Below are 115,343 nucleotides of genomic sequence, written 5' to 3'. Positions count from 1 at the left end.
ACATGCAGGAGGCAGGTTATCGGCCAATTCGGTGTCTATTTGTGTACCATCGGGAAAACGAACTACAAGTTGCAGCGCATTTAGGCGCTCCAGCGCCAGTGATCCACTGTCAAACGTTGCTTTGATCACTCCCCAGGGATTAGCGAGTGCCATATGTGCAATGCCGTCTGCGACATAGGCATCCCAACGAGCCTGTTGCTGGAATTGCTGTGGAGTCAAAAAAGCCCCGTCGTTCCATAACGGACGAAAAATTTTCATTGTATTCCCGCTATGCCTTTGCCTTTGGCATTTGAGAAACCAGCGACAGGTTCACGTCCATGCCTTCAACCTGAAAGTGCGGGACGGCATAGAGTTTTACTCGGAAGAAACCAGGATTGTCCTCGATATCTTCGACCGTAACTTTTGCATCACGCAGAGGATGCGAAGCCTGTAAGTCGTCGCCGGGATCAGTCATTTCAGTGACCAAGGTTCGCACCCAAGTATTAAGTTCAAGTTCGAGCAGGCGGCGATCTTTTGTCGTACCAATGTTTTCGCGCTGGATAAGCTTGAGATAATGCGCGATGCGCGATAGTAGGAAGACATAGGGTAGCCGCGAATTTATCCGGCTATTGGCGGTTGCATCGGCAGTGTCATAAATTGCCGGTATCTGTGCCGAATTTGCAGAAAAGAAGCACGAGTAATCGCGATTTTTATAGTATGAAAGAGGGATGAAACCCAGATTGGAAAACTCGAATTCACGAGTCTCTGAAATCATGACCTCAGAAGGAATTTTTACCTGATTACCCGTTCCTAAATCGTAAAGATGAATCGGGAGATCGGTGACTGCGCCACCCGCCTGTGGACCCCGAATTTGTACGCACCAACCATTTTTGATGAAGCTTTTCATCATGTTGGCCGCAAAGGCAAAAGAGGCGTTAGTCCAAAGATATTTCTGATGATCCGGGCCTTTGACTTCTTCGACGTAATTGAAACTACGCACTGGCAAAGTATCGGGTCCGTAAGGCAAACGGCCCAACACCCTGGGCATAGTCAGGCCGATATAACGAGAGTCATCTGTATCTCGAAACGCTTTCCACTTAATGTATTCCGCGCGTTCAAAGTAATTGCCAATGTCTTTTATTGCCGCAACTTCTTCCATTGATGTTTTTAGAAAGAATTCAGGGCCTACTGATCCAATGAAAGGCATATGTGCAGCGGCAGAAACTTTTGAAATATTTTTAAGTAATGCAATATCTTGTGGACTGGCGTCAAACTCGTAGTTTGAAATAACAGAAGCAATGGGCTCTCCGCCTGGCGTATCGTATTCCTGGATGTAAGTATGGCGATACATCCCGCTCTGAATTATTTCAGGGCAGTCCTCGAAGTCTTGGCGCAGGTCATTTTTCGATACGTCGAGTAGCTCAATTTTGACGTTCTGACGAAAATCAGTACGATCAACCAGAAATTTTAGACCTCGCCACCCTGACTCAACTCTCTGAAAATCAGGATGATGCATAACCACATCCAATTGAAGGCTGATTTGCTCGTCGAGCATGGCTATGTGGCCATCCAATAGTGTTTTATCCAGACGATCGACTTTTTGGCCAGACTGTTTGAGGCGTTCCAGAAATACCTGAACTGCAGCAGTAACGCGTTCATCGGTAGTGACATCAGACAAAGCCTGACTGTCCTGAAAAAGGTTAACGTCACCCAAACACGACACGGGAGTAAGATTTATTTTTTTAAACAGAGACGCATAAACACTTTCGGTGTCTCCAATTTCCAGAAGGCTGGTTTTATTTTGTGGTGTATTTTTTGCATTAACAGACATGAGCATCCTCCGGTGTAATCCGGTTCAGTCAGAGTTAGGCGTTATCAGGGGCGAGGGCCGCCAGTTCATTACGTAAGTTTTCGCTCAGTGCATCGTCTTTGAGGATTGCCTCAAGTTCTTTTCGAAAGGTGGCGTTATCTAAAAGATTAGATTTGAGGTCACGTAAAAGATTGCGCATTGCTAGCATCACACGCAGATGCGGAATTTGGCGGGCAACTTGTTCGGGTTCGAAATCTTTCATGTCATTGAATATAAGAGAAATATTTTCTTCACTATGGTTGCCGGCCTGAGTGTTTTCGACAGTTAGATTCAACGATGGACGATATTCGGCGAGTACGCTGTTAAAGTTGTTTTTATTAATATTTACCTTATCGCGATCTGATAACAAACGTTTCTCTTTGCCATTACTGTAATCACCCATAATCATTAATTTTAAAGGTAGCTCTGTTTTTTTATTTTTTCCGCCGGTGTGTAGGTCAAGTTTAATATTAACGCGTGCTTTAGGGATCTCATTCTGGAAGCTGTTAGTCATAGTTAGTCTCATTTCCTGTAATTAAAATAGTGTTTTCTCGACGTACTGGTAATTGGTATTTTTGCTTCATGTCTGGCCATGGCAGAAAATTAATTAAATACGTTCACTACAATAATGCGAGATGGCTGACTTGTGGTCTTATAATATCCCTCGATTGCAATTAATCAATATCGGCAAGTTTAATGTAATAAAAAAGTTAGATTACTGTTATGAAATAAAAGGGTTTTATTTTTAAAAGTTTTTTTCAAAAGGATTTTTTTATTTTTTTAAACATTGGTTTTTTAGAAATGGTTTTAGTTAATGTTTTTTTGAGTATTTAGAATTATATTTATTACTTTTCTATTGGTGGTTTATTTCCAATAAATTTCTTATTTTGCGGTTTTATTTATTTTTTCAAAAGGAGCGCTATTGTTTTTTTCTCATTGTTATGAGATATAGGGTCTGATTGATTGGATGACTGTTGTGTAAGGGGGGAATACCACCTTTGAGCAAGGATTTATTATTAATTAAGCTACGTTTCCAATTTAAAGAAATTATTTACTGTTATGTAGCCGTCTGAGGGTGCCATTAATATTAAATTGTTTTACCGAATAAAAATATATCTTAAGTCATTCACAAACAATGCGAACGAAAATACGACTCAAGTCTACCCATGCTATAGCATGCTGATCAAAGTTCGCGTAACTCCATCGTATCGCAGTTTACGAAACAGGTTTTCATTGTAGAATGTGGAAGCGATCAACTATTGATCTCGTATCCAAACATTTCTGTTTACAAAACTTATCAAGACCCAGCTTGTTGATTCCACTCAATATGTCAAAAAAAGACTTTCCATGACTACAGCTCTCAGGCACATAACGTTAGAAGGTTTAGGCATAACTGATTTTTCAGCCTGCTACACTTATTCCCATTCGAGTAAAAAACCAGAGGCAAAGAATAAAGATGGCGAGCAATAAAGCGGTCAACGCAGGATTACCAGAGCCAACACGAACTTTACTGTTGAGCGGTGATAACGTTGAGAAAAAACGCGAAGAAATTTTGACCTATTTTAACCAGACCTGGGAATTATACGAGAGCCTGTTCGAATGCCTGGCAGACGAGCGTGCCTACTTCACGAAGGCGATTCCCCTGCGTCATCCACTGATCTTTTATTTTGGTCATACCGCTACCTTTTATATCAATAAATTGATGGCTGCGGGTCTGATCGATGAGCGAGTCGATTCGCACATCGAAGCGATGCTGGCCATTGGCGTTGATGAGATGAGCTGGGACGATCTGGACAACAGTCATTATGACTGGCCATCGGTTTCCGAATTGCGCGACTACCGCGGTAAAGTCAATCGCCGTGTGGTTGAACTGATTGAAACCATGCCGATAACACTGCCGCTGGATTGGGAAAGTCCGGCGTGGATTATCATGATGGGCATTGAGCACGAGCGAATTCATCTTGAGACCTCAAGCGTGCTGATGCGTCAGTTGCCGATCGAGTGGTTGCAGCCACAGTCTCATTGGCCAGCCTGCCAAAAAGCTCGTACCGATCGCACGGCAGTGCCTGAAAATTCATTAGTATCATTGCCGGAAACTGCGATCACGCTGGGTAAAACCGATGATACCTACGGCTGGGACAACGAATACGGTAGCTATGAGAGCAAAGTTAGCGCGTTTAAAGCCAGTAAAATGCTGGTTAGCAATGCTGAGTTCTTCGAATTTGTGCAGGCCGGTGGCTATCAGGACTCGCAATGGTGGGATGAAGAGGGGCAAGGTTGGCTGTCATTCTCTAAAGCAGAAATGCCAACATTTTGGGTAGGTTCGATAACTGACCCTGCTAATCTAAAATTGCGTCTGCTAACGGAAGAAGTGACGATGCCATGGGATTGGCCGGCCGAGGTTAATCAGCTCGAGGCCGCGGCTTTCTGTCGCTGGAAAGCGGATGAGACTGGCAAGTCAATTCAGTTGCCAACGGAATCTGAATGGTACGTGCTACGTCAGCAGGTTGAAGGCGATCAGACCGACTGGCAGAAAGCACCAGGTAATATCAATCTGGCCTGGTGGGCGTCGAGTTGCCCGGTAGACAGTTTCGCGCAAGGCGATTTTTTTGATATCGTGGGCAACGTCTGGCAATGGACTACGACGCCAATCAGCGGTTTTGACGGTTTCAAAATTCACCCTCTTTACGATGATTTCTCAACTCCGACCTTTGACGGCAAGCACGCTATCATCAAAGGCGGCAGTTGGATTTCAACCGGTAACGAGGCGCTAAAGTCTGCACGTTATGCATTCCGCCGCCATTTCTTCCAGCATGCCGGTTTCCGTTATGTGGTTTCCACGCATCAGGAGAAAGTTACCATTAATCCTTATGAAACCGATACGCTGGTTTCCCAATATCTTGATTTCCAATATGGTCCAAGCTATTTCAACGTGGCGAATTATGCACGGGCGCTGGTTGATATCGCCGAGCAAATTGTTGAGAAACGCGGTTCGGCGCTGGATATTGGTTGTGCGACCGGACGTGCCAGCTTCGAGCTGGCCCGCACTTTCGATAAAGTCACTGGAATGGATTACTCTGCACGATTTATTGACGTAGCTCTTTCCTTGGTTCGTGGTGAAGAACGCCGCTATCTCATGCCGGAAGAGGGCGATCTGATGCAATATTGTCAGGCAAGCCTGTCTGATATTGGTATTTCGGCAGATCAGGCGGAGCGCGTGAATTTTGTGCAGGGCGATGCCTGTAATCTAAAACCTCAGTATCAGGCGTACGATCTTGTGTTGGCATCCAATCTTGTGGACCGCCTGCGCGAACCTAAACGCTTCCTGCGCGACATTACTACTCGTATTGTCAGCGGCGGTATTCTGATGCTGTCTTCTCCTTATACCTGGCTTGAAGAGTTTACGCCTAAGGAGAATTGGATCGGTGGTGTGCGTGAAAATGGAGAGGCGTTAACCACCTATCAGGCATTACAGCGATTGCTGGCGGCTGATTTTGTTGAAGTTCAGGCTCCGGTTGATGTTCCATTTGTTATTCGTGAAACGGCTAGAAAGCACCAGCACACGGTGGCACAACTGACCGTTTGGCGTAAGCGTTAAAATTAGCCGGCTCAATACTGTTGAGCCGGCACTTAATTATCAGGTTTTTCTCAGAGTTTCCTCAGGCTTTTCAAGTTTCATTTCTGCTTAAACTAAGAGGCTTCTTCAAGCGCCGTTAAAATCGACACTCGTTTCTTTATTCTAATCATCAGGTAGTAGAATCTAACAGTTTCAATGACAAATGAAAGGTAATCAGAATTCACTCCTATAAGAGATAATGAATTATCTTCCCATCATATTTTGCTAATTATAATTTGAATATAATGTGATTTTTTCATGAGTAATTGAGATGTGAAGTAAAAGTAAATTACATGTTTTCATTATCTGATAAAACCCTGAGAATGTGACCTGTGTCCATGGCCCAGGTGGAGCGGATATGATATGTTCCAAATCAACTTATTGGCTCTAGTGATAAATTAACTAAATTTCGATAATTAAAAATTTTTTGATTATCAGATTTAAATTAAGAAAAAACTCTCCTGTACGCAGACTGAATTAAGGATTTTTTATGGCAAGTAATAAAGTGCCCTTGCGAGAGGGGATTTATTATAATTCGACATTTTCGTGTCTGGAGAGCACCGCCGGTGATATTCACCTAACACCCAATGAAAAAAAGATACTTGAAATAATATTGGATAAGCGCGGGCGAAAAGACACCATCATTGACGAAATATGGCATCAAAAAGGCATAGTAGTTAGCGAGTCTAGTTACCATCAGTTAGTGAAAATGTTGCGCAGGAAATTTACAGCCGCGGGTTTACCCTCTTCTTGTCTTAAAACCATACCTCGTTATGGCATTGTGTATGTCAACGAGGCGGTGATAAAACCTGAGTGTTTGCCTGACACCTACCGCTGTCTCCCGACTGCTATCAAGGAGCTGCTTCCTTACGGAGCAGGGGGGATGTCATCACGCAGGCAAATTTTTTTGCCCCGCAATATCTGGGGCACAACAAGTTATCGTCCAGGTATTTTACTGTTTTCATTATATTTACTGCATCTTTATTCATGTTTGCCTTGCTCTCAAACACTTTCTCGTCGAATTACTTCAAGCAAATAAAATATCTCAATCAGGTGAATTATTACATGGCACCTTCGGCGCAGGTATCTGAGGCAATATGGCAGCGAATTGAACAACATATTTTACCAATGACGCGTGAGGTTTATGTTGCATCCAACGGTCCAAAAATGTGGGTAGCCTACTGTGAAAAGAGTATCTATAAGGATGATGTGCCTTGCGCTTACAAACATTTTTCAGTGTACTAATTGCCATAATGGCTTTGGCCTTTGCTGGATACTTTATCAGCGTCAAACTGTTCTTTAATAACCCTTTACCGGATGCGCCTTGCAGTATGGAAATCACTAACGGTGAGTTTATTAACGATCAGTTTAAAAACTACCGATTCAATGGCAGCATCACACTATGGTTAAATTCAAATATGATCACTATTTTTGGCATATATGATACTAGTGAGGGGAAGAAACAGTTGAATCGTAGTCTGCTGCTTGAAAATGTTAAAAGGCAGTCGAATGTAATCACGGCATATGTTAAAACGACTAATATTGCTCCAGGCGACGAGCTACATGGCGTTGGGAGCTTTTTTGCCGCAAAAGATCAGTCTTTAACCTTTCATTTTGAAAAAATTAAACGGGGAGAATATTTAGTCATGATAAATAATAATTGGGTATCTCTCTGCAAAGAGCATTGAACTAAAATTGCAATATTGGTCTTCGTTAAGTATTGGTTATTTAAAATAATTTAAAGTTTTCACTTAATACGAAAATTGCAGGGTGATTCTCCGTAAAATTTTAAAAAGGCGCGGCGCATTCCTTTAACTCCGGAAAATCCACACAGGCTAGCGATTTTGTCCAGCGAGAGTCTCCCTTGAATCACGTGATTTCGAGCGACCTCGGCACGAATCTGCGCGATGGCTTTAGCCGGAGATGTGCTGGTTTCTTCTTTAAAAAGTCGACTAAATTGTCTGGCACTTAAATTAGCAAGCTCTGCTAATTGTGTAATGGTGACTGTATTACAAAGATTTTGCCTGATATAACGTAGCGACAAGTTTATTCTTTCACTATTACCGTGGCAGGAAAAATTCTCCAGCACCGCAAGTTGACTGTTATTTTCATATTTATTAAACAATCGTTCAACGATATTCATCAATTGCATTGCCTCGGCCGCCCCTGACTCTTCCTCGATAAACGTTAATATAAGATCAATTCCAGCCCAGTGCCCGCTAGCGGCCCAAACATGGTTGTTAAATATCAGCACAGATTCCTTTTTGAAATTTACATTTGGCATTGCGCTATCAAAAGTCGAAAGATGATAAAGTTTTGCTTCCTCTTCCAGAGAGGCCAGAAAAAAAAGTGGAGATGTCAGGCCCTTGATTGTCACAGGTTCTATACCGAGATATTTTACTTTATGATTACTGTCATTTTGCAGATCAGCGGATGCAGCGTTATTCCATGCAGGATGAAAATTTTCTAAATTCTCCATGATAAACAAACTATTAAGCATTATAAGGCTTTTGCTGGTCGTTATGCTAGATTCAACAGGAAGCTGGCAGGCGCTATAAACAGTACCGCCCTTTGATGATAATAGAATAAGCTGATAGCGTTTCTTCTTCATCCTTATTGAGTTTGCTAAATCGAGTACGGCAGATAACCGCGAAAGAGTTAACATATTAAATCCATTAGAAATAAAACAGCCTATTTTTTTCATTGTGGGCGCTCTGATAAGCTCAAATCATCCAGTATGAGTGACTTGTTTATTTACGTTTGAAGTTAAATTAAATAATAAACAGTTATTCCAATAAGCTGTTATTTTTATTTGGCTGATCATAATGTGGAATGACTCATCCCGTCAATATTGAAGGCGCTACCTGTTTGCTATATTTATTTATCCTGTTGTGGTTTGGTTTATCAATGTGCGCATCATCACGCAATAATATATAAATCTCGGCAATAATAACTTTGCAATGATAACGCAAACATATCGTTAAAATTTTCACTATGCTTGGAGAGATTCTTGGCTTTGGTTAGTTTGAACGAATTAATAAAAAACTCACCATGACTATTTGACAGTATTTTTATCACCACAAAAGGAGTTCATCCGGTATGTCTAATTTCTTCATGAACGACCGCAAGACGCTGATTAATGACGTAATTGAAGGGGTGATCTTAACCTCACCTTTCAAGAATCTAGCCAAATTGGATGTAGACTCAGCGATTCGTGTCGTGGTCAGAAGCGACTGGGATAAAAAGAAAGTAGCGCTAATCTCTGGTGGTGGTTCTGGGCATGAACCTGCTCACGTTGGTTTTGTTGGTAAAGGCATGCTAACTGCTGCGGTATGCGGTGACGTATTCGCTTCACCGAGTGTTGATGCTGTGTTGAATGCGATTGTTGCAGTCTCTGGCGACGCCGGATGTTTACTGATTGTGAAAAACTACACCGGTGATCGTCTCAACTTTGGTCTGGCGGCTGAAAAAGCTAAACACCTCGGCTATAAAGTCGATTTAGTGATGGTGTCTGATGACATTGCTTTGCCAGATAATAAGCAGCCGCGCGGTATTGCCGGCACAGCTCTAGTGCATAAAGTCGCGGGTTATGCGGCCGAGCAGGGCAAGTCGTTGGAAGAGGTGACTAAAATCGCTCAGCAAGCCATTGATGCCACCTCGAGCATCGGCGTTGCCATGCACGGTTGTAATTTGCCGGGTGGAGATGACGAAGAAGATGAGAGCGATCGTATCGCTGCCGGTCACGTTGAGTTAGGTCTTGGAATTCATGGTGAACCGGGTGTGTCAGTTTTGAAAACACACAATAGCCAAAAAATAGTTAAAACACTGGTCGAATTGCTGCAAAAAGAGCTGAAGAAAAGCCACAAAGTTGCGGTGCTGATTAACAATCTTGGCGGCGTTTCACCGCTGGAGATGAATCAGATCACCAAAGAGCTAGTACATTCTGACCTCGCGAGCGCCATCAAGTATCTCATAGGCCCTGCTGCTCTGGTGAGCGCGTTGGATATGAAAGGTTTCTCACTCTCAACCATCGTGCTGAACAAGGACATTGAAGAAGCTTTATTGGCAGAGGTTGAAGCCTCGGGCTGGCATCCGCTGGTCAAACTCGAGAAATTGCCACTACAGAAGGTTAAATTAATCAGCCAGAAAGTGAAGATCAAAGCTTCGAGCAATGCAACGGTTGGCAACATTGTGAAAGTGATTACAGAAACACTGATTTCGCTGGAAGGTGAATTGAACAAGCTCGATGCCAAGGTGGGAGATGGCGATACCGGCTCGACTTTTGCGTCGGGCGCCAAAGATATTCTCGAACTCAACGAAGGCAACAAACTGCCACAGGACGATTTCGCATCGTTGTTCGCGGTTGTCGGCGATCGTCTGGCGACAGTGATGGGCGGCTCGAGCGGCGTATTGATGTCGATATTCTTTACCGCTGCCGGGCAGAAAGTTGGCGAGCAAGAATCGCTTGCCCAGTCCCTGCTGTTTGGCCTGGAGCGCATGAAGCATTACGGTGGGGCTGATTTGGGCGATCGCACGCTAATCGATGCTTTACAGCCAGCTTTGGAAGCGTTGGATAAAAAAACAGGAGATTTAGCCGGTGCAGCCAATGCAGCGGCCAAAGGAGCCAAAGACACCGCGAGCATGAAAAAAGCCAACGCCGGTCGGTCCTCATATCTCAACAGTGACAGTCTGAAAGGGGTGAAAGATCCTGGCGCGGTAGCGGTTGAACACGTCTTTGCTGCGTTATTGGCACTGCATAAATAACTGGGACAGTTTAATGAGCCGAGACATGAGCAGTCCTGGCATAGATTGACATTTTTGTGCTCTCAAAACGCCTGATGCCCTTGCATCGGGCGTTTTGTTGTTTCGCCCTGCACTAGATAATAGCTAATATATTCAAATAATTGGCTATAAATTGTATCTGCGCCAATTTTGATGGCGTTCTAACGGGGTCTCAGGAATGTCACTTTTTGCTTCTCTCTCAGGGTGCCAATCACAGTTATTTATAAAACATAATGCTAATTGCACAAAAAGCATTCAACAAACGGATGCGCGATGAGAAAAGTTGCTATATGCTACTAGTTATCATTATCAGTTAGCGTGGGACAGCAGCATGATTGCAGCAATAGTTACGGCGTGTGGATTGTGGGGAGTGAGTTGGTCTTTTGGCAAGCGTTTGTCTAGCGGATGGGGCGTGTTATTACCTTGTGCACTGCTGCCCGTTTTAGCGCTGGCAAATCTGTCGTTGGATCATCTGAAGTATCTGGTGATTATCGCGATGCTGGCGACGCTTATCATGTTGTTCCACAGCAAACTGAGACATTACTTGTTGCTGCCGTCATTTATGGCATTGGCTGGCGGACTGGCTGCTGTGTCGGTAAACTTTAATTTGATGTGAAAAAGAGAGCTGAGCTTTAGTAAAATTTTTTTTCAGAAATAAAAAGATGATTTTTAACGTCTTGAGTTGAAGAGAGATTCTTGCGGAGAGTAAGGCGAGTGTTTTGAAGCTGTTGTATTTTAAAACAATAGTATTTAAAGCAATGGTATTTTGAAGCTATTGTAAGAGTCATCTGGTGCGAAGAGAGGGACTTGAACCCTCACGTCCGTAAGAACACTAACACCTGAAGCTAGCGCGTCTACCAATTCCGCCACCTTCGCACAAATGATTACTTACTTGCGATAATTCTGTTTCTTTTGGCATCTGCGATACAAACACATTGGTGCGAAGAGAGGGACTTGAACCCTCACGTCCGTAAGAACACTAACACCTGAAGCTAGCGCGTCTACCAATTCCGCCACCTTCGCAACGTTCTGCGTTGTACTGTTTACTGCCTATGGTTGTTTGGTGCGAAGAGAGGGACTTGAACCCTCACGTCCGTAAGAACACTAACACCTGAAGCTAGCGCGTCTACCAATTCCGCCACCTTCGCAAACCGTTTCTTAACGTATAAAACATCGTCTATACGAGTAAGCAACCACGGGGCCGAATTCTAGAGATTTTAGCGAGGGCGTCAATAGTTATTTCATTGAAAGGCGATGATTGCTGTAAAAAAGCGCAGTTTTCGCCCGAATAGCAGGATATTCAAGCGGATGATCTGCTTGTCGTTGGTTTTATAGGCGTTTTTTGATCGCCGACTTTACTTGTTTATAATCGTGAAAACAGTTCAATAAGCCAGTCGAGCAGCACTCGGACGCGCGGCGCCAGAAAACGCCCAGGTGGATACATAATGTACAGCGGCATGGGCGGCGGAGTGAAACCAGGAAGCACCTCAATCAATTCTCCACGCGAAATATCCCCCGCGACGACACGTCGTGAGGTCTGAATCAGCCCAAATCCAGATTTTGCGGCTGCAATGTAGGCGTCTGCGCCGCTCACGGTCAGCGTGTGATCCATCATTACCTGCTGGACTTTCTTGTTGATAACAAATTCAAGATGCGATTCGGGGCGTTGGTGGGCAAAAAAATAAGCTACGGCCCGATGCTGCTTAAGATCAGCAATGTTGACGGGCACGCCGTAGCGCTGCAAATAATCCCTCGAGGCACAGGTAATCTGCTCCAGCATGGCGATAGGTCGCGACTGAAGATTCTCGTTTTCCGCAGGCCATGCGCGGATCACGCAATCGACACCCTGATGCAGCAGATCAACCGCATTATCATTAGCGCTGACGGTAAGGCTTATCAGCGGATAGCGCGCGGAAAACTCTTGTAGCGCGGGCAGCACGATTTCACGCGCCGCAGAATGGGGCATATCAATGCGTACATGGCCTTCAGGCTGTGCCTGATGGTGCGCAAACAGATTATGCGCCTCGTCGAATGCCGCCAGCAGTTGCAGACAGCGCTGATAATATTGCTCGCCTTCCTCGGTAATTTTCACCTGTCGCGTGGTTCGCAGAAAAAGTCGCACCCCAAGACGCTGCTCGAGCATCTTTAAAGTGGTGCTTACCGTGGCGCGCGGTAAATCGAGATCTTCTGCCGCGCGTGTAAAGCTGCCCAACTCTGTTATGCGGGTAAAAATCCGCATCGCCTGAATCTGATCCACGCTGGTTTCTCATTGTTTGCGATTTCTGAACAGTGTTGCACAGATTAGCGGATTTATCTTTGAGCGGTAAACAACCAAACTGATTTTCATCGACGGAACAATCAGAGGGAATAAACATGCAACAACGTCAATTAGGCAAAAACGGTCCAATGGTCTCGGCGCTGGGTTTAGGCTGCATGGGGATGAGCGAATTTTACACCGGCAATATGGACGAGAAAGAGTCGCTGGCGACGCTGGACCGCGCGCTTGAGCTAGGGGTGACCATGCTTGATACCGCCGACATGTATGGCCCTTATACCAATGAGGAACTGCTGGGCAGAGCATTGCAGGGGCGTCGCAATCAGGTATTCCTGGCAACCAAGTTTGGCATCGTCCGTGACCCGACGAATCCTCATGCCAGAGGCACAAACGGACATCCGGACTACATTCGCAAGTCAGTGGAAGGTAGCCTAAAACGCCTGCAAACCGATGTCATTGACCTTTATTATCAGCATCGCGCCGATCCTGCTGTACCGATTGAAGATACCATTGGCGCGCTGGCGGATTTAGTGCGTGAAGGTAAAATCCGTTATATCGGCTTGAGTGAGGTGGGTACCGCCACGCTGGAGCGGGCGCACGAGGTGCATCCAATTAGCGCGCTGCAAACAGAATACTCGCTGTGGAGCCGCGACGTGGAAGAAAGCATCCTGCCAGCCTGTGAGCGTCTGGGGATTGCCTTTGTGCCTTACAGCCCGTTAGGCCGCGGTTTTTTGACTGGCACCATTCGTTCACCTGAAGATTTAGCCGACAATGATTTCCGCAAACATAATCCGCGTTTTCAGGGGGATAATTTCGAAAAAAATCTGCAGTTGGCGGATAAAGTGGCCGAACTCGCCAGCGAGAAAGGCGTGAAGCCTTCCCAGCTGGCGTTGGCGTGGGTATTGGCACAGGGGGAAAATATTGTGCCAATCCCGGGAACAAAGCGTCGTATTTATCTTGAAGAGAACATCGCCGCGCTTGATGTCATCCTGAATGAAGCCGAACTCGCGGCGATCGAAGCTGCTTTTCCTCTGCACTCTGCTTCTGGTCAGCGGTATGCGGCAGAGATGATGCGTATTCTTGGCAATTCCTAGCTATATCTTTCGAGCTACAGGCGCGTTCGCTGTCCTCAGTCGCCCCGGTCACTTACCGATGTAAGCTCCCGGGGACTTCTTCAGTTGCTGCCTTCCTGTCGCTCGAAATCTATAAGCTATTGTCGCTATATCTTCCAAACACAGGTGTGTTCGCTGTCTTCAGTCGCCCCGGTCACTTACTGATGTAAGCTCCCGGGGACTTCTTCAGTTAATGCCTTCCTGTCGCTCGAAATCTATAAGCTATTGTCGCTATATCTTTCAAACACAGGTGCGTTCGCTGTCCTCAGTCGCCCCGGTCACTTACCGATGTAAGCTCCCGGGGACTTCTTCAGTTGCTGCCTTCCTGTCGCTCGAAATCTATAAGCTATTAACTTTCAGATTATTAACGCTTTTTCTTTTTATCGTCGCGCGGCGGACGGCCACGGGTGGCTTCGTACACTTTGAAACGGCCGTTCTGCGCCAGTACTTCATGGTTACCGAAGGTAGCGTCTAAAAGCGCTGCATAAGGCAGGAAGGCGTTAGCCACGATACGCAGTTTACCGCCAATATTCAGGTGGTTAACTGCGCCGCGGATCAGCTGCTCGGAAGCGTGCAGGCTGGTTTGCAGGCCTTCGTGGAAAGGCGGGTTCGAAATGATCATGTCGAAACGGCCTTTGATGTCGGAATAGACATTACTGGCAATCACTTCGCCGGTTAGCCCGTTGGCTTCAAGCGTAGCGCGGCTTGCGGCCAGCGCGGCGGCACCGACATCACTGAGGGTGACTTTCATTTTTGGCGAATAAGTTGCCAGCACAGAAGCCAGCACGCCGGAACCGCTGGCGATATCCAACACTTTGCCTTTAATTGGCTCTTCAAAGCTGTTGAGCAGCAGCAGGCTGCCGCTGTCCAGACCTTCTCGGCTGAATACGCCTGGCAGGGTTTTGATGGTGACTTCTTCGACCATATAAGTCTGCCACCAGTCTTCGGCGTCGAACTCTGGCTGCTTTTCCAGACGGCCATGATAGAGGCCACAGCGGCGGGCGCTGTCAATTTTATCCAGCTGGCAGAACTCAGACAGGATTTCTTCCGCACTGCGCACGCCGCTGCGGTTTTCACCGACCACGAACACGTCAATGCCCAGTGGCAGGGTAGAAAGCAGGTTGAACAGCTGGAACTTGGCTTCCTGCTTGCTCTTCGGCCAGTAATAAATCAGCAAATCGCTGGCAGCGATAAACTCGGCATCCGCCACCAGACCAAACTGCACGTCATCTTTCAATGAAGCGCTGAGCATTTGCCAGTGGTGATATTGATTGGTATGGACTCGCACGTTTTCAGCATCGAAATCGGCTGGCAGGTCATCTTGTAAATCGCCGGCGAACAGTACGCGGCGGCCGGTAAAATCATCGCTGTGGCGCAGTATGACTTCACTGGCCGGGGTTAATGCTGACATCAGATAAGGCTCCTCAGGAATATGGGCGGCATTATAGAGGTTTATTGGCGCAGGTTCGATGTGTTTGCTAGCATAGCGCGCTATAAGAGTCGCCAACGGGCAGGAAAAAGCATGGCTTCAAGACGAGACTGGCTATTACAGCAGCTGGGAATAACCCAGTGGACGCTGCGTCGCCCCACGGTTTTACAAGGTGAAGTGGCCGTCAGTCTGCCGGACCAGACAAAGCTGCTAATTGTTGCCGACGTGCTGCCGCTGGAAGGCGATTTATTGGTAAAAGACGTGATCCGCAGCCTCAATCTGCACGATTCGCAGGTTTATTGCCTGCAAACGGAGCAGGTCGCGATGCTGCCGGAAGACACGCACTGCAATACCTGGCGACTGGGCATTAGCGAACCGTTAACGGTCGCGGGTGCGCAGTTATCTAGCCCGGCGCTGGCCGAGCTTTCTCAAGACGCTGGAGCCAAACGCGCGCTCTGGCAGCAGATTTGTGAAAATGAACAACATTTCTATCCTGACCCCCGCGGATCTGACGCGCGCCTTTGAGATTGAACAGGCCAGCCACGCCTTTCCCTGGAGTGAAAAAACGTTTGCGACTAATCAGGGCGAACGTTATATCAATCTCAAGTTAGAACAGCAGGGCAAAATGGTAGGTTTTGCGATTGTGCAGACCGTGCTGGACGAAGCCACGCTGTTTAATATTGCCATTGATCCCGCCTATCAACGGCAGGGATTGGGGCGTATTTTGCTCGAAGAAATTCTCGCTCAGCTTGAAACTCGCGACGTGTTTACGCTTTGGCTGGAGGTTCGCGCTTCCAATCGTGGGGCAATTTCGCTGTATGAGAGTATGGGATTCAACGAGGTTTCGATTCGCCGTAATTACTATCCAGCGGCCTCCGGGCGCGAAGATGCCATTATCATGGCATTGCCGATTGGCTGAAAAAGCGGGCATTGCGCCCGCTTGTTGCTTTCTTGAATTTGGAAAATTATTCGTGGCCGTGGCTTCTGTGTTTGGTTACCAAGCCTAGCATCAGACACATCACGAATACCACCAGATACAGGCCGTTGGCGGTTGCCAGTGCTGCGTGAGCACCGCTTTTTGCCACAATCGGGCCGGTAACCACAAAGGTTAACATGGTGCCAACGGTGCCGCAGGTCAGGATAAAGTTAACCAGTTTTGGCGAAGATACTTTGGTCTGCAAAGAGCCTAAAGTAATGATTGTGGTGTAAATCGCGCTTGAAACAAAGCCCAAAGCCAAAATCGCGTAGGTCAGATGATCGACGTTGGTAGTTGAGATAAACAGGTACATCGCCACGGTTGCCAGCAGAGTTAACAGGGTCACGATGCGCTGCAAGTCGAAGAAGCGCAGCACCACGCTAAACACCCACATACCAATCATATAAGACAGCCAGAAATCGCTGACCAGCTTGCCTGCCTGATTGATGTCGAGGTTAAAGGTTTTCGTAACGTATTCCGGTACCCACTGAATAAAGCCCAGCTGGCCAAGGATGTAACACAGCGCAGCAATCGACAGAAATAATACGCCAACACCCCATTTTTCTTTCTCGACCGGCTTGCTCAGCGTTTCAGCTTTCTTGCCCAGCACCGGGAAATCGGCTATCAGAGTCAGCACAAAAATTGCCAGATACAGCACGCCGATGCAGGCATAGACCCAGTACCAGCCGATGCTTCGCGCCAGCAACATGCCCGCCACTACCGGGAAAGTCATTCCCGCCATGCTAAAGAATGAGTCAGTAAACAGCAGACGCGACCCGCGCTGACGCCCTTCATAAATGCTGGTAATAAGGAAGGTGCCAATCGACATTGTAATGCCGCTCACCACTCCAAGCACAAACATGCACAGCGAAAATACGCTGATATTTTTGCTCAGCATGAGTCCAGCCACCGCCAGCACCATCAGCACGAAGCCAAAAATCAGCTGACGCTTCAATGGGATAACTTCCATCAGCCAGGCATTGAGGAAGATAGCAATTAAAATACCGGCATTGAGGAAGGTAAAGGTGTTACTCATGCTGGAAACAGGCAGGCCAAAATATTCAGCAATGTTGCCCATTACCATGCCGGTGACAATCACCAGCGCGCCAGTGAGTCCATAAGAGAAAAAGCTAATCCAGGTGAGAAGCAATCGATTACTTTTAGTCATTTAAGATACATCCTTGTGATGTATAAGAGGTTAAAACCCGCAAAAAGGTTAAATATCAGTGGTCAAGACCACTATTTTGTAGCGATACAACTTTTATTGGCCGATTATCCAGAAAGGCGTAGGCCAGTTTTGTGATGGGACAGGTATTTTTAATGCAAGGAAAAAACTTATGCAAAAAATATATGCGATGTTCATCACATTTTGATGCAAACAGGCTGAACAGGGCACGGATTTTGAGCACAGCCGATCGTGGCAATGACATTTCTGACCAAGATTTTACAGCTCGCGCGCAGTGAATATAAAAGCATTGATTGTCTATCCCTGCCAAATCATAGAAAATAGCCGGCTATAACTTTTATTACCGCTTTGCCTGATGCCGTTCTGGCTTAAAATCAATACCGATGCAGGGCGGACAACCGCAGAAACGTGGAAAAACATGTCTCCTAGTGAATACGCCCTCGAAGTCGCCAAACGTCGCACCTTCGCAATTATCTCGCACCCCGATGCGGGTAAAACCACTATTACTGAAAAAGTGTTGTTATTCGGAAACGCTATTCAGACCGCCGGTACGGTAAAAGGCCGTGGTTCCAATAACCACGCGAAATCCGACTGGATGGAAATGGAAAAGCAGCGTGGTATCTCCATCACCACCTCGGTGATGCAGTTTCCGTATCACAATGCGCTGGTTAACCTGCTCGATACCCCGGGACACGAAGACTTCTCCGAAGATACCTATCGTACTCTGACCGCCGTTGACTGCTGTCTGATGGTTATCGACGCCGCAAAAGGCGTTGAGGATCGAACCCGTAAGCTGATGGAAGTCACCCGTCTGCGCGATACCCCGATCCTGACCTTTATGAACAAGCTTGACCGCGACATTCGTGACCCTATGGAAGTGATGGACGAAGTTGAGCGCGAGCTGAAAATCGCCTGTTCACCGATTACTTGGCCTATCGGCTGCGGCAAACTGTTCAAGGGTGTTTATCACCTCTATAAAGATGAAACTTATCTTTATCAGACGGGTAAAGGTCACACGATTCAGGAAGTTCGCATTGTTAAAGGGTTAAGCAATCCTGATCTCGATGCTGCCATTGGTGAAGAGCTGGCGATTCAGCTGCGTAGCGAGCTTGAGCTGGTGCAGGGTGCATCGCACGAATTTGACCACGAAGCCTTCCTCAGCGGCGATTTGACCCCAGTTTTCTTCGGCACCGCGTTGGGTAACTTTGGCGTTGATCACATGCTCGACGGTCTGGTGGAGTGGGCGCCTGCGCCTCAGCCACGTAATACCGACGTGCGTGAAGTCGTGGCCGCCGATGAGAAATTCACCGGCTTCGTGTTTAAGATTCAGGCCAACATGGACCCGAAACACCGTGACCGCGTGGCGTTTATGCGCGTCGTTTCTGGTCGATACGAAAAAGGCATGAAACTGCGCCAGGTGCGTACCGGTAAAGACGTGGTAATTTCCGATGCGCTGACCTTCATGGCCGGTGACCGCTCGCACGTTGAAGAGGCCTTCCCCGGCGATATTATCGGCCTGCACAACCACGGTACCATTCAGATTGGCGACACCTTTACTCAGGGTGAAAATATGAAGTTCACTGGTATCCCGAACTTTGCTCCTGAATTGTTCCGCCGCATTCGTCTGCGTGACCCGTTGAAGCAGAAGCAGTTGCTTAAAGGTCTGGTTCAGCTGTCTGAAGAGGGCGCGGTGCAGGTGTTCCGTCCGCTGATTAACAACGACCTGATCGTTGGCGCGGTGGGTGTGCTGCAGTTTGAAGTCGTGGTTGCGCGACTGAAAAGTGAATACAACGTTGAAGCAATTTACGAATCAGTAAACGTTTCAACGGCGCGCTGGGTTGAATGCTCTGACGTGAAGAAATTTGAAGATTTCAAGCGCAAGTGTGAAGTGAATCTGGCGTTGGACGGGGGTGATAATCTCACTTACGTTGCTCCATCAATGGTTAACCTTAACCTGACAAAAGAGCGTTATCCTGAAGTCGATTTCCGTAAAACGCGTGAGCATTAATTTGCTTTACGATGCCCTTTAGCGGCAACTATCGACCAATCAAGACGGCCACTGTGCCGTCTTTTTTTTCGTCATTCGCATCGCAAATTAGTTTCATTTGGAAACTAGTTTGTGCGTTTTTAGCGCTTTTTAGCCTAAAAATAGCCCATAATGCTCAGACTTATCTGTATTACAGGTAAATAACCTATTCTTACTACAGTTTTGCTCATCGTCGGCTATATTTAATAAACGCACAACGAAGGGCAGTGGTAAACGCTGGTCTTTTGATACTAAGTAGAGACTTGTGCTGAGTTGTTAATTCATTACAGCTTAAATATCACAGTGATGTGGTCACAGTAAAAGCTTAAAGTCGTCACGACCATGTGACGGAAACAGCTCTCAGATTATGAGCTGCCAAACTGTTAAGGAAGAAATCGATGAAAAAGTCTAATTTTGCATACTCAATGATGGCTGTAGTTCTGGGTACCGCCCTGATGAGCGGTAGCGCGTTGGCTGCTTCGACAGATAGCACAACGGATTCTGCGGGTGCAAAAATCGATAGCTCCATGAGTAAAGTTGATAGCTACATGAGCGATAGTGCAACCACCGCTAAAGTAAAAAGCGCACTGGTAGATGATAAAGCGATCAAAAGTACTGATATTTCAGTCAAAACTAATAAAGGCGTCGTGACGTTGAGCGGTTTCGTCGGTTCTCAGGCCGAAGGTGAACAGGCCGTCGCGGTGGCAACCAAAGTTGAAGGTGTTAAATCCGTCAGCGACAAGCTTCACACCAAAGATAGCAAAACGCAGTCCGTAGGCGGTTATGCGGGTGATACTGCAACCACGACTTCAATCAAAGCTAAACTGCTGGCCGATGACCTTGTGCCTTCACGTATGGTGAAAGTTGAAACCACCGATGGCGTAGTTCAGCTGTCAGGTACGGTAAAAGATCAGGCTCAGTCCGATCGCGCCGAAAGCGTTGCCAAGACCGTGAGTGGCGTTAAGAGCGTCAAGAACGATCTGAAAGTTCAGCCTTAATATCGTTGATTGATAATGTTGCTCATCTCAGCGATGGGCAACATCTGATTACCGAAGTTAGCTGAAGAATGTCTTAAGCACCACGAGTCACAAAAAAAGAATACTGACGGATTATTTACGTGAAAAATCACTGGGTTTCCGTCCATTTTTGAAATTCCGAGCTATCTTTAATACTGTACTTCAAATAAATGTATCTACAGTTATCAACCGTTATTCAGGACGCATTACATCAGCGAATAACGGACGAAAATTTAATATAGGGTAAGGAGAAGCTTATGTTTCGTTGGGGTATTATATTTCTTGTCATCGCGTTAATCGCGGCAGCGTTGGGCTTCGGTGGACTGGCAGGTACAGCGGCCTGGGCTGCAAAAGTAGTCTTCGTAGTCGGTATCATTCTGTTCCTGGTCAGCCTGTTTACCGGCCGTAAGCGCTTATAGCCCTTATAGAGTTTCAGGCAGTGATACTGTTTAAAAGATAAATTATTTATCTGATATATCCCGGAGATTAATAAAGAGTAACGTTATTAAAGGCACAGGGAAGTACAAGGAAGAGCCTGACGTTATTTTTTAGCCCTGACAATGAATGGCGGGGCAAATGGTTAACAGGAAGTAACGATTTAATCTCCGGGATTTTGCAAGAACATTACCGATCGGGAAAAGACGGAGTATGCTCATCATAGAATCAATATTGTTGAGGAACCTCTGTTGGGATATAGAATTCCGGTCACGCTGGGAAATATCGAACCCCTGGCTTATAAACCCTATTTACCTGGTAAAATCGCACTGGTTTGTGAGGGCGGTGGCCAACGGGGTATTTTCACCGCAGGCGTGCTCGACGAATTTCAACGGGCGGGCTTCAATCCATTCGATCTTTTAATCGGCACTTCTGCCGGTGCTCAAAACCTTTCTGCTTATGTTTGTGGTCAAGCTGGCTATGCTCGGCGGGTAATCACACGTTATACCACCAGTCCGCAATTTTTTAATCCTCTACGTTTTGTACGTGGCGGACACCTCATTGATCTCGATTGGTACATCGACGCTATCTCCAAAAGTATGCCGCTGGCCATTGATTCGGCTGAGAAATTGCTGATCGACGGACGTGAATTTCTGATGTGTGCCTGCCGTAGCGACGATTACACCCCAAATTATTTTGCCCCAACGCGTGAAAGCTGGCTGCCAGTCATTAAAGCTTCGAGTGCGATCCCCGGTTTTTACCGCATGGGCGTTGATCTCGACGGAGTCAGCTATCAGGATGGCGGGATCAGTGATGCAATTCCGGTCGAAGAGGCCTATCGCCGCGGAGCCGACACAATTGTGGTGATCCGCACCGTACCTTCTGCAATGTTTTATACGCCGCAGTGGATGAAGCGTATGGAGCAGTGGCTGAGTGAAAGCAGCCTGCAACAGTTGGTGCATATGGTGCAGCATCACGAGCAAAGCTATTACCGTATTCAGCAGTTTATCGAGAATCCGCCGGGCGACCTGCGTATCTTCGAGATTTTCCCGCCGAAACCGTTGGCGAGTCATGCTCTAGGTAGCCGTTTACCGGCGCTGAATCAGGATTATCATTTGGGTCGCCGCTGTGCGCGCTATTTCCTGTCGATTGCTTCACACTGGTTGTTGCCGCGTGAAAAAGATCGGCCGATGCCAATCATGACGCCGCGTCCGATCAGAAGGCCGAGCATTATTGTGCCGCCAACTGTCTCGCCAGAAATCGAGCTGCCGGTCAGTGCTGCCGCGAATCAGTCTGATTTGAATCAGCGCGAGTCTATTGAGGTTGATCAGATTTTGCCTGACCAGATTGCGTTGGCCGATATCAATCTCGATAATACGGTTCGTCCCGCTCTTAGCGCCTTTAAGGATGAAGCTGCGCGGGTGGTTATCAGCCCGATAGCAGACAGCGTGGTTGCCGATCCGCCATTTAAGGTTGAGCCCACCGTGGCCGCCAAAGGAATAGAAGGAGAAGGGGACAAGTTGTGAAGCCGGATTTTATCGATACCCACTGCCATTTTGATTTCCCCCCGTTCACCGGTAATGAGACACACAGCCTGCAACTCGCCGGAGAAGCAGGAGTGAATCAATTGATTGTGCCTGCGGTAGAAGCCGATCGCTTTGAGCGAATATTGATGCTAGCCAAAGATCATCCCCAGGTCTTTGCCGCTCTGGGCCTGCATCCTATCTGTATTGAGCGTCACAACGAAGCCTCTCTGGCGAGCCTGACCGAACATCTTGCAACGCGAGACAATAAGCTGGTGGCGATTGGCGAAACCGGGCTGGATTTATATATGGAAAATCCCGATTTCGAGAAGCAGCAATGGCTGCTGAAAGAGCAATTCAAGCTGGCAAAACTGCATGACCTGCCGCTAATCCTGCATTCACGGCGTACCCACGACCCGCTTTCTGCCATGCTGCGTAAAGCCCACTTGCCCGCAACTGGAGTGGTGCACGGATTCGCGGGGAGTCTTTCTCAGGCTCAAGCCTTTGTGCGCCTTGGTTTTGCAATCGGCGTAGGTGGCACTATCACTTATGAAAGGGCGCACAAAACCCGGCAAGTCATGGCGCAACTGCCGCTGTCGTGTTTATTGCTGGAAACTGACGCCCCCGATATGCCATTGCAGGGTTTTCAAGGCCAGCCAAATCGCCCGGAGCGCGCGGCGCAAGTGTTTAAGACGCTGTGTGAGTTAAGGGCTGAATCTACAGAAGAAATTGCTGATGCGCTGATGAAAAACACACGGCGAGTGTTCAATCTTCTAACTTAAATGTTATTTAAATAACATTCTCCTCGAGATTTTTTTCCACGCCCAATACGGATTTTTATTATATTCCTGTGAGTGATATCTCGGCTATTGCCTTAAATGTTATTTAAATAACATCGCGCATTGAGTTACTATTCTCTCTATCAAGAGTTATCCCTCGATTTACAGTTGTCATGCCACAGTTGTCATGGTTGAGGTATACACTTTTATCACTGCCCAAGACTGGGCAAACGGCCTCTAAATGTGATTTAGATCTCATTTTTTTGAGTAACGTTGCAATCAATTTTCATTTTGTGTGAAATACTGCACACCATAAATGGCGCAAACCTGTTCAAATAGTCTCAACAGGTGGGTGATTGCCTCTGTCTGCTCGCCAAAATGAGGGAGTGTTTCTGGCGTATTCAGTCAAAACATTTGCGGCTGTATGCACAGCGCTGACGGCCTGTCAGAACTGAAATTTTGGAGAGTTATATGACTGATTTAACCGCAGCGGCGCAGCGTGCGCTGAGTCTGATGGATTTGACCACCCTGAACGATGACGATACCGATGCCAAAGTGATTGCCTTGTGCGAAATGGCGAAAAGCCCGGCTGGCAACACGGCCGCAATCTGTATTTATCCGCGTTTTATTCCGATTGCTCGCAAAACGCTGCGCGATCAGGGCACTCCAGAGATACGCATCGCCACGGTGACTAACTTCCCGCACGGCAACGATGATATCGAGATTGCCGTCACCGAGACCCGCGCGGCGATTGCCTATGGCGCTGATGAGGTTGACGTGGTGTTCCCTTACCGCGCGCTGATTGCCGGTAATGAAAAGGTCGGATTCGAATTAGTTAAACAGTGTGCCGAAGCCTGTCATGCCGCCAATATTTTGCTGAAAGTGATCATCGAAACCGGTGAGCTGAAGCAGGAATCGCTAATTCGCAAAGCTTCCGAGATTGCGATTGGCGCGGGTGCAGACTTTATCAAAACGTCGACCGGTAAAGTGCCGGAAAACGCCACGCTGCAAAGCGCCGAGCTGATGCTCCAGGTGATTAAAGACATGAACGTTGCTCAGTCGGTGGGTTTCAAACCGGCGGGTGGCGTGAAAACTGCTGAAGATGCCGCGCAATATCTGGCGCTGGCCGATAACATTCTTGGTCGCGAATGGGCCGATACCCGCCATTTCCGTTTTGGTGCCTCAAGCCTGTTGGCGAGTCTGCTGACCACGCTGGGACATCAGGGGCAGAAATCCGGCAGCGGTTACTGATTGCTATGGATCGGGGCGGCGATGCTGGCCCCGATTTGTCTTACGTTGATGATTTCCTTTTCGTATCCAAATTAGGGTGAGAACGTGGCATCTGTGCAAAAAACCTTTCTGGCTCAAGAAATAATTCGTAAAAAACGTGACGGGTTGCCGCTCAGTGAAGAAGAGATCCGCTTCTTCATTAATGGTGTTCGTGACAGCAAAGTCTCTGAAGGGCAAATTGCCGCGCTGGCAATGACCATTTATTTCAATGACATGAACATGGATGAACGCGTGGCGCTGACGATGGCAATGCGTGATTCCGGTACGGTACTGAGCTGGAAACATTTGTCGCTGAACGGACCGATTGTTGATAAGCATTCCACTGGCGGCGTGGGCGATGTTACTTCGCTGATGCTGGGACCGATGGTGGCGGCGTGCGGCGGCTATATCCCGATGATCTCCGGTCGCGGCCTGGGTCATACCGGCGGGACGCTCGATAAACTCGAGAGTATTCCGGGGTTTGATATTTTCCCCGATGACGATCGTTTTAGAAAAATTATTCAGGACGTCGGCGTGGCGATTATTGGCCAGACCAATTCGCTGGCACCGGCGGACAAGCGTTTTTACGCTACCCGCGATATTACCGCCACGGTCGATTCGATTCCGCTGATCACCGCCTCAATACTGGCGAAGAAATTAGCTGAAGGATTGGATGCTCTGGTGATGGATGTCAAAGTCGGCTCCGGGGCATTTATGCCAACCTATGAGCTGTCGCAGGATCTGGCACAGGCCATTGTAGACGTCGCCAACGGTGCAGGATGTAAAACCACTGCGTTGCTGACTGACATGAATCAGGTGCTGGCTTCCAGCGCGGGTAACGCGGTTGAAGTGCGTGAAGCCGTGCGCTTCCTCACCGGTGAGTATCGTAGCCCGCGTCTGCTTGAAGTGACGATGGCGCTGTGTGTCGAGATGCTGTTATCAGCCGGACTGGCGAAGGACGACGCCGAAGCTCGCGGTAAACTGCAAGCGGTGCTGGACAACGGTCGCGCGGCAGAAATCTTTGGCAGAATGATTGCGGCACAAAAAGGCCCAATCGACTTTATTGAAAATTACGATCGCTATTTGCCTCAGGCAACCTTGAGTAAAATGGTGTATTCGGAGCGGGCCGGGATTGTTGGCGCGATGGACACCCGAGCTCTTGGACTCAGCGTGGTGGCCTTGGGCGGCGGGCGTCGCCGTGCCACCGACGCAATTGATTATAGCGTTGGGTTAACGCAAATGGCGCGTATCGGCCAGCAGATCGATACTCAGCAGCCGCTGGCAATGATTCACGCCAACAGTGAAGAGGCGTGGCAACAGGCCGCGGAGGCAGTGCGTGCAGCGGTAGTACTCAGTGACGTGGCTCCGCAAGACCTGCCTGTAGTCTATCGCCGTATCAGCTAGCGCGATTGGCCTCGTTAACCCATTCATCAAAAGCGGTGCTTTAATGGCCGCTTGCAACGCGTAGTAATGCGCAGGAGAGCAAAATGAAACGTACATTTATCATGATGTTGGACTCATTTGGAATTGGCGCCAGTGAAGATGCCGAACGCTTTGGTGACGTGGGTTCCGACACGCTGGGCCATATTGCTGCGGCCTGTGCCCGTGGTGAAGCCGATGTTGGCCGCAAAGGGCCGTTGCACCTGCCGAACATGACGGCGCTGGGCCTGGCGAAAGCCGCCGAAGCTTCGACCGGTCATTTCCCGGAAGGCATGGATCCCGATGCTAAAATCATTGGCGCTTATGCTTATGCCAGCGAGCTATCATCCGGTAAAGATACGCCGTCAGGTCATTGGGAAATCGCCGGAGTGCCGGTATTGTTCGACTGGGGCTATTTCTCGGATGTGGAAAACAGTTTCCCGCAAGCGCTGCTCGACAAGCTGGTAGAGCGCGCCGATCTGCCGGGTTATCTCGGTAACTGCCACTCGTCAGGCACCGTAGTGCTTGATGCTTTAGGCGAAGAACATATGAAAACGGGCAAGCCGATTTTCTACACTTCTGCCGATTCGGTGTTCCAGATTGCCTGTCACGAAGAGACTTTTGGTCTCGAACGTCTTTATGAGCTGTGTGAAATCGCTCGCGAAGAACTGACCGAAGGCGGTTACAACATTGGCCGCGTGATTGCGCGTCCGTTTGTTGGCGACAAAAAAGGTAATTTCGAGCGTACTGGCAACCGTCACGATTTGGCGGTAGAGCCACCGGCGCCGACAATCCTTAAAAAGTTGGTCGACGAGAAACAAGGGGAAGTGGTATCGGTAGGCAAGATTGCCGATATTTATGCCCACGTCGGTATCACCAAAAAAATTAAAGCCACCGGTTTGGACGCTTTGTTTGATGCCACCGTTCAGGAGATGAAGCTGGCGGGCGACAAAACTATTGTTTTCACCAATTTCGTTGATTTCGATTCCTCTTACGGCCACCGTCGCGATGTCGCCGGCTATGCCGCTGCACTCGAATTATTTGACCGCCGTCTGCCAGAGTTATTAGAGCTGGTCAAAGACGAAGACATTATTATTCTGACTGCCGACCACGGCTGCGACCCAACCTGGCGCGGTACCGATCACACCCGTGAACACATTCCGGTGCTGATCTACGGACCAAAAGTGAAACCAGGATCCCTGGGTTATCGCGACACCTTTGCCGATATCGGCCAAACCGTTGCCAGTTATTTTGACCTGTCGCCAATGGAGTATGGAAAATCCATGCTTTAAGACGAATTTTTTGAGAAGATTCGATTCAATTACTCAGAGCAATACCCGTGATATTTTTGATTGCAGCAGGGCGGCAAGTTAGCGCATCTGCAGTTCAAAAGATGAAGGGTCAATAACAAAAGGAATGTTTACTATGGCAACGCCACACATTAACGCAGAAATGGGCGATTTCGCAGACGTAGTCCTGATGCCTGGCGATCCGTTACGCGCTAAACACATTGCAGAAACGTTCCTGGAAGATGTTAAACAGGTCAACGACGTACGCGGTATGCTCGGTTTTACCGGCACTTACAAAGGCCGCAAAATTTCCGTAATGGGTCACGGTATGGGCATTCCATCCTGCTCAATTTATGCGAAAGAGCTGATCACCGAGTTTGGCGTGAAAAAAATCATTCGCGTAGGTTCTTGTGGCGCGGTGCGTGCGGACGTCAAGCTGCGCGACGTGGTTATCGGCATGGGTGCCTGCACCGATTCCAAAGTTAACCGTATGCGTTTCAAAGACCATGATTATGCGGCCATTGCCGACTACGACATGGTGCGTCACGCGGCCGATGCTGCGGCGGCAAAAGGTATCAAAGCGCGTGTTGGCAATATTTTCTCCGCCGACCTGTTCTATTCACCAGACCCGCAAATGTTCGACGTGATGGAAAAGTACGGCATTTTGGGCGTGGAAATGGAAGCCGCGGGTATCTACGGCGTGGCTGCAGAATTCGGTGCTAAGGCGCTGGCTATTTGTACCGTGTCGGATCACATCCGCAGCGGCGAGCAGACTACTGCAGCCGAGCGCCAGACTACCTTCAACGACATGATTGAGATCGCGCTGGAATCCGTGCTGCTGGGCGACAAAGCCTAAGCCGGTTTTACCTCGTGAGTAGTAAAAAAACGGAGGCCAATGAGCCTCCGTTTTCATTGATAACAGCTTGTTTTTCTATTCATTGCTGCCGTTTTATCTATTCATCAATCGATGCCGTGATGATAAAACCTGAAGATATTCTACGATTGGGGCCCGCCAGTTCGTCAGAACTGATGGCTGCCTTGCAGGTTAGTCAGCCTACGCTTTCGCGAAAAATTAAACATGACGCAGCCATTTTAAAAATGGGTAAAGCGAAATCTACCCGTTATGCTCTGCGCAGAAATATCGCTGGCGTGGAAAGTTTTGCAGTCTATCTGGTGAGTGGCCTGACGGCTGAAATCAACCGCCTCGCCTGATTACTTATCTTTATTCTTTTCGTCTTCTTCTTCCGTCGGCTCAACGCTGCGTTGCAAATTGCGATGAGCGGCCTGTACGGCTTCCAGCTCGGCTTCTTCTTCCGGGGTAAGCACCACTTTTTCTTCGACCCTCTCTTCGGCGATAGCAATCACCAGCGGCTCGTTATTGTGCGCCGGCAAGTCGTCGTCTTCGTCTCGCTCTCTTAGGCGGGTACTGGCGGTCAGCAGGAACGGTGACTGTTCCCAACGGCTGCGGCGGCCCTGCAACAGACTGCGGGCGAGGATAATACCAATGGCCAGTGAAAGCAGCATCATCAGGCGCAAAAGGTTGGTCGTGTTATCGACCTGTTTGGCCTCGGTCGCCAGTACGTGGGTATCCAGCGTCATGCGCAGGAAGCCGCTAGGACCGTCTTTATCGCCGATGGGTTGCACTATCTGATGATTGAAATAACTGCCCGCGCGCTTGCCGTCGAGCGCCAAACGATCGCGAACCGGCACTGTCTCGCCTGAATGAGCAATCAACGATCCGTCCAGCTGGTAAACACTGGCATCCAGTATGCGACTCTGATCGGTAAGTTGATTTAAAATAGTAGTAATCTGGGCAATGTCCGCGCCATCATTTTGGCTGTCCATGAGCGGTGCCAACGAGAATGCCACCTGGCGAGCAAGTGTCTGGGTCAACTGTTCGACCTGTTGGGATCGCGCTAATTGGTGTCCTAGGCTAAAATAGGACGCGCCTTGCATTAATAAAACTAATAAAGCCAAGCAAATCAGCACGATAACCGTGCGGTGTCTGCGAAGTTTCAGTTTGGCCTCTGCCATTCTGTTTCCTTAAGGTATTCGACGACTTTAATGTTGCCAGAAGCGTTGGCGATAAGGTAGCTTGATGCGTCGTTTTATCGCGGCCCCTCTGCATTTCGGCAGAGTATTTGCTCTTACAGGAGAAATCATGCCAAACCGTCTGACCTATTGCGATCTTCCTTCCGAGATCCACCAATGGCCGGGACTTCCACTTTCACTCAGCGGTGACGAAGTGATGCCGCTCGATTACCGGGCCGGACACACTGGCTGGCTCCTGTACAGTAGAAAGCTCGACAAACTCAGTATCAGTCGCTTCCAGAGCCAGCTAGGCCGCGCTCTGGTGGTGGTCAGTGCCTGGATGGTCGAAGACTATCAGGTCGTGCGCCTTGCTGGTCCGTTGACGCCAGACGTTTTCGAGCTGGCCGAGCAGTTCGAGTTCGACATCACCCCGCTGCGAAAAGTGCCACACATGCGCACTCCGGGCCTGCTGGTGATGGACATGGATTCTACTGCAATCGAGATTGAATGCATCGATGAAATTGCCAAACTGGCCGGAGTTGGCGAGCAGGTGGCGGAAGTTACCGAACGTGCGATGCGCGGCGAGCTTGATTTTGCGGCCAGTTTACGTCAGCGCGTGGGCACGTTAAAAGATGCCGACGCCAATATTCTACTCAAGGTGCGCGAAACCCTGCCACTGATGCCGGGCCTGCGTAGTATGGTGGCTCGCCTGCAAGAGTTGGGCTGGCACGTGGCTATCGCTTCAGGTGGTTTCACCTACTACGCTGATTACCTGCGCGGCGAGCTGAATCTGGTTGCTGCAGTCGCCAACGAGTTGGAAATCTATGACGGCAAGCTGACAGGTCAGGTGCTTGGGCCTATCGTCGACGCGCAATACAAAGCCGATACCTTGCTGGCGCTGGCCGAAAAACTCGGTATTCCCGTTGAACAGACCGTGGCGATTGGCGACGGAGCAAATGATTTAAAAATGATGTCGGTCGCAGGACTGGGCGTCGCTTTCCACGCTAAGCCGAAGGTCTATGAGCAGGCCGAGGTCTGCATTCGTCATGCCGACCTGATAGGCCTGCTTTGCATTCTTAGCGGCAGCGTGGCGTAATTGATTTAACGGGGCGTTCGCGCTTCAAAACGAGGTAAATTGTGGCAAAAGCAGCAAAACGAGCGTTCGTATGTAATGAATGCGGCGCAGATTATCCGCGCTGGCAGGGGCAATGCAGTGCCTGTCAGGCCTGGAACTCCATTACTGAAATCCGCTTGGCTGCTTCCCCAACCGTGGCTCGTAACGAACGTCTCACCGGCTATGCGGGCGATGCGGGAGTGAGCCGCGTGCAGAAGCTGTCGGAGATCAGTCTCGACGAGACCCCGCGCTTTAGCACCGGTTTTAAAGAATTTGACCGCGTACTGGGCGGCGGCGTGGTGCCGGGCAGCGCGATCCTGATCGGTGGTAATCCCGGTGCGGGTAAAAGTACGCTGCTGTTGCAGATCCTCTGCAAACTCGGCGAAAACATGAAAACGCTGTACGTCACAGGTGAAGAGTCACTGCAACAAGTGGCGATGCGCGCCCACCGCCTCGGATTGCCGACGGCAAATATGAACATGTTGTCGGAAACCAGCATTGAGCAAATCTGCCAGATAGCCGATCAGGAGCAGCCAAAGCTGATGGTGATCGACTCCATTCAGGTGATGCACATGGCGGATATCCAGTCGTCACCGGGTACCGTGGCGCAGGTGCGTGAGAGCGCCGCCTATCTCACCCGCTATGCCAAAACGCGCGGTGTAGCGATCGTGATGGTGGGACACGTGACCAAAGACGGTTCCCTGGCCGGTCCGAAGGTGCTGGAACACTGCATCGACTGTTCAGTTTTACTCGACGGTGATGCCGATTCGCGTTTTCGCACTATTCGCAGTCATAAAAACCGTTTTGGCGCAGTTAACGAGCTCGGCGTATTTGCCATGACCGAACAGGGCCTGCGCGAAGTAAACAATCCGTCGGCGATCTTCCTGAGCCGTGGTGATGAAATCACCTCTGGTAGCTCGGTAATGGTGCTTTGGGAAGGAACTCGGCCGCTGCTGGTGGAGATCCAGGCGCTGGTGGATCACTCTATGATGGGCAATCCGCGTCGCGTTGCGGTTGGGCTTGAACAGAATCGTCTGGCGATTTTGCTGGCGGTGCTGCATCGTCATGGCGGCCTGCAAATGGCGGATCAGGACGTGTTCGTCAACGTGGTTGGCGGCGTGAAAGTCACTGAAACCAGTGCAGATCTGGCTTTGCTGCTGTCGTTGGTATCAAGCCTGCGCGACAGGCCGCTACCGCAGGATCTGGTGGTGTTCGGCGAAGTCGGGCTTTCCGGTGAGATTCGCCCGGTACCTAGCGGGCAGGAGCGTATCAGCGAGGCGGCCAAGCATGGTTTCAAACGCGCAATTGTGCCGCACGCCAACGTGCCGAAAAAACTGCCGGAAGGCATGAAAGTTTACGGCGTCAAAAAGTTGGCAGACGCCTTGGCCATCCTCGAGGATCTCTAATTAATACAAGGACCCGCTATGCCGCAGTTTGATTATCTTAAGGCAGCGATTAAGCAACAGGGACGTACGCTGCAACAGGTGGCGGAAGCCAGCGGCATGACCAAGGGCTATTTGAGCCAGCTGTTGAATGACAAGATTAAAAGTCCCAGCGCGCAGAAGCTGGAGGCGTTGCATCGCTTTCTTGATCTCGAATTCCCGCGCCGCGAGAAGAAAATCGGCGTGGTGTTCGGCAAGTTCTATCCGCTGCATACCGGGCATATCTATTTGATTCAACGGGCCTGTAGCCAGGTTGACGAGCTGCACATTATTCTCGGCTATGACGAACCTCGCGACCGCGAACTGTTTGAAAACAGCTCGATGTCGCAACAGCCGACCCTGAGCGATCGCCTGCGTTGGCTGCTGCAAACCTTTAAATATCAGAAAAATATTCATATTCACGCCTTTAACGAAGAAGGCATGGAGCCGTATCCGCACGGCTGGGACGTGTGGAGCCGGGGCATCACCGCCTTTATGCAACAAAAAGGTATTCATCCCAATACCATTTATACCAGTGAACAAAACGATGAGCCGCGCTATCGCGAGCATTTAGAGATCGATACGGTACTGATCGATCCAAAACGATCGTTTATGAAAATAAGTGGCTCGCAGATCCGCCGTGACCCGTTCCGCTACTGGGACTATATTCCGACCGAAGTGAAGCCATTCTTTGTGCGCACGGTGGCGGTGCTCGGTGGTGAATCCAGCGGAAAATCAACGCTGGTCAACAAACTGGCGAATATTTTCAACACCACCAGTGCCTGGGAATATGGGCGTGACTACATCTTCTCGCACCTCGGCGGTGACGAGATGGCGTTGCAGTATTCCGATTACGATAAAATTGCACTCGGTCAAGCGCAGTACATTGATTTTGCTGTTAAATATGCCAACAAAGTCACCTTTCTCGATACTGACTTTCTGACTACTCAGGCATTTTGCAAAAAATACGAGGGGCGAGAGCACCCGTTTGTGCAGGCGCTGATCGACGAATACCGTTTTGATCTGGTGATTTTGCTGGAGAACAACACGCCATGGGTTGCCGACGGACTGCGCAGTCTGGGCAGTTCTCTGGATCGTGCGGAGTTTCAAACCATGCTGGTCGAGATGATGGAGAAAAACAACATTTCCTTCACTCACGTTACGGCATCTGATTATGACCAGCGTTTCCTCGACTGTGTAGAGCTGGTGCAGAACATGCTGGGCGACGAAGGTTCAACAATCGGTTCCTGATGGCCAATGTCTTATCAAAAAAAAGGCGTTACTGCACCAGGCAGCGACGCCGTTTTCACTTTTACCTCTGCCTTAATCCTGTTTCGCTCTCGACTTGAAGAAAATCGTTCTGAGATTGAGGAAAATTGAGTGCCAGAGGGTTAGAAAGTCACCACCACTTTGCCCTGCATGTGCCCATCGTTTACTTTGTCATGCGCAGACTGGATGCTTTCAGTCGTTAAGCCGCTAATCGTTTCAGTCAGCGTGGTCGCAACCTTGCCTGCGTCAACCAGCTCGGCAACCTGTTGTAAAATATGGCCTTGCTCGCTGATGTCCGACGTTTTGTACATGCTGCGGGTGAACATGAATTCCCAGTGCAGCGAGGCGCTCTTCAGTTTCAGCTGGTTTTGGTCCAGCGGTTTTTCATTTTCAACGATGGTGCAGATTTTACCCTGCGGAGCAATCAGTTTGCCGATTGCTTCCCAGTGGCCGTCGGTATCATTCAGGCAGAAAATATAATCCACCTGCTTGATGCCCTGTTTTTCCAGCTCGCCAACCAAATCTTTATAATTTACGGTCAGGTTGGCACCACGCTCTTTACACCAGGCGGCAGATTCAGGACGAGAAGCGGTGGCGATAACCTTAACGTTGCTGCGCTGCGCCGCAAACGGAATTGCCAGTGATCCTACGCCACCGGCACCGCCGATGATCAGCAGGGTTTTATCGGCACCGGCTTCCTGAATTTTCAGATGTTCAAACAGACCTTCCCACGCGGTAAGGGCGGTCAATGGCATAGCGGCCGCTTCGGCCCAGTTCAGAGAACGCGGTTTTTTTGCCACGATACGCGAGTCAATCAGTTGCTCGCTGGCATTGCTGCCTGAGCGAGTGATATCACCGGCATACCAGACTTCGTCGCCCGCGCTGAATCCGCTGACTTTGGCACCGACAGATTTCACCACGCCGCTCGCATCCCAACCCAGCACTTTAGGCTGCTCGAGACCGTTTTTAATCGCACCCTGATGTACCTTGGTATCAACCGGATTAATCGACACGGCTTTCACCTCAACCAGCAAATCGTATTCGCCGACTTTCGGCTGTGGCAGTTCAATGGCGATAAACTGCTTCAGGTTTTTTGGATCCACGGCAATAGCTTTAATACTCATAGCAACACTCCCATTAGGTTTAGATGTTTTTAACTGACTTCAGTGTAGCCGCCTTCAACCAAGCTGATAAGATGGACAATAATTAACAAAGTGTTCGGCTGAGGTGAACAATCGTGTTTAAACAACTCCAAGACATGGCACTGTTTGCGCTGGTGGCAGAAACCGGCAGCTTTACAGGCGCGGCCAAACGCGCCGGTTTGCCTAAATCCAGCGTCAGCCAGCGGGTCAGTCAGCTGGAACAAGGTTTAGGCATCCGCCTGCTGAATCGCACTACGCGGCAGTTGAATCTGACTTTTGCCGGTGAGCGCTATCTGGTTCACTGTCAGGAGATGCTGCTGGCCAGCGAACGCGCCGATCAGGCAATTCAACGCCTGAAAGATAATCCCAGCGGACGCCTGCGCATCACCAGCCCGGCCGGTCTAGGCGCGACTCTGCTGGCACGAATGAATGCTGAGTTTTCAAAGCGCTACCCTGATGTGTCGCTGGAGGTGTCCGTCTCCGACCAACTTATTGATTTAGTTCATGAAGGTTTTGACGTGGCGTTGCGCAGCGGTAAGCCGCAGGATTCTACGCTGATTGGCCGCTCGCTTGGTGAAGGACCACGCTATTTGCTCGCGTCGCCGGATTATCTGGCCCAGCATCCTCCGCTTACCTCGCCGCAACAGTTGGAGGTGCATCGCTGTATCGGCCATCAGGCCTGGAAAGAGTGGGTGCTGCGCAAAGGCGATCATTATCATCGCTGGATGCTGCCGCCTGCGCACCACACTGACAATTTGCTTTACGCCCGGGAATGCGCGATTGCCGGGGCCGGGATCACGCTGCTGCCCGCCTTTATGAGTCACGATGAAGTCCGGCAAGGGCAATTGGTACGCGTGTTGCCGGAATGGGAGGCTGAGAGCAATTCGCTGTATCTGGTGTATCCGAGCCGCAAGCTGAATTCGCCCGCGCTGGCCTGTTTCATCGATTTCATGATTAACGATTACGCTTTCGCCGAGCACTATATTGCCGCGCTTTAGGCAATAAAAAACCCGGGCTGACTGCGCCCGGGCTTGCTTGACCATCCAAATAGTTTACTTGGTGATCTTTTTGTATTTAATGCGACGTGGCTCCAGCGCTTCTGCACCCAGAGTACGTTTTTTGTATTCTTCGTATTCGGTAAAGTTACCTTCGAAGAATTCAACTTTGCCTTCATCCTGATAATCAAGGATGTGGGTGGCGATACGGTCGAGGAACCAGCGGTCATGGGAAATAACCATCGCGCAGCCAGGGAACTCCAGCAGGGCGTTTTCCAGCGCGCGCAGGGTTTCAATGTCCAAGTCGTTGGTTGGCTCATCAAGCAGCAACATGTTGCCGCCAACCTGTAACAGTTTGGCCAGATGCAGACGACCGCGCTCACCCCCAGACAGCTCGCCAACGCGTTTACCTTGATCAACGCCCTTGAAGTTAAAACGACCGACATAGGCACGGCTTGGCATTTCAGTCGTGCCGATACGCATGATGTCCTGACCGCCAGACACTTCTTCCCACACGGTTTTGCTGTTATCCATTGAGTCACGGAACTGATCAACAGACGCCAGTACCACGGTTTCACCCAGTTCGATGTTACCGCCGTTAGGCTGTTCCTGGCCTGACATCATGCGGAACAGAGTCGATTTACCCGCGCCGTTCGGACCAATGATGCCGACAATCGCCCCTTTCGGCACGGAGAAGGACAGATCGTCAATCAGAACACGGTCACCGTAGGACTTGCTTAGATTGGTAACTTCAACCACTTTATCGCCCAGGCGTGGACCCGGTGGAATAAACAGTTCGTTGGTTTCGTTACGTTTCTGGTATTCAGTGTTGTTCAACTCTTCAAAGCGAGACAGACGGGCCTTGCCTTTGGACTGTTGGCCTTTGGCACCCTTGCGCACCCACTCCAGCTCTTTTTCGATCGACTTGCGACGAGCCGCTTCGGAAGAGGCTTCCTGCGCCAGACGTTCGTCTTTCTGCTCAAGCCAGGAAGAGTAGTTGCCTTCCCATGGAATACCTTCACCACGGTCAAGCTCGAGGATCCAGCCGGCAACGTTATCGAGGAAGTAGCGGTCATGGGTAATCGCTACAACAGTACCTTCGAAGTCGTGCAGGAAGCGTTCCAGCCACGCCACGGATTCAGCATCCAGGTGGTTGGTCGGTTCGTCGAGCAGCAGCATTTCCGGCTTCTCGAGCAGCAGGCGGCACAGCGCAACGCGGCGACGTTCACCACCGGACAGGTTGGCAATTTTTGCATCCCAGTCCGGCAGACGCAGCGCATCGGCGGCACGCTCGAGCTGAGTGTTCAGATTATGACCATCGTGCGCCTGAATGACTTCTTCCAGCTTGCCCTGTTCGGCGGCCAGTTTATCGAAATCAGCGTCAGGATCGGCATAAAGTGCATAAACCTCATCCAGGCGCTTGAGCGCACCCACGACTTCAGCCACGGCTTCTTCAACTGACTCACGAACGGTGTGTTCCAGATTAAGCTGAGGTTCCTGCGGCAAGTAGCCAATTCTCAGACCCGGCTGTGGGCGTGCTTCCCCTTCGATATCGGTATCGAGGCCGGCCATGATGCGCAGCAGGGTAGATTTACCTGAACCATTCAGACCGAGAACGCCGATTTTAGCGCCCGGAAAGAAGCTCAGGGAGATGTTCTTTAGAATATGACGCTTTGGCGGAACGACTTTGCCAAGGCGATGCATGCTGTATACGTATTGAGCCACGTTGTTTTGAGCCTCTTGCTTGCAGGCCGGTTGCTGTGAACAGGTCAGGTTGACACTGAGCGCACTCCGGCAGATTAATTTCAGCCTCGCCTGACCGCGGCAAGACTGATAGATGTTCCGACTGCGAAGTTTAGCCTGTTTCAGCCTAACTCTCACCCCCCAACACTAAATAGATCTGCGTGATAAAAAATTCAAATCCGACGCTATTTCTTCAAACTGTGTAAAGTTTGTGGGCTTAGGCGCGCATTCCTTCATTTCTGCTGATGAATAGATTAGCGTATGCACTATCAAGATCAGCACAGTCGATAAGCAACACAATCAGCGAGGATAAGGTAAGTATGGTCAAGGCGGACAAGTGGCGATTACTGACAGTGGGACTGTTGTTAGCGACAGCTACGAGCGCGGCTCACGCCGATTCACTCGATGCGCAGCGTCAGCGGTATATGCAGATCAAACAGGCATGGGATGCCAATCAGCTAGACGTTGTCGGCCAGCTGATGCCGACCCTGACCGATTATCCTTTATATCCTTATCTCGAATATCGTCAACTGACACAGAATATAGCGCTGGATACGCCGCAGCAGATCACGGCCTTTGTGCAGGCCAATCCGACGCTGCCACCTGCGCGCTCTCTGCCTGCCCGCTTCGTCAATGAACTGGCCAACCGTCAGGACTGGCAGGGACTATTGGCCTTTAGTCCGCAGGCACCCAAACCGGTTGCCGCTCGCTGTAACTACTATTTTGCCAAATGGTCTACCGGCCAGCAGCAGGTTGCGTTAGATGCCGCCAAAGATATCTGGCTGACGGGCACTTCTCTGCCTGCGGCCTGCGATAAGCTGTTTACCGTCTGGCAGCAGGCCGGAAACCAGACCGCGCTCACCACTTTGCAGCGCATTGGCCTGGCGATGAAAGCCGGTAACAGCAATCTGGTGAATTTCCTGGCCAAACAGTTGCCGCCGGATTACCAGACCATGAGTGACGCCTTGCTCAAGCTGCAAAACGACCCGACTACCGTTGAAAGTTTTGCCCGCACCGTGGGGCCGACTGATTTTACTCGCAACGCGGTGAGCATCGCCTTTGCCCGCGTGGCGCGCGACAACGTGGAAGATGCGCGCTCGATGCTACCGATTCTTGCGCGATTGCAGAAAATGGATGACAGCGATCGTCTGGAAATGGAAGAAACTATTGCCTGGCGCTACATGGGAAGTGATGCAACGCCCGAGCAGGCTGCGTGGCGCGACAATGTGATCCTGCGTAGCAACTCGACTTCGCTGGTAGAGCGTCGTATTCGCATGGCGTTGGCCGCCGGAGACCAGCAGGGCCTGGCTCGCTGGATGGCGCGATTGCCTTCTGAAGCAATGCAAGAGGATGAATGGCAGTACTGGCAAGCCTCTTTGCTGATTGATCAAGGCAAACGCACCGCCGGCCAAAACATGCTGCGCACGCTGATGCAAGGTCGTGGGTTCTATCCGATGGCGGCGGCACAGAAGCTTGGCGTGCCCTATCCGATGGTGATTTTAGTTGCCGCCAAGCCGGACAGCAGTCTTGATAAATCACCTGAAATCGCCCGCGTTCGCGAGCTGATGTATTGGAACATGGATAACCTGGCACGCACCGAGTGGACCTATCTGGTGCAGAGCCGCAGCAAGCCGCAACAGGAAGCGCTGGCCCGCTATGCCTATGAAAAGGGCTGGCCGGAGCTGAGCGTGCAGGCGACTATCGCAGGTAAGCTGTGGGATTATTTGCAGGAGCGCTTCCCACTGGCCTGGTCACCGGAGTTCCGTCAGGCGACGGCAAATAAAGGGATTACTCAAAGCTACGCGATGGCGATTGCCCGTCAGGAAAGTGCCTGGAACCCGATGGCCCGTTCGCCGGTCGGTGCATCAGGTTTGATGCAGTTAATGCCTGCTACAGCGGAACACACGGTGCAAATGAACGCCATTCCGGGCTATAGCAACAGCAGTCAACTGCTCGATCCGCAGACCAATATTACGATTGGTACCGGCTATCTGGAATACGTTTATCAAATGTTCGGGCGTAACCGTATTTTGTCGAGCGCGGCTTATAATGCGGGCCCTTCAAGAGTGAATACCTGGCTGGGCATTACGCAGGGGCAGGTTGATGCGGTGGCGTTTATCGAAAGTATTCCATTCTCCGAAACTCGCCGGTATGTTAAAAATGTGTTAGCATATGATGCATTCTATCGTTACTTTTTACATCAGCCAGCCAAAATCTTAACAGATGCGGAGTGGCAGAGGCGTTACTGATTTTTACGCCATTATGATATGCTGCTGTACTAGTTTAATAGTATGGCAGCGTATTCATGGCACAAGACTCTGTAAACGACCCGGCTCTTTCCCAACAAGGCAATGAGGACTGGCAATGTTTTATGACATTGCTACAGCAATCTTTTGCTGAAAATTTGCACTTTCCTTTGCTTCAGCTGTTCCTAACGCCCGACGAGCGCACGGCGCTTGGGACGCGATTAAGAATTATTGAAGAGTTGATGAAGGGTGAGATGAGTCAGCGAGAGCTGAAGAATCAGTTGGGGGCGGGGATTGCGACTATCACACGCGGTTCAAATGGGCTTAAGTCTGCACCGCCGGAGCTGAAAGCCTGGATGACAGCGAAGCTTTTAAATGCTGCGGACGACGAGCAAAGTGCCTAGTCGCCCGCGCGGAGCCATCAGTGCGTCTGTGAGCGGGTCTGATAAATCGCGTTATGAAAGGGCGCCAGGGCCAATACCAGCGCCTGATGATAAACGCTGGTTCGCGTCAGTTTACCCGCAGTGAAGATGCCAATCGCACCGCCTTTGCGTTTAACTTCGGCAATTCCAGAAAGTTTTTCCATTTCGTCGCCCAATTCACTCCCCTGATTTATCTCCTGTAATATAATTTCAGGCAACATAAGGCTGGCAGAGCGCGATTCGCCGCGTTGGTGCATGTTTTCAATCACCATCCACGCAAAAGTCATGTTGTCTTCGATACCGGCTTCTATTCCAACCCAGAAGTCAGCTTCAGGGCGAATCTGGCGAGCGCTGATGACGCGATGTCTTGCGCCAGTGCGGGTTTCGATACTGCCGATTGGCTGCTCGGGAACGCCGCTATCGACGTCAATGCCTTCAATATGGAAGGTATCGGCACCGAAGATGTCCTCAAAAGCCATGGCAATTGCGTTAATTTTTGCTGGGTTAGTCGTAGCAGCGATAACGTGATACATAGATTTTATTGTCCTTAGCTTATTTCACGCAGTATAACGGAAAAAACTCATGTTACAGGTATATCTCGTCCGTCATGGCGAAACTGAATGGAATGCCGCACGTAGAATCCAGGGACAGTCAGACAGTCCATTGACAGAAAAAGGCGTCTTCCAGGCCAGGCAGGTTGCTGAAAGGGTGCGCAATGAGGGTATCACACATGTGATATCCAGCGATCTGGGTCGCACAAAACGCACGGCACAAATTATTGCAGATGCGTGTGGCTGCGAAATCATCACTGATCCACGTTTGCGTGAGCTGCATATGGGCGTGCTGGAAGAGCGTGAGCTGGACAAACTGTCTCAGAAGGAAGAGGCCTGGCGCAAACAGATGGTCGATGGCACCCCTGAAGGGCGCATTCCTTCAGGTGAAACGATGAGTGAACTGGCTGCGCGTATGCAGGAAGCGTTGAACAGCTGCCTGGATTTGCCAGCGGGCAGCAAGCCGCTGCTGGTAAGTCATGGTATCGCGCTGGGTTGCCTGATCAGTACCTTACTGGGGTTGCCTGCTCATGCCGAGCGCCGTTTACGTCTGCGTAACTGCTCTCTTTCGCGTGTCGATCACCAGCAAAGCGCGTGGTTGGCTAATGGATGGATTGTGGAAACTGCGGGGGATATTGCACACCTCGACCAACCTGCATTGGACGAACTACAGCGATAAGCGATAAACAATTTTTGTGGTTCGGGCGGGGAAGATTTAATGCTAAACAGGCGCAGGCAGGTTTGAATTCCTGTCGCGTCTGTTTAGTATTTAGCGACGAATTGGGATCAGATAATCGCAATCCAGCTCTTTCGGCGGTTCAGTACCCATGATTTTACGCGTTGGGTGGAAGCGCTCGATGTCCTGACCTTTACGGCGAGTCAGTTTCAACGTTGGCAGGCAGGTGGTGTAAAGCGTCAGAATAAACTCCTGCAAGCCTTCAGGTGTTCCTTTGAAACGGAACAGTGCAAATTCACCTTCAGTAAGCACGATTTCTTTGCCTTCTGGCATGTTTTCAGTCAGATAGCTTGGCTCAATGGCAGTGGTATAAAGCACTTCCTGCTCGTCGTCTTTGTCCTGGCTTGGCCTTGAATGATGCAGACCATAAAGCAGCGGCGGTAACTCAGCGGTTTCACCAATATACTGACGCCAGAAATGATCGCGCATTTCGTTTCTGTAAGTAGTAATTTGCTCCAGCGTGCAAGAATAGCTCTGAGTGACGCCAATCAGATGCTTTTCTGGCAGTGATAAAAATTCTGGCTGCGGCAAAATAAAAGCCCCAAGACGGATAGGCGGACAAATCCCGAAGGAGTGCCAATCTTCAGAGCGACGGTATAGCGCAGGCGTTTGTGCAAATTGCTTTTTAAATGCTCGGGTGAAAGTCTGCTGAGAGTCAAAACGGTATTGCAGTGCAATATCAAGAATTGGACGACTAGTCAGACGCAGTGCCACTGCAGCTTTTGAAAGCCTGCGAGCCCGAATGTAAGCACCAATAGCATTATTCGTGACATCCTTGAACATCCGCTGCAAGTGCCATTTCGAATAGCCTGCTTTTGCTGCAACGTTGTCGAGTGATAACGGCTGGTCCAGGTGTGTTTCTAACCAGCTGAGAAGATCACGAATGATTCCTGCTTGATCCATAGATCATCCTCGTTGAACTAATATAGGCGCGTAGTGTTGTTAACCCGTTTATGATAGCAATTTTTTAACAGTAAAACTCGCAGATATTTTTTAGCATACCGTGCGATTTTGAACAAAAAATGGCGTAAAGTTTCTCGATTTTGTGAGCTTGCGCAGGAAATTTGGATGGTACGATTGGCCAACTCATCAATAAAAGGATTTGGGGTAACTCAATGAAAAAATGTCTAATTTTTGTTCTCGGTGCACTGTCATTCGGTGCAACCGCCGTGCAGGCCGAGCAAATTGGCTCAGTCGATACTGTGTTCAAGCTGCTTGGTCCGGACCATAAGATTATTGTCGAAGCTTTCGATGATCCAGATGTTAAAAATGTAACCTGTTATATCAGCCGGGCTAAAACTGGCGGCATCAAGGGCGGTCTTGGACTTGCCGAGGATACTTCGGACGCGGCGATTTCCTGCCAGCAGATTGGGCCGGTCGAGGTGTCGGATGATATCAAGAAGAGTGGCGACAAGGGAACGGTAGTATTCAAACAGCGGACATCACTGATCTTCAAGAAACTTCAGGTGGTGCGTTTTTACGATCCGAAACGCAACGCGCTGGTTTACTTGAGTTATTCAGACAAAGTGGTAGACGGCTCGCCGAAGAATGCCATCAGCGCCGTGCCGATTATTCCATGGGGTAATCGTTAACTGAGAGTATTGCAGGTAAATAACCATAATATTTAAGGCCAGCTCTCGCTGGCCTTTTTACTAGTTACAGACCGGTTGGCAACCCGTTTGTTAACGATGCAATGATCTCATTGCTAAGCTAGTCCCCGAAGCCGAAAAGCCACGGGTAAGATTTTATTCTTCCAGGTCGCCGCAGAAGCGATAACCTTCACCGTGAATGGTGGCGATGATCTCTGGAGTATCCGGGGTAGCTTCGAAATGCTTACGAATACGACGGATGGTCACGTCAACGGTGCGGTCATGAGGCTTGAGCTCACGTCCGGTCATTTTCTTCAGCAGGTCACCACGGGTCTGAATCTTGCCCGGGTTTTCGCAGAAGTGCAGCATTGCACGAAATTCGCTGCGCGGCAGCTTGTACTGTTCACCCGCCGGGCTAACCAGTGAGCGGCTGTTGATATCCAGCTCCCAGCCGTTGAAACGATAGCTTTCTACCAGACGACGTTCTTCACCCACCGGGCTGAGATTCATGGTGCGAGACAGCAGGTTGCGCGCACGAATAGTCAGTTCATGTGGATTGAACGGCTTGGTCAGGTAATCGTCTGCGCCGTACTGCAGGCCGACAATCTTGTCGACTTCGTTGTCGCGTCCGGTCAGGAACATCAGCGCCACGTTGTTTTTCTCGCGCACTTCTTTTGCGAGCAACAGGCCATTTTTGCCTGGCAGGTTGATATCCATCAATACCAGGTTGATATCGTTCTCAGACATAATGTGATGCATCTCTGCACCGTCACTGGCTTCAAAAACCGTGTAACCTTCTGCCTGGAAAATACTTTTTAAAGTATTACGTGTTACTAATTCGTCTTCGACGATAAGAATTTGGGGGGTCTGCATTTTTGCTACCTAAGATTGCCAACAAATAGAAAATAGGAGTACAGAAGTCTTTGATATACAAATGAATTAGACAGTTTCTTGTTCGGTTTCACTCGTTACATGACTAAAGTACGTAAACGCGTTCTTGGTACACTTTCCATCAACGGCAACAACATCGCCAGCTCAGTTGGGTAACCACTTCCTGCAGTCCCGTTGGTACCTTGAGCGGCGCATATCCTAACCCTATTAACAGCAATATAACAGCGAGTACCGAAACTGCCACTCAACAAAACTACGCTTTGTTGACATATATCAATTTCAATTGTAGCACGGTAACAGAACGGTGAAAAATACTTAAAATCCGGCACCGCTGACTTACATTTTGCGGTTTATTAAAAATTTTTTGATAAATAAATAACGTTAAGTTTCAAAAAACTTAACAAATCATATTATTAAAGCTATGAGCATGATTTATAATCATAATTAATCAATGCCCTGAATGGTTATACTATTCAAACTCCATAAAGTAACCTGAACGCTTTCCCTCCAGGCATTACGACAACATATTCGAAGACTGTTAAACGGATGTGAATTATAATTGTGCTCATCTCGATTGTCTGTTGCCTTAAATAAAATGAAATGGCGACCTACTGATCTTCTTTAATCTGCATTCTTCAGAGGTAGCTCATGCAACTTCATATTATTCTCGTCTCTCCGGCACGGCCTGAAAATGTAGGTGCCGCGGCGCGAGCAATGAAAACCATGGGCTTTGCTTCATTACGCATCGTTGAAAGCCAGGCTCATTTACAGCCAGAGGCAGGATGGGTGGCTCACGGTTCAGGCGAAATCTTACAAAATGCCCAACACTTCAACAGCCTGCAAGAGGCATTGGCTGATATCGATTTTACTGTCGCAACCACTGCACGTAGCCGCGCTCGTTTTCATTATTACTGTACGCCGCAGGAACTTGAAGCCCAGCTTACCGAGCGGCAAAGCTGGGTTAACAATGTGGCGCTGGTGTTTGGTCGTGAAGATTCGGGCCTGACCAATGAAGAGCTTGAGCTGGCTGATCTGCTGACGGGTGTGCCGATGGTGGCTGATTATCCTTCATTGAATCTAGGACAGGCGGTGATGGTGTTTTGCTATCAGCTTTCTTCACTTAATCAGCTGGCGCAAAAACAGGCGGTGCAGGCCGAGCCGGGTCAGCTGGATGCGCTGCGTGCGCGAGTGTCGCGTTTACTGGTCAATCTTGATGCTCAGGATGACCAAAAACTGGGTGACTGGTTGCAGCAAAGATTGGGCGTTCTGGAACAGAGAGACGCCGCGATGTTGCACACTTTGCTGCACGATATCGAAAAAAAATTAGCCCACTGAGGTTGGCGGTATATTCTCGTTCACTGAGTGTTTTGTCTAACCTTTGTGCGAAATAATGGTTTTATTATCTAAAAACGTCCCGAAGTTGTGGTTTAATTCGCTGCTCGGTTGTTCATCGATTTTAGAGTAAAAAATCGAAAAAAATTGACTTGCTGGTCCTTATGCTTTAGCTAATAGGGCAGACAGAGTAAAAACTAACAAGATAAACACAAAAAACCAATGCGACACATCAGCCTGAACACAACAATTATTACCACCACCATTACCATCGGTACTGGGGCGGGCTGACGCGTACAGGAAAAACAGAAAAAAGCCCGCACCTAACCAGTGCGGGCTTTTTTTTTACGGCTACATTCCCTTGTGAAAATTGCTGATTATGAGAGTAGGAGAAACCAGAAATGCGAGTGTTGAAATTTGGCGGGACTTCAGTAGCAAATGCCGAACGCTTCCTGCGGGTTGCGGAAATCATGGAGAGCAATGCAAGTCAGGGACAGGTTGCAGCGGTATTGTCAGCCCCGGCTAAAATTACCAATCATCTGGTCGCGATGATCGAAAAAACCGTTGCCGGGCAGGATATCCTGCCGATCATGAGCGATGCAGAACGCATTTTTGCCGAGTTGATCAATGGATTGGCTGACGCGCTGCCAGAATTTGACCTGCCAGCCACCAAAATGTTTGTCGAGCAGGAATTTGGCCAGCTTAAGCAACTATTGCACGGTATCGGCTTGTTGGGGCAGTGCCCGGACAGCGTCAACGCCAGCATCATCTGCCGTGGCGAAAAGTTATCGATTGCTGTTATGGAAGCGGTGTTTAAAGCCAAAGGCTTCGGCGTAACCGTGATCAATCCGGTTGAAAAGCTGCTGGCCGTGGGTCATTACCTCGAGTCTACCGTTGATATCAATGAATCCACCGCGCGCATTGCCGCCAGCAATATTCCTGCAACCGACATCGTGCTGATGGCCGGTTTCACTGCAGGAAATGATAAAGGCGAGCTGGTGGTGCTGGGCCGTAACGGTTCAGACTATTCCGCCGCAGTGCTGGCAGCCTGTCTGCGCGCCGACTGTTGCGAGATCTGGACCGACGTTGACGGCGTATATACCTGCGACCCGCGTATTGTGCCGGATGCGCGTCTCCTGAAATCAATGTCTTATCAGGAAGCAATGGAGCTTTCGTACTTTGGTGCCAAAGTTCTGCATCCACGGACTATCACGCCTATCGCTCAATTCCAGATCCCGTGTTTGATCAAAAATACTTCCAACCCGCAGGCGCCAGGTACTTTAATCGGCAGCCACAGCGCGGGTAGCGAATTCGAAGATAAAAATACCCCGGTCCAAGGCATCACCAATCTCAATAACATGGCGATGATCAACGTGTCCGGTCCGGGGATGAAAGGCATGATCGGCATGGCAGCGCGCGTGTTTGCGGTGATGTCGCGCTCAGGGATTTCAGTCGTATTGATCACCCAGTCCTCTTCTGAGTACAGCATCAGCTTCTGCGTGCCGCAGGGCGAGCTGGTCCGCGCGCGCAAAGCGCTGGAAGATGAATTCTATCTGGAACTGAAAGACGGCCTGCTGGAGCCGCTGGATGTTACCGAAAAACTGGCGGTGATCTCGGTTGTCGGCGACGGTATGCGCACACTGCGCGGTATTTCGGCGAAGTTCTTCTCTGCCCTGGCGCGTGCCAACATCAATATCGTCGCTATTGCGCAGGGATCTTCCGAGCGTTCCATTTCCGTAGTGGTGAATAATGATGATGCCACCATGGGCGTGCGCGTAAGCCATCAGATGCTGTTTAACACCGATCAGGTCATCGAGGTGTTCCTGATTGGCGTCGGGGGCGTGGGCGGGGCTTTGATCGAGCAGATTCGACGTCAGCAGGCGTGGCTCAAGGCCAAGCACATTGATTTACGCGTTTGCGGTATCGCCAATTCCCGAGCAATGGTGACCAACGTACACGGCATTGCGCTGGAAAACTGGCGTGACGAGCTGGGCGCCGCGCAGGAGCCGTTCAATATTGGCCGCCTGATCCGCCTGGTGAAAGAGTATCATCTGCTGAATCCGGTCGTGGTTGACTGTACATCCAACGAAGCGATCGCTAATCAGTATGCCGATTTGCTGACTGACGGTTTCCACGTAGTAACGCCGAACAAACGTGCCAACACGGCATCGATGAATTACTACTATCAGCTGCGTAAAGCGGCCGCCAGTTCGCGCCGCAAGTTCCTGTATGACACCAACGTTGGTGCCGGTTTGCCGGTCATTGAAAATCTGCAAAATCTGCTCAATGCGGGCGATGAGCTGGTGCGTTTCACCGGGATCCTCTCTGGTTCGCTGTCACAAATCTTTGGTCAGCTGGACGAAGGCGTTTCGCTGTCCGAAGCCACGTTGGCCGCGCGGGCCAGCGGTTTTACCGAGCCTGACCCGCGTGACGATCTGTCGGGAATGGACGTCGCACGTAAGTTGCTGATCCTCGCCCGTGAAGCCGGTAACAAACTTGAGCTTTCAGACATTGAAGTCGAGTCGGTTCTGCCGGTATCCTTTGACGCCAGCGGTGACGTAAACAGCTTCCTGGCTCGCCTGCCAGAGATTGATGCTGAATTTAAACAGCGCGTAGCCGATGCCGCCGCTGAAGGCAAAGTATTGCGTTATGTCGGTGCGATCGACGAAGGCCAATGCAAGGTCAAAATCCTTGCTGTCGATGGTAACGATCCGCTGTATAAAGTTAAAAATGGCGAGAATGCGCTGGCTTTCTACAGCCGTTATTATCAACCGATTCCTCTAGTATTGCGCGGCTACGGTGCGGGTAACGATGTTACTGCGGCTGGCGTCTTCGCCGATCTTTTGCGAACGCTGTCATGGAAGTTAGGAGTTTAATATGGTTAAGGTATATGCCCCGGCATCAATTGGTAACGTTAGCGTCGGTTTTGATGTGCTGGGTGCGGCAGTTTCTCCGGTAGATGGCTCGTTGCTGGGTGACTGTGTGACCGTCGAAGCCGCCACGACTTTTAGTCTGACCAACGGTGGGCGCTTTGTTTCCAAGCTTCCAGACAAGATGGAAGACAACATTGTTTATCAGTGCTGGCAGCGTTACTGTCAGGAAATCGGCAAAGAAATTCCGGTGGCGATGACACTGGAAAAGAATATGCCAATTGGTTCAGGGCTGGGTTCCAGCGCCTGTTCTGTGGTCGCCGGTTTGATGGCGATGAACGAATTCAACAACAATCAGCTCGATGACACCAAAATGCTTGAGCTGATGGGCGAGCTGGAAGGGCGTATTTCTGGCAGCGTGCATTACGACAACGTGGCGCCGTGCTATCTGGGCGGTTTGCAGCTGATGCTCGAGGAGCTGGGCATTATCTCTCAGGACGTCCCTTGCTTTGATGACTGGCTGTGGGTGATGGCGTATCCGGGAATTAAAGTTTCTACCGCCGAGGCGCGCGCTATTTTGCCTGCGCAGTATCGCCGCCAGGACTGTATCAGTCACGGCCGCTATCTGGCGGGCTTTATTCACGCTTGCCATACGCAACAGCCTGCTTTAGCGGCTAAATTGATGAAAGATGTGATTGCCGAACCTTACCGCACTCGTTTGCTGCCGGGCTTTGCCGAGGCACGAGCCGCCGCTGAAGAAATTGGCGCGCTGGCCTGCGGAATTTCAGGATCGGGTCCGACGCTGTTTGCAATTTGCAACGACGGCGATACGGCAAAACGCATGGCTGAATGGCTGCAGAATCACTATCTGCAAAATGACGAAGGCTTTGTTCATATTTGTCGCCTGGATACCGCAGGCGCGAGACTATTGGGATAATCAATGAAACTGTACAACCTGAAGGATCACAACGAGCAGGTCAGCTTTGCACAAGCGGTTAAGCAAGGCCTGGGCAAGCAACAAGGACTGTTTTTCCCGCTGGACTTGCCTGAGTTTGAGCTGACCGAAATCGATCGCTTGCTCGAGCTGGATTTTGTGACTCGTAGCAGCCGTATTCTTTCCGCTTTTATCGGCGATGAGATCCCGGAAGAGCAGCTTTATCAGCGCGTTAAAAATGCCTTTGCTTTCCCGGCACCAGTGAAAAAAGTTGAAGAAGACGTCGCCTGTCTGGAACTGTTCCACGGCCCTACGCTGGCGTTTAAAGACTTCGGCGGCCGCTTTATGGCGCAGATTTTGACAGAAGTTTCAGGCGATCAGCCGGTAACCATTCTGACCGCAACCTCCGGTGATACCGGCGCGGCAGTGGCTCACGCTTTCCATGGCCTGAAAAACGTGCGTGTCGTTATCCTTTATCCGCGCGGCAAAATCAGTCCACTGCAGGAAAAATTGTTCTGTACCCTCGGTGATAATATTCACACCGTGGCAATTGACGGCGATTTCGATGCCTGCCAGGCGCTGGTCAAGCAGGCGTTTGATGATGAAGAGCTGAAAGTCGCTCTGCACCTGAACTCTGCCAACTCGATTAATATCAGCCGCCTGCTGGCGCAGATTTGCTACTACTTTGAAGCCGTCGCCCAGTTACCACAGGAAGCGCGTAACCAACTGGTGGTTTCTGTGCCAAGCGGCAACTTTGGTGATCTTACTGCGGGCCTGCTGGCCAAGTCGCTGGGCCTGCCGGTGAAGCGTTTTATTGCCGCAACCAATGCCAATGACACCGTGCCGCGTTTCCTGACCAACGGTGAATGGACGCCAAACAAGACCGTTGCGACACTGTCGAACGCCATGGACGTCAGCCAGCCTAACAACTGGCCGCGCGTTGAAGAGCTGTATCGCCGCAAGATTTGGCAGTTGAAAGATCTGGGCTATGCCGCCGTTTCTGACGAGACCACCGAAGACACCATGCGTGAGCTGGCAGATATCGGCTACATCTCAGAACCACACGCAGCGATTGCCTATCGTGCGCTGCGCGATCAGCTGAAAGACGGCGAGTTTGGTCTGTTTATCGGTACTGCCCATCCGGCGAAGTTCAAGGAAAGCGTTGACGCAATCCTGGGCCAGACACTGCCATTGCCGAAAGAGTTGGCCGATCGCGCCGATCTGCCGCTGCTGTCGCACGATCTGCCGGAAGATTTCAGCGAACTGCGTAAGTTCCTGATGGCGCTGCCAGAGTAGTATTTAAAACCCTGCCTACTGCGCAGGGATTTAAATTCGGGCAAGGTTAGGATAGGGGAGCCGCGAGCGCAGTGCTCCCTTTTTTATTTCTGCTCGGCGCGGGTAAACACCAGCTCATTCCCTTCGGAGCGCGTGGCGTCAAACTGATAACCTTCCAGCGAGAATTCCTCAAGCTGTTTGCGCTTGGTCAAACGCTCTTTGATAATAAAGCGACTCATCAATCCGCGCGCTTTCTTGGCATAGAAACTGATGACTTTGTAGTTGCCATTTTTCTCGTCAAGGAAGACAGGCTTAATGATTTCTCCATCGAGCCTGGCAGGTTTGACCGCCTTGAAATACTCGTCTGAAGCTAAATTAACCAGGATGTTATCCCCTTGTTCTTTAAGGACCGTATTAAGTTTTTCAGTCAGCAACTCGCCCCAGAAAGCATAAAGATTGGTTCCCTGCGGATTGTTCAATCGAATGCCCATCTCGAGACGATAGGGCTGCATTAAATCAAGCGGACGCAGCAGCCCGTAGAGACCTGAAAGCATCCGTAAATGCTGCTGGGCAAAATCAAAATCCTTTTCACTGAAATCTTCCGCCTGCAAACCGGTATAAACGTCGCCTTTAAACGCCAAAATCGCCTGACGCGCATTTTTCGGCGTAAAGTCTGGCTGCCAGTCATTGAAACGTTCGGCGTTGAGATGGGCGAGCTTGTCGCTGATACCCATCAGGCTAGAGATCTCGGCTGGCGACAATTTTTTCGCAATGGCGATTAGCTGGCTGGATTTGTCGAGCAGTTCCGGCTGTGTGTAGCGTTTAGTGGCAAGCTCACTTTCATAATCAAGTGTTTTGGCTGGAGAAATAATAGTCAGCATAGGGGCGTCCGGTTAGTCTGCGCAGTAGTTCAGCAGGAAATGAAATAAGCAATCTGCGTGCATTTTAACAAAAAACGCGCAACGAAGAAAAAATCATAGCAATAGCCGCTGCCTTAAGCGCGGCCATTGTGATTTAAGCCGATTTAACGTGGCTCTGAAGAGCGAACCGCCTTCGACCAGATGCCTGCCTGCAATTGGCCTTTTAGCTCGGGAAAATTGTCCGGATTAAATGTCGGCACCCGGCCCATCAGCCGCTGGCGTTCGTAGTCTCTGACCACCTTGAGCGCCAGCCCGGAAAGCAACAATAGCGCAGTCAGGTTGATGATGGTCATTAGCGCCAGGGAGATGCTGGCAGTCTGCATCAGCAGTGGAGTGTTGATCAGGCAACCGGCCAGCAAGAGCACTAACATCGCGAGGCGCAAAAGGTAAATCCATCCCGTGTTGCCACGCATTAAAAAGACTAAATTATTCTCGGCATACAAATAGTTGGCGAGCATCGTGGTAAACGCAAACGCCAGCGTAAACACTGCAAGGATTTCAGGCCCCAATGGTCCGATATCCGCCGTGATTGCTTCGGCCAGCAGGCCAAGACCGCTAATACGGTCAGTCGGCGCGCTGAGGAAACCGGAAGAGAGAATGATCATCGCGGTGGCGCTGCATACCACAAAGGTATCGACCAATACGCCCAGCATCTGTGAAAAGCCAAGCGCAACAGGATGACGAGTTGCAGCAAGCGCGCTGATATGCGGAGTCGACCCTGCACCGGCTTCATTGGAAAATAATCCCTGCTGAATGCCCTGAGTTAGCGCCAGCGTCACGCCGTAACCCAAAATACCGCCTGCAAATTCCTGCAAGCCAAAGGCGCTATTGAAGATAAGCACGAACACGGAAGGCAGCTTTTCAAGGTTATCGGCCATAATCCACAGCGCCAGCAGCAGATAACCGGCACTCATCAACGGCGCTAGCCAGACGGAAATTTTGACCAGCGCTTTAAGTCCGCCAAGCAAGGTCACGGCAAAAACCAGACTTAACGCGATGCCGGTGTACCAAGGATCAATCTGGAAGGCGCTAGACAGCGCATGAATGGCAGCTTTTGCCTGTAACGCGTTGAATACCAGGCCAATGGTTAGAATCATCAGAACGGCGAACAGCACGCCCATCCAGCGCATGCCCAATCCGCGACTCATATATTCTGCCGGTCCGCCACGAAATTGTGCTCGTTGGTCGGTGGTTTTGAAGATTTGCGCCAGCGTGTTTTCAATCAGCGCCATTGGCAAGCTGAGTAAAGTAATGATCCACATCCAGAAAATAGCTCCCGGACCACCGGCTGTTAGCGCCATCGCTACGCCCAGCAGGCTCCCGACGCCGACTCTTCCCGACAAGCTGACCGCCAGTGCCTGCCAGGGTGAAACTCCTCTGCGATCGGTTTGTGCATCGCGGCGCAGGCTGAAAAACATGTCAGGCCAACGGCGAAACTGAATAAACCGCGTCCTGAGTGTCAGATACAGCCCGTAGCCTAGCAGGAAGTAAATCAGGATCGATTCCCACAGGATATCGTCGAGAAAGTTAAGCAAACTGGCCATTAAGTCCTTTATTCCCTAGAAAAATCATGGTGAATCCCTCCATTTATGCCGGTTATCGAATTGATCTGTTATGTGAATATGCGATTTATTCACTTAAAGTTTGGACCGCCATATCTGCCTTGCGGATGTCTTGTTGCATGTTATCATCAAGAGAAGGCAAGGCATGAAAATGCCTCAACGATAAACTCTAAACGATGAGATATGCCACAATGACCGATAAACTTTCTTCCCTACGCGAATTGACCAAAGTAGTTGCAGATACTGGTGATATCGCGGCAATCAAGTTGTATCAGCCTCAGGATGCAACCACTAACCCTTCTCTGATCCTCAACGCTGCTTCGATTCCGGAATATCGTAAATTGATCGACGAAGCTATTGCATGGGCGCGCGATCAAAGCGGTGACCGCGATCAGCAAATCGCCGATGCAGCGGACAAGCTGGCAGTAAATATCGGTCTTGAAATCCTAAAACTGGTTCCAGGCCGTATTTCTACCGAAGTTGATGCTCGCCTGTCTTACGACACAGAAGCCAGCATTGCCAAGGCTCATCGTTTTATCAAGCTTTACAACGATCACGGCATCAGCAACGATCGCATCCTGATTAAACTGGCTTCAACCTGGCAGGGCATCCGTGCCGCCGAGCAGCTGGAAAAAGAAGGCATCAACTGTAACCTGACCCTGCTGTTCTCCTTTGCTCAGGCGCGTGCCTGTGCCGAAGCCGGTGCTTACCTGATTTCTCCATTCGTTGGCCGTATTCTTGATTGGTACAAAGCTAACGGCGACAAGAAAGAGTTCGCGCCACACGAAGATCCAGGCGTTGTTTCTGTTACTGAAATCTACGAATACTACAAACAGCACGGTTATGAAACTGTTGTTATGGGCGCAAGCTTCCGTAACACTGACGAAATCGTCGAGCTGGCTGGTTGTGACCGTCTGACTATCGGACCTGCACTGCTGAAAGAACTGAAAGAAACTGAAGGCAGCCTGGAACGTAAACTGTCTTACACCGGTGAAGTTAAAGCTCGCCCAGCTCCGCTGACTGAAGCGCAGTTTTACTGGGATCATAACCAGGATCCAATGGCTATCGACAAGCTGGCTGACGGTATCCGCAAGTTTGCCATAGACCAGGGCAAACTTGAGAAAATGATCGCCGACCTGCTGTAATTGCCGGTTAGCACGATCTGTTTTCTAGAAAAGGTGGCTGAGGCCGCCTTTTTTATGTCCTGATTTTAGCTGCCTGCCGCCAATTCTCTGGCTCATTACTGCAAAAAAACCAAACCCTTGTGTCGTTCCTCTTCAGGTTCCCGATATACTTGGCTTTTACTGTGACCGCAATACGCGGCAATTTTCACAGCTGTCTGGAGGAGTGAGATGGATAAATTACGAATTGGTCTGGTGTCGGTATCCGATCGTGCATCGAGTGGGGTGTATCAGGATAAAGGTATTCCAGCGCTTGAAGAGTGGCTGGAGCAGGCGTTAATGACTCCTTTCGTGGTTGAAAAACGCCTAATTCCTGACGAACAGCCGCTGATTGAGCAGGCTATCTGCGAGCTGGTGGATGAAGCAGGGTGTCATTTGGTGCTAACGACCGGCGGCACTGGACCTGCGCGGCGCGATGTAACTCCTGACGCGACTATGGCGGTTGCCGATCGACTGATGCCGGGTTTTGGCGAGCAAATGCGCCAAATCAGTCTGCACTTTGTCCCTACGGCAATTTTGTCGCGCCAGGTTGGAGTCATCCGCAAGCAGGCGCTGATTCTGAATTTACCCGGTCAGCCAAAATCGATCAAAGAAACGCTGGAAGGGCTTAAGGACGAGCAGGGTAAAGTCATAGTGTCAGGAATTTTTGCCAGTGTACCTTATTGTATACAGCTGCTTGATGGGCCTTATATTGAAACACAGCCGCAAGTTGTAGCAGCTTTTCGCCCAAAGAGCGCAATCCGCGATACAAACAACCAAAATTAACGTTTTTCTGCGATAAGATCCGAGGGTAGTGGTGTGTAAATTAATTGCCGATTATAGTAATGTTTACTTTACATAGCGCGGCAATTTTTTTACCTCAACTCGGTGCTCCAGGTATCTTATGCAACACGACAATAATCGCCGGCTGAACCGGCAGGATTACAAAACCCTCTCCCTCGCTGCATTAGGCGGCGCTCTGGAATTCTACGACTTCATCATCTTTGTCTTCTTCGCGGCGACGATTGGCGATCTGTTTTTCCCTGCTTCAATGCCGGACTGGCTGCGTCAGGTGCAAACTTTCGGCATTTTTGCAGCCGGTTATCTAGCACGCCCGCTGGGCGGTATTGTGATGGCGCACTTTGGCGATCTAGTTGGTCGTAAGCGTATGTTTAGCCTTAGTATTTTATTAATGGCTTTGCCCACGTTGGCGATTGGTCTGTTGCCTACCTATTCCTCTATCGGCATCGCGGCTCCATTATTACTGCTGCTGATGCGTCTTTTGCAGGGGGCTGCGATAGGCGGAGAAGTGCCGGGCGCCTGGGTGTTTGTCGCCGAACACGTGCCGCGCAAACGTATTGGCTTCGCCTGTGGAACGCTAACCGCCGGACTGACGATGGGGATTTTGCTCGGTTCACTGGTTGCGACATTGATAAATACGCTGTTGCCCGCGTCTTCTATTGCGCACGGCGGCTGGCGCATTCCGTTCTTTATTGGCGGGATCTTTGGTTTTATCGCGCTGTATTTACGTCGCTGGTTGCAGGAAACGCCCATCTTTATCGAGATGAAATCGCATAAGGTGCTGGCAGAGGGGATGCCGATAAAATCAGTGATCCGCGATCACAAGAAAGAAATTGTGGTTTCTATGCTGATGACCTGGCTGCTGTCGGCGTGCATCGTGGTGGTGATTTTGATGACACCAACCTACCTGCAAAAACAGCTGGCGATCCCCGCGGCGCTTACCTTGCAGGCTAACAGTATGGCAACCATCGCGTTGCTGTTTGGCTGTATTTGCGCGGGCTGGGTGGTTGACCGCATTGGATCGAGTAAGACCTTTATTATCGGCAGCGTATTTTTTGGCCTCTGCAGCTGGGCGTTTTACCACACAGTAGCGATTGACAGCAGCTGGCTAAAACCAATGTATACCCTGACCGGATTCAGCATTGGCGTTGTCGGGGCGGTGCCTTTTGTGATGGTACGGGCTTTCCCGGCAGAGGTGCGTTTTACCGGCATCTCGTTCTCATACAATTTGTCCTACGCGATTTTTGGTGGCCTGACACCGATTTTTGTCACCATGATCACGCGCATCACGCCAATGGCTCCTTGCTACTATGTTATGGCCTTGGCGGTGATCGGACTGGGGCTAGGTTTGTACCTCAACCGTGACCTTAATAATGAGTCAACCATCGAAACCCGGCTGGCTGACTCTCTTTCCGGCGGACAATAATCAACGTAATCGCTCAAAATTGATCTAAAAGGGCAATAAACACAAAATTTTTTTTGTTGTTGCCCTTGATGCTGCGTCACATGACCCCATCTTATTCTCAACCGCAGTTGTTACCGCTGATGAAAGCAATATCGGACAGTTGAAATGAAAAAAACCGTCCGCATATAGAGTAACAACCTCAACGAATAATGAATTTTAGTGGAGACGTTTTAGATGGGTAGAATTATTGGGATCGACCTGGGTACAACCAACTCTTGTGTAGCGATCATGGACGGCACCAAGGCTCGTGTGCTCGAAAACGCCGAAGGAGATCGTACTACACCTTCAATCATTGCTTACGCACAGGATGGTGAGATCCTGGTTGGCCAACCTGCTAAGCGTCAGGCAGTCACTAACCCGCAAAACACGCTGTTTGCTATCAAGCGTCTGATCGGTCGTCGTTTCCAGGACGAAGAAGTTCAGCGCGATAAAGGCATCATGCCTTATAGCATCGTTGGCGCTGACAACGGTGACGCCTGGATCGACGTTAAAGGCCAAAAAATCGCACCTCCGCAGATCTCTGCCGAAGTGTTGAAGAAAATGAAGAAAACTGCCGAAGATTACCTGGGCGAGCCAGTAACTGAAGCTGTTATCACCGTACCTGCATACTTTAACGATGCCCAGCGTCAGGCAACTAAAGACGCCGGCCGTATCGCAGGTCTGGAAGTAAAACGTATTATCAACGAACCTACCGCAGCAGCGCTGGCTTACGGCCTGGATCGCGAAGTCGGTAACCGTACTATCGCGGTATACGACCTGGGTGGTGGTACTTTCGATATCTCTATCATCGAAATCGACGAAGTTGATGGCGAGAAAACCTTCGAAGTTCTGTCTACCAACGGTGACACTCACCTCGGTGGTGAAGATTTCGACAGCCGTCTGATCAACTATCTGGTTGAAGAATTCAAGAAAGACCAAGGTATGGATCTGCGTAACGATCCGTTGGCAATGCAGCGTCTGAAAGAAGCGGCAGAGAAGGCTAAAATCGAGCTGTCTTCTGCACAACAGACTGACGTTAACCTGCCATACATCACTGCTGACGGCAGCGGCCCGAAACACATGAACATCAAAGTAACCCGTGCAAAACTGGAATCTCTGGTTGAAGACCTGGTTGCCCGTTCTATCGAGCCACTGAAAGTTGCACTGAAAGATGCAGGCCTGAGCGTTTCCGACATCCAGGACGTTATCCTGGTTGGTGGTCAGACTCGTATGCCAATGGTTCAGAAGAAAGTTGCTGATTTCTTCGGTAAAGAACCACGTAAAGACGTTAACCCGGATGAAGCAGTGGCCATCGGTGCTGCGGTTCAGGGCGGCGTGTTGTCTGGTGAAGTTAAAGACGTTCTGTTGCTCGACGTGACTCCACTGTCCCTGGGTATCGAAACCATGGGCGGCGTGATGACTCCGCTGATCACCAAGAACACCACCATCCCGACTAAACACAGCCAAGTGTTCTCTACGGCTGAAGACAACCAGTCTGCGGTGACCATTCACGTGGTGCAGGGTGAGCGTAAGCGTACAGCCGATAACAAATCGCTGGGTCAGTTCAACCTTGATGGTATTCAGGCAGCGCCACGCGGCATGGCTCAGATCGAAGTTACTTTCGACCTGGACGCCGATGGTATCCTGCACGTGTCTGCCAAAGACAAAAATACCGGTCGCGAGCAGAAGATCACCATCAAGGCATCTTCTGGTCTGAGCGAAGAAGAAATCCAGAAAATGGTTAACGACGCGGAAGCTAACGCCGAGTCTGACCGTAAATTCGAAGAGCTGGTTCAGACCCGTAACCAGGCTGACCATTTGATTCACGGTACGCACAAGCAATTGGAAGAAGCCGGTGACAAACTGCCAGCTGAAGACAAAACTGCTATCGAAGACGCTCTGAAAGCGCTGGAAGTTGCAGCGAAAGGCGAAGACAAAGCCGACATCGAAGCTAAAACCCAGGCTCTGGTCCAGGTTTCTGGCAAGCTGATGGAAATGGCACAGCAGCAGGCTCAGGCCGAAGGCGGTGATGCCAGCGCCCAGAAAGATGACGACGTAGTCGACGCTGAATTCGAAGAAGTTAAAGACAAAAAATAATGCCCTTGAGGCAAAGTAATCGATACGTCCCCGAAAGCTTTTGAGATACAGGTAGGCGGCAAGTGAACTCACTTCAGGAGCTTGCATCGGTAAGTTACCTGAGTGAGTGAGCGCAGCTAAAACTGTCTGTGTTTCGAAGGGTTAGGGGAATATTGATAACCAGTACGGGCGTCGAGGTAACTCTGCGCCCGTGCACGCATGTTGAGGGTAGCAAAAGCATGGCGAAGCAAGACTACTATGAGATTTTGGGCGTCTCCAAAACAGCGGACGAGCGCGAAATCAAAAAGGCTTATAAGCGCCTGGCGATGAAACATCACCCTGACCGCAATCAGGGCGATAAAGAATCCGAAAGCAAATTTAAAGAAATCAAAGAAGCTTATGAAATTCTGACCGACGCGCAAAAGCGTGCGGCCTATGATCAATACGGTCACGCAGCCTTCGAACAGGGCGGCATGGGTGGCGGTGGTGGTGGTTACGGCGGCGGCGGCGGTGCAGACTTCAGCGACATCTTTGGTGACGTCTTTGGCGATATCTTTGGTGGCGGCCGTCGTCAACGCGCGAGCCGTGGTTCAGACCTGCGCTATAACATGGACCTGACTCTTGAAGAGGCGGTTCGTGGCGTAACCAAAGAAATTCGTATTCCTACTCTGGAAGAGTGTGACGTTTGCCACGGCAGCGGCGCGAAAGCGGGCAGCAAGCCGGTAACTTGTCCAACCTGTCACGGTCAGGGCCAGGTGCAGATGCGCCAAGGCTTCTTTACCGTACAGCAGGCGTGTCCGACTTGTCAGGGTCGCGGCAACATCATTAAAGATCCTTGCAGCAAATGCCACGGTCATGGCCGCGTAGAGCGAGCCAAGACGCTGTCGGTGAAAATCCCGGCCGGTGTTGATACCGGCGACCGTATTCGTCTTGAAGGCGAAGGAGAAGCGGGCGAACAGGGTGCACCAGCAGGCGATTTGTACGTTCAGGTTCAGGTCAAGGCGCACAAGATTTTCCAGCGCGAAGACAACAACCTGTATTGTGAAGTGCCAATCAACTTCGCCATGGCGGCGCTTGGCGGCGAGATTGAAGTGCCAACGCTCGATGGTCGCGTGAAGCTGAAAATTCCTTCTGAAACGCAGACCGGCAAAGTGTTCCGCATGCGCAGTCGCGGCGTGAAATCCGTTCGTGGTGGCGCACAGGGTGACTTGCTTTGTCGCGTAGTGGTTGAAACTCCGGTTAGCCTGAACGATAAGCAAAAACAGCTGCTTCGCGATCTGGAAGAAAGCTTTGGCGGTGCATCGGGCGAGAAAAACAGCCCGCGTTCCAAGAGCTTCCTGGACGGCGTGAAAAAGTTTTTTGACGACCTGACCCGTTAAGTTCGGCAGAGCTCGCAAGAAATAATGAAATCCCTGGCTGAAAAGTCGGGGATTTTTATTTGTCTCGCATTTTGGAACCACCCTCGGCATAAACGCCTTTTTCCTGCGACCACATCTGAGTACACTTCCTCACTGACTCTGTGCATTATTTCCACAGACAGCTTTTAAAGGAGTGTAGAAAAGTGACAAACCTGATTCGTCAGTTCTTACGTATGGAAGCGTCGGGCGGAATTGTCTTGATTGTGGCTGCTGTCATCGCCTTGATCATGGCGAACACCTCGTTAAGTGGTATTTACCTCGATTTCCTCAACTCGCCGGTCGCCTTGAGCATCGGGCAGTTTGGTTTGAACAAACCGCTGCTGTTATGGATTAACGACGGGCTGATGGCGATCTTCTTCCTGATGGTCGGGTTGGAGGTAAAGCGCGAGTTACTCGAAGGTGCGCTGTCGAGTCGAGAACAGGCACTGTTTCCAGCCATTGCTGCGCTAGGCGGTATGCTGGTTCCGGTGCTGTTTTACCTATGCTTTAACGGCGGTGACGAGGTTGCACGTCAGGGCTGGGCTATTCCTGCAGCGACTGATATCGCTTTTGCATTAGGCGTGATGGCGTTGCTAGGGTCACGAGTCCCTACCAGTCTGAAGGTTTTTTTACTGGCGCTGGCAATTATCGACGATCTCGGCGCGATCATAATAATCGCGGCTTTTTTCAGTCACGATATCTCTGTTACCGCTTTAATATTGTCTGTGCTGGCAATTGCAGCCCTTGCCTGGCTTAACTGGCGCGGCGTAACGAAGCTAACGCCTTACGTGGTGCTGGGTATTTTCCTGTGGGTTTGTGTTCTGAAATCGGGTGTTCACGCCACTTTGGCCGGTGTGATACTGGGTTTCCTCATCCCGTTAAAAACGGAAGGTAAGTCCCCTGCGCGGCGTGTTGAGCACGGTATTCATCCGTGGGTTGCCTGGCTTATCCTACCCATTTTTGCCTTTGCCAATGCCGGTGTATCGCTGCAGGGAGTCACGGGAGAAGACGTGTTTTCACTGCTGCCGATGGGCATTGCCGCAGGATTATTGCTCGGAAAACCAATCGGCATCATGCTGTTTTGCTGGGTGTCGATGAAATTAAAGATCACTCGTTTGCCACCGGGCATCAACTTCAAGCAAATTTCGGCAGTTTCAGTGCTGTGTGGTATTGGTTTCACCATGTCGATTTTTTTGGGATCGCTGGCGTTTGGTGATGCGGATGCGTCGATGATGATTTATGCCAAGATAGGTATTTTAATCGGATCGGTGCTGTCGGCAGTGATAGGCTATTTACTGCTGGGGCGGGTGTTGCCTAAAAAAGCGCTCTGAAAATAGAGTCGCACAGAAATTTAGATATAAAAAACCGGCTCGCGCCGGTTTTTTTATCAAGCTCTCAACAAACTGTAAAAAATTACAGAGCGTTGATTTGCGCAGTCAGGTTCGACTTATGACGCGCAGCTTTGTTCTTGTGGATCAAACCTTTACAAGCTTGACGGTCCACAATTGGTTGCATTGCGTTGAATGCATTTTGTGCAGCTTCTTTGTCACCAGCTGCAATAGCCGCGTGTACCTTTTTGATAAAGGTACGCATCATTGAACGACGGCTAGCGTTATGCTGACGGCGTTTTTCTGATTGTACGGCGCGTTTCTTAGCTGATTTGATGTTAGCCAAGGTCCAACTCCCAAATATTTTTCTATTGAGGACAATTCGAAGGCCGAGGAATATGCCTTTTCGGACTTCTTTTGTCAACGGATTTGTGCAAATAAGCGCCGTTTTAACGCTCGAACTTCATCCGAACTACAAGCGACGCTTGTTACGTTGTGATGGCGCAGGATTTTAACAGCTTCCAGCCGCAGAATACAGCCCATAGCAATAAAATTCGGTCGAGAAGTGATTATTCTTCCAACAGAGATTGTTAATGCTGAGTTTTTTTGAGAAAACAGAAAGGATTGACGAAAACGGGGTTTCGATGAGGCCTCACTGTTTTACCACGCCGAGTATAGAGATAATCTCCGGCCAAGTCGCCCCGATACCAAAAAAACTATGTTATCGATGAGAGAATCCTGCGATCCCGCTAATCGCTGGTTAACCTTATGGGCTGTACAAGGTATAATCCGCCGATTTCCTCTGTTTTGAGCCAGCTATGGATTTGAGCCTGTTATGGAGCTAATTCGCGGGATACACAATATTCAGGCACGTCACCACGGGTGCGTCCTTACTATTGGTAATTTTGACGGTGTACACCGTGGCCATCAGGCCTTGATCGAACAGTTGAAGCTGGAAGGTCGCCGCCTGGGTTTACCGGTCATGGTTATGATTTTCGAACCTCAGCCTCTTGAGCTTTTTGCTGGAGACAAGGCCCCGGCACGCTTGACCAACTTGCGTGACAAGGCCAAGTATCTCGCCGAGTGCGGGATAGACTATCTGTTGGTGGTTAAATTCGATCCGCGTTTTGCCGCGAACAGTGCCCAGGCATTTGTTGCGCAACTGCTGGTCGAAAAACTGGGTGTCAAATTTCTTACCGTCGGCGACGATTTCCGCTTCGGTGCGGCTCGTCTTGGCGATTTCACACTGCTGCTTAGCGCCAGTGAGGAATATGGTTTTGACATCGTCAGCACCCAGACCTTCCGCGAGGGTGGCCATCGGATTAGCAGCACTGCCATCCGTGACGCACTGCGTGACGACGAGCTGGCGCTGGCGGAAAACCTGCTTGGTCATCCTTTCTGTATTTCGGGAAGGGTGGTGCACGGCGACAAACTGGGTCGCACCATCGGTTTTCCAACCGCTAATGTGCCGCTCAAGCGCCTGGTCAGCCCGGTCAAAGGCGTTTATGCAGTAGAGGTGGTTGGGCTTGGTCCCGACCCGCTGCCTGGCGTAGCCAACATTGGTACCAGACCAACAGTGAATGGTGTCCGCAAGCAGTTGGAAGTTCACCTGCTCGACACCACATTAGATCTATACGGGCGCCACATTGACGTGGTGCTCCGCGTGAAAATACGCGACGAACAACGTTTTTCATCGCTCGATGCGTTAAAGCAACAGATTGCCAACGACGAGCAAACAGCCCGGAAATTTTTTGGGCTGAAACATTCTTGAGCTAAAAAAATAGCGCAATACACATTTGCATTTGTAGCCCGGCTTTTAGCCGAAAAACGGAACCGAGAATCTTATGAGTGACTTTAAGAATACCCTGAACTTGCCGGAAACAGGGTTCCCGATGCGCGGCGACTTAGCCAAGCGCGAACCTGCCATGCTGGATAACTGGTATCAGCAGGATCTGTACGGGATTATCCGCGCTGCCAAAAAGGGCAAAAAATCCTTTATTCTGCATGACGGCCCTCCGTATGCGAACGGCAGCATTCATATTGGTCACTCGGTTAACAAGATTCTCAAAGACATTATCGTTAAGTCTAAAGGGATGGCCGGCTACGATTCGCCTTATGTTCCAGGCTGGGATTGCCACGGTCTGCCAATCGAGCTGAAAGTCGAGCAACTGATCGGCAAGCCGGGCGAAAAAGTTACGCCTGCTGAATTCCGCGCAGCCTGCCGTACCTACGCGGCAGAACAAATCGAAGGTCAGAAGGCTGACTTCATTCGTCTGGGCGTGCTGGGCGACTGGGATCACCCTTACCGCACCATGGACTTCAAAACCGAAGCCAACATCATCCGTGCGCTGGGTAAAATCATCGGCAATGGTCACCTGCTGAAAGGCGCGAAGCCGGTTCACTGGTGTACCGACTGTGGCTCTTCACTGGCCGAGGCTGAAGTCGAGTATTACGACAAAACCTCTCCGGCTATCGACGTTGCGTTTAACGCGGTTGACTCGGCTGCAGTGGCCGCCAAATTTGGCGCAACGGCGTTCAACGGTCAAGTCTCTCTGGTTATCTGGACCACCACCCCGTGGACCATGCCGGCCAACCGCGCGATCTCGCTGAATGCCGAATTCTCTTATCAGCTCGTGCAGATCGAAGGCCGCTGTCTGATTCTGGCGACCGAGCTGGTTGCCAGTGTGATGAAGCGCATTGGCGTGACCGAGTGGACCGTGCTGGGCGAATGTAAAGGTGCTGATCTCGAGCTACAGCGCTTCCACCATCCGTTCCTGGCGTTCGACGTGCCGGCTATCCTTGGCGACCACGTTACGCTGGATGCGGGTACCGGTGCTGTTCATACCGCTCCTGGTCACGGCCCTGACGACTATGTGATTGGTCAGAAATACGGTCTTGAAGTGGCTAACCCTGTTGGCCCGAACGGCTGCTACCTGCCTGGCACCTTCCCGGCGCTGGACGGCAAGTTTGTGTTCAAAGCCAACGATATCATCGTCGAAATCCTGCGCGAGCACGATGCATTGGTGCATTTCGAGAAGTTTACCCATAGCTATCCGTGCTGCTGGCGTCACAAAACGCCGATCATCTTCCGCGCCACGCCACAGTGGTTCGTGAGCATGGATCAGAAAGGCCTGCGTGCGCAGTCATTGAAAGAAATCAAAGGCGTGCAGTGGATCCCCGAGTGGGGCCAGGCGCGTATCGAAAACATGGTTGCCAACCGTCCTGACTGGTGTATCTCCCGTCAGCGCACCTGGGGCGTTCCTATGTCTCTGTTCGTGCACAAAGACACTGAAGAGCTTCATCCACGCAGTCTTGAGTTGATGGAAGAAGTGGCAAAACGCGTTGAAGAAGAGGGTATTCAGGCGTGGTGGGATCTCAATCCTGAAGAAATCCTGGGTGCAGAAGCCGCGGATTACGTCAAAGTCCCTGACACTCTGGACGTGTGGTTCGACTCAGGTTCAACCAGCTTCTCCGTGGTAGACGCGCGCCCTGAGTTCAACGGTCAAGAGCCTGATATGTATCTGGAAGGTTCCGACCAACACCGTGGCTGGTTCATGTCATCGCTGATGATCTCAACCGCGATGAAAGGCCGCGCACCGTACAGGCAGGTTCTGACTCACGGCTTCACCGTGGATGGCAACGGCCGCAAGATGTCAAAATCTATCGGTAACACCGTCAGCCCGCAAGACGTGATGAACAAGCTCGGTGCCGATATCCTGCGTCTGTGGGTGGCTTCAACCGATTACACCGGCGAAATTGCGGTGTCTGACGAGATCCTCAAACGCGCAGCCGATTCTTATCGCCGTATTCGTAACACCGCGCGCTTCCTGCTGGCGAACCTTAACGGTTTCGATCCCGCGCAGCACATGGTGAAACCGGAAGAAATGGTCGTGCTGGATCGCTGGGCCGTGGGTCGTGCGAAGGCGGCACAGGAAGAAATTGTTGCTGCTTACGATCGCTATGATTTCCACGGCGTGGTGCAACGCCTGATGCAGTTCTGCTCAATCGAGATGGGTTCATTCTATCTGGATATCATCAAAGATCGTCAGTACACCGCGAAAAGCGACGGCATTGCTCGCCGCAGCTGCCAGACCGCGCTGTACTATATTTCGGAAGCGCTGGTTCGCTGGATGGCTCCGATCATGTCCTTTACTGCCGACGAGATCTGGGGCTTCCTGCCGGGTTCACGCGAGAAGTTTGTGTTTACCGAAGAGTGGTACGACGGCCTGTTTGGTCTGGAAGAAAGCCAGCCGATGAACGACGAGTTCTGGGCCGAGCTGCTGAAAGTCCGTGGCGAAGTCAACAAGGTGCTGGAACAGGCGCGTGCAGACAAACGTCTGGGCGGGTCGCTGGAAGCTTCCGTAACACTTTATGCTGACGATGCGCTGGCTACCAAGCTCAACAGCCTGGGCAATGAGCTGCGCTTCGTGCTGCTGACCTCGGGTGCCAAAGTCGCTCCACTGTCTGCGGCAGATGACACGGCTATCGCTAGCGAGCTGGTGAAAGGCCTGAAAATTGGTCTGGAAAAAGCTGAAGGCGAGAAGTGCCCACGCTGCTGGCATTTCACTACTGATGTCGGACACAATGCAGCGCACCCAGAAGTTTGCGGACGCTGTGCGACCAACATTGCTGGTGACGGCGAAGAGCGCGAATTTGCATAATGGCTAAATCGATTTGTTCTACCGGACTCCGCTGGCTTTGGCTGGCGGTTGTTGTGCTGGTGCTGGATCTCGGCAGCAAAGTGTTGGTGATGAATCATCTCCAACTCGGTGAATCCCTGCCGCTGATCCCGTTTTTCAATCTGACTTATGCACATAATCCAGGTGCCGCGTTCAGCTTCCTGGCGGATAAAGGCGGCTGGCAGCGCTGGTTCTTTGCCGCTATCGCGCTGGTTATTGTCGTCGCGCTGCTGGTACTGATGTACCGCAGCAACGGCAAGCAGCAGAAGCTGAATAACATTGCTTTTGCGATGATTATCGGCGGCGCGTTAGGTAACCTGTTTGATCGCATGGTTCACGGGTTCGTCATAGACTTCATAGATTTTTATGTCAACGATTGGCACTACCCAATATTCAACCTGGCCGACAGCTTTATCTGTGTTGGCGCAGTGTTAGTTGTTCTGGAAGGCTTTCTGTCTTCCCCTAAAACGACAAAAAGTAAAGGATAGAGCATGACCGAGCAGGTGATACACGACAGCGCAGTATTGGTTCATTTCACGCTGAAGCTGGAAGACGGCTCAACCGCGGAATCAACACTGAGTCACGGCAAACCCGCCTTGTTCCGTCTGGGAGATGGCAGTCTGTCCGAGGCGCTGGAAAACCAACTGCTGGGTCTGCACGTCGGGGACAAGAAAGCTTTTACGCTGTCCCCGGAGTCGGCGTTTGGGACCAACAGCCCAGATCTGGTTCAGTTCTTCCCGCTGCGTGATTTTATGGAGACCGGCGTCCCGGATGTCGGTACTATCATGCTATTCACTACCCGTGATGGTAGCGAAATGCCGGGCGTGGTGCGAGAAGTGACAGAAGGTTCGGTCACTGTGGATTTTAACCATCCGCTTGCCGGTCATCACATTGATTTTGATATTGAAGTGTTAAAGATAGACCCTGAAATGGAGGCGTCTGATGCAAGTTCTGCTGGCTAATCCGCGTGGTTTTTGTGCCGGTGTTGACCGTGCCATTACCATCGTTGAACGCGCGCTTGAGCTTTATGGTGCGCCGATTTATGTGCGCCATGAAGTGGTACATAACCGCTATGTCGTAGATAGCCTGCGTCAGCGCGGGGCAGTATTTATCGAGCAAATCAGCGAAGTGCCTGACGGTTCCATTCTGATCTTCTCGGCGCACGGTGTTTCCCAGGCCGTGCGGACTGAAGCCAAATCACGCGACCTGACGGTGTTCGATGCCACTTGCCCGCTGGTGACCAAGGTGCATATGGAAGTTGCGCGCGCCAGTCGAAAAGGCACGGAAGCTATCCTGATTGGCCATGCCGGACACCCCGAAGTCGAAGGCACAATGGGGCAGTACAATAACCCGAAGGGTGGCATGTATCTGGTTGAGTCTCCGGCTGATGTCTTTAAGCTGGATGTCAAGGACCCGGAAAACCTGTGCTTTATGACGCAGACCACGCTGTCGGTTGATGATACTTCAGAGGTGATTGACGCCCTGCGTGAGCGCTTCCCGAAAATCGTCGGTCCACGCAAAGACGACATCTGCTATGCCACTACCAATCGTCAGGAAGCCGTGCGTAACCTGTCTGATGAAGCGGATGTGGTGCTGGTGGTTGGCTCTAAAAACTCCTCCAACTCCAATCGCCTGGCCGAATTGGCACAGCGCGTGGGTAAACCTTCTTACCTGATTGATTCTGCGGAAGATATCAAAGAAGAGTGGGTGAAGGGAGCAATCAGCGTCGGTGTTACGGCGGGAGCTTCTGCGCCGGATATTCTGGTTCAGGAAGTCATCGAACGTCTGAAAACCCTGGGTTGCCTGGGGGTCGTCAATATGGACGGGCGTGAAGAAAATATCGTATTTGAAGTACCGAAAGAACTGCGTATCGATATCAAAGCGGTAAGCTAATACTCGGTAGTTCCCCCAACTTTATGGTGGGGGAACATATCAAGTCACAGCTCATCGGATTAAAGCTTAAACCGGGACTGTTCTTTGCCGCGCGTCGCGGTTTGTACCTGCAATAATGCCCCTTCGATTTCTTGCGGATTTTCCAGACCCGTCCTCGCCGAAGTGATAAACAGCTGGCTCATATCTTCCCCGCCAAAGGTGCAGCAACTCGGTTGCGTCACCGGCAGTTTCACTGTATCCAGTGTGATAAGTTCCCCCTGGTTAATTTGCTGACGCAATAGACAACCGTTGCCCCAGCAGGCGGTCAGCAGAATGCCGTCTTCAGTCAGCGTTGATCCATCGGGGGTTTTATCTCCGGAGGAAAAGCAGGAAAGCTTCAGCGGATTAATTTTTCGCGCATTGCCGGAATAAAAGCGTTTTTTCATGCTGTCTGCGAACCACACTTTCCCTTCGAACCAGGCTAACGTATTGGGCGTTCCTACGTTATCCATCATCAGCGCAGGGGCATCATCGCCAGTTTCATAGCGATACCAGCCGCCAATCGTTTCGTCTTCCTGCAAATCCATGGTGCCAAACCACACTGAGCCATCGGGCGCGATTGCTGCCTCATTTGGCCGGGTTCCTTTTACTCCCGGATACTCGCACAAAAAAGTGATATTTTCGGCAGGATAGTCATAAAGAGCGAGGCCGTTTTGGGTGACGAGTAAAAAGGTGTCTTGTTTTTCCGTTAGCAATGCAGCACTGGTCAGGAAAGGAAGTTCACGCTGTTGGAATGTTTGCTTTTGTGGCCAGTAGCGCAGAAGACGCTGGTTAGGAATATCGACCCAAAGTAAAGATTGAGTACGCTGGCACCAGACGGGGGTCTCGCCTAAAGTAGCTCGATAGTCACTCACCACGGCAACTGCGGACCTTAAAAATGCGGACATGAGGATTTCTCCGGCAAAATAAAAGACTAATCCCAATGAGTTTAGTCGTGTAAAGCCTTCTGAGGAAAGAGAGGGTAAAAGATTCGTTATCGTAAGCATAAAAAAAGCCTGCTGAAATTATCAGCAGGCCCATATTTCCAACGCTCTATCTGTGTCTAGAATAGCGGGTCGGAGATTAGAAGTTGTAGTACAAACGAACCAGGTTCAGGTCGCCAATGTTATCGGTAGAGTTGGTTATCACGTGTTCGAAGTCAACCTGGAAGCCGTAATCCAGTTTCACAGAAACACCCACACCGTTATCGGTGCGTTGATAATCACGTCCGCTCACGTACTTCAGATGGTCGCCCATGAAGTAAGGTTGGATACTCTTGATAGCAAATTGCTTAACTGGGATGTTGTATCCGGCATAGTATTCGACACCCCAGGCATTGCCTGCGAAGTAGTCTTGGTAGTCATTCACTTTGGTGGTCAGGAAGTTATGGTACCAACCGCCGCCCGCAGAGAAGGTCCAGTGACTTGGTGTCCACGACAGTGCGGTACCAAGAATGCTCTGGTCATAGTTTTTAGAAACGTTGTTGGCAGCACGATTTTTAACTTCTGCGCTGGTGTAGTTGTAGGCAGAACCCCAGGTCAGAGTATCGTTGATGTGCCAGTTGGCACCAACAGAACCGCCGCCTTTACGTTTGTAGGCCAGGCTATGTGATTCCAGCAAATCATCATCAGGCAGCAAGTAAGCTGCATACAGGTCAACCGGACCCGCACTGTATTTATATTTCAATTGCTTACGTGAACGGTATGAACCGTCGTAGTCGCCGTTGATACCGTTACCCGGTGCCTGGGCCAACATGTCGTCATCCCAGATATCGGTTTTCGCACCAACCACATCATAATAGATGCTGTTCTGTTGACCGTAAGTCAGAGTACCGTAGGTTTTGCTCTTGAAGCCGGTATACAGCTGGCGACGGGTGGTATCATGCGCGCCCTGAGCATAGTGGTTATCCCAGCTGAACACGGCTGGAATGTTTACGCCGAGTTCGTAGTAACCTACCCAGTGAACGTCATCGAACAGGAAGTAGTCGGCAGTAAAGCGGAAACGTGAACCGCCGTCATAGCCGTTGTTCTTGTATGAGCCTTTATCAGAACTGCCCATGGTATTAACGACCTGCGGACGAATACTACCGCCCACTTTGAAGTCAAGGCGACTCAGCAGATCATAAGGTTGAGGATCTTGTTTAATCAGTTCAATTTCAGCCTGTGCTGCGAACGATGCGCCACCCAATAGCAGGCCTGCGACAACCGTTTGTGAAACCCTATTCATTTTAAATTTCATACTGACTCCAGGTGCCATTAATCTGCTGGCAGCCTAAGTTCCCTAGTTATGCACGAGGGGGATTAACGAGCATTTAACAGCTACCTGGCAATTTGCCAAATTTAAAAATTGGTCTCAATTGCACGATTAACTGATGATTAAAGAATAAATAACTAATTCAAGATGTTACCGCGCTTATAGTTCGGCTTATTTAATTTTGCCTTTACAATAATTGCACGACTTAGAATTAGTTGGCTATTTAGTAGCATAACGGTTGTGCAAAATCCAATAACGAAATATGAATTATTTATATCAGCGCACATAAATTGATCCAGTTGGCGACAGTTTGTAGCAGGAAAAACTGCGTTTGGATGATTATTCAGTTGACTGCATGATTATTCATTGAGGCGGTGGAGAGTGTTTGCAGCGTAAAAGTGCTGATTTATCTTGTCGTTGAGAGGACAAGTCCGACATTGTCGCCCAAAGTGCGAAATAGATTTACTGATGCTGGCGCGCCTGTAACATAATTTTCTAATTATGAGGCAATTTCACTAGCCGTGGCGGGAGTGGGTCGTTAACCTGACTCTGTTTTACGGCAGCACACATTAATAAAGAGAGAAATTATGAGCAAAGCTGATATCCGCATGGCGATTGCCGGTTCCGGTGGGCGCATGGGCCGCCAGCTAATTCAGGCCGTACAGCAGGCTGAAGGCGTAGTACTGGGCGCGGCGTTGGAACGCAAAGGTTCTTCATTAGTTGGCACCGATGCAGGCGAACTGGCGGGCGTGGGCGTGGCTAACGTGATCGTAAGCGATAGCCTGGAAGCGGTAGCGCAAGATTTCGATATCTTGATCGACTTTACCCGTCCTGAAGGCACGCTGGATCACTTGAGTTTCTGCGTTAAGCACGGCAAAGGCATTATTATTGGCACCACAGGGTTTGACGACGCCGGCAAGGCTGCTATCAAGCAGGCTGCAAGCGATATTCCGGTAGTGTTTGCCGCTAACTTTAGCGTTGGCGTCAACGTAGTGCTTAAACTGCTTGAGAAAGCCGCCAAAGTCATGGGTGACTATACCGATATTGAAATCGTAGAAGCTCACCATCGCCACAAGGTCGATGCGCCGTCTGGCACCGCATTGGCAATGGGTGAGGCAATCGCTGGTGCATTGGGCCGTGATTTAAAAGACTGCGCAGTGTATGCCCGTGAAGGTTATACCGGCGAGCGCGATCCGATGAGTATCGGTTTCGCCACCATTCGCGCAGGCGATATCGTTGGCGAACATACTGCCATGTTTGCTGATATTGGCGAGCGTGTCGAGATTACTCACAAGGCTTCCAGCCGCATGACCTTCGCAAATGGCGCTGTTCGTGCAGGAAAGTGGGTATCATCGAAGAAAAATGGTCTATTTGATATGCGAGACGTCTTGGGTCTCGAAGATTTATAAGTTTTCCCAACAATCGTGATGTGGTTGTTTTAATCATAATGTTTTGATGAAAGGGCAGTTTTTTTATTGCCCTTTTCTTTTTTCATTAAAATAGAGGATTGGCGTGGTTTTTATATTGAAATGACTATTACTATTGTTTTAGGACAGAATTTTTACCGTATTGGTTAATTAATAATCAGGTCATTTCCTTCAGATCGTCTAGACTGCTTAAAATATCCAGATTTCCAAACAAACCCCTTCGCAAACGTTTACTATGCATACTTATCCTGTCCTTTTATCGCTATTTGACACTCATTTACTTGAGTGGTGCAAAAAACAGTAAAATAATGGTGCTTTTGGTGGACAAACTCTGCGCCCATCATTAGAATGCGCCCAATTTGCCAAAAATTAGCTTTTAGGGTAGAAAAATTACCACTCTGAGTGCAATTTTTGCATTGATTAGGTCACCGGATCTGAATTAATATGCAAATATAATGATTGATTATTCTTGGAGGATGCTTTGATAAAGTCAGCGCTACTGGTTCTGGAAGACGGAACCCAATTCCACGGTCGGGCCATCGGGGCAGAGGGAACGGCAATAGGGGAAGTGGTCTTCAATACGTCGATGACCGGTTATCAAGAAATCATCACTGATCCTTCCTATTCCCGCCAGATCGTTACTCTTACTTATCCCCATATCGGCAATGTCGGCACTAACGCCGCTGATGAAGAATCCTCCGCAGTACACGCTCAAGGCCTGGTAATTCGCGACCTTCCTCTGATTGCCAGCAACTACCGTAATGAAGAAACCCTTTCTGACTACCTCAAACGTCACAACATTGTAGGCATCGCGGACATCGATACGCGTAAGCTGACTCGTTTGCTGAGTGAGAAGGGCGCGCAGAACGGTTGCATTATTGCGGGCGACGCGATTGATGCTGCATTGGCGTTGGAAAAAGCTAAAGCTTTCCCGGGCCTAAAAGGGATGGATCTGGCTAAAGAAGTCTCCACGCAAGAGTCTTATAGCTGGCAACAGGGTAGCTGGACTCTTGAAGGCGATTTGCCGGAAGCGAAGAAAGCTGAAGATTTACCCTTCCACGTTGTTGCTTACGATTACGGCGTGAAGCGCAACATTCTGCGCATGCTGGTTGACCGCGGCTGCCGCCTGACCGTTGTTCCGGCGCAAACGCCAGCGGAAGATGTGCTGAAACTCAATCCAGACGGCATCTTCCTGTCAAACGGACCGGGCGACCCTGAGCCGTGCGATTACGCCATCGAGGCTATCAAGACTTTCCTGACCACCGAAATTCCGGTGTTTGGTATCTGTCTGGGTCATCAGCTGCTGGCACTGGCAAGCGGCGCGAAAACCTCGAAAATGAAATTTGGTCATCATGGTGGCAACCATCCGGTTAAAAATATCGATAACAATACCGTGATGATTACTGCACAGAACCACGGTTTTGCGGTTGAAGAGGCGAGTCTGCCAGCCACGCTGCGCACCACGCATAAATCACTGTTCGACGGTACACTGCAAGGTTTGCATCGCACCGACAAGCCAGCGTTCAGCTTCCAGGGACACCCTGAAGCGAGCCCGGGTCCGCACGATGCAGCACCCTTGTTCGACCACTTTATCGAACTGATCGAAGCTTACCGTAACAGCGGCAAATAATTAACAGGAGCAGATAATGCCAAAACGTACAGACATAAAAAGCATTCTGATTCTGGGCGCGGGTCCGATTGTTATCGGACAGGCCTGCGAGTTTGACTACTCAGGTGCTCAGGCGTGTAAAGCGCTGCGCGAAGAAGGTTACCGCGTTATTCTGGTGAACTCTAACCCAGCTACCATCATGACTGACCCGGAAATGGCCGATGCAACCTACATCGAACCTATTCACTGGGAAGTTGTGCGTAAAATTATCGAGAAAGAGCGTCCAGACGCCGTGCTGCCTACCATGGGCGGCCAGACTGCGCTGAACTGTGCGCTGGAACTTGAGCGTCAGGGCGTGCTGGCAGAGTTTGGCGTGACCATGATTGGCGCGACTGCCGATGCTATCGACAAGGCAGAAGACCGTCGTCGCTTTGATATCGCGATGAAGAAAATCGGTTTGGGCACTGCGCGTTCAGGTATTGCTCACAACATGGAAGAAGCGCTGGTTATCGCGGCTGACGTTGGCTTCCCATGTATTATCCGTCCTTCCTTTACCATGGGCGGCACGGGCGGTGGCATCGCTTACAACCACGAAGAGTTCGAAGAGATTTGTACGCGTGGTCTGGACCTGTCACCCACCAAAGAGCTGCTGATTGACGAGTCGCTGATTGGCTGGAAAGAGTATGAGATGGAAGTGGTTCGCGATAAGAACGACAACTGTATCATCGTCTGCTCTATCGAAAACTTTGACGCAATGGGCATCCACACGGGTGACTCAATCACCGTGGCGCCTGCGCAGACGCTGACTGACAAAGAATATCAAATCATGCGTAACGCCTCATTGGCGGTACTGCGTGAAATCGGCGTTGAAACCGGTGGCTCAAACGTGCAGTTCTCGGTTAACCCGAAAGATGGCCGTCTGATTGTTATCGAAATGAACCCGCGCGTGTCGCGTTCTTCCGCTCTGGCCTCTAAAGCTACCGGCTTCCCGATTGCTAAAGTCGCGGCCAAGCTGGCGGTGGGTTACACCCTCGACGAGCTGATGAACGACATTACCGGTGGCAAAACTCCGGCCTCGTTTGAACCGTCTATCGACTATGTTGTGACTAAAATTCCTCGCTTTAACTTCGAGAAATTTGCCGGTGCCAACGACCGTCTGACTACACAGATGAAATCTGTCGGCGAAGTGATGGCAATTGGCCGTACCTTCCAGGAGTCGATGCAAAAAGCACTGCGCGGTCTGGAAGTGGGCGCCAGCGGTTTTGACCCCATTGTGAACCTGGAAGATCCAGAATCGTTGACCAAAATTCGTCATGAGCTGAAAGATGCCGGTTCTGACCGTATCTGGTACATCGCTGACGCTTTCCGCGCCGGTATGTCTCTGGACGCTATCTTCAACCTGACCAACGTTGACCGCTGGTTCCTGGTGCAGATTGAAGAGCTGGTTCAGCTGGAAGGCCAAGTGGCACAAGGCGGCATCAACGCACTGGATTACGGTTTCCTTCGCGTCCTCAAGCGTAAAGGCTTTGCCGACCTGCGTCTGGCCAAGCTTGCTGGCGTGGCTGAAAGCGAAATTCGCAAGCTGCGTCACAGCCTTAATCTGCACCCGGTTTATAAACGTGTTGATACCTGTGCGGCTGAATTCTCCACCGATACTGCTTACATGTACTCCACTTATGAAGAAGAGTGCGAGTCCAACCCAACCAATACCAAACCAAAAATCATGGTTTTGGGTGGCGGTCCAAACCGTATTGGTCAAGGTATCGAATTCGACTACTGCTGCGTTCACGCCTCATTGGCGCTGCGCGAAGACGGCTTCGAAACCATTATGGTCAACTGTAACCCTGAAACGGTTTCTACCGACTACGATACTTCCGACCGCTTGTACTTTGAGTCAGTGACTTTGGAAGACGTGCTGGAGATCGTGCGCATCGAGAAGCCAAAAGGCGTAATCGTACAGTACGGCGGCCAGACTCCGCTGAAACTGGCTCGTGAACTGGAAGCCTGTGGCGTGCCGATTATCGGTACTAGCCCAGACGCCATCGACCGTGCAGAAGACCGCGAACGTTTCCAGCAGGCGGTTATCCGTCTCGGCCTGAAACAGCCGGCCAACGCCACAGTGGCAACCATTGAGCAGGCAGTTGAAAAAGCGGCAGGTATTGGTTATCCGCTGGTCGTTCGTCCATCTTATGTTCTGGGTGGTCGTGCAATGGAAATCGTTTATGACGAAATTGACATGCGTCGCTACTTCCAGAATGCAGTCAGCGTTTCCAACGATGCGCCAGTGTTGCTCGACCGCTTCCTTGATGATGCGGTTGAAGTTGACGTTGACGTAATTTGCGACGGTGAGCGCGTGCTGATTGGCGGCATTATGGAGCACATCGAGCAGGCGGGCGTTCACTCCGGTGACTCTGCGTGTTCATTGCCAGCGTATACCCTGAGCAAAGAAATTCAGGACGTTATGCGTCAACAGGCAGAAAAACTGGCCTTCGAGCTGTCAGTTCGCGGTCTGATGAACGTGCAGTTTGCGGTCAAAGACAACGAAGTCTACCTGATTGAAGTTAACCCACGCGCCGCGCGTACCGTACCGTTTGTCTCTAAAGCGACTGGCGTACCGTTGGCAAAAGTGGCGGCGCGCGTGATGGCGGGCCAAACGCTGGCTCAGCAGGGGATTACCGAAGAAGTTATTCCGCCGTACTACTCCGTGAAAGAAGTCGTGCTGCCGTTTAACAAATTCCCGGGTGTTGACCCAATCCTCGGCCCTGAAATGCGTTCTACCGGTGAAGTCATGGGCGTAGGTCGCACCTTCGCCGAAGCCTTTGCCAAAGCTCAGTTGGGTAGCCTGTCTACGGTTAAGAAAACTGGACGTGCGCTGCTGTCTGTTCGCGATGGTGATAAAGCTCGCGTAGTGACTTTGGCCGGCAAGCTGCTGGAACACGGTTACGAGATTGATGCGACTCAGGGCACTGCCGAAGTATTGACCGCCGCGGGCATTACCGTGCGTCAGGTTAACAAGGTGCATGAAGGCCGTCCGCACATTCAGGATCGTATCAAAAACGGCGAATATGCTTATATCGTGAATACTACCGCTGGACGCCAGGCGATTGAAGATTCCAAGCTTATTCGCCGCAGCGCGCTGCAATATAAAGTGCATTACGACACCACCATGAACGGCGGCTATGCCACCACCATGGCGCTGTCTTCCGACCCGACTGAGCAGGTTATTTCCGTCCAGGAAATGCATGCCAAAATTAAAGCCTAATCCACTGATTAGATTTAATTGCTGAAGAAATTGAGGGCGCCGCATTGTGCAGCGCCCTTTTTTTTTACTTTTTTAATTAATTTAACTTAATCAATAGCAGGCATGTTTTTCCTCTGGTCCAAAGTTGCGTATGCTGTTCAAAATACGATTTTAATGGACCTTTTATGATCCTGATTATTTATGCTCACCCTTATCCTCGGCATTCTCATGCCAATAAGCGTTTACTTCAGGAAATAAAGGATCTTCCTGACGTAAAAATCAGATCTCTCTACGATCTTTATCCTGACTTCACCATTGACATTAAAGCCGAACAAAAAGCAGTAGAAGAAGCTGATTTGGTCATTTTTCAACATCCAATGCAGTGGTACGGCTTACCTCCGTTGGTCAAACTGTGGATCGACAAGGTGCTGGAGCACGGTTGGGCCTATGGTCAAGGCGGGGATGTACTTAACGGCAAAGGCTGTATGTGGGCGGTGACTACCGGCGGTAACGAACAGCATTTTCAACTGGGTCATCACCCTGATTTCTCTGCTCTGGCGCAGCCACTTGAGGCTACTGCGTTGTACTGCGGCATGAAATGGCAGCCCTATTTTGCCTTGCATAACACATTTACCTGCGACGAGGTGGCGATTAGTGCCGCCGCATTAGCTTATCGTCAGCGGCTTATCGACTGGCAAACAGCACATCCGGCAGCGGTTGCCGTTCAGCCTCAGGCAATGGAAGGAGAAACCAATGGATAATCACGGCATGATGATTGAGGGGCTTATCTACCTTGGATCAGCCGCGCTGTTTGTCCCGATTGCCGTGCGTTTCGGTTTAGGTTCCGTGCTGGGTTATCTGATTGCCGGATGCATCATCGGCCCGTGGGGCTTAAAACTGGTCTCTGATGCCGAATCGATACTGACCTTCGCCGAAATTGGCGTAGTGCTGATGTTATTCATTATTGGCCTTGAGCTAGATCCCAAAAGGCTCTGGACCCTGCGTGCCTCGGTATTTGGCGGCGGTAGTATCCAGATAGTAGGCTGTGGACTGGTGCTCAGCGCGTTTTGCGCCGCGTTAGGCCTCGACTGGAAAATTGCCATTCTGATTGGCCTGACGCTGGCGCTGTCCTCAACCGCCATTGCCATGCAGGCGATGAGTGAGCGCAGTTTGACGCCTACGCCGATTGGTCGCAGCGCCTTTGCCGTGCTGCTGTTCCAGGATATCGCGGCTATCCCGCTGGTGGCGATGATCCCACTGCTGGCCAGCACCGGCGAATCAACCACCATGCTGGCATTTGGTATTTCGGCGGCAAAAGTGGTTGGCGCGCTGGCGATCGTGATTCTGCTGGGTCGCTACGTGGCTCGCCCGGTGCTGCATTTTGTTGCCCGTTCCAACATGCGTGAAGTGTTCAGTGCCGTGGCGTTGTTCCTGGTATTTGGCTTCGGTCTGCTTCTGGAAATGGCGGGACTGTCGATGGCGATGGGAGCATTCCTGGCCGGGGTAATGCTTGCCAGCTCTGAATATCGTCACGCACTCGAAAGCGATATTCAGCCTTTCAAAGGTTTGCTGCTCGGGCTGTTCTTTATTGGCGTCGGTATGTCTATCGACTTTGGAACGCTGATTCATCATCCGCTGCTGATTGCCGGTTTGCTGGTTGGTTTTATGGCTTTAAAAGCCGCTCTGCTGTGGATCATTGCGCCAATGCTGAGTGTGCCAAAGCGCCAGCGCGGAATGTTTGCCATTTTGCTGGGTCAGGGCAGTGAGTTCGCGTTTGTTATCTTCAGTGCGGCCCAGCTGGCAGGGGTACTTCCAGCCGATTGGGCTAAAGCGCTGACGCTGGCAGTTGCGCTATCTATGGCGGTAACGCCGATATTACTGGTGATTGCCAGCCGGTTGGAGCGAAATGCGCCGAAGGACGATCGTCCGCAGGATATCATCGACGACGAGCACGCGAGCGTAATTATTGCCGGCTTTGGACGTTTCGGGCAAATCGCCGGTCGTTTGCTGCTGGCTAACAATGTGCACACGGTGGTTTTGGACAACGATCCGGATCACATCGAGACTCTGCGTAAATTCGGCACCAAGGTGTTTTACGGTGATGCAACGCGCGTGGACCTGCTCGAGTCTGCCGGTGCAGCTCAGGCCAAGGTGTTAATCAACGCTATCGATGATGTTGCGGCTAACCTTGAACTGACCCGTTTGGCGAAAGAGAATTTCCCGAATCTTAAAATCATTGCCCGTGCTCGTGACGTTGACCACTGGTATCAGCTTCGTCAGCTAGGCGTTGAAGCGCCAGAGCGTGAACTGTTTGAAGGTTCTTTGCGTGCAGGACGGGAAACACTGGAGCTATTGGGGTTGGATCCTTATGAAGCGCGAGAAAAAGCCGAACAGTTCAAATTCTTCAACCTGAAGATGCTGGAAGCGACGCTGGCGAACTATGAGGATACCGAATTCCGCCTTGCTGGTCTGGCCCGTGCTCGCGATATGTTGACCGCAGCAATAGAGGAAGATCAGCAACGGTTGGGGGAACAGCAGCAAAGCTGGCGCGGAAGTATTGATGGTAAAGCGCCTGAACACGACGTGATTGAGGCGAAGGAGGGGTAAGTTTCCCCTGCCTGATGCTAAAAAGCGCATTCAATGAATGCGCTTTTTTTATCTGAGGTGTAAATCGACAATCAGCTCAGAGCTACTTTAATACCCAACGCGATAAGCACGCCGCCGAGCATTTTATCAATCAGCTTTTGCGCCTTGGCCAGACCGCGACGCACCGGACCGCTTTGGATAAGCACCACCAACAGCGGCCACCAGATCACGGAAAGGCCGACGATAATTGAGGCATACCACAGCTTCTCGCCCAGGCTTGAGTTGATCTGTAAAACCTGAGTAAACATTGCCAGGAAAAACAGCGTCGCTTTAGGGTTCAGCAGGTTGCACAGGTAACCCTGCACAAATGCTTTACCCAGTTTGACTTGCTGTGGCGCAACATTGTCCAGATTCATCTTGCTATTGGTACGCGAAAACAGCGCCTGAATGCCGACCCAAATCAGATAAGCTGCGCCCACGTATTTCAGTAAATCAAACAGCCATGGCGTTTTGGTGATCACCACCGCCAGCCCTGCCACGCAATACGACATATGAGTTATCACGCCACAAACCACGCCGAGCGAGGTCATCAGCGCTGCGGGGCGTGGATAGCGCGCGGCATTCTTAATCACCAGAAAGAAATCCGGACCAGGGGAGATCATCCCCAACGCGGCGATGGTCGCGACAAACAAAGAGGTTTCGAGCATTTCACTGACCGTTATCAAGGAGCGAGAAAAATTATGGCGGCATCATACGCCAATCGCTGATTTTTAACAGCGGCAGAATATGGGGACCTTTCCCGTTTGTATACATTCTCACCCACGATGTATGGAACAGTTTACATGGTTGGTTAACTTTACGGCTGTGTTAGCACGATACGCTGCCTGAATTAGAAGGTTTGACGCTTTACACCCCCTTAAAGCTAACCAGTTAGTGTATTGTTCTGCCGAAGTCAGCCTGTGCTAAGAGGTCTCTTATATCTTCAGCAAGGCACATTATCCCTATCGACGGGCGATTAGCCTTTCCGTATAGTGTGGCTCTTTTCTGCCCCGACATAGAATTTGTTCCTGGTCTGCTGTATGTCGTCTGCTGGCGGAACCACGAATCTATTCTTATTAGCACTTCACCAAAGGTTTCACGATGATTATCAGCCTGATCGCTGCAATGGCAGCGGATCGCGTTATCGGTATGGAAAACGCTATGCCCTGGCATTTACCGGGTGACCTGGCTTGGTTCAAGCGTAACACGCTGAACAAACCGGTTATTATGGGGCGCAAGACTTTCGAGTCGATTGGCCGACCATTACCTGGTCGTCTAAATATCGTTATCAGCAGCCAGCCTGGAAGCCTGGATGGCGTAACCTGGGTAAGCTCTGTCGATGAAGCTTTATCTGCAGCGGGTAATGCAGAAGAAGTGATGATTATGGGAGGGGGGAAAGTCTACACCCAGTTCCTCAAGCGCGCCAACCGCCTGTATCTGACACACATTGATGCTGAAGTTGAAGGGGACACGCATTTCCCTGACTACGAGCCTGACGAGTGGGAAAGCGTATTTAGCGAGTTCCATGACGCAGATGAAGCGAACACTCACGGCTATTGTTTTGAAATTCTGGATCGCCGCGGCGAGTAATTTCGCCCGCATAGAATTCAATGTAACTAGAATTGAATGCAACTAGAATTGAATGTAACCAGAATTGAAAGCAACAAAGGCACCCAATGGGTGCCTTTTGCTTTTTCAGCCAACTGTCACACAACAGCCAGGGCTTTAAAAATCAAGAAGCCTGTTTGTCTTTGCGACGAAAGGCGGGCTGGGTGAAATAGGTTTGATCTTCCCAGCGCAGCAGGGTCATTACCCCGCCCCAGCAGCATCCAGTATCCAAACCATAAATGCCTTCAGGCGTACCTTTACCCTCTAACGATGCCCAATGGCCAAAGATAATGCTATAGCCTTCTTCCATGACTTTGCCTGGCAGCGCGAACCAGGGTTTGAGCGGGCGCGGCGCATCTTCCGGAGCATCTTTGCAGATCATATCCAGCTCGCCATTGGGGAAACAATAGCGCATGCGGGTTAGCGCATTGGTGCTAAAGCGCAGGCGAGAAAGGCCGCTGAGGTCTTCCGACCAGTTGTTTGGCATATCGCCGTACATCGCATCCAGGAACAGCGGATAACTGTCGCTGCCGAGAATCGCTTCAACTTCACGAGCGCAAATTTTTGCCGTCTCGATATTCCATTGCGGGGTAATACCCGCATGTCCCATCACCAGCTTTAACTCATCATCAATCTGTAATACCGGTTGGCGGCGCAGCCAGTTAATCAGCTCGTCGGCATCCTCGGCTTCCAGCAGCGGAGTCAGCTTGTCTTTTGGCTTATTTGGCGTGATGCCGGCAAAGATGGCCAGCAGATGCAGATCATGGTTGCCCAATACCATACGAACGGAATCGCCCAGACTGCTGACATATCGCAGGACTCCGAGAGAATCTGGGCCGCGAGAAACCAGATCGCCGGTCAGCCACAAAGTATCCTGCTGTGGGTTAAAAGCTACCTGTGCGAGAAGGGCTTTAAGCTCATCCAGACAGCCATGAATATCACCCACTAAGTATGTCGACATTTTACCTTCTTACTTGAAACTCAATTAATCAGGGTAGGGAGTGCAAGGCGAAATACGGGGATAGCGACGCGGAAGGGGTTACCGTCTTGATCGATCATTTCGTAATGGCCTTCCATAGTGCCCATGGGTGTTTCAAGGATAGCGCCGCTAGTGTAATGGAATTCGCCAGCGGGAGTAATCAGCGGTTGTTCGCCAATTACGCCCTCTCCCTGAACCTCTGTCTTATGGCCGTTACTGTTGGTTATCAGCCAGTAACGGCGCAAAAGCTGTACGTTATGACGCCCGAGATTGCGGATAGTAATGGTATAGGCGAAAACATATCGCTGTTCTTCCGGTATCGACTGAGATTCTATGTAGATACTTTGTACCTGAATACTGACTCGCGGGGCATTAAGCATAACGTAACTCCAGCTGAGGTTTACTGTTCGTTGTTTTTACGTACTGAAAGCCAGTTAGCCAGCTTGCAATAACTTTCAACGGAAATATTCTCGGCACGCATTGAGAGATCCAGGCCCAGCTCAGTCATCTGCTCTGGAGTGAACAAATGCCCCAGACTGTTGCGGATGGTTTTGCGGCGCTGGTTAAAAGCGTCGGTGGTCAAGCGCGCCAGAATACGAATATCAGACACAGGATAAGGAATTTCTGCATGCGGCGTCAAACGCACTACGGCTGAATCCACTTTAGGGGCCGGCGTAAAGGATTCCGGCGGTACTTCGAGCACAGGAATGATGTTGCAGTAATACTGCGCCATCACGCTCAAACGCCCGTAAGCCTTGCTGTTCGGTCCAGCCACCAGACGATTCACTACTTCTTTCTGCAACATGAAATGCATGTCACTAATCGAGGTGGTGTAGGTGAAGAGATGGAACATCAACGGCGTCGAGATGTTGTACGGCAGGTTGCCGAACACGCGCAGCGGCTGGCCCAGCTCTTCTGACAGTTCGCCAAAGTTAACGGTCATCGCATCGGCCTGAATGACACGCAGCTTGTTGGCCAGCTTGGGATTAACCTCAAGTCGGGCCGCCAAATCACGGTCAAGCTCAATTACCGTCATGCTATCCAGACGTGCCGCGACCGGCTCGGTCAACGCCGCCAGACCGGGGCCGATTTCAACTACGGCCTGGCCGGGCAGGGGATGGATCGCCGAAACGATGCTATCGATGACAAACTGATCTTTTAAAAAGTTTTGTCCAAAGCGTTTACGGGCAAAGTGGCCTTGGTGGACTCGATTATTCATTGCTGTTTTTTACACTACTGTTGTTGTCGGTGCTGACATGAGTCGTCATTGCAGACAGATTGATGTCATTACTGACAGAGGCCATGTTAATGGCAAGATTTAATGCGGTAATAAAGCTGCCAACGTCGGCTTTGCCGGTTGCAGCAAGATCCAGTGCGGTGCCGTGATCTACCGAGGTGCGAATAAACGGCAGCCCCAGAGTGATATTCACTGCCCGACCAAATCCCTGATATTTTAACACCGGAAGGCCCTGATCGTGATACATGGCCAGCACGGCATCAGCGTGTTGCAGATATTTTGGCTGGAAAAGCGTATCTGCCGGCAATGGGCCAATCAGGTTGATGCCTTTTTCACGCAGCGAGTTGAGCGCAGGCGTGATGGTATCGATTTCTTCACGACCCATGTGCCCGCCTTCGCCCGCATGAGGGTTCAAGCCGCAGACGTAAATCTGTGGAGACGCGATGCCAAATTTTGTTTTCAGGTCGTTATCAAGAATGGTGATCACTTCATGCAGGCTCTGCTGAGTGATGGCGTCCGATACGTCCTTTAATGGCAGGTGCGTGGTCGCCAGCGCAACGCGGAGCTCTTCCGTCGCCAGCATCATTACTACTCGGTCGCACAGGCTGCGATCGGCGAAGAATTCGGTATGACCAATAAACGGAATGCCGGCGTCATTGATGATACTTTTCTGAACCGGACCGGTAATCAGCGCAGCAAACTCACCGTTTAGCGCGCCGTCACAAGCGCGAGCCAGGGTTTCAACCACATACGGGCCGTTGGCAACGTTAAGCTCACCCGCGACAGCAGTTTCAGCCAGCGGCACGGGAAGAACGGTCAGCGTGCCAGCCGCCTGAGGTTTGGCAAAACCTGGGCGATAATCCAGTAAACGAACGGGCAGACCTAACGCCTTGGCTCGGGAAAGCAGCAAAGACGGGCACGCACAAACGACAAGCTCAACGGGCCAGTCCCGTTGAGCCAGTGCAAGAACCAGATCAGGCCCAACCCCGGCAGGTTCGCCGGGGGTAATGACCACTGATTGAGTCACGTGGGTATTATTGTCCATTGCCATCCAGAATTTTTACGTACGACTGAGCACGCTGTTCCTGCATCCAGGACTGGGCTTCTTCTGCAAATTTACGGTTAAACAGCAGACGATAAGCTTTGTCTTTCATCGCCGCATTGGTCCCATCAACCTGACGAGTATCAATCAGTTGAATCAAGTGCCAGCCGTATGAAGAGTGAACAGGTGCACTGATTTCGCCTTTTTTCAGCTTAAGCAGCGCATCACGGAATGCCGGATCGTACATGTCTGGTGAAGACCAGCCCAAGTCACCGCCGTTAACCGCAGAACCAGGGTCCTGAGAAAGCTGTTTCGCTTCATCGGCAAAGTTGGCACGGCCGCTTCTGATGGCTGCTGCAACTTGTTGAAGTTTAGCCTGAGCCTGTGCATCCGTCATCACTACAGACGTTTTCAGCAGGATATGGCGAGCGTGAACTTCGGTCACAGAGACTTTTTGATCGGCCTGACGCATGTCATTGACTTTCAGAATGTGGAAACCAACACCTGAACGGATAGGGCCAACTACCTGACCTTTCTTGGCGTTAACCAAAGCCTGGGCAAACAGTGAAGGCAGACCTTGTAGCTTGCCCCAGCCCATGTTGCCGCCGTCAAGGGCGTGCGGATCGGCAGAGTAAGTCATCGCCATTTTCGCAAAATCAGCACCGTGGTTCAGGTCACTAACAAGTTTCTTGGCCAATATTTCGGTTTGATCAACCTGATCCTGAGTTGGATTTTGCGGTAACGGCAGCAAGATGTTGCTCAGATTATATTCTGCTTCGTTATCAGTCTGTGCGGCCATTTGTTTAGCCAGCGCATCAACTTCCTGAGGCAGAATTGTCACGCGACGACGAACTTCACCGTTGCGCACTTCAGAAATCAAAATTTCTTTGCGGATCTGGGTACGATAAGTGTTGTAGTCAAGACCTTCGTAAGCCAGACGGCTGCGCAGTTGATCAACGGTCAGATTGTTTTGCTGCGCAATCCCGGCAATAGCTTTGGTCACGTCATCGTCAGTCAGTGTAATGCCCATTTTGGTGGCCATTTGCAGCTGAATGTTATCCATAATCAGGCGATCGAGGATCTGGCGACGCAGTGTCGCTTCATCTGGCAGCTGTTGCTTGGATTCTTTAGCCTGCTGCTTAACGGACTGCAGCATGTCATTGACTTCGCTTTCCAGAACCACCCCGTTATCCACAACGGCGGCAACTTTATCAACCTCTTGCGGTGCTGCGAACGCGGTGTTAGCACAAAGCACCACGCCGAGGAGAAGTGTTCTCCAGTTCTTCATACTTTTTCCATTTATTTTCTCCGCAAATGCGGATTCAAGTTTCAAGTTTACTGAATTCAACATGCCGTTGAGCATCAGAATGCGCGCTGATAAGGCAGTATGCCGCCTTTTAACATTTCAGCAGTTCCGAGGTTTTGATTAGTACCAAGGCCGCGAAGTTCAATGTTAAATCCAATACTTTTGTCGTATATGCTCTTTTCGCTGGTTGAATCCCAGTTGATAATCTTGCGCTCGTAGCCAAAGTTGACGGCCCAGCAGCAGGTGCTGTATTGGAGACCCAGCAGCTGATCGGCGGCCTGCTTGGCTTTGGTGTCATAATAATAGGCACCGACCACGGCCCAACGGTCAGCGATAGGCCAGCTTGCAATAACCCCGGCCTGAGAAATGCCTTGCTGATATCCTGCGTCAGTCAGGTTAGGCAGTGTTGCCTCGATATATTCCGAGCTGGCATAACGGTAGCTGAACTGGACCATTCTATCTGCGTCAGCACGATATTCCAGTACCGCATCGCCCAAGGCTACAGAATCAAGACGTGCGTCATACTGAATGCCACCGCGTACAGCCCAGGCATCATTGATTTTGTAGTAGGTGTCACCGGCCCAGACAACGCTCCCGGTTTTGCTACTGTTGTACAGCGCGTCATTGCTGCCTGTGCGTGGCGGGGTGAAGTAGTAAATCTGCCCCGCAGACACGTTAAAGCGCTCGACTGAGTTCGCGTCATAGATACGGGTAGTTACGCCGGATGCAACCTGGTTGGCAGAGGCGATACGGTCAAGCCCACTGTAGCTTTGATCGCGGAACAGGCCAGTATAGTCGGTCTGCAGCAGCGTTGAGTCGTACTGTTGAATATCATTCTGATTGCGATACGGAATATACAAGTATTGCAAACGCGGTTCTAAAGTCTGCGTGTAGTCAGAGTTCCAGTCCATGGTGCGGTCAAACACCATTTTTGCGTCACTCTTGAATTCCGGCATAACGCGGTTAACCGAACTCTTAAGCGGAGTCGTCGGGTTATCTCGATAATAATCCCCCGGAATACTCTGCTGGTAGTGGGTCGCCATTACCTTGACTTCGTTATCCCAGCTTCCCCAGCGGTTGCTTAACGGCAGATCAATCTCAGGCGCGACATGCCAGCGGGTTGCCGAAGGGTATTCAGGGTTAACGTTGTCAAATCTGACAATTTGGCCATAAGTGTGGAAATTGAATGGGCCAAGATCGTTTTTGTAGTAGTTCATGTCTAACTGCGGCAGGGCGCGGTAGACATTATTGGTCGTAGCTTCAGAGAATATCTGGAACTGCTTGGTTGACAGCGTCGCGTCCCAATTCTGATCGGCGTAACCTACGCTGAATTTTTGCGCAGCATAGCCGTCGGTCGTCGAACCATACTTAGAGTCAAAATCGTTGAAATAGTAAGTATCACTGACCTTGGTATAGTCAACGTTGAGGCGCCAGTGTTGATCGTAAACGCCGTTGTGGTTCCAGTAGAACATCCAACGTTTTGTTCTGTCTAAATCTGGATGCTCGTCGTTGGAACCTTTATCGTTGTTCAGGAAGTCAAATTCCATCACACCGGCACCCAAAGCAGTCAGGTAACGGAATTCGTTCTGTAACTGGAGACCACGTTTACTCATGTAGTGCGGAGTAATGGTGGCATCGTAATTTGGTGCGATGTTCCAATAATACGGCAGCGCGAAATCAACACCGTTCTTGGTGCTGTATTTCAAATTCGGGATCAGGAAACCTGAGCGGCGCGTGTTGCCGATTGGCAGCTGCATATAAGGGCTATAGAACACCGGAACCGGACCGATATGGAAACGGGCGTTCCAGATTTCTGCCAGCTCTTCCTGGCGGTCTTCGATGATCGTAGTCCCCACAACGCTCCAGCTGTTATCGCCCGGCAGACAGGAGGTAAAAGTTCCGTTATTCAGAATGGTATAGCGGTTCTTGTCGCGCTGCTTCATCAGATCAGCCGTACCACGGCCCTGACGGCCCACCATCTGATAATCGCCTTTCTGCATGTCGGTGTCTTTGGTATTCAGGTTAGAGAAGGCTTTAGGGCCTTTCAGCTTAATCTGATTATCAAAATACAGTACATCGCCCGTTGCGGTAGCCGTTCTCAGTGGCGTAGGGTCTTTGGGGTTCGTCACCTGATTGAGTTGAACCTGGTCAGCGGTTAACGTGCTGTTACCTTGCTCGACGTTAACGTTGCCGGTATATACGGCATCGTTAGGATAGGTTCCCTGGGCATGATCTGCCTGAATTTTCACTGGAAGCTGATTGGTGTCCCCTGTGACTAAAGGTTTGTCATAGGTCGGCACGCCGAGCATGCATTGTTCAGCGAGATCGGCCAGTGCGCCCTGGCTATAAAGTGCTGTCCAAATCATAGTGGCCAGCAGGGTGGGGAAGCTTTTTTTCATACGTAAAATGTGTGTTCCGTCATCAGAGGCGTCATTCCGGCAAACGGTCAGAGACTATCTTACTCATCATCGTTGCGCTAGTGATAAATCCACAGGGTTACGCTGTAGCCGTTAGGCACAACGGTAAATGCCGGTTATGATAAAGCAAATCTTACGCGACGGCATTGTGAATTGAGGAGTATATGCAGTATTGGGGAAAGCTGCTCGGACTAATATTGGGCTTGATGTCCGGTATTGGCTTCTGGGGAATCGTATTGGGGCTGTTGGTTGGGCACATGGTAGACAAGGCGCGCAGTGTAAAACGTCGTGGCTTCTTCTCCGATCAGCAGACAAGACAAACTATTTTTTTCCGCACCACCTTTGAGGTGATGGGGCATTTAACCAAATCAAAAGGACGAGTAACAGAGGCTGATATTCAAGTAGCCAGCCTGTTTATGGACCGCATGCAGCTTCACGGCGCTCAAAGAGAGTCGGCACAGCAGGCGTTTCGCACGGGTAAAGGTGGGAATTATCCGCTGCGTGAAAAAATGCGAGAAATGCGCACCGTATGTTTCGGACGCTTTGATCTAATTCGTACTTTCCTGGAAATCCAGATCCAGGCGGCGTTTGCCGATGGTTCGCTGCATCCCAACGAGCGCCAGGTGTTGTACGTCATTGCCGAAGAGCTGGGTATTTCGCGTCATCAGTTCGATCAGTTCCTGAGCATGATGGAAGGCGGGCAGCAATTTGGCGGTAATCAGCAGGGCCAGTACTCGCATGGTGGTTACCAGCACGGCTCTCAGGGGCCGACGCTGGCCGATGCCTGTAAAGTGTTGGGCGTGCAGGCAACCGACGATGCCACCACCATTAAACGCGCTTACCGCAAGTTAATGAGTGAACACCATCCCGACAAGCTGGTCGCCAAAGGCCTGCCGCCGGAAATGATGGAGATGGCCAAGCAAAAAGCGCAGTCGATTCAGTCAGCCTATGATTTGATCAAGCGTGAAAAGGGTTTTAAATAACCTTTGGCTTGTGTTTTGTTAGCTATAAAAAACGCCGCGAGTTGTGCTCACGGCGTTTTTTTATGCTTAAAGAGAGAAGATTACGCTACGGGATCAGAAATCCGGGTCGCAGCTGAAAGTCATCGGTTCATCGGTGATGGGATGGTAAATCGATAACTCCTGCGCGTGCAGCTGTAAACGCGGCGCCATCGCCAGAGCTTCAGGGTGCGCATAAAACTTGTCGCCCAGAATCGGATGCCCCAGCGCCAGCAGATGAACGCGAAGCTGATGAGAGCGACCGGTTATCGGGCGAAGCTTCACCCGTGTCGTACCGTCAGCATCCCACGAAAGCACTTCATACTGAGTCAGCGCTTTCTTGCCGGTTTCATGGCAAACCTTTTGCTTGGGGCGATTCGGATAGTCGCAGATTAGCGGCAAATCAATAATGCCGTAATCTTCCGCCATATGGCCCCACACCCGCGCGACATAGGCCTTCTTGGTTTCTCGCTCGCGGAACTGACGCTTTAGCTCGCGCTCGGCTTCCTTGGTCAATGCTATGGCAATCACGCCACTGGTGGACAAGTCCAGACGATGCACCGATTCGGCAATCGGGAAATCGCGCTGGACTCGTGTCATCAGGCTGTCGTGATGCTCGGCAGCCTTGCCGGGAACGGACAGCAGCCCGCTCGGCTTGTTTACCACCATCAGATGTTCGTCCTGGAACAGCACCCGCAACCAGGGATCGATTGGCGGATGATAGTTTTCAAGCGGCAGAATGTTTGACGGCGGTGGCGTTATCATTGATGGCTCACCACAACCAGACGAATGGCATCAAGACGCCAGCTGGCATCGTTAAGGCTGTTTAGCACCTGTTTGCGATTAGAATCAATCGCCTCAAGCTCGTCATCACGAATGTTTGGATTCACCTCTTTCAACGCTTTAAGGCGCTCGAGCTCCAGGCTAAGTTGCTGATCGGCCTCAACCTTGGCGGTTTCAATCAATGCCTGTGCTTCTACCGCGATCAGAGGTTCGGCCTGTTGCAGCATGGCATGAACATCTTGCTGCACGGCGTTAACCAGCTTGCTTGAGTTATGGCGATTTATTGCATTCAGCTGGCGGTTAAAGCTTTCAAACTCGACCTGTGCTGCAAGATTGGTGCCTTTGCGGTCCATCAGCATGCGCACCGGCGTTGGCGGCAGGAAGCGGGTCAGTTGCAAGTGTTTAGGTGCCTGACATTCCACCACGTACAGCAGTTCGGCCAGCAACGTGCCCACTGGCAGCGCTTTGTTTTTCAAGATGGAAACCGCGCAGCTTCCGGTGTCACCAGAAAGGATCAGGTCCAGACCATTGCGGATGATCGGGTGTTCCCAACTGATAAACTGGGCATCTTCGCGTGATAGCGCTTGCTCACGATCGAAAGTGACGGTGCAGCCATCTTGCGGCAGCCCAGGGAAATCCGGCACCAGCATATGATCGGAAGGCGTCAGGATAATCAGATTATCGCTGCGGTCCTCCTGATTGATACCCACGATATCAAACAGATTTAGCGCGAAATTCACCAGATTAACGTCGTCATCCTGCGCGGCAATCGCCGTTGCCAGCGCCTGCGCCGGTTCACCGCCGTTAGAGTGCATCTCCAGCAGGCGGTCACGACCCTGCTCCAACTGCTGTTTCAGCGCATCATGCTGCTCACGGCAGGTGAGGATAAACTCATCGAGGCCTTCCTGTTCTGCTGGCGTCGCAAGAAAACCGATTAGCTGCTGATAGCTGCCGTCGTAGATGGTGCGCCCGGTCGGGCAAGTGTGTTCAAACGCATCCAGACCCTCGTGGAACCAACGCAGCAGGATTGCCTGAGCGGTTTGCTCCAGATATGGCACCATAATTTCGATGTCATTTTGCTGGCCGATACGGTCCAGACGGCCAATACGCTGTTCAAGCAGGTCCGGGTTGAACGGCAGGTCAAACATCACCATTTTGCTGGCAAACTGGAAGTTACGGCCTTCCGAACCGATTTCAGAACACAGCAATACCTGCGCGCCATCTTCTTCAGAGGCAAAATAAGCCGCTGCACGGTCACGTTCAATAATCGACAGGCCTTCATGGAACACCGCAGCGCGAATCGCTTCACGCTCACGCAGAACCTGTTCCAGCTGCAACGCGGTGGCCGCTTTGGCACAGATAACCAACACTTTTTTATCACGGTTGGCAGTAAGGTAACCGAGCAGCCATTCGACGCGTGGGTCGAAGTTCCACCAGGTCGCGTTATCGCCTTCAAATTCTTGATAAATTTGTTCTGGATACAGCATATCCAGCGCGCGGGCTTCCTGAGATTTCTTGGCACCCATGATGCCGGAAACTTTAATCGCCGTCTGATACTGGGTCGGCAATGGCAGCTTAATGGCCTGCAGATGACGCTCCGGGAAACCTTTAACCCCGTTACGGGTGTTACGGAACAGCACGCGGCTGGTGCCGTGGCGGTCCATCAGCATCGCAACCAGTTTTTTAGCAGCGTCTTCATCACCTTTATTGGCGGCGGTGAGCAAAGTATCAACGTCTGCATTGCCTACGCTCTCACCCAGCAGGGCCAGCGCTTCAGGAGTCAGCGGCTGTTTGTTGAGCAACAGGGTGACTGCATCGGCAACCGGCTGATATTGCTGCTGTTCTTCGATAAACTCTTCGTAATCGTGGAAACGGTCCGGATCCAGCAAACGCAGACGGGCAAAGTGGCTTTCCTGACCTAACTGCTCAGGAGTTGCGGTCAACAACAGCACGCTTGGAATATTCTGTGCAAGTTGCTCAATCACCATGTATTCACGGCTTGGCGCGTCTTCGCTCCAAACCAGATGATGGGCTTCATCGACGACCAGCATGTCCCACTCTGCGTCGTTCAGCTCTTCGAGGCGCTGTTTATTGCGGCGCACGAAGTCCAGAGAACAGATAACTAGCTGCTCAGACTCAAACGGGTTGGTCGCGTCATGGCGTGATTCGGCGTAACGATCGTCATCAAACAGCGAGAAACGCAGGTTGAAACGGCGCAGCATCTCGACCAGCCACTGGTGCTGCAGGGTCTCGGGCACCACAATCAGCACACGCTCGGCGCGGCCAGAAAGCAGCTGCTGGTGGATGATCATCCCCGCTTCGATGGTTTTACCCAGACCGACTTCATCGGCTAACAGAACGCGTGGCGCATGGCGCTGGCCGACTTCATAGGCGATGTGCAGCTGGTGTGGGATAAGGCTGGCACGCATGCCGCGCAGGCCGCCAAATTCCAGGCGGAACTGTTCACGTTGATATTTGCGTGCACGAAAACGCAGAGCGAAGCGGTCCATGCGGTCAATCTGACCGGCAAACAGGCGATCCTGAGGCTTGCTGAAGGTCAGTTTGCTGTCGAGCAGCACTTCACGCATTGCTACACCTTCTTCCTCGGTGTCCAGACGCGTTCCCACATAAGTGAGCAGACCTTTGTCCTCGACGACTTCTTCAACTTTCAGCTGCCATCCCTCGTGGCAACTGATGGTATCGCCCGGGTTGAACATTACGCGGGTGATAGGGGAATCACTTCTGGCATACAGGCGGTTTTCACCAGTAGCGGGGAAAAGCAGGGTGACCATGCGCGTGTCTACTGCGACCACAGTACCTAAACCTAATTCGCTTTCCGTGTCGCTTATCCAGCGTTGACCAAGTGTAAAGGGCATATTGTCTCTCTGTGCTTTGTGTCTGTCTGTTGGGCTGTAGTGCCCTTTAACTGATAATTATCAAACTTTATGTAATAGCTTTTCTTTCCCCGCCCATTAAGGCGTGGAGTTATTAATTTTTTGAGGTAAGATAAGAAATGGGAAAGGGCGCTATGTTAATTGAAGGTAGGCCGTTCGTCACCTGTCATTGCGCCATATGGTTAAAACAATCCCATTTGACCTGTTATCAGTGTAGCAAAATCGTCATGCAGGAACGGAAGAATGCCGTCTGCGACCGGTTCGAGTTGTTTCTCGATGTAATGATCATAGTCGATAGGCGATTGACGGTTCTCCAGCGGCTCCGGTCCTGAAGTCGTCATAACATAGCTTATCCAGCCGCCGTTCTGATACTGCATGGGTCGACCGTTGGCCAAATTATATTCATCGGCCAGACGTGCCGCGCGAACGTGGGGCGGAACGTTGCGCTCATACTCAGTCAGCTTGCGACGTAGACGTTTACGGTAGACAAGCTGGTCGTCAAATTCCCCGTTCAGAGTGCTCGCGACATAATCGCGAATATAGTCCTGGTAAGGCTGCTCGTGGAAAATCCGCTCATACAGCGACTGTTGAAAAGTCTGCGCCAGTTTGGTCCAGTCGGTACGAACAGTTTCCAGCCCCTTGTAAACCATATGCTCCCCGTCTGCGTCTTTTACAAGGCCGGCGTAACGTTTTTTACTGCCTAATTCGGAGCCACGAATAGTGGGCATCAGGAAACGTTGATAATGCGTTTCAAACTCCAGCTCCAACGCACTTTCAAGACCCAGCTCCTGGTTAAGATGCGTCTTCCACCATTGATTGACCTTCACCACCAGCCGTTGGCCGATCTCATTGGCATCTTCGTTGCTATGTGCGCTGTTTAGCCAAACGAAGGTTGAATCCGTATCACCATAAATTACCTGATAGCCTTCTTCTTCTATAAGTTTACGGGTTTGCTGCATGATCTCGTGGCCGCGCAGGGTAATCGACGAAGCCAGTCGAGAATCAAAAAAGCGGCAGCTGCTGGTTCCCAATACGCCATAGAGCGCGTTCATAATAATCTTCAGCGCCTGCGAAAGTGGCTGATTTTTCAGTTTTTTCGCCGCCTCACGCCCTTGCCAAATCTGACGGACTATTTCAGGAAGGCAGTGCTGAGTGCGTGAAAAATAGGCCTCTCGAAAGCCGGGAACCGAATGGGCATCATCCGGTTGATCCAGTCCGGTAATCAAGCCCACCGGGTCGATGAGAAAGGTGCGGATGATCGACGGATACAGGCTTTTATAATCGAGTACCAGCACCGAATCATACAAGCCGGGGCGAGAGTCCATCACAAATCCGCCGGGACTGTTTTCGTCGGGCCGCTCTCCCATATTGGGTGCCACAAAACCGATACGATGCATGCGCGGCAGATAAAGATGGGTAAATGCCGCCACTGATCCGCCGCTGCGATCGGCTGCTAATCCCGTTACCGACGCGCGTTCCAGCAGAAACGACAGCAGCTCGGTTTTGGCAAAAATGCGAGTGACCAGTTCGCAGTCTTTAAGGTTATAGCGGGCCAGCGCGGGTTTATCCTGGCGGAAGCGTTGCTCAATTTCTGCCAGACGCTGATAGGGGTTGTCAATCGCTTTGCCTTCGCCGAGTAAAGTTTGCGAGACGTATTCCAGACTAAAGCTCGGAAAGTTCCAGGTCGCTGATTTTAGTGCTTCAATGCCGTCAACAATCAACCGGCCAGCGGCCTGTGCAAAAAAGTGCCCTTGTTTAAAACCGTGCTCACGCCATTCAAGCGTGCTGCCGTCGCGGCCAAAACGCAGCGGGATCTTGTAACGATCGGCGTGTTTCTGCAGAACTCGCAGGTCAAACTGCACAACGCTCCAGCCGATGATCGCGTCCGGGTCATTGCGCTGCAGCCAATCATTGAGTTTTTGTAGCAGCTGTGGGCGGCTGTCCACGTACTCGAGGTTGAAATCACCGTGACTGCCGGGAGTTCCGTTGGCTGGACCGAGCATGTAGACATCGCGCTGGCCGCAGCCTTCGAGGCCGATGCAATAAAGCTCGCCATTGCCGCTGGTTTCAATATCCAGCGAACATAATTTAAGCGTAGGGCGGTAAGTTTCTGCGGGCTTCATCTTGGTATTCAGCAGGATACCATCACTGCCTGGCGTGCCGGTGAACCACACCGGTGCGGTGACGTAACGCTCCATCAGGAATCGTTCCGGCGGGCGGATATCGGCCTCATAAAGAGTAAGACCTCCATCTTTTAGCATTTTTTCAATGCGCATCAGTTGGCGATGGCCGTTGCAATAAAGTCCAACCACCGGGCGCAGGCGGAAATCTTTTAACGGCAGCGGACGAAGGGTATAGCCCTTTTCGCCGAGCAACAGTTGTTCCGCTCTCTCCTGCTGTTCAACAGGCAGAAAGGCCACTGATTCCTGTGCGGGCAGTCGAATTTTTTGTGGACCTTCGTCGGTTGCCAGCCAGAAGTCGACTTCCGTTCCCTGCGGTGTATCGCGCCAATGCCGGGTCAGCACGAAGCCTTGGCGTGGCTGAGTCTGCAAGTTGGGTTGCGCAGTAACGTGGTTGATAACGACCTCGATTTTTATAGATAAGTGCTTATTGATAGCGGCTTGTAAACGAATTTTTTAGCGCAAAGGCTTCGGAAAATGCTGCTGTTAAAGGGAAGTGACACACTAAATATAGCATGGTTATTTATACAGTTCCTGTGGTTAAAGCAGCCAGTTGAGCAACCAGTGACAAAAGAGAAGGATTAAATGCGCATACAATTACTGGGTTGACTCGCCTTTACCATTTACCGACAATTCAGCCTCTTTCATTTTCGCTTAAGCTGTGATGGCTACACTAAAGTGCAAAACCTTGAGGTCTCGATTTCAAGGGCTAAACTTTTTGCTGGTCACTCAGAGCGTAAATCGTCTGTTGTGCGTTGACAGTTTTCAACCTTATAAGAAATAAAGGTTTGCCGTACCGTGCGCGTGATGCGTACCTTAACTCTGGAATTATATGGAAGCCTATCTACAACATTTGGTCGCTCAGTCAGTGGGTTTCGCACTTATCATTGTTTCTGTCGTGGCATTTTTCGAGTCGATGGCGTTAGTGGGACTGCTGTTGCCCGGCACCGTCATGATGGCGACACTAGGTACGCTGATCGGTAGTGGTCAGGTAGGTCTTTACGAAGCATGGTTAGCTGCAGGACTAGGCTGTTTCTTTGGCGATTGGGCGTCTTACTTTATCGGACGCGCCTTTAAGGAACCGCTACACAATTGGTCTTTTTTAAAACGTTATCAGTCAATAGTCGACAAAACTGGCAATGCCCTTGAGCAGCACAGCTTTGCGACGGTGATCCTTGGACGCTTTATCGGACCGACCCGACCTTTGGTACCGCTGCTTGCGGGCATGCTCAACCTGCCGCCTTATAAATTCGCCCCGCCAAACATTGTCGGCTGTATCACCTGGCCACCTGTTTATTTCTTGCCGGGTATTCTGGCCGGGGTGGCAATTGATATTCCGCACAGCCATGAAAGCTCGGTGTTCAAATGGGCGTTGTTTATTACCGTGGTGCTGATTTGGCTCAGTGCCTGGTTGCTTTGGCGCTGGCTGCGTTCTGATAAAACAAAATCGGATGCGGTTACTCGATGGTTGCCTTTGCCACGCCTGCGTTGGGTGAGTTTACTGAGCCTCGCGGCGACAGTGATTAGCATCTATATGCTAAGCAAGCAGCCGCTGATGCCGATTTACGCTCATTTGCTCTACAAGGTAATCACTCGGTAACAGCCTATCCCTTAGTGCCATGGCAGCGTTGGCCGCAAATGTGTATCCCGATAACTTAATTTGTATGCTCATTGGGACTCACAAACTTGCGCCTTGCCATGGTGTCAAAATCCTTTAGCCAATAATTTACTCATTCCCAATATTGCTGCCTCTGGGGCGCTGCCGTCGGTCAGCGCCTGAGTCGGCCCGTCATAAAACACGCGGCCATCAACTACCAGTAGCGTTCTTTCAGCAATGCGCGCCGCATCGTCAAGGTTGTGCGACACCATCAGCAGTGTAAGTTGCTGCTGCTGACACACACTGTCGAGCAGGGCGAGCATTTCACTTCGCAGGGCCGGATCCAGCGCGGAGAAGGGCTCGTCCAGCAATAAAATAGGCTGGCTGCGCAGCAGGCAGCGGGCCAGTGCCACACGTTGTCTCTGCCCACCGGAAAGCTGTGAAGGCAGGCGATCCAGACACTCTTTTAGCCCAACCTGTTGAGCCAGCTCAGTTAACTTCTGTTTCTGGTCGGCATCAAGCTTCAGCCCAGGATGCAGCCCCAGCCCCATATTCTGGCGAACCGTAAGATGAGAAAACAGATTGTTTTCCTGGAACAGCATCGAAACCGGACGTTTTGCCGGTGGCGAATGAGTATGATCCTGCTGATTCAGCTCGATGGTGCCTAATCCCGGCGACAAAAAACCGGCAATCAGGCTCAGCAGTGTGCTTTTTCCTGCGCCGCTGGGTCCAAGGATCGCCACGCGTTCGCCTGCTGCGATATGCAGGTCAAAGCGCATCGGTAAATGTTCATACAAATAAGTGACTTTATTTAGATTCAGCATGGCGGCCCGGTAATCTTTCGATAAGGGTAAACAGCAGGAAACATAATATCAGTAACAGCATCGCCGTCACTGCGCCTTGCTGGCTGCGGTACGAGCCCATCTGCTGATAGAGATAGAAAGGCAGTGTACGGAAATTTTCATTACCAAATAGCGCGATTACCCCAAAGTCACCTAACGAAAGCACACAGGCAAACGCCAGCGCCTGCGTCATCGGCCGTTTAAGGGCGCTCAATTCAATCCAGCGCAGCCTGTTCCAGCCCTTCATATCCAGTGACAAGCACAGCAATGAATAGCGCTCGGCCACGTCACGCATCGGATTTTCGAGAACTTTCAGTGCGTAAGGGATAGCCATCAGCGCATTAGTGAAAATTACCAGCATCCACGGTGACTGTGGCAGTCCGCTGGTGTCGCTGAGCAGCAAAAAGAAGCCGGTGGCCAGTACGATGCCGGGCATGGCCAAAATCAGCATTCCTGAAAGTTCTAGACTTTGCCCCCAGTTATTACGCTGACGCAGGCGAAGTTCGCGGCTGCTCCATAACAACATCATTGCCAACAGCAGGCACAGCAGGCCGCTGCCAATGGCCAATCGGACTGACATCCACAGCGATTGCCATAGCGCCTCCTGATGTAGCACGGCGAGCAGGGAATGATTCAAGCCGCTGAGGATGACGGCCACCAGCGGCGGCAAGATAAGCAGTAGGGCAAGCAGAATAAGTAAGCCATCGCTGAATCGGCGAAACAGTGAATCGGCCGGATCGCGCCAGCGCTGGGCGTGCGTATGCCCAACCGGCAGCGCCTGACTGAGCTTCTGGCTCAGCAGCACCAATCCAAGACAGCAGAATAGCTGAATCAATGCCAATAGCGCGGCGCGGCCTAAATCGTAGTCATAACTCAGAGCCTGATAGATAGCCAGCTCGATGGTAGTGGCTTTCGGACCGCCGCCCAGCGATAGCACAGTGGCAAAACTGGCAAAACAGAGCATGAAAATCAGCGCGGCGGCGGGGAGAATTTGTCGTCTTAATGCTGGCCATTCCACGAATTTAAACTGTTGCCAGCCGTTCATGCCAAGCTGAGCGGCAAGCTGGCGCTGCTCGATGGCAATGTTTTCAAGGGATTGCAGCAGCAGGCGCGTTGCCAGCGGCAAATTAAAGAACACATGAGCCAGCAGAATGCCTTGCAGCCCATAAGGCGAGAAACGGTATTGAAGCCCTAACGCTGCGAACAGTTGGGCGAGCCAGCCTTCGCGGCCATAAACGCTAAGGATACCAAACACCGCGACCAGCACTGGCAGCACCAGTGTCATGGCGCAAAGTCTCAGCAGCCATTGTCTGCCGGGAAAACGCCGCCGATAAAGGCTGCGGGCAAGTAAGATGGCCGGTAACACGGAACATAGCGCCGACAGCAGTGCCTGCCAAAAGGTGAAACGGATGACGTGCCACAAATAGCTATCCTGCCAGACGGCTTTTAGCTGGAGTGCCGGGGCATGGCGCAGCAGTGAGCCGAGTGCCAAAAAGGCCACCAGCAGGATAACCAATGCGGCTATGGCACCGGGCCATAGCCAGTTGGGGATTAATGGCTGACGGCGTTCTGCCATGCCTGGATCCATTTACTGCGGTTCTCAGCGACGGTTTTGGCGCTGTATTGAAGCGAAATGCTCGGTACGGTCAGGGCATCATATCCTGCTGGCAGCGGCGATTTCACTACCGGATACATCCAGTTGCCGGTAGGAATAGCGTTCTGGAAACCCGGGCTGGTGACAAATTTCATAAATTTGGCCGCCAACTCCGGATGCTTGCTGGCCGCAAGCTGGCCGGCAACTTCAACTTGCAGATAGTGACCTTCGCTGAAATTGGCCGCCGCGTAGTTGTCTTTTTTCTCTTCAATAATATGGTATGCCGGAGAAGTGGTGTAGCTCAGCACCAGATCGCTTTCCCCTTTCAGGAACAGGCCATAGGCTTCACTCCAACCTTTAGTGACCGTCACAGTCTTCTTCGCCAGCTTCTGCCAGGCCTCTGGCGCTTTGTCACCGTAAACTTTTTGCATCCACAGCAGCAGGCCCAGGCCAGGCGTGCTGGTGCGTGGATCTTCATAGATAATTTTCCAGGGCTGCGGGCTGTCGACCAATTCCTTCAGACTCTTCGGCGGGTTTTTAAGTTTGTCTTTGTTATAGACGAAAGCGAAGTAACCATAGTCGTAAGGAACGAAAGTGCTGTCGTGCCAGCCGCCCGGAATATCGAGCTGAGTTTGGTCGACGGCAGGTTTGGCAAACAGGCCAGTTTGCTCGGCTGCCTGCAACAGGTTGTTATCAAGGCCTACAACCACGTCGGCCGGGCTGTTTTTCCCCTCCATCCGCAGGCGGTTCAGCAGTGAAACGCCATCTTCTAAAGGAACATATTTCAGCTCGCAGCCGCAGTCGGCTTCGAAAGCTTTCTTTATCGCCGGGCCAGGGCCCCAATCGGCGGAGAAGGAGTCGTAGGTGTATACAGTGAGAACAGGCTTGGCAGCGAATGCCGGTGCAGCGACCAGCATCAGGCAGGGCAGTAATTTTTTAAACACTTTGCACTCCAACTTTTACCTTGAGAGAAAAATAGGCGTGGCAAAGGACTTTGAGTCAGCAAAATGCACTCTCAAATCCCTTCGCCGGTATTAACCGGATCAGGTTCGACGGGTTTTTTCTCAGCCTCAGACCGAACTTGCCTGCGCAAAATCAGTGGATCAGCACCCCGTTGAGAACGGCGCTATTGTAGAGATTATGTGACAGCGTTGAAAGCAGGTTTATGCGTCGGGGGGCGCAAACCAGGCAGATTTAAAGTCAAACCAGCCCAGGGTATTCATCCTGACCCCGCGCATGCTGCGTTGTCCTTGTAGCAATAACCAGTGGTGAAATAGCGGGTGTACATGGTTGTCGTTGACTAATTTCTGTGACCATTCCGCCAGCGGAAACTCGCCGGAGCGCCATTGATTGGCGGCAATTTGCAGCCTGTCATCGAGGCAGTGCTGCATCAGCGGCAGTTCAAACAGGGTAGCAAACAGCGAAAACTCAATCGGCAAGGTGAAGTTTGCGCTGCCGAGCCAGATATCACTTGCGGCCTCTCCATTTTGCCACTTGGCGTAATCCACCACCTGAATATTAAGTTTAACATCATGTTTGGCCAGCAGAGGAGTCAGGGCCTGGCAAATGTCCCGATACTCAGAATGATCGCTATAAAAGGTGATGGTTAGCTCTTGAATATTAGAGGGTTTTGGCTGCTGAATCTGCGGGCGTCGATGGTGCCAGCGGGGTAACAGGCCGTAAGCCGGCGACCAATAGCGCTGATAAGCAGGGGCAGAAGCATTGAGCAGGGCAATCGGATTAAGCACCTCGCAAAGCCATTCACGCAGTGCCGGGTTCCTTCCCACGGTAGATCGCTGGTCGAAAAGCACAAAATAGCAGCCTTCTTCGAGCCGACTTTCCAACTGATCGTTGGCGGTGTCATCAGCCTGTAGCTGAACGCCAGAATGTACCAGTTCCTCGGTCAGTTCCGGCAGTACCCAAATATTCACCTCATCAAGCAATGCACGATAACCGAAATAGTCATCGAAGGCGCGTATCTTGAGCTGTGTTGGCTGGTTATGAACCACTGCATAAGGTCCGGTACCCATCGGATGACGGGCAAAATCCTTCAGCGTTTGCCATTCTTGCGGCAGGATAAGCGCATGCACGCTGCCAAGCAGCCAGGGTAACCAGCGGTCCGGCGTATGGAGAAAAATATCTATCACGTTAGGGGTGGGCGATTCGACGCGTGAAAAATGACTAAACAGTGGGTGAGAATCGAGCCGCGCGAAAGTCGTGATTATATCAGCCATTTCCAGCTCGCGGCCGTGGTGAAAATGAATCGCCGGGCGCAGATAAAAACGCCAGTGCAATGGAGTCACTTCCTGCCAGTGATGTGCGATATCGCCGCGCAGTTCCCCATTTTCCTCATTTATACCAATCAGCCCGCTAAAGATCTGCTTCGCCAAATGGGTCTCGGAACGACGTAGCATGCTGCCGGGAAGCAGGCTGGGAAGAGAGCGGTAGTAAAGGACACGAAGTATATGTTTCCCCTGGCGAAAACGACGCCCGAGCTGTGAAAGCAGCATTTGGCGAACTACCGTTTTGTCTCCCACCAGCTGTACTAACTGATCAACGCGGTCCTGCTCCAGCAGTTCCTCGGCCCGCATCTGCTGCAATGCCAGACCAGTAAACAGAAACGTTAGCCGCGACTTTTTCCCTCTGCCGGCTTCCGCCTCCCAATGGAGCCAGCCCTCCTTTTGCATGTTGCCCAGCAGCGATCGCATATGTCGGCGCGAACAGCTAAGGGCCTCGGACAGCGCCTGTAACGTAGTTTCTACGGGTTCTCCATGGCAAAACTGCCATAGGCGAAGGAACTGCTGCTGCAAACGTGGCGATGACATAAAAGAGGAACTCCTGTAAGCAAACCCATCAATTTATCTTTCCCTATATTACGACCATAATCTCTGGCAACAAAGAGTCCTGTAGCGTGATGCTTGCTGCTTCACTGCTGCCAGCCGTTTTCTGAGTAATGGTGAAATGTCGCCAGCCAGTGAGGTCACTCACTGGTTTTTTTGTGTTTACTCTCTTACGCTTAGAGTTGAATGTGCCTACACGCCATACAGTTCGACTGTTATCAGGGATGGTTTATGTCTTCTCGCCGTTTATCACTTATATTTGCAACTTTCCTGCTAGTGTCTTTTCTGAGTGGGATAGCCGGGGCGCTACAGGCGCCGACTCTCAGTCTGTTTCTCACCAATGAAGTCAAGGTCAGGCCACTGTGGGTCGGGCTGTTCTATACCGTCAATGCGCTGGCCGGGATTGTGATCAGTTTCCTGCTGGCCAACTATTCCGATAAAAAGGGTGATCGTCGCAGGTTATTGTTTTACTGCACTCTTTTGGCGATTGGCAATAGTCTGGTTTTTGCTTTTAGCCGAGATTATCTGGTGCTGATAAGCGTTGGGGTATTGCTGGCCGCGATCGGCAACGCCTCAATGCCACAGTTGTTTGCTCTGGCACGTGAATACGCCGACCGCTCCGCCCGCGAAGTGGTGATGTTCAGCTCGATGATGCGGGCAACGCTGTCGCTGGCCTGGGTGCTGGGACCCCCCATCTCCTTTATGCTGGCGCTTAATTACGGCTTTACCCTGATGTATCTCTGTGCTGCGGCGGTATTCGCCTTTGGCGCGTTGATGGTGTGGTTCTTTCTGCCCTCGGTCGAGAGGATCGAGCAACCGGTCGATGAAGTGGCCGTTCCCGTTAGTGCATGGAAAAATCGTGACGTGAGGCTCCTGTTTGTTGCCTCGCTGCTGATGTGGACCTGCAACATTATGTACATCATTGATATGCCGCTATATATCACTGCGGACATGCACTTGCCGGAAGGATTGGCCGGGCTATTGATGGGTGCTGCTGCCGGGCTGGAAATTCCGGTGATGCTGATTGCTGGAACACTGGTAAAGCGCACCGGTAAAAAACGTCTGATGCTTTGTGCGACTTTGTTTGGCGTATTGTTTTATCTGGGGATTATCTTGTTCCAGTTCAAAGCAGCGTTAATGATCCTGCAGCTGTTTAACGCGATTTTTATCGGCATTATCGCGGGTATTGGCATGCTGTATTTTCAGGATTTAATGCCGGGCAGGGCAGGTTCAGCGACGACTTTGTTCACCAACAGTATCTCCACCGGCGCTATTTTGGCTGGCGTATTGCAGGGCACGATTGTAGAAAATTTTGGGCATTATCAGGTGTATTGGTCGGCGTTAGGGCTTTCAGCTATCGCGCTAATCCTGATGACCCGGGTTAAAAATGTCTGACCCGCCGAGCGACGGGTCAGGAGTACTGAGCTAACGAATTAACGCATAAAGGCAGGCTGAGTCTTCTCGTAGGCCGAGATACTGTCTTCATGTTGCAGCGTCAGACCGATGCTATCCAGCCCGTTCATCATGCAGTGGCGGCGGAAACTGTCTATCTCAAACGGATAGCTTTTGTCGCCAGCGCGCACAACTTGATTTTCGAGATCGACGTCGAAATGAATCCCAACGTTTTCCTTCGCCAACGTAAACAGCTCGTCAATTTGCTCTTCACTCAGCGTCACCGGCAATAGCTGGTTATTAAAGGAGTTGTTGTAAAAAATATCAGCAAAGCTTGGCGCGATTACGGCGTGGAAGCCGTAATCGGTCAATGCCCATGGCGCATGTTCACGAGATGAGCCACTGCCAAAATTTTCTCGTGCCAACAATATGCTGGCACCCTGATATTCAGGTTTATTCAGAATAAAATCAGGGTTAGGCGTATAGCCCTGACCTTCCAGATAGCGCCAGTCATAGAACAAAAACTGGCCAAAACCTACGCGGGTCACCATTTGCAGGAACTGCTTCGGCACAATGGCGTCGGTATCGACGTTAGCGATATCCAATGGAATGACCAGACCGCTATGGGTAATGAATTTTGCCATGAGCGTCTCCTTAATTCAGTTCGCGGATATCGGCAAAGTGACCGGCAACCGCTGCGGCTGCTGCCATAGCGGGGCTGACCAGATGAGTCCGGCCTCCGCGACCTTGGCGGCCTTCGAAATTACGGTTGCTGGTAGAGGCACAGCGCTCTCCTGGATTCAGACGATCGTTGTTCATGGCGAGGCACATCGAGCAACCCGGTAAACGCCACTCAAAACCGGCATCGATGAAGATCTTGTCCAGACCTTCCTCTTCCGCCTGTGCCTTGACCGGGCCGGAACCTGGTACCACAATCGCCTGTACGCCTGCCGCCACCTTGCGCCCTTTGGCAACCGCCGCCGCCGCGCGCAGATCTTCTATGCGCGAGTTGGTGCATGAGCCGATAAAGACTTTATCGATAGCCACGTCGGTCAGTTTAATGCCCGGTTGCAAGTTCATATAAGCTAAGGCTTTCTCAGCCGATGCCCTTTCTACCGGGTCACTGAAAGAGGCTGGATAAGGTATCGTTTGGTTAACGCCCATCACCTGTCCCGGGTTAGTTCCCCATGTCACCTGTGGCGCAATATCCGCTACGTCCAACGTTACCACCTGATCAAACACTGCGTCAGCGTCGGATTTAATTGTTTCCCAATAGGCCACGGCGTCATCCCAATCCTGGCCCTTCGGCGCAAACTTGCGGCCTTTCAAATAGGCGTAGGTCGTTGCATCAGGCGCAACCAGACCAGCTTTGGCACCCAGCTCGATCGACATATTGCACAGTGTCATACGACCTTCCATGCTCAATGCTTCAACTGCCGGTCCGCAGTATTCCACTACGTGACCAGTACCACCGGCGGTGCCAGTTTTGCCAATCACTGCCAAAATAATGTCTTTGGCCGTGATGCCGACCGGCGCGTCGCCGACAATTTCAATCTTCATGGTTTTGGCGCGCCCCTGTTTCAAGGTTTGCGTCGCCAGCACGTGTTCGACCTCCGAGGTGCCGATGCCAAAGGCCAGTGTGCCAAAAGCTCCGTGAGTCGAAGTATGTGAATCACCGCAAACCAGCGTCATGCCCGGCAAAGTCAGCCCCTGTTCAGGACCCATCACGTGGACAATGCCCTGGAATGGATGCTTCAGGTCGTATAATTCAATGCCAAACTCGGCGCAATTCTTGATAAGTTCCTGCATCTGAATGCGCGCCATTTCACCGCTGGCATTGATATCTTTAGTCTGCGTTGAAACGTTATGATCCATGGTGCCAAAGGTTTTACCCGGCTGGCGCACGCCACGATTCATCGCTCGCAGGCCGTCAAAGGCCTGCGGGGTGGTAACTTCATGAATCAGATGACGGTCGATATAGAGCAACGGAGTTTCGTTTTTAGCTTCGTAAACCACGTGCGCATCGAATAATTTTTGATATAACGTTTTGGACATTACGCCCCCTCGGCAACAGCACTCGCGATGATGTCGCCCATTTCGTTGGTCCCTACGGCGTGGCCACCATTTGCCAAATCGCCGGTACGATGACCCTGTTCCAATACCTGGTTAACCGCTTGTTCAATCGAGCCTGCCGCTTCTTCAGCGCCCAGGCTGTAACGTAACAGCAATGCCAGCGACAGGATTTGCGCAATTGGGTTGGCGATATCTTTACCCGCGATGTCTGGTGCAGAACCACCAGCAGGTTCAAACAGGCCAAACGCCTGCTCATTCATGCTAGCAGAAGGTAACATGCCCATAGAGCCGGTAATGATCGCGCATTCGTCAGACAGAATATCGCCGAACAGGTTGGAACAAAGCATGACGTCGAACTGTGACGGATCCTTGATTAACTGCATGGTCGCGTTATCGATATACATGTGCGTCAGAGTCACGTCCGGGTAATCTTTTGCCACTTCGCCGACCACTTCACGCCACAAAATTGAAGATTGCAAGACGTTGGCTTTGTCGATTGATGTCACTTTATTACGGCGTTTACGTGCAGATTCAAACGCAATGCGAGCAATACGTTCAATCTCGTAACGGTGATAAACTTCTGTATCAAAGGCTTTCTCGTGCTGGCCCTGACCTTCACGCCCTTTTGGCTGGCCGAAATAGATGCCGCCGGTCAGTTCGCGTACGCACAGAATGTCGAAACCGCGTGCGGCAATATCGCTGCGCAGCGGGCAAAACTCTTCCAGACCCTTATAAAGACTGGCAGGGCGCAAATTGCTGAACAGCTTGAAGTGCTTGCGCAAAGGCAGTAATGCACCGCGCTCTGGCTGAGAGTCGGCGGGCAGATGTTCCCACTTCGGGCCACCCACTGAGCCGAATAAAATCGCATCGGCCTGTTCACAGCCAGCAACGGTGGTCGCAGGCAGCGGCGTGTTGTGTTTGTCGATAGCCGCGCCGCCGACGTCGTATTCACTGGTGGTGATGTTTAAACCAAAACGCTGGCGGACAGCTTCAAGCACCTTATAAGCCTGAGCCATAACTTCTGGGCCAATTCCGTCGCCGGGCAATACAGCAATATGATGGGTCTTACTCATGTTCACACCGTTTCCTGATTATTTTGTTTGCTATTCAGTTTGTCGTTCTGATTTTCATTCAATGAGTTACGATCGTTTTGCAGGCGTTGTTTCTCTTTTTCTACCTGCTTGCTGCGCCAGATACTGTTCAGCACATGCACCATCGCTTTCGCAGAGGATTCAACAATATCTGTTGCCAATCCAACTCCATGAAAACGACGCCCTTGGTAGGACACAACAATATCAACCTGACCCAGCGCATCACGCCCATGACCTTTCGCCGTCAGCTGATATTTAATTAACTCAATGTCATAACCGGTGATGCGGTTGATGGCTTCATAAACTGCATCGACTGGACCGTTGCCAATAGCAGCTTCGGTCTGAATTTCTTCACCGCAGGCCAGATTCACCGAGGCAGTCGCATTGATGCTAGAACCAGACTGCACGCTGAAATTGTCCAGACGATAGAATTCAGGCTCTTCCTGCTGTTTATTAATAAACACCAGCGCTTCCAAATCATAATCGAAAACCTGACCTTTCTTGTCGGCCAGTTTCAGAAACGCGCTATACAGGTGATCCATATTATAGTCTGACTCTTTATAACCCATTTCCTGCATGCGATGCTTCACTGCGGCGCGACCCGAGCGGGAAGTCAGGTTCAATTGTACCTGATTCAGGCCAATCGATTCCGGGGTCATAATCTCATAGTTTTCACGATTTTTCAGAACGCCGTCCTGATGAATTCCCGATGAGTGAGCGAAGGCATTGGAGCCGACAATCGCCTTGTTACCTGGGATTGGCATGTTAGTTATCTGGCTGACTATCTGGCTGGTGCGATAGATTTCTTTATGATTGATATTGGTATGCACCTGCATGTAATCGGAGCGGGTTTTAATCGCCATGATCACTTCTTCCAACGCGGTGTTACCCGCGCGCTCGCCGATACCGTTAAGCGTGCCTTCAACCTGACGAGCACCAGCTTGAATCGCTGCAATAGAGTTGCCGACCGCCATGCCCAAATCGTCGTGACAGTGGACGGAAATCACTGCTTTATCGATGTTTGGCACACGCTCATACAAATTAGTAATGATTCCGCTGAACTGGTGAGGCGTGGTATAGCCTACAGTATCAGGAATATTGATAGTGGTAGCTCCGGCTTTAATGGCGGCTTCGACCACGCGGCACAAATTATCCAACGGCGTGCGTCCCGCATCTTCACAAGAGAATTCAACATCATTGGTGTAATTACGGGCGCGCTTGACTGAGTGCACGGCCATCTCCAATACCTGATCAAATGAGCGTTTCAGCTTCGATTCGATATGCAGGGTAGAGGTTGCCAAAAATACGTGGATACGGAAAGCTTCCGCCACTCGCAGAGCCTCGGCGGCGACATCAATGTCTTGATCAACACAGCGTGCCAGAGCACAAACTCGGCTGTTTTTAATCTGGCGGGCGATGGTCTGTACCGATTCAAAATCACCGGGAGAAGAAACGGGGAAGCCAACTTCCATCACGTCTACCCCCATTCTTTCCAGAGCAATGGCGATTTGCAGCTTGTCTTTAACACTCAGGCTAGCCTGCAGTGCCTGTTCACCATCACGCAGCGTAGTATCGAAAATAATGACTTGTTCACTCATGTCTATGTTCCTTGTCGAGGTTATTTTCGCGCTTTGCGGATAAAAAAAAACCCGCGCATTTGCGCGGGTTTGCTATTTGTGGAGGCTGAAATCAGTTCTTGCTTTCACCCACTGGCATACCGCGCAATGATTCTGCGTTGAGTAGTAGGCCAAGTAGACGGGTGAATTTTAACATTTCGATTTCAGCTTCTCTGTAATTGAGTGGCGTTGTGCCAGTGCTTTAAATTGATACTTGAATGCGGAGTTGATGTCAACTCTTGTCTGCATTCACAGGCGAAAAGGCAATATAAAGGACAGGGTTTTAATCCGGAATAAAACTCTGAAAATACCTGCTTCAACAGTGAATCAAGTTACCCGAGCATTTTTATCGCTAAACAGAGCCAAATAATCAGGTTTTTCTCATAAATAAAAGGTCTCTGATAAGGATTATCACGAATTACTCAGATAGAAATTTAACCTTTTGCGGTAGTTTATTTCATCGTGGATAAATAATCACAGGGTTACAGCTGATAAATAGCGAGCTAATCGCGTTGGTTTAGGTGTTGGTTCAAATGGACTTAACTTTTAATGTGGGAGGCGTCATGACTGACATTATTTTAGATAAAACGCAGAGTAAAAGAATTCCTGACAATAAAGTACAAGTCAGCCATGAGGATAACCATCTACGCCGTGCAGATTTAAATTTATTAACCGTATTTGACGCGGTGATGCAATTGCAAAATATAACACGTGCCGCACGGATGCTGGGAATGTCACAACCGGCAGTCAGTAATGCTGTTTCCCGATTAAAAAATATGTTCAGCGATGAGCTATTTGTTCGCTCAGGTCGCGGTATAGAACCTACTGCACGTGCTCATCAACTTTACGGACCGATTCGTCAGGCTTTGCAACTGGTCACTAATGAGTTACCCGGCCTTTGCTTCGATCCTCAAACCAGTCGCAGACAGTTTGCCATCACTATCAGCAGCCCGCTTGACCTGCTGCTGGCCCCCAAGATTCTTGGCGTGCTCAAGCAGCATTCGCGCAGCGTGACCTTGAATATTGGATCACTGATTAGCGATAATATCGAAAATCAACTGCGCTATCAGGAGCTTGAGTTTGTCATTGATTACCGCAGCATTGATCGTGCCGACTATTATAATCAAAAGCTTTTCGAAGATGAGCTTGTGTTGATTTCCTCTAATAATCATCCGCGCATTCAGCAGCAGGCTAGCCAGTCCTATTATTTTAAAGAGAAACATGCGGTTGTCAGACTTAATGGGCCGTCATCATTTAGTTTCCCTTATTATAATAAGCCCGAAACCCATAAGAGAGTTTGTTATCAGGGGGCGAGCCTGTTCAGCGTAATGGAAATTGTTTCGCAAACTGAAATGATAGCAGTCGTGCCTAAGTGGCTAGCGCAGCAGAGTGCAGAAAGATTAAATTTGAAAATTGACCGTTTGCCATGGATTAATAATAAAATAACCAGTTATTTATCGTGGCATGAATCCGCGAGTAAAGACAAAGGACATCTGTGGATGAAGGAGTTGTTGACGCAGAATGTAAGCCTGCCCTAAGGGCTTTTTTGTAGTTTTTTATACTGGTAAAATTGCGTTGTGATTTTTTTTACCAAACGGCTTGCGGCAGCTTAACCTACTTTTATTTTCTTTTAAAAACCAGCCACGCGAGCCCGGTTATTATGGCGTCTGCTTCAGGTGTTTATTTGAAAATCAAGAAAAGACTTGGATTCTTAACCTCATAGCGTGATGAAGATCACTTTTTGTTATATAAAAAATATGCCCTAATGGGGCATAATTTAATTCTGTAATTAACTCCTTCAGCGTTATATCCCCCACTAGCAGCGCCGCTTGTATGGTTTATTATTCCAATAACTATGATAAATGCAGCGGCTCAAGATAGCCTTGTAGTTTCTATGGTTTTTTGTCGTTTGCCTGACCTAAATTCTGACGTTAAGGTAATCAGTTATATTCAGAACATTAAAACAGTACAGAAGGGTGCCAAGCCCTCATATCCGGGATTAGGGAACGATTTCCGACATCCATTAGAAACGAGTCGTCACAAATAAGAAGACAAGCCTGGAGGCAAACCCATGGAGATGTTGTCAGGAGCCGAGATGGTCGTCCGGTCGTTAATCGATCAGGGCGTAAAACATGTATTCGGTTATCCCGGCGGAGCGGTGTTGGATATCTATGATGCCCTGCACACGGTTGGCGGGATTGATCATGTGCTGGTGAGACATGAGCAGGGCGCAGTGCACATGGCCGATGGCTATGCGCGTGCGACGGGAGAAGTCGGCGTAGTTCTGGTCACTTCAGGACCTGGCGCAACCAATGCCATTACCGGTATTGCCACTGCTTATATGGATTCCATCCCCATGGTCGTGCTTTCCGGTCAGGTTCACAGCTCGCTGATTGGCTACGATGCCTTCCAGGAATGTGACATGGTCGGGATTTCTCGGCCTATTGTGAAACACAGCTTCCTGGTCAAGCGTGCGGAAGATATTCCTACCGTTCTGAAAAAAGCGTTTTATCTGGCATCTACCGGCCGACCTGGGCCGGTGGTCATTGACCTGCCGAAAGACGTGGTGAACCCGCAGATTAAGCTGCCTTATGCCTATCCAGAGCAGGTTTCGCTGCGCTCTTACAACCCAACGGTGCAAGGCCATCGTGGGCAGATCAAACGTGCTTTGCAGACGTTAATGGCAGCGAAAAAGCCGGTGCTTTACGTCGGCGGTGGCGCAGTGAATTCCGAGTGCAGCGCCGAATTGCTGACGCTGGCGGAAAAATTGAATCTGCCGGTAACATCAACGCTAATGGGCCTGGGCGCTTTCCCCGGCACTCACCGCCAGAGCGTGGGCATGCTTGGTATGCACGGAACTTACGAAGCCAATATGACCATGCACAATGCCGATTTGATCTTCGGCGTGGGCGTGCGTTTTGACGACCGTACCACCAACAATCTCGAAAAATACTGCCCTAACGCGACCATCATGCACATCGATATTGACCCTACTTCGATCTCGAAAACAGTCAATGCTGACATCCCAATCGTTGGTGATGCCAAACAAACGCTGGTGCAAATGCTTGAGTTGCTGGAAACCGCCGAAGAGAAGCAAGAATTCGATTCGCTGCGTGACTGGTGGCAAAGCATTGAGCAATGGCGGGCCAAGAATTGCCTCGGTTACGATAAAAACACGGGTACCATCAAACCACAGGCAGTGATCGAGACATTGCATCGTCTGACCAAGGGCGAAGCTTACGTTACTTCCGACGTCGGCCAGCATCAGATGTTTGCGGCTCTTTATTATCAGTTTTATAAACCGCGCCGCTGGATAAACTCCGGTGGCCTCGGCACCATGGGCTTTGGTTTGCCCGCCGCGCTGGGTGTCAAACTTGGTCTGCCGGATGAAACGGTAGTCTGTGTTACCGGCGACGGCAGTATCCAAATGAATATCCAGGAGCTTTCAACCGCGCTGCAATACGATTTGCCGGTGGTGATTGTTAACCTTAACAACGGCTATCTTGGCATGGTGAAGCAGTGGCAGGACATGATTTACTCGGGTCGCCACTCTCAGTCTTACATGCAATCGCTGCCTGATTTCGTCAAACTTGCTGAAGCGTACGGTCACGTCGGGATCGCCATTCGCCATCCTGACGAGCTCGAAAGCAAACTGGCCGAAGCGCTGGCGTTAAAAAATCGTCTGGTATTTGTCGATATCAGCGTGGATGAAACCGAACACGTTTACCCAATGTTGATCCGTGGCGGTGGAATGGACGAAATGTGGTTAAGCAAAACGGAGAGGACATAATCATGCGCCGGATTTTATCAGTACTGTTAGAGAATGAATCAGGCGCACTGTCTCGCGTTGTCGGGCTGTTCTCCCAGCGCGGTTATAACATTGAAAGCCTGACCGTGGCCCCGACCGACGATCCTACTCTGTCGCGTATGACTATTCAGACAGTGGGTGATGCCAAGGTGCTGGAACAGATCGAGAAGCAGCTGCACAAGCTGGTGGACGTGTTGCGTGTAAACGAACTGGTGCAGGGCGCTCACGTCGAGCGTGAGATCATGCTGGTTAAACTGCAGGCTTCAGGCTACGGCCGCGAAGAGATTAAACGCTCTACCGAGATCTTCCGTGGGCAGATTGTTGATGTGACTGCTACGCTTTACACGGTTCAGCTTGCTGGCACCAGCGACAAGCTCGATGCCTTCCTCAACACGGTACGTGACGTTGCCGAGATTGTTGAGGTTGCTCGCTCGGGCGTGGTCGGTGTGTCACGCGGTGATAAGGTGATGCGCTAATATTGCCATTCGGGATGATTAAAACCCCCGTCATCGCTAAAAAGCTCAACTCCGGTTGGGCTTTTTTATTTTTTATTATTCCGTGCGCATTCCCTGACTTTTCACTATCGGGCTAAGGGGTTATGGTAAAACACCTTGCCGAGTAGGGTCTTATTGGGTTAGATATTCAGGGTATTTACTTTTATTAAGGGGTTCTTGGTGAAACTGGATGAAATCGCGAGGTTAGCGGGTGTTTCGCGTACGACTGCCAGTTATGTTATTAACGGCAAGGCGAAGCAGTATCGTGTCAGCGATAAGACAGTCGAGAAAGTCATGGCTGTCGTGAAGGAACATAACTACCACCCAAATGCCGTTGCGGCAGGACTGCGCGCAGGCAGAACCCGTTCGATTGGGCTGGTCATTCCCGATTTGGAAAATACCAGCTACACAAAAATTGCTAATTTTCTGGAACGTCAGGCGCGCCAGCGTGGCTATCAACTGCTGATCGCCTGCTCGGAAGATCAGCCAGATAATGAAATGCGCTGTATCGAGCACCTGTTGCAGCGTCAGGTCGACGCAATTATTATTTCTACTTCACTTCCGCCGGAACATCCTTTCTATCAGCGCTGGGCAAAAGATGATTTCCCGATCATCGCCCTCGATCGCGCTCTGGATCCCGAGAACTTTATCAGCGTCGTCGGCGCCGATCAGGAAGATGCGTTTATGCTGGCCGATGAGTTGCGTAAATTCCCTGCCGAAAGCGTGCTGTATCTTGGCGCACTGCCTGAGCTTTCTGTTAGCTTCCTGCGTGAATCAGGTTTCCGTCAGGCATGGGAAGGCGACTCGCGTAAGCCAGATTATCTGTACGCCAATGCCTACGATCGCGATTCAGCTGCTCAAGTTTTTGCCGAGTGGCTCAAAACACATGAGATGCCGAAAGCATTGTACACCACGTCGTTCCAACTATTGCAGGGCGTTATGGATGTCACGCTAAAACAGCAGGGCAGGTTACCCGCGGATCTTGCTATTGCTACCTTTGGCGACAACGAACTGTTGGATTTCCTCGAGTGTCCGGTGCTGGCCGTGGCGCAGAGACATCGCGATGTAGCAGAGCGCGTGCTCGAACTGGTGCTTGCCTGCCTCGATGAACCTAGAAAGCCAAAAGCCGGCCTGACCCGTATTCGTCGTAACTTATTCCGTCGCGGCAGTCTCAGCCGTAAATAGTTTCCGGGTTCAGATAATGCGTATCTGCATTTCTGAACTCGCCCCTTCCGGCTTTTTCTGCATTAACCCTAAACTTTACAAAACAATACTTTTGAATGGCTGAAATTGCGGCGAAAAGATTTCGACAATTCTTAAAAAGCCACCGTCGATTAAGATTAAGAGCAATCTCACACAAATTATTATTTGAAAATGTTTTCCCTCATAAAAAGAGAATAATCAATTTCAAAAATACGTTAATACTGTGAGCTATTCTGCTGTAGAATTCCCGGCTTAATTTGGCCCGGCAATTTTAGTCATGTCTTTTCAGGCGCTGAAAGCTGCGGCAGGAAGGGCTGTCATGCGGTATGAAGCATTTTTAACGGCACGACAAGTGTCGGGGACTATTAAGCAATATGCAAAGTCCGTGGTTTTAAGAAATGAGAGATCGATAGCAGAAGAATATAAATAGATAAATAATGTCCAAATTGTTTTCTTTTTGAGCATTATTATTATTTAAATGAAATTTCCTCAACTAATCATGACGTTATTTTTTAATCCCTCTGGTTAAAAACACAGTTCACCGGTTTTTGCTCAACTTATTGCCTGTAAATATTCAGAAACCTTGGCCTCTCTGGCTTGACAAGGTTTTAAAACCATCCGTAAACTCCTTCAAGTGGGAATTTGTGGTGTAAAGTGGTGAAAAGGGTCATTGAGGGGTAGCTCAGGTATGTTCCGTGGGGCAACGATGGTTAACCTCGACAGCAAAGGGCGGCTTGCCGTACCCACCCGATATCGGGATTTGCTGAGCGAAGAGTCGCAAGGTCAGATGGTTTGCACCATCGATCTCCATCACCCATGCCTGCTCCTTTACACCCTGCCTGAGTGGGAAGTTATTGAACAAAAATTGTCCCGTCTGTCGAGCATGAATCCGGTAGAACGCCGCATACAGCGTTTATTACTGGGTCATGCAAGTGAATGTCAGATGGATAACGCCGGGCGCCTGCTTATCGCAAACACATTGCGGCAGCACGCCGGGCTGGCCAAAGAAGTGATGCTGGTTGGGCAATTCAACAAGTTTGAATTGTGGGATGAACAGACCTGGTATCAACAAGTTAAGGAAGACATTGACGCTGAACAATCGTCTCGCGAACCACTTTCCGAGAGATTACAGGACTTGTCATTATAAGCATGCTTGAAAATTACAAACACACATCCGTGTTATTGGATGAAGCCGTAAACGGGCTGAATATTCGCCCAGACGGTATTTACATCGATGGAACCTTTGGTCGCGGCGGTCATTCGCGACTGATTTTGTCACAGCTGGGGCCGGAAGGGCGACTGCTGGCAATCGATCGCGATCCACAGGCGATCGAAGCTGCCAAAGCGATTGATGATCCACGTTTCTCAATTGTCCATGGCCCGTTTTCCGACCTTGCACAATATGTTCATGAACGCGAATTAGCAGGCAAGATCGACGGAGTATTGCTGGATTTGGGCGTCTCCTCGCCGCAGTTGGACGATCCAGAGCGCGGTTTCTCTTTTATGCGCGATGGACCATTGGATATGCGCATGGACCCGAGCCGCGGTTATTCAGCTGCTGAATGGCTAATGAAAGCCGAAGCCGACGATATTGCCTGGGTTTTGAAGACTTTCGGCGAAGAACGTTTTGCCAAACGCATTGCCCGCGCCATTGTTGACCGCAATCGCGAACAGCCAATGACCCGCACCAAGGAGCTGGCCGACCTGATTGCCAATGCGTCACCGTTTCGTGAGAAGCACAAGCATCCGGCAACGCGCAGCTTCCAGGCAATCCGTATTTATATCAACAGCGAACTCGAAGAGATCGAGCGCGCGCTGGACGGAGCACATGAAGTTTTAGCACCGGATGGCCGTTTGTCAGTGATCAGCTTCCATTCGCTGGAAGACCGAATTGTGAAACGATTTATTCGCCAGCACAGCCGTGGGCCGCAGGTGCCAGCGGGTATCCCGATGACTGAAGCTCAGCTACAAAGCCTTGGTGGTCGGACCCTCAAATCTTTGGGCAAGATGATGCCTTCTGAGGCTGAGGTGGCTGAAAACCCTAGAGCACGTAGCTCAGTACTGCGTTTTGCCGCGAGGACCGCGTAATGATAGGCAACGAGCGTCATGGTTTGGTGGGAGTTATTTTTGGCGACATCCTGCGCCACGGAAAAATTCCCATGATCTTGCTGATCTCCAGTTTGGTCAGTGCCATGGCAGTCGTTACCGTATCGCATAAAACGCGATTACTGACAGCCCAGAGGGAACAACTGGTGCTTGAGAAAGATGCGCTGGATATTGAATGGCGCAACCTGATCCTTGAAGAGAACGCCCTCGGCGATCACAGCCGGGTAGAACGTATCGCGACCGAAAAATTGCAAATGCAACACGTTGACCCCTCACAGGAAACCATCGTAGTGCAGCAATAAATTAATTCGGCAATAAGGCTTAAGGCAATTTGCTCATGGAGATGACAAGCGACAGATGAAAGCGACCGGTGCCGCAAAGTTTAAGCGTCAGGAAGATAAAGCCAGCTTTATAAGCTGGCGTTTTGCGTTGCTGTGTGGCGGTATTCTTCTGGCACTGGCCGGACTGTTATCGCGCGTTGCCTATCTCCAGGTGATCAACCCCGGCAAACTGGTGAGAGAGGGCGATATGCGCTCTCTTCGCGTACAAACCATTCCAACCTCGCGTGGCATGATCAGTGACCGCTCGGGCCGTCCGCTGGCGGTGAGCGTTCCTGTTAACGCTATCTGGGCCGACCCGAAAGAAGTTAACGAGCACGGCGGCATTACTGGCGACAGCCGCTGGAAAGCGCTGGCCGATGCTCTGAACACCCCCATCGACCAACTGACCTCAAAAGTGAATGCCAATCCGAGTGGCCGCTTTGTCTATCTGGCGCGCCAGGTGAATCCAGCGATTGGCGAATACATCGGCAAGCTCAAACTTCCGGGTATTTTCCTGCGCCAGGAATCCCGTCGCTACTATCCCGCCGGTCAGGTTACATCGCACGTTATTGGCGTGACTAACATTGATGGCGAAGGCATTGAGGGCGTCGAGAAAAGTTTTGATCGCTGGCTAACGGGTAAAGCGGGCGAGCGAACCGTGCGTAAAGACCGCCATGGTCGCGTGATTGAAGATATCTCTTCGGTAGACAGTCAGGCCGCGCACAACCTGATGCTCAGCATTGATGAACGTTTGCAGGCGCTGGTTTATCGTGAACTGAACAATGCCGTGGCTTTCAACAAAGCCGAATCAGGCACGGCGGTATTGGTCGATGTGCAGACCGGTGAAGTGCTGGCAATGGCCAACAGCCCGTCCTATAACCCGAATAATATGGCTGATACGCCAAAAGACACCATGCGTAACCGCGCTATTACCGACATCTTCGAGCCGGGTTCAACGGTTAAACCGAT

95 protein-coding genes, 3 tRNA genes, 1 riboswitch and 1 other annotated feature (2 of these 100 running past the window's edge) are annotated in these 115,343 nt (G+C 50.6%); of the genes, 59 read left to right on the top strand and 39 right to left on the bottom strand.

Annotated elements, in window-relative coordinates; genetic code table 11:
* The 3 genes in view from tssK to tssB are tightly spaced (at most 28 nt apart) and all read right to left on the bottom strand, a layout consistent with a single transcriptional unit that may run on beyond the window.
* Positions 1-258, bottom strand: partial view of a type VI secretion system baseplate subunit TssK gene (tssK, locus tag SPM24T3_RS00905; RefSeq protein ID WP_009634795.1) — the 5' end (the start) only. The gene continues 1,080 nt to the left of window position 1, outside the view; the window shows 258 of its 1,338 coding nt (coding positions 1-258); it begins with the start codon at positions 256-258; its stop codon lies off the left edge, out of view.
* A gap of 10 nt (positions 259-268) precedes the next feature.
* Positions 269-1,816 carry a type VI secretion system contractile sheath large subunit gene (tssC, locus tag SPM24T3_RS00900; protein WP_037377288.1) on the bottom strand — a complete coding sequence of 516 codons (1,548 nt, stop codon included), beginning with the start codon at positions 1,814-1,816 and terminating at the stop codon, positions 269-271.
* A gap of 28 nt (positions 1,817-1,844) precedes the next feature.
* On the bottom strand, positions 1,845-2,342 hold the full coding sequence (gene tssB / locus SPM24T3_RS00895) for a type VI secretion system contractile sheath small subunit (RefSeq protein ID WP_009634792.1): 498 nt from the start codon (positions 2,340-2,342) through the stop codon (positions 1,845-1,847).
* Between the two features lie 942 nt (positions 2,343-3,284).
* Between tssB and ovoA the strand changes: the two genes are divergently transcribed.
* From ovoA to SPM24T3_RS00885, 3 genes are all read left to right on the top strand, one after another.
* Positions 3,285-5,426 (top strand): 5-histidylcysteine sulfoxide synthase, encoded by a 2,142-nt coding sequence (gene ovoA, locus SPM24T3_RS00890; RefSeq protein WP_009634791.1) that lies wholly within the window; start codon positions 3,285-3,287, stop codon positions 5,424-5,426.
* A 508-nt stretch (positions 5,427-5,934) separates the two neighbouring features.
* Positions 5,935-6,483 (top strand): winged helix-turn-helix domain-containing protein, encoded by a 549-nt coding sequence (locus tag SPM24T3_RS24440; RefSeq protein ID WP_071988397.1) that lies wholly within the window; start codon positions 5,935-5,937, stop codon positions 6,481-6,483.
* A 175-nt stretch (positions 6,484-6,658) separates the two neighbouring features.
* Positions 6,659-7,132 (top strand): hypothetical protein, encoded by a 474-nt coding sequence (locus tag SPM24T3_RS00885; protein ID WP_009634789.1) that lies wholly within the window; start codon positions 6,659-6,661, stop codon positions 7,130-7,132.
* A 59-nt stretch (positions 7,133-7,191) separates the two neighbouring features.
* Here SPM24T3_RS00885 and SPM24T3_RS00880 read toward each other — a convergent pair whose 3' ends face one another.
* Entirely contained in the window at positions 7,192-8,148 is a 957-nt protein-coding gene (locus SPM24T3_RS00880) for a helix-turn-helix domain-containing protein (protein WP_037377287.1), read from the bottom strand.
* A 395-nt stretch (positions 8,149-8,543) separates the two neighbouring features.
* Between SPM24T3_RS00880 and SPM24T3_RS00875 the strand changes: the two genes are divergently transcribed.
* Together SPM24T3_RS00875 and SPM24T3_RS00870 are read left to right on the top strand one after the other, a co-directional pair.
* Positions 8,544-10,208 carry a dihydroxyacetone kinase subunit DhaK gene (locus tag SPM24T3_RS00875; protein WP_009634787.1) on the top strand — a complete coding sequence of 555 codons (1,665 nt, stop codon included), beginning with the start codon at positions 8,544-8,546 and terminating at the stop codon, positions 10,206-10,208.
* Between the two features lie 349 nt (positions 10,209-10,557).
* Entirely contained in the window at positions 10,558-10,842 is a 285-nt protein-coding gene (locus tag SPM24T3_RS00870) for a DUF1435 domain-containing protein (protein WP_009634786.1), read from the top strand.
* A 173-nt stretch (positions 10,843-11,015) separates the two neighbouring features.
* Here SPM24T3_RS00870 and SPM24T3_RS00865 read toward each other — a convergent pair.
* From SPM24T3_RS00865 to SPM24T3_RS00850, 4 genes are all read right to left on the bottom strand, one after another.
* Positions 11,016-11,102, bottom strand: a tRNA-Leu gene (locus tag SPM24T3_RS00865).
* Between the two features lie 60 nt (positions 11,103-11,162).
* Positions 11,163-11,249, bottom strand: a tRNA-Leu gene (locus SPM24T3_RS00860).
* Positions 11,250-11,287: 38 nt separating this feature from the next.
* Positions 11,288-11,374: transfer RNA gene (locus SPM24T3_RS00855), tRNA-Leu, on the bottom strand.
* 215 nt (positions 11,375-11,589) lie between these two features.
* Entirely contained in the window at positions 11,590-12,483 is an 894-nt protein-coding gene (locus tag SPM24T3_RS00850; protein WP_009634785.1) for a LysR family transcriptional regulator, read from the bottom strand.
* A 116-nt stretch (positions 12,484-12,599) separates the two neighbouring features.
* Here SPM24T3_RS00850 and SPM24T3_RS00845 point away from each other — a divergent pair, with 116 nt between their 5' ends.
* A complete protein-coding gene (locus SPM24T3_RS00845) occupies positions 12,600-13,595 on the top strand; it encodes an aldo/keto reductase (RefSeq protein WP_009634784.1) in 996 nt (331 codons plus the stop codon).
* Between the two features lie 382 nt (positions 13,596-13,977).
* On the opposite strand, the gene rsmC is transcribed toward SPM24T3_RS00845, so the two are convergent.
* The gene (gene rsmC / locus SPM24T3_RS00840) at positions 13,978-15,024 is read right to left on the bottom strand and encodes a 16S rRNA (guanine(1207)-N(2))-methyltransferase RsmC (RefSeq protein ID WP_009634783.1); all 1,047 of its coding nucleotides are present in this window, start codon (positions 15,022-15,024) and stop codon (positions 13,978-13,980) included.
* A gap of 111 nt (positions 15,025-15,135) precedes the next feature.
* Here rsmC and SPM24T3_RS00835 point away from each other — a divergent pair, with 111 nt between their 5' ends.
* Positions 15,136-15,567 carry a DNA polymerase III subunit psi gene (locus SPM24T3_RS00835; RefSeq protein WP_009634782.1) on the top strand — a complete coding sequence of 144 codons (432 nt, stop codon included), beginning with the start codon at positions 15,136-15,138 and terminating at the stop codon, positions 15,565-15,567.
* Positions 15,518-15,961, top strand: coding sequence for a ribosomal protein S18-alanine N-acetyltransferase (gene rimI, locus SPM24T3_RS00830; RefSeq protein WP_009634781.1), 444 nt, complete (start codon positions 15,518-15,520; stop codon positions 15,959-15,961). Before SPM24T3_RS00835 ends, rimI begins: the two co-directional genes overlap by 50 nt.
* A 46-nt stretch (positions 15,962-16,007) precedes the next feature.
* Here the strand turns inward: rimI and tsgA are convergent, their stop codons facing one another.
* Entirely contained in the window at positions 16,008-17,186 is a 1,179-nt protein-coding gene (gene tsgA / locus SPM24T3_RS00825; RefSeq protein ID WP_009634780.1) for an MFS transporter TsgA, read from the bottom strand.
* Between the two features lie 436 nt (positions 17,187-17,622).
* Between tsgA and prfC the strand changes: the two genes are divergently transcribed.
* From prfC to SPM24T3_RS00780, 10 genes are all read left to right on the top strand, one after another.
* Positions 17,623-19,212, top strand: coding sequence for a peptide chain release factor 3 (prfC, locus tag SPM24T3_RS00820; protein WP_009634779.1), 1,590 nt, complete (start codon positions 17,623-17,625; stop codon positions 19,210-19,212).
* A gap of 416 nt (positions 19,213-19,628) precedes the next feature.
* Complete coding sequence (gene osmY, locus SPM24T3_RS00815; protein WP_009634778.1) at positions 19,629-20,228, top strand: molecular chaperone OsmY; 600 nt, start codon at positions 19,629-19,631, stop codon at positions 20,226-20,228.
* 275 nt (positions 20,229-20,503) lie between these two features.
* Positions 20,504-20,665 carry a DUF1328 domain-containing protein gene (locus tag SPM24T3_RS24435; RefSeq protein WP_009634777.1) on the top strand — a complete coding sequence of 54 codons (162 nt, stop codon included), beginning with the start codon at positions 20,504-20,506 and terminating at the stop codon, positions 20,663-20,665.
* 267 nt (positions 20,666-20,932) lie between these two features.
* Complete coding sequence (locus SPM24T3_RS00810; protein ID WP_009634776.1) at positions 20,933-22,207, top strand: patatin family protein; 1,275 nt, start codon at positions 20,933-20,935, stop codon at positions 22,205-22,207.
* Positions 22,204-22,986: a TatD family hydrolase gene (locus SPM24T3_RS00805; protein WP_009634775.1), complete on the top strand. Its 783-nt coding sequence runs from the start codon at positions 22,204-22,206 to the stop codon at positions 22,984-22,986. The genes SPM24T3_RS00810 and SPM24T3_RS00805 overlap by 4 nt, the downstream gene beginning before the upstream one ends.
* Before the next feature lie 468 nt (positions 22,987-23,454).
* The gene (deoC, locus tag SPM24T3_RS00800; RefSeq protein WP_009634774.1) at positions 23,455-24,234 is read left to right on the top strand and encodes a deoxyribose-phosphate aldolase; all 780 of its coding nucleotides are present in this window, start codon (positions 23,455-23,457) and stop codon (positions 24,232-24,234) included.
* Positions 24,235-24,318: 84 nt separating this feature from the next.
* Positions 24,319-25,656, top strand: coding sequence for a thymidine phosphorylase (gene deoA / locus SPM24T3_RS00795; protein ID WP_009634773.1), 1,338 nt, complete (start codon positions 24,319-24,321; stop codon positions 25,654-25,656).
* Positions 25,657-25,739: 83 nt separating this feature from the next.
* Positions 25,740-26,963, top strand: a complete 1,224-nt coding sequence (gene deoB, locus SPM24T3_RS00790) for a phosphopentomutase (protein WP_009634772.1) — start codon at positions 25,740-25,742, stop codon at positions 26,961-26,963.
* A gap of 133 nt (positions 26,964-27,096) precedes the next feature.
* A complete protein-coding gene (gene deoD, locus SPM24T3_RS00785) occupies positions 27,097-27,816 on the top strand; it encodes a purine-nucleoside phosphorylase (protein ID WP_009634771.1) in 720 nt (239 codons plus the stop codon).
* Positions 27,817-27,935: 119 nt separating this feature from the next.
* Positions 27,936-28,172 carry an ArsR family transcriptional regulator gene (locus SPM24T3_RS00780; protein WP_157135217.1) on the top strand — a complete coding sequence of 79 codons (237 nt, stop codon included), beginning with the start codon at positions 27,936-27,938 and terminating at the stop codon, positions 28,170-28,172.
* On the opposite strand, the gene SPM24T3_RS00775 is transcribed toward SPM24T3_RS00780, so the two are convergent.
* Positions 28,173-28,994, bottom strand: a complete 822-nt coding sequence (locus SPM24T3_RS00775; protein ID WP_009634769.1) for a YtjB family periplasmic protein — start codon at positions 28,992-28,994, stop codon at positions 28,173-28,175.
* Between the two features lie 127 nt (positions 28,995-29,121).
* Between SPM24T3_RS00775 and serB the strand changes: the two genes are divergently transcribed.
* Genes serB through nadR form a run of 3 tightly spaced genes read left to right on the top strand, consistent with a single transcriptional unit; the run spans position 29,122 to position 32,777 of the window.
* Positions 29,122-30,087, top strand: coding sequence for a phosphoserine phosphatase (serB, locus tag SPM24T3_RS00770; protein ID WP_009634768.1), 966 nt, complete (start codon positions 29,122-29,124; stop codon positions 30,085-30,087).
* A 41-nt stretch (positions 30,088-30,128) separates the two neighbouring features.
* Positions 30,129-31,511, top strand: a complete 1,383-nt coding sequence (gene radA, locus SPM24T3_RS00765; protein ID WP_009634767.1) for a DNA repair protein RadA — start codon at positions 30,129-30,131, stop codon at positions 31,509-31,511.
* Positions 31,512-31,529: 18 nt separating this feature from the next.
* Positions 31,530-32,777 carry a multifunctional transcriptional regulator/nicotinamide-nucleotide adenylyltransferase/ribosylnicotinamide kinase NadR gene (nadR, locus tag SPM24T3_RS00760; protein WP_009634766.1) on the top strand — a complete coding sequence of 416 codons (1,248 nt, stop codon included), beginning with the start codon at positions 31,530-31,532 and terminating at the stop codon, positions 32,775-32,777.
* A 140-nt stretch (positions 32,778-32,917) separates the two neighbouring features.
* Here the strand turns inward: nadR and SPM24T3_RS00755 are convergent, their stop codons facing one another.
* A complete protein-coding gene (locus SPM24T3_RS00755; RefSeq protein ID WP_009634765.1) occupies positions 32,918-33,919 on the bottom strand; it encodes a zinc-binding alcohol dehydrogenase family protein in 1,002 nt (333 codons plus the stop codon).
* Between the two features lie 113 nt (positions 33,920-34,032).
* Between SPM24T3_RS00755 and SPM24T3_RS00750 the strand changes: the two genes are divergently transcribed.
* Positions 34,033-34,935, top strand: coding sequence for a LysR family transcriptional regulator (locus tag SPM24T3_RS00750; protein WP_009634764.1), 903 nt, complete (start codon positions 34,033-34,035; stop codon positions 34,933-34,935).
* 54 nt (positions 34,936-34,989) lie between these two features.
* Here the strand turns inward: SPM24T3_RS00750 and ettA are convergent, their stop codons facing one another.
* Complete coding sequence (gene ettA, locus SPM24T3_RS00745) at positions 34,990-36,657, bottom strand: energy-dependent translational throttle protein EttA (RefSeq protein ID WP_009634763.1); 1,668 nt, start codon at positions 36,655-36,657, stop codon at positions 34,990-34,992.
* Positions 36,658-36,995: 338 nt separating this feature from the next.
* Between ettA and sltY the strand changes: the two genes are divergently transcribed.
* Both sltY and trpR read left to right on the top strand, forming a co-directional pair.
* Positions 36,996-38,924: a murein transglycosylase gene (gene sltY, locus SPM24T3_RS00740; RefSeq protein WP_009634762.1), complete on the top strand. Its 1,929-nt coding sequence runs from the start codon at positions 36,996-36,998 to the stop codon at positions 38,922-38,924.
* A gap of 56 nt (positions 38,925-38,980) precedes the next feature.
* Positions 38,981-39,325, top strand: a complete 345-nt coding sequence (gene trpR, locus SPM24T3_RS00735; protein WP_009634761.1) for a trp operon repressor — start codon at positions 38,981-38,983, stop codon at positions 39,323-39,325.
* 17 nt (positions 39,326-39,342) lie between these two features.
* On the opposite strand, the gene yjjX is transcribed toward trpR, so the two are convergent.
* Positions 39,343-39,876, bottom strand: coding sequence for an inosine/xanthosine triphosphatase (gene yjjX, locus SPM24T3_RS00730; RefSeq protein ID WP_009634760.1), 534 nt, complete (start codon positions 39,874-39,876; stop codon positions 39,343-39,345).
* A 49-nt stretch (positions 39,877-39,925) separates the two neighbouring features.
* On the opposite strand from yjjX, the gene gpmB reads away from it, so the two are divergent.
* Positions 39,926-40,573 carry a 2,3-diphosphoglycerate-dependent phosphoglycerate mutase GpmB gene (gpmB, locus tag SPM24T3_RS00725; RefSeq protein WP_009634759.1) on the top strand — a complete coding sequence of 216 codons (648 nt, stop codon included), beginning with the start codon at positions 39,926-39,928 and terminating at the stop codon, positions 40,571-40,573.
* A 90-nt stretch (positions 40,574-40,663) separates the two neighbouring features.
* Here gpmB and robA read toward each other — a convergent pair whose 3' ends face one another.
* The gene (robA, locus tag SPM24T3_RS00720) at positions 40,664-41,533 is read right to left on the bottom strand and encodes an MDR efflux pump AcrAB transcriptional activator RobA (protein WP_009634758.1); all 870 of its coding nucleotides are present in this window, start codon (positions 41,531-41,533) and stop codon (positions 40,664-40,666) included.
* A gap of 212 nt (positions 41,534-41,745) precedes the next feature.
* Between robA and creA the strand changes: the two genes are divergently transcribed.
* Positions 41,746-42,222 carry a protein CreA gene (gene creA, locus SPM24T3_RS00715; protein ID WP_009634757.1) on the top strand — a complete coding sequence of 159 codons (477 nt, stop codon included), beginning with the start codon at positions 41,746-41,748 and terminating at the stop codon, positions 42,220-42,222.
* Positions 42,223-42,375: 153 nt separating this feature from the next.
* Here creA and arcA read toward each other — a convergent pair whose 3' ends face one another.
* Entirely contained in the window at positions 42,376-43,092 is a 717-nt protein-coding gene (gene arcA, locus SPM24T3_RS00710) for a two-component system response regulator ArcA (protein ID WP_009634756.1), read from the bottom strand.
* Between the two features lie 666 nt (positions 43,093-43,758).
* Between arcA and SPM24T3_RS00705 the strand changes: the two genes are divergently transcribed.
* From SPM24T3_RS00705 to thrC, 5 genes are all read left to right on the top strand, one after another.
* Positions 43,759-44,445 carry a tRNA/rRNA methyltransferase gene (locus SPM24T3_RS00705; RefSeq protein WP_009634755.1) on the top strand — a complete coding sequence of 229 codons (687 nt, stop codon included), beginning with the start codon at positions 43,759-43,761 and terminating at the stop codon, positions 44,443-44,445.
* 219 nt (positions 44,446-44,664) lie between these two features.
* Entirely contained in the window at positions 44,665-44,733 is a 69-nt protein-coding gene (gene thrL, locus SPM24T3_RS25345) for a thr operon leader peptide (RefSeq protein ID WP_071988398.1), read from the top strand.
* Positions 44,672-44,789: a sequence feature (Thr leader region), on the top strand. (Overlaps the previous gene by 62 nt.)
* 54 nt (positions 44,790-44,843) lie before the next feature.
* Positions 44,844-47,318 carry a bifunctional aspartate kinase/homoserine dehydrogenase I gene (thrA, locus tag SPM24T3_RS00700; RefSeq protein ID WP_009634754.1) on the top strand — a complete coding sequence of 825 codons (2,475 nt, stop codon included), beginning with the start codon at positions 44,844-44,846 and terminating at the stop codon, positions 47,316-47,318.
* A gap of 1 nt (position 47,319) precedes the next feature.
* Entirely contained in the window at positions 47,320-48,249 is a 930-nt protein-coding gene (gene thrB, locus SPM24T3_RS00695; protein WP_009634752.1) for a homoserine kinase, read from the top strand.
* Between the two features lie 3 nt (positions 48,250-48,252).
* Positions 48,253-49,542 carry a threonine synthase gene (thrC, locus tag SPM24T3_RS00690; protein WP_009634751.1) on the top strand — a complete coding sequence of 430 codons (1,290 nt, stop codon included), beginning with the start codon at positions 48,253-48,255 and terminating at the stop codon, positions 49,540-49,542.
* Positions 49,543-49,625: 83 nt separating this feature from the next.
* Here the strand turns inward: thrC and yaaA are convergent, their stop codons facing one another.
* Complete coding sequence (gene yaaA / locus SPM24T3_RS00685) at positions 49,626-50,402, bottom strand: peroxide stress protein YaaA (protein WP_009634750.1); 777 nt, start codon at positions 50,400-50,402, stop codon at positions 49,626-49,628.
* A 143-nt stretch (positions 50,403-50,545) separates the two neighbouring features.
* Positions 50,546-51,985: a sodium:alanine symporter family protein gene (locus SPM24T3_RS00680; RefSeq protein WP_009634749.1), complete on the bottom strand. Its 1,440-nt coding sequence runs from the start codon at positions 51,983-51,985 to the stop codon at positions 50,546-50,548.
* Positions 51,986-52,194: 209 nt separating this feature from the next.
* Here SPM24T3_RS00680 and tal point away from each other — a divergent pair, with 209 nt between their 5' ends.
* The 6 genes from tal (at position 52,195) to nhaA (ending at position 60,212) form a co-directional block, all read left to right on the top strand.
* Positions 52,195-53,148 carry a transaldolase gene (tal, locus tag SPM24T3_RS00675; RefSeq protein WP_009634748.1) on the top strand — a complete coding sequence of 318 codons (954 nt, stop codon included), beginning with the start codon at positions 52,195-52,197 and terminating at the stop codon, positions 53,146-53,148.
* Between the two features lie 207 nt (positions 53,149-53,355).
* Complete coding sequence (gene mog, locus SPM24T3_RS00670; protein ID WP_009634747.1) at positions 53,356-53,949, top strand: molybdopterin adenylyltransferase; 594 nt, start codon at positions 53,356-53,358, stop codon at positions 53,947-53,949.
* Between the two features lie 118 nt (positions 53,950-54,067).
* Complete coding sequence (locus SPM24T3_RS00665) at positions 54,068-55,390, top strand: MFS transporter (RefSeq protein WP_009634746.1); 1,323 nt, start codon at positions 54,068-54,070, stop codon at positions 55,388-55,390.
* Between the two features lie 213 nt (positions 55,391-55,603).
* Entirely contained in the window at positions 55,604-57,505 is a 1,902-nt protein-coding gene (dnaK, locus tag SPM24T3_RS00660; protein ID WP_009634745.1) for a molecular chaperone DnaK, read from the top strand.
* Between the two features lie 218 nt (positions 57,506-57,723).
* Positions 57,724-58,863 carry a molecular chaperone DnaJ gene (gene dnaJ / locus SPM24T3_RS00655; protein WP_009634743.1) on the top strand — a complete coding sequence of 380 codons (1,140 nt, stop codon included), beginning with the start codon at positions 57,724-57,726 and terminating at the stop codon, positions 58,861-58,863.
* Between the two features lie 182 nt (positions 58,864-59,045).
* Complete coding sequence (gene nhaA, locus SPM24T3_RS00650; protein ID WP_009634742.1) at positions 59,046-60,212, top strand: Na+/H+ antiporter NhaA; 1,167 nt, start codon at positions 59,046-59,048, stop codon at positions 60,210-60,212.
* Positions 60,213-60,294: 82 nt separating this feature from the next.
* Here nhaA and rpsT read toward each other — a convergent pair whose 3' ends face one another.
* Entirely contained in the window at positions 60,295-60,555 is a 261-nt protein-coding gene (gene rpsT, locus SPM24T3_RS00645; RefSeq protein ID WP_009634741.1) for a 30S ribosomal protein S20, read from the bottom strand.
* A 489-nt stretch (positions 60,556-61,044) separates the two neighbouring features.
* Between rpsT and ribF the strand changes: the two genes are divergently transcribed.
* The 5 genes from ribF to ispH all read left to right on the top strand — a co-directional run bounded on the left by ribF (position 61,045) and on the right by ispH (position 66,781).
* Complete coding sequence (gene ribF / locus SPM24T3_RS00640; RefSeq protein ID WP_009634740.1) at positions 61,045-61,980, top strand: bifunctional riboflavin kinase/FAD synthetase; 936 nt, start codon at positions 61,045-61,047, stop codon at positions 61,978-61,980.
* Positions 61,981-62,053: 73 nt separating this feature from the next.
* Positions 62,054-64,870: an isoleucine--tRNA ligase gene (gene ileS, locus SPM24T3_RS00635; protein WP_009634739.1), complete on the top strand. Its 2,817-nt coding sequence runs from the start codon at positions 62,054-62,056 to the stop codon at positions 64,868-64,870.
* On the top strand, positions 64,870-65,376 hold the full coding sequence (lspA, locus tag SPM24T3_RS25275; RefSeq protein WP_009634738.1) for a signal peptidase II: 507 nt from the start codon (positions 64,870-64,872) through the stop codon (positions 65,374-65,376). The genes ileS and lspA overlap by 1 nt, the downstream gene beginning before the upstream one ends.
* A gap of 3 nt (positions 65,377-65,379) precedes the next feature.
* On the top strand, positions 65,380-65,850 hold the full coding sequence (gene fkpB, locus SPM24T3_RS25270; protein WP_009634737.1) for an FKBP-type peptidyl-prolyl cis-trans isomerase: 471 nt from the start codon (positions 65,380-65,382) through the stop codon (positions 65,848-65,850).
* Positions 65,831-66,781 carry a 4-hydroxy-3-methylbut-2-enyl diphosphate reductase gene (ispH, locus tag SPM24T3_RS00620; RefSeq protein WP_009634736.1) on the top strand — a complete coding sequence of 317 codons (951 nt, stop codon included), beginning with the start codon at positions 65,831-65,833 and terminating at the stop codon, positions 66,779-66,781. The genes fkpB and ispH overlap by 20 nt, the downstream gene beginning before the upstream one ends.
* 59 nt (positions 66,782-66,840) lie before the next feature.
* On the opposite strand, the gene SPM24T3_RS00615 is transcribed toward ispH, so the two are convergent.
* Positions 66,841-67,707 carry an SMP-30/gluconolactonase/LRE family protein gene (locus tag SPM24T3_RS00615; protein WP_009634735.1) on the bottom strand — a complete coding sequence of 289 codons (867 nt, stop codon included), beginning with the start codon at positions 67,705-67,707 and terminating at the stop codon, positions 66,841-66,843.
* A gap of 175 nt (positions 67,708-67,882) precedes the next feature.
* Positions 67,883-69,025 (bottom strand): porin, encoded by a 1,143-nt coding sequence (locus SPM24T3_RS00610; RefSeq protein WP_369699976.1) that lies wholly within the window; start codon positions 69,023-69,025, stop codon positions 67,883-67,885.
* A 614-nt stretch (positions 69,026-69,639) separates the two neighbouring features.
* On the opposite strand from SPM24T3_RS00610, the gene dapB reads away from it, so the two are divergent.
* From dapB to kefC, 5 genes are all read left to right on the top strand, one after another.
* Entirely contained in the window at positions 69,640-70,461 is an 822-nt protein-coding gene (dapB, locus tag SPM24T3_RS00605; RefSeq protein ID WP_009634733.1) for a 4-hydroxy-tetrahydrodipicolinate reductase, read from the top strand.
* Positions 70,462-70,960: 499 nt separating this feature from the next.
* Positions 70,961-72,109, top strand: coding sequence for a glutamine-hydrolyzing carbamoyl-phosphate synthase small subunit (gene carA, locus SPM24T3_RS00600; RefSeq protein WP_009634732.1), 1,149 nt, complete (start codon positions 70,961-70,963; stop codon positions 72,107-72,109).
* A gap of 16 nt (positions 72,110-72,125) precedes the next feature.
* Positions 72,126-75,350, top strand: a complete 3,225-nt coding sequence (gene carB, locus SPM24T3_RS00595; RefSeq protein ID WP_009634731.1) for a carbamoyl-phosphate synthase large subunit — start codon at positions 72,126-72,128, stop codon at positions 75,348-75,350.
* 164 nt (positions 75,351-75,514) lie between these two features.
* On the top strand, positions 75,515-76,090 hold the full coding sequence (gene kefF, locus SPM24T3_RS00590; protein WP_009634730.1) for a glutathione-regulated potassium-efflux system oxidoreductase KefF: 576 nt from the start codon (positions 75,515-75,517) through the stop codon (positions 76,088-76,090).
* The gene (gene kefC, locus SPM24T3_RS00585) at positions 76,083-77,936 is read left to right on the top strand and encodes a glutathione-regulated potassium-efflux system protein KefC (RefSeq protein WP_009634729.1); all 1,854 of its coding nucleotides are present in this window, start codon (positions 76,083-76,085) and stop codon (positions 77,934-77,936) included. The genes kefF and kefC overlap by 8 nt, the downstream gene beginning before the upstream one ends.
* Positions 77,937-78,007: 71 nt before the next feature.
* On the opposite strand, the gene SPM24T3_RS00580 is transcribed toward kefC, so the two are convergent.
* Positions 78,008-78,622, bottom strand: a complete 615-nt coding sequence (locus SPM24T3_RS00580) for a LysE family translocator (RefSeq protein WP_009634728.1) — start codon at positions 78,620-78,622, stop codon at positions 78,008-78,010.
* Between the two features lie 433 nt (positions 78,623-79,055).
* Here SPM24T3_RS00580 and folA point away from each other — a divergent pair, with 433 nt between their 5' ends.
* A complete protein-coding gene (folA, locus tag SPM24T3_RS00575) occupies positions 79,056-79,544 on the top strand; it encodes a type 3 dihydrofolate reductase (RefSeq protein ID WP_009634727.1) in 489 nt (162 codons plus the stop codon).
* A gap of 142 nt (positions 79,545-79,686) precedes the next feature.
* Here folA and apaH read toward each other — a convergent pair whose 3' ends face one another.
* From apaH to lptD, 6 genes are all read right to left on the bottom strand, one after another.
* The gene (gene apaH, locus SPM24T3_RS00570; RefSeq protein WP_009634726.1) at positions 79,687-80,523 is read right to left on the bottom strand and encodes a bis(5'-nucleosyl)-tetraphosphatase (symmetrical) ApaH; all 837 of its coding nucleotides are present in this window, start codon (positions 80,521-80,523) and stop codon (positions 79,687-79,689) included.
* Between the two features lie 20 nt (positions 80,524-80,543).
* Positions 80,544-80,921 carry a Co2+/Mg2+ efflux protein ApaG gene (gene apaG, locus SPM24T3_RS00565; RefSeq protein WP_009634725.1) on the bottom strand — a complete coding sequence of 126 codons (378 nt, stop codon included), beginning with the start codon at positions 80,919-80,921 and terminating at the stop codon, positions 80,544-80,546.
* Positions 80,922-80,941: 20 nt separating this feature from the next.
* Positions 80,942-81,760, bottom strand: coding sequence for a 16S rRNA (adenine(1518)-N(6)/adenine(1519)-N(6))-dimethyltransferase RsmA (gene rsmA, locus SPM24T3_RS00560; protein WP_009634724.1), 819 nt, complete (start codon positions 81,758-81,760; stop codon positions 80,942-80,944).
* Positions 81,753-82,823: a 4-hydroxythreonine-4-phosphate dehydrogenase PdxA gene (gene pdxA, locus SPM24T3_RS00555; protein WP_009634723.1), complete on the bottom strand. Its 1,071-nt coding sequence runs from the start codon at positions 82,821-82,823 to the stop codon at positions 81,753-81,755. The genes rsmA and pdxA overlap by 8 nt, the downstream gene beginning before the upstream one ends.
* Positions 82,813-84,108 carry a peptidylprolyl isomerase SurA gene (gene surA, locus SPM24T3_RS00550; RefSeq protein ID WP_009634722.1) on the bottom strand — a complete coding sequence of 432 codons (1,296 nt, stop codon included), beginning with the start codon at positions 84,106-84,108 and terminating at the stop codon, positions 82,813-82,815. The genes pdxA and surA overlap by 11 nt, the downstream gene beginning before the upstream one ends.
* Positions 84,109-84,182: 74 nt before the next feature.
* Positions 84,183-86,525 (bottom strand): LPS assembly protein LptD, encoded by a 2,343-nt coding sequence (gene lptD, locus SPM24T3_RS00545; protein WP_009634721.1) that lies wholly within the window; start codon positions 86,523-86,525, stop codon positions 84,183-84,185.
* Between the two features lie 182 nt (positions 86,526-86,707).
* Between lptD and djlA the strand changes: the two genes are divergently transcribed.
* Positions 86,708-87,526 carry a co-chaperone DjlA gene (djlA, locus tag SPM24T3_RS00540; RefSeq protein ID WP_009634720.1) on the top strand — a complete coding sequence of 273 codons (819 nt, stop codon included), beginning with the start codon at positions 86,708-86,710 and terminating at the stop codon, positions 87,524-87,526.
* A 93-nt stretch (positions 87,527-87,619) separates the two neighbouring features.
* Here djlA and rluA read toward each other — a convergent pair whose 3' ends face one another.
* From rluA to SPM24T3_RS00525, 3 genes are all read right to left on the bottom strand, one after another.
* Positions 87,620-88,306, bottom strand: coding sequence for a bifunctional tRNA pseudouridine(32) synthase/23S rRNA pseudouridine(746) synthase RluA (gene rluA, locus SPM24T3_RS00535; RefSeq protein WP_009634719.1), 687 nt, complete (start codon positions 88,304-88,306; stop codon positions 87,620-87,622).
* Entirely contained in the window at positions 88,303-91,200 is a 2,898-nt protein-coding gene (rapA, locus tag SPM24T3_RS00530) for an RNA polymerase-associated protein RapA (protein ID WP_009634718.1), read from the bottom strand. The genes rluA and rapA overlap by 4 nt, the downstream gene beginning before the upstream one ends.
* A gap of 200 nt (positions 91,201-91,400) precedes the next feature.
* On the bottom strand, positions 91,401-93,770 hold the full coding sequence (locus SPM24T3_RS00525) for a DNA polymerase II (protein WP_009634717.1): 2,370 nt from the start codon (positions 93,768-93,770) through the stop codon (positions 91,401-91,403).
* Positions 93,771-94,230: 460 nt separating this feature from the next.
* Between SPM24T3_RS00525 and SPM24T3_RS00520 the strand changes: the two genes are divergently transcribed.
* Positions 94,231-94,998, top strand: coding sequence for a DedA family protein (locus tag SPM24T3_RS00520; protein ID WP_009634716.1), 768 nt, complete (start codon positions 94,231-94,233; stop codon positions 94,996-94,998).
* A gap of 104 nt (positions 94,999-95,102) precedes the next feature.
* Here SPM24T3_RS00520 and thiQ read toward each other — a convergent pair whose 3' ends face one another.
* The 4 genes from thiQ to sgrR form a co-directional block, all read right to left on the bottom strand.
* Positions 95,103-95,819, bottom strand: a complete 717-nt coding sequence (thiQ, locus tag SPM24T3_RS00515) for a thiamine ABC transporter ATP-binding protein ThiQ (RefSeq protein WP_037377279.1) — start codon at positions 95,817-95,819, stop codon at positions 95,103-95,105.
* Complete coding sequence (gene thiP, locus SPM24T3_RS00510) at positions 95,803-97,413, bottom strand: thiamine/thiamine pyrophosphate ABC transporter permease ThiP (RefSeq protein WP_009634714.1); 1,611 nt, start codon at positions 97,411-97,413, stop codon at positions 95,803-95,805. Before thiP ends, thiQ begins: the two co-directional genes overlap by 17 nt.
* Positions 97,389-98,375 (bottom strand): thiamine ABC transporter substrate binding subunit, encoded by a 987-nt coding sequence (thiB, locus tag SPM24T3_RS00505; protein WP_009634713.1) that lies wholly within the window; start codon positions 98,373-98,375, stop codon positions 97,389-97,391. Before thiB ends, thiP begins: the two co-directional genes overlap by 25 nt.
* Positions 98,376-98,433: 58 nt before the next feature.
* Positions 98,434-98,555, bottom strand: a riboswitch (TPP riboswitch).
* A 39-nt stretch (positions 98,556-98,594) separates the two neighbouring features.
* The gene (sgrR, locus tag SPM24T3_RS00500) at positions 98,595-100,256 is read right to left on the bottom strand and encodes an HTH-type transcriptional regulator SgrR (protein WP_009634712.1); all 1,662 of its coding nucleotides are present in this window, start codon (positions 100,254-100,256) and stop codon (positions 98,595-98,597) included.
* Between the two features lie 246 nt (positions 100,257-100,502).
* Here sgrR and SPM24T3_RS00495 point away from each other — a divergent pair, with 246 nt between their 5' ends.
* Positions 100,503-101,666 (top strand): MFS transporter, encoded by a 1,164-nt coding sequence (locus SPM24T3_RS00495; RefSeq protein ID WP_009634711.1) that lies wholly within the window; start codon positions 100,503-100,505, stop codon positions 101,664-101,666.
* Between the two features lie 38 nt (positions 101,667-101,704).
* On the opposite strand, the gene leuD is transcribed toward SPM24T3_RS00495, so the two are convergent.
* From leuD to leuA, 4 genes are read right to left on the bottom strand one after another with little or no spacing between them, the layout of a single operon-like run.
* Positions 101,705-102,307, bottom strand: a complete 603-nt coding sequence (gene leuD / locus SPM24T3_RS00490; RefSeq protein WP_009634710.1) for a 3-isopropylmalate dehydratase small subunit — start codon at positions 102,305-102,307, stop codon at positions 101,705-101,707.
* A 10-nt stretch (positions 102,308-102,317) separates the two neighbouring features.
* A complete protein-coding gene (leuC, locus tag SPM24T3_RS00485; protein ID WP_009634709.1) occupies positions 102,318-103,718 on the bottom strand; it encodes a 3-isopropylmalate dehydratase large subunit in 1,401 nt (466 codons plus the stop codon).
* Complete coding sequence (gene leuB / locus SPM24T3_RS00480; RefSeq protein WP_009634708.1) at positions 103,718-104,809, bottom strand: 3-isopropylmalate dehydrogenase; 1,092 nt, start codon at positions 104,807-104,809, stop codon at positions 103,718-103,720. Before leuB ends, leuC begins: the two co-directional genes overlap by 1 nt.
* A 2-nt stretch (positions 104,810-104,811) precedes the next feature.
* Positions 104,812-106,425 (bottom strand): 2-isopropylmalate synthase, encoded by a 1,614-nt coding sequence (gene leuA, locus SPM24T3_RS00475; RefSeq protein ID WP_009634707.1) that lies wholly within the window; start codon positions 106,423-106,425, stop codon positions 104,812-104,814.
* Between the two features lie 581 nt (positions 106,426-107,006).
* On the opposite strand from leuA, the gene leuO reads away from it, so the two are divergent.
* The 8 genes from leuO to SPM24T3_RS00435 form a co-directional block, all read left to right on the top strand.
* Positions 107,007-107,981 (top strand): transcriptional regulator LeuO, encoded by a 975-nt coding sequence (gene leuO / locus SPM24T3_RS00470; RefSeq protein ID WP_157135221.1) that lies wholly within the window; start codon positions 107,007-107,009, stop codon positions 107,979-107,981.
* Positions 107,982-108,514: 533 nt separating this feature from the next.
* Positions 108,515-110,233 (top strand): acetolactate synthase 3 large subunit, encoded by a 1,719-nt coding sequence (gene ilvI / locus SPM24T3_RS00465; protein ID WP_009634705.1) that lies wholly within the window; start codon positions 108,515-108,517, stop codon positions 110,231-110,233.
* 2 nt (positions 110,234-110,235) lie between these two features.
* Positions 110,236-110,727, top strand: a complete 492-nt coding sequence (gene ilvN / locus SPM24T3_RS00460) for an acetolactate synthase small subunit (RefSeq protein WP_009634704.1) — start codon at positions 110,236-110,238, stop codon at positions 110,725-110,727.
* Positions 110,728-110,925: 198 nt separating this feature from the next.
* Positions 110,926-111,930: a catabolite repressor/activator gene (gene cra, locus SPM24T3_RS00455; protein ID WP_009634703.1), complete on the top strand. Its 1,005-nt coding sequence runs from the start codon at positions 110,926-110,928 to the stop codon at positions 111,928-111,930.
* Between the two features lie 706 nt (positions 111,931-112,636).
* A complete protein-coding gene (gene mraZ / locus SPM24T3_RS00450; RefSeq protein ID WP_009634702.1) occupies positions 112,637-113,095 on the top strand; it encodes a division/cell wall cluster transcriptional repressor MraZ in 459 nt (152 codons plus the stop codon).
* A gap of 2 nt (positions 113,096-113,097) precedes the next feature.
* The gene (gene rsmH, locus SPM24T3_RS00445; protein ID WP_009634701.1) at positions 113,098-114,036 is read left to right on the top strand and encodes a 16S rRNA (cytosine(1402)-N(4))-methyltransferase RsmH; all 939 of its coding nucleotides are present in this window, start codon (positions 113,098-113,100) and stop codon (positions 114,034-114,036) included.
* Positions 114,036-114,356 carry a cell division protein FtsL gene (gene ftsL / locus SPM24T3_RS00440; RefSeq protein WP_009634700.1) on the top strand — a complete coding sequence of 107 codons (321 nt, stop codon included), beginning with the start codon at positions 114,036-114,038 and terminating at the stop codon, positions 114,354-114,356. Before rsmH ends, ftsL begins: the two co-directional genes overlap by 1 nt.
* A 55-nt stretch (positions 114,357-114,411) precedes the next feature.
* A protein-coding gene (locus tag SPM24T3_RS00435) for a peptidoglycan glycosyltransferase FtsI (protein ID WP_009634699.1) crosses the window boundary here: on the top strand, positions 114,412-115,343 show its 5' portion. 832 nt of this gene lie beyond the right edge of the window; the window shows 932 of its 1,764 coding nt (coding positions 1-932); the start codon lies at positions 114,412-114,414; its stop codon lies beyond the right edge, outside the window.

The organism is Serratia sp. M24T3, assembly GCF_000257645.1.
In the GTDB taxonomy this organism is placed as follows: domain Bacteria; phylum Pseudomonadota; class Gammaproteobacteria; order Enterobacterales; family Enterobacteriaceae; genus Rouxiella.
Note: the sequence above shows the minus strand (reverse complement) of the source record. Positions and strands in the feature narration are given on the sequence as shown.

What these genes read in the sequence shown, in the direction of transcription:
- tssC (WP_037377288.1), bottom strand. Translation starts at nt 1,816, where the DNA reads ATGCTCATGTCTGTTAATGCAAAAAATACACCACAAAATAAAACCAGC.
- tssB (WP_009634792.1), bottom strand. Translation starts at nt 2,342, where the DNA reads ATGACTAACAGCTTCCAGAATGAGATCCCTAAAGCACGCGTTAATATT.
- ovoA (WP_009634791.1), top strand. Translation starts at nt 3,285, where the DNA reads ATGGCGAGCAATAAAGCGGTCAACGCAGGATTACCAGAGCCAACACGA.
- SPM24T3_RS24440 (WP_071988397.1), top strand. Translation starts at nt 5,935, where the DNA reads ATGGCAAGTAATAAAGTGCCCTTGCGAGAGGGGATTTATTATAATTCG.
- SPM24T3_RS00880 (WP_037377287.1), bottom strand. Translation starts at nt 8,148, where the DNA reads ATGAAAAAAATAGGCTGTTTTATTTCTAATGGATTTAATATGTTAACT.
- SPM24T3_RS00875 (WP_009634787.1), top strand. Translation starts at nt 8,544, where the DNA reads ATGTCTAATTTCTTCATGAACGACCGCAAGACGCTGATTAATGACGTA.
- SPM24T3_RS00870 (WP_009634786.1), top strand. Translation starts at nt 10,558, where the DNA reads ATGATTGCAGCAATAGTTACGGCGTGTGGATTGTGGGGAGTGAGTTGG.
- SPM24T3_RS00845 (WP_009634784.1), top strand. Translation starts at nt 12,600, where the DNA reads ATGCAACAACGTCAATTAGGCAAAAACGGTCCAATGGTCTCGGCGCTG.
- rsmC (WP_009634783.1), bottom strand. Translation starts at nt 15,024, where the DNA reads ATGTCAGCATTAACCCCGGCCAGTGAAGTCATACTGCGCCACAGCGAT.
- SPM24T3_RS00835 (WP_009634782.1), top strand. Translation starts at nt 15,136, where the DNA reads ATGGCTTCAAGACGAGACTGGCTATTACAGCAGCTGGGAATAACCCAG.
- rimI (WP_009634781.1), top strand. Translation starts at nt 15,518, where the DNA reads ATGAACAACATTTCTATCCTGACCCCCGCGGATCTGACGCGCGCCTTT.
- tsgA (WP_009634780.1), bottom strand. Translation starts at nt 17,186, where the DNA reads ATGACTAAAAGTAATCGATTGCTTCTCACCTGGATTAGCTTTTTCTCT.
- prfC (WP_009634779.1), top strand. Translation starts at nt 17,623, where the DNA reads ATGTCTCCTAGTGAATACGCCCTCGAAGTCGCCAAACGTCGCACCTTC.
- osmY (WP_009634778.1), top strand. Translation starts at nt 19,629, where the DNA reads ATGAAAAAGTCTAATTTTGCATACTCAATGATGGCTGTAGTTCTGGGT.
- SPM24T3_RS24435 (WP_009634777.1), top strand. Translation starts at nt 20,504, where the DNA reads ATGTTTCGTTGGGGTATTATATTTCTTGTCATCGCGTTAATCGCGGCA.
- deoC (WP_009634774.1), top strand. Translation starts at nt 23,455, where the DNA reads ATGACTGATTTAACCGCAGCGGCGCAGCGTGCGCTGAGTCTGATGGAT.
- deoB (WP_009634772.1), top strand. Translation starts at nt 25,740, where the DNA reads ATGAAACGTACATTTATCATGATGTTGGACTCATTTGGAATTGGCGCC.
- deoD (WP_009634771.1), top strand. Translation starts at nt 27,097, where the DNA reads ATGGCAACGCCACACATTAACGCAGAAATGGGCGATTTCGCAGACGTA.
- SPM24T3_RS00780 (WP_157135217.1), top strand. Translation starts at nt 27,936, where the DNA reads ATGATAAAACCTGAAGATATTCTACGATTGGGGCCCGCCAGTTCGTCA.
- SPM24T3_RS00775 (WP_009634769.1), bottom strand. Translation starts at nt 28,994, where the DNA reads ATGGCAGAGGCCAAACTGAAACTTCGCAGACACCGCACGGTTATCGTG.
- serB (WP_009634768.1), top strand. Translation starts at nt 29,122, where the DNA reads ATGCCAAACCGTCTGACCTATTGCGATCTTCCTTCCGAGATCCACCAA.
- nadR (WP_009634766.1), top strand. Translation starts at nt 31,530, where the DNA reads ATGCCGCAGTTTGATTATCTTAAGGCAGCGATTAAGCAACAGGGACGT.
- SPM24T3_RS00755 (WP_009634765.1), bottom strand. Translation starts at nt 33,919, where the DNA reads ATGAGTATTAAAGCTATTGCCGTGGATCCAAAAAACCTGAAGCAGTTT.
- sltY (WP_009634762.1), top strand. Translation starts at nt 36,996, where the DNA reads ATGGTCAAGGCGGACAAGTGGCGATTACTGACAGTGGGACTGTTGTTA.
- trpR (WP_009634761.1), top strand. Translation starts at nt 38,981, where the DNA reads ATGGCACAAGACTCTGTAAACGACCCGGCTCTTTCCCAACAAGGCAAT.
- yjjX (WP_009634760.1), bottom strand. Translation starts at nt 39,876, where the DNA reads ATGTATCACGTTATCGCTGCTACGACTAACCCAGCAAAAATTAACGCA.
- gpmB (WP_009634759.1), top strand. Translation starts at nt 39,926, where the DNA reads ATGTTACAGGTATATCTCGTCCGTCATGGCGAAACTGAATGGAATGCC.
- robA (WP_009634758.1), bottom strand. Translation starts at nt 41,533, where the DNA reads ATGGATCAAGCAGGAATCATTCGTGATCTTCTCAGCTGGTTAGAAACA.
- creA (WP_009634757.1), top strand. Translation starts at nt 41,746, where the DNA reads ATGAAAAAATGTCTAATTTTTGTTCTCGGTGCACTGTCATTCGGTGCA.
- arcA (WP_009634756.1), bottom strand. Translation starts at nt 43,092, where the DNA reads ATGCAGACCCCCCAAATTCTTATCGTCGAAGACGAATTAGTAACACGT.
- SPM24T3_RS00705 (WP_009634755.1), top strand. Translation starts at nt 43,759, where the DNA reads ATGCAACTTCATATTATTCTCGTCTCTCCGGCACGGCCTGAAAATGTA.
- thrA (WP_009634754.1), top strand. Translation starts at nt 44,844, where the DNA reads ATGCGAGTGTTGAAATTTGGCGGGACTTCAGTAGCAAATGCCGAACGC.
- thrB (WP_009634752.1), top strand. Translation starts at nt 47,320, where the DNA reads ATGGTTAAGGTATATGCCCCGGCATCAATTGGTAACGTTAGCGTCGGT.
- thrC (WP_009634751.1), top strand. Translation starts at nt 48,253, where the DNA reads ATGAAACTGTACAACCTGAAGGATCACAACGAGCAGGTCAGCTTTGCA.
- yaaA (WP_009634750.1), bottom strand. Translation starts at nt 50,402, where the DNA reads ATGCTGACTATTATTTCTCCAGCCAAAACACTTGATTATGAAAGTGAG.
- SPM24T3_RS00680 (WP_009634749.1), bottom strand. Translation starts at nt 51,985, where the DNA reads ATGGCCAGTTTGCTTAACTTTCTCGACGATATCCTGTGGGAATCGATC.
- tal (WP_009634748.1), top strand. Translation starts at nt 52,195, where the DNA reads ATGACCGATAAACTTTCTTCCCTACGCGAATTGACCAAAGTAGTTGCA.
- mog (WP_009634747.1), top strand. Translation starts at nt 53,356, where the DNA reads ATGGATAAATTACGAATTGGTCTGGTGTCGGTATCCGATCGTGCATCG.
- SPM24T3_RS00665 (WP_009634746.1), top strand. Translation starts at nt 54,068, where the DNA reads ATGCAACACGACAATAATCGCCGGCTGAACCGGCAGGATTACAAAACC.
- dnaK (WP_009634745.1), top strand. Translation starts at nt 55,604, where the DNA reads ATGGGTAGAATTATTGGGATCGACCTGGGTACAACCAACTCTTGTGTA.
- dnaJ (WP_009634743.1), top strand. Translation starts at nt 57,724, where the DNA reads ATGGCGAAGCAAGACTACTATGAGATTTTGGGCGTCTCCAAAACAGCG.
- ribF (WP_009634740.1), top strand. Translation starts at nt 61,045, where the DNA reads ATGGAGCTAATTCGCGGGATACACAATATTCAGGCACGTCACCACGGG.
- ileS (WP_009634739.1), top strand. Translation starts at nt 62,054, where the DNA reads ATGAGTGACTTTAAGAATACCCTGAACTTGCCGGAAACAGGGTTCCCG.
- lspA (WP_009634738.1), top strand. Translation starts at nt 64,870, where the DNA reads ATGGCTAAATCGATTTGTTCTACCGGACTCCGCTGGCTTTGGCTGGCG.
- fkpB (WP_009634737.1), top strand. Translation starts at nt 65,380, where the DNA reads ATGACCGAGCAGGTGATACACGACAGCGCAGTATTGGTTCATTTCACG.
- ispH (WP_009634736.1), top strand. Translation starts at nt 65,831, where the DNA reads ATGCAAGTTCTGCTGGCTAATCCGCGTGGTTTTTGTGCCGGTGTTGAC.
- SPM24T3_RS00615 (WP_009634735.1), bottom strand. Translation starts at nt 67,707, where the DNA reads ATGTCCGCATTTTTAAGGTCCGCAGTTGCCGTGGTGAGTGACTATCGA.
- SPM24T3_RS00610 (WP_369699976.1), bottom strand. Translation starts at nt 69,025, where the DNA reads ATGAATAGGGTTTCACAAACGGTTGTCGCAGGCCTGCTATTGGGTGGC.
- dapB (WP_009634733.1), top strand. Translation starts at nt 69,640, where the DNA reads ATGAGCAAAGCTGATATCCGCATGGCGATTGCCGGTTCCGGTGGGCGC.
- carB (WP_009634731.1), top strand. Translation starts at nt 72,126, where the DNA reads ATGCCAAAACGTACAGACATAAAAAGCATTCTGATTCTGGGCGCGGGT.
- kefF (WP_009634730.1), top strand. Translation starts at nt 75,515, where the DNA reads ATGATCCTGATTATTTATGCTCACCCTTATCCTCGGCATTCTCATGCC.
- kefC (WP_009634729.1), top strand. Translation starts at nt 76,083, where the DNA reads ATGGATAATCACGGCATGATGATTGAGGGGCTTATCTACCTTGGATCA.
- SPM24T3_RS00580 (WP_009634728.1), bottom strand. Translation starts at nt 78,622, where the DNA reads ATGCTCGAAACCTCTTTGTTTGTCGCGACCATCGCCGCGTTGGGGATG.
- folA (WP_009634727.1), top strand. Translation starts at nt 79,056, where the DNA reads ATGATTATCAGCCTGATCGCTGCAATGGCAGCGGATCGCGTTATCGGT.
- apaH (WP_009634726.1), bottom strand. Translation starts at nt 80,523, where the DNA reads ATGTCGACATACTTAGTGGGTGATATTCATGGCTGTCTGGATGAGCTT.
- apaG (WP_009634725.1), bottom strand. Translation starts at nt 80,921, where the DNA reads ATGCTTAATGCCCCGCGAGTCAGTATTCAGGTACAAAGTATCTACATA.
- rsmA (WP_009634724.1), bottom strand. Translation starts at nt 81,760, where the DNA reads ATGAATAATCGAGTCCACCAAGGCCACTTTGCCCGTAAACGCTTTGGA.
- pdxA (WP_009634723.1), bottom strand. Translation starts at nt 82,823, where the DNA reads ATGGACAATAATACCCACGTGACTCAATCAGTGGTCATTACCCCCGGC.
- surA (WP_009634722.1), bottom strand. Translation starts at nt 84,108, where the DNA reads ATGAAGAACTGGAGAACACTTCTCCTCGGCGTGGTGCTTTGTGCTAAC.
- lptD (WP_009634721.1), bottom strand. Translation starts at nt 86,525, where the DNA reads ATGAAAAAAAGCTTCCCCACCCTGCTGGCCACTATGATTTGGACAGCA.
- djlA (WP_009634720.1), top strand. Translation starts at nt 86,708, where the DNA reads ATGCAGTATTGGGGAAAGCTGCTCGGACTAATATTGGGCTTGATGTCC.
- rluA (WP_009634719.1), bottom strand. Translation starts at nt 88,306, where the DNA reads ATGATAACGCCACCGCCGTCAAACATTCTGCCGCTTGAAAACTATCAT.
- rapA (WP_009634718.1), bottom strand. Translation starts at nt 91,200, where the DNA reads ATGCCCTTTACACTTGGTCAACGCTGGATAAGCGACACGGAAAGCGAA.
- SPM24T3_RS00520 (WP_009634716.1), top strand. Translation starts at nt 94,231, where the DNA reads ATGGAAGCCTATCTACAACATTTGGTCGCTCAGTCAGTGGGTTTCGCA.
- thiQ (WP_037377279.1), bottom strand. Translation starts at nt 95,819, where the DNA reads ATGCTGAATCTAAATAAAGTCACTTATTTGTATGAACATTTACCGATG.
- thiP (WP_009634714.1), bottom strand. Translation starts at nt 97,413, where the DNA reads ATGGCAGAACGCCGTCAGCCATTAATCCCCAACTGGCTATGGCCCGGT.
- sgrR (WP_009634712.1), bottom strand. Translation starts at nt 100,256, where the DNA reads ATGTCATCGCCACGTTTGCAGCAGCAGTTCCTTCGCCTATGGCAGTTT.
- SPM24T3_RS00495 (WP_009634711.1), top strand. Translation starts at nt 100,503, where the DNA reads ATGTCTTCTCGCCGTTTATCACTTATATTTGCAACTTTCCTGCTAGTG.
- leuD (WP_009634710.1), bottom strand. Translation starts at nt 102,307, where the DNA reads ATGGCAAAATTCATTACCCATAGCGGTCTGGTCATTCCATTGGATATC.
- leuC (WP_009634709.1), bottom strand. Translation starts at nt 103,718, where the DNA reads ATGTCCAAAACGTTATATCAAAAATTATTCGATGCGCACGTGGTTTAC.
- leuB (WP_009634708.1), bottom strand. Translation starts at nt 104,809, where the DNA reads ATGAGTAAGACCCATCATATTGCTGTATTGCCCGGCGACGGAATTGGC.
- leuA (WP_009634707.1), bottom strand. Translation starts at nt 106,425, where the DNA reads ATGAGTGAACAAGTCATTATTTTCGATACTACGCTGCGTGATGGTGAA.
- leuO (WP_157135221.1), top strand. Translation starts at nt 107,007, where the DNA reads ATGACTGACATTATTTTAGATAAAACGCAGAGTAAAAGAATTCCTGAC.
- ilvI (WP_009634705.1), top strand. Translation starts at nt 108,515, where the DNA reads ATGGAGATGTTGTCAGGAGCCGAGATGGTCGTCCGGTCGTTAATCGAT.
- ilvN (WP_009634704.1), top strand. Translation starts at nt 110,236, where the DNA reads ATGCGCCGGATTTTATCAGTACTGTTAGAGAATGAATCAGGCGCACTG.
- mraZ (WP_009634702.1), top strand. Translation starts at nt 112,637, where the DNA reads ATGTTCCGTGGGGCAACGATGGTTAACCTCGACAGCAAAGGGCGGCTT.
- rsmH (WP_009634701.1), top strand. Translation starts at nt 113,098, where the DNA reads ATGCTTGAAAATTACAAACACACATCCGTGTTATTGGATGAAGCCGTA.
- ftsL (WP_009634700.1), top strand. Translation starts at nt 114,036, where the DNA reads ATGATAGGCAACGAGCGTCATGGTTTGGTGGGAGTTATTTTTGGCGAC.